Source organism: Thiomonas sp. DCM-2, from assembly GCF_056820905.1.
In genome coordinates this window covers 897,811-1,009,592 of the sequence record NZ_CM165962.1, presented here as the reverse complement: position 1 = coordinate 1,009,592, position 111,782 = coordinate 897,811, and the positions used below count along the sequence as shown (strand labels likewise).

The 111,782-nt window shown below is 64.3% G+C and carries 111 protein-coding genes and 1 tRNA gene (2 of these 112 only partly in view); 51 read left to right on the top strand and 61 right to left on the bottom strand.

The window, feature by feature from the left end; genetic code table 11:
* Window positions 1-1,657 carry the 5' portion of a polyribonucleotide nucleotidyltransferase gene (pnp, locus tag AC1ZQA_RS04900; RefSeq protein WP_482678701.1) on the bottom strand. The gene continues 497 nt to the left of window position 1, outside the view, so only the first 1,657 of its 2,154 coding nucleotides appear in the window; it begins with the start codon at window positions 1,655-1,657; its stop codon lies beyond the left edge, outside the window.
* Between the two features lie 243 nt (window positions 1,658-1,900).
* Window positions 1,901-2,170, bottom strand: a complete 270-nt coding sequence (gene rpsO / locus AC1ZQA_RS04895; RefSeq protein ID WP_482678700.1) for a 30S ribosomal protein S15 — start codon at window positions 2,168-2,170, stop codon at window positions 1,901-1,903.
* Window positions 2,171-2,336: 166 nt separating this feature from the next.
* On the opposite strand from rpsO, the gene AC1ZQA_RS04890 reads away from it, so the two are divergent.
* The gene (locus AC1ZQA_RS04890) at window positions 2,337-2,867 is read left to right on the top strand and encodes an Hsp20/alpha crystallin family protein (protein WP_482678699.1); all 531 of its coding nucleotides are present in this window, start codon (window positions 2,337-2,339) and stop codon (window positions 2,865-2,867) included.
* Window positions 2,868-3,064: 197 nt separating this feature from the next.
* Window positions 3,065-3,832 (top strand): metallophosphoesterase, encoded by a 768-nt coding sequence (locus AC1ZQA_RS04885; protein WP_482678698.1) that lies wholly within the window; start codon window positions 3,065-3,067, stop codon window positions 3,830-3,832.
* Here AC1ZQA_RS04885 and tsaD read toward each other — a convergent pair.
* Window positions 3,829-4,857, bottom strand: coding sequence for a tRNA (adenosine(37)-N6)-threonylcarbamoyltransferase complex transferase subunit TsaD (gene tsaD / locus AC1ZQA_RS04880; RefSeq protein ID WP_482678697.1), 1,029 nt, complete (start codon window positions 4,855-4,857; stop codon window positions 3,829-3,831). The two genes, AC1ZQA_RS04885 and tsaD, sit on opposite strands and share 4 nt — an antisense overlap.
* On the opposite strand from tsaD, the gene AC1ZQA_RS04875 reads away from it, so the two are divergent.
* The 9 genes from AC1ZQA_RS04875 (at window position 4,856) to ftsB (ending at window position 12,390) form a co-directional block, all read left to right on the top strand.
* A complete protein-coding gene (locus AC1ZQA_RS04875; RefSeq protein WP_482678696.1) occupies window positions 4,856-6,073 on the top strand; it encodes a BaiN/RdsA family NAD(P)/FAD-dependent oxidoreductase in 1,218 nt (405 codons plus the stop codon). The genes tsaD and AC1ZQA_RS04875 overlap by 2 nt on opposite strands.
* A gap of 145 nt (window positions 6,074-6,218) precedes the next feature.
* Window positions 6,219-6,431 carry a small ribosomal subunit protein bS21 gene (gene rpsU / locus AC1ZQA_RS04870; RefSeq protein WP_482678695.1) on the top strand — a complete coding sequence of 71 codons (213 nt, stop codon included), beginning with the start codon at window positions 6,219-6,221 and terminating at the stop codon, window positions 6,429-6,431.
* Between the two features lie 105 nt (window positions 6,432-6,536).
* On the top strand, window positions 6,537-6,986 hold the full coding sequence (locus tag AC1ZQA_RS04865; RefSeq protein WP_482678694.1) for a GatB/YqeY domain-containing protein: 450 nt from the start codon (window positions 6,537-6,539) through the stop codon (window positions 6,984-6,986).
* A gap of 6 nt (window positions 6,987-6,992) precedes the next feature.
* Complete coding sequence (locus AC1ZQA_RS04860) at window positions 6,993-7,844, top strand: alpha/beta fold hydrolase (protein WP_482678693.1); 852 nt, start codon at window positions 6,993-6,995, stop codon at window positions 7,842-7,844.
* A 28-nt stretch (window positions 7,845-7,872) separates the two neighbouring features.
* A complete protein-coding gene (locus AC1ZQA_RS04855) occupies window positions 7,873-9,522 on the top strand; it encodes a CTP synthase (RefSeq protein ID WP_482678692.1) in 1,650 nt (549 codons plus the stop codon).
* A gap of 14 nt (window positions 9,523-9,536) precedes the next feature.
* On the top strand, window positions 9,537-10,403 hold the full coding sequence (gene kdsA / locus AC1ZQA_RS04850; protein ID WP_482678691.1) for a 3-deoxy-8-phosphooctulonate synthase: 867 nt from the start codon (window positions 9,537-9,539) through the stop codon (window positions 10,401-10,403).
* A gap of 7 nt (window positions 10,404-10,410) precedes the next feature.
* Window positions 10,411-10,698 (top strand): DUF1330 domain-containing protein, encoded by a 288-nt coding sequence (locus tag AC1ZQA_RS04845; protein ID WP_482678690.1) that lies wholly within the window; start codon window positions 10,411-10,413, stop codon window positions 10,696-10,698.
* A 53-nt stretch (window positions 10,699-10,751) separates the two neighbouring features.
* Window positions 10,752-12,035 carry a phosphopyruvate hydratase gene (gene eno, locus AC1ZQA_RS04840; protein WP_482678689.1) on the top strand — a complete coding sequence of 428 codons (1,284 nt, stop codon included), beginning with the start codon at window positions 10,752-10,754 and terminating at the stop codon, window positions 12,033-12,035.
* A gap of 25 nt (window positions 12,036-12,060) precedes the next feature.
* Complete coding sequence (ftsB, locus tag AC1ZQA_RS04835) at window positions 12,061-12,390, top strand: cell division protein FtsB (protein ID WP_482678688.1); 330 nt, start codon at window positions 12,061-12,063, stop codon at window positions 12,388-12,390.
* Here ftsB and hslO read toward each other — a convergent pair.
* Complete coding sequence (gene hslO / locus AC1ZQA_RS04830) at window positions 12,384-13,325, bottom strand: Hsp33 family molecular chaperone HslO (protein ID WP_482678687.1); 942 nt, start codon at window positions 13,323-13,325, stop codon at window positions 12,384-12,386. The genes ftsB and hslO overlap by 7 nt on opposite strands.
* A complete protein-coding gene (locus AC1ZQA_RS04825; RefSeq protein ID WP_482678686.1) occupies window positions 13,322-13,849 on the bottom strand; it encodes a gamma carbonic anhydrase family protein in 528 nt (175 codons plus the stop codon). Before AC1ZQA_RS04825 ends, hslO begins: the two co-directional genes overlap by 4 nt.
* Before the next feature lie 24 nt (window positions 13,850-13,873).
* On the opposite strand from AC1ZQA_RS04825, the gene aat reads away from it, so the two are divergent.
* Window positions 13,874-14,617, top strand: a complete 744-nt coding sequence (gene aat / locus AC1ZQA_RS04820) for a leucyl/phenylalanyl-tRNA--protein transferase (RefSeq protein ID WP_482678685.1) — start codon at window positions 13,874-13,876, stop codon at window positions 14,615-14,617.
* On the top strand, window positions 14,614-15,369 hold the full coding sequence (locus AC1ZQA_RS04815) for an arginyltransferase (protein WP_482678684.1): 756 nt from the start codon (window positions 14,614-14,616) through the stop codon (window positions 15,367-15,369). Before aat ends, AC1ZQA_RS04815 begins: the two co-directional genes overlap by 4 nt.
* A 12-nt stretch (window positions 15,370-15,381) precedes the next feature.
* On the opposite strand, the gene AC1ZQA_RS04810 is transcribed toward AC1ZQA_RS04815, so the two are convergent.
* Together AC1ZQA_RS04810 and AC1ZQA_RS04805 are read right to left on the bottom strand one after the other, a co-directional pair.
* Complete coding sequence (locus tag AC1ZQA_RS04810) at window positions 15,382-16,803, bottom strand: LutB/LldF family L-lactate oxidation iron-sulfur protein (protein ID WP_482678683.1); 1,422 nt, start codon at window positions 16,801-16,803, stop codon at window positions 15,382-15,384.
* Window positions 16,804-16,805: 2 nt separating this feature from the next.
* On the bottom strand, window positions 16,806-17,537 hold the full coding sequence (locus AC1ZQA_RS04805) for a (Fe-S)-binding protein (RefSeq protein ID WP_482678682.1): 732 nt from the start codon (window positions 17,535-17,537) through the stop codon (window positions 16,806-16,808).
* Between the two features lie 120 nt (window positions 17,538-17,657).
* Here AC1ZQA_RS04805 and AC1ZQA_RS04800 point away from each other — a divergent pair, with 120 nt between their 5' ends.
* On the top strand, window positions 17,658-18,464 hold the full coding sequence (locus AC1ZQA_RS04800) for an IclR family transcriptional regulator (protein ID WP_482678681.1): 807 nt from the start codon (window positions 17,658-17,660) through the stop codon (window positions 18,462-18,464).
* 39 nt (window positions 18,465-18,503) lie between these two features.
* Here the strand turns inward: AC1ZQA_RS04800 and pbpG are convergent, their stop codons facing one another.
* From pbpG to AC1ZQA_RS04780, 4 genes are all read right to left on the bottom strand, one after another.
* A complete protein-coding gene (pbpG, locus tag AC1ZQA_RS04795; RefSeq protein WP_482678680.1) occupies window positions 18,504-19,868 on the bottom strand; it encodes a D-alanyl-D-alanine endopeptidase in 1,365 nt (454 codons plus the stop codon).
* Window positions 19,869-20,061: 193 nt separating this feature from the next.
* On the bottom strand, window positions 20,062-20,466 hold the full coding sequence (locus AC1ZQA_RS04790; protein ID WP_482678679.1) for a group II intron maturase-specific domain-containing protein: 405 nt from the start codon (window positions 20,464-20,466) through the stop codon (window positions 20,062-20,064).
* A complete protein-coding gene (locus AC1ZQA_RS04785; RefSeq protein WP_482677102.1) occupies window positions 20,451-21,908 on the bottom strand; it encodes an IS5 family transposase in 1,458 nt (485 codons plus the stop codon). Before AC1ZQA_RS04785 ends, AC1ZQA_RS04790 begins: the two co-directional genes overlap by 16 nt.
* 82 nt (window positions 21,909-21,990) lie before the next feature.
* Window positions 21,991-22,623 (bottom strand): reverse transcriptase domain-containing protein, encoded by a 633-nt coding sequence (locus AC1ZQA_RS04780; protein WP_482678678.1) that lies wholly within the window; start codon window positions 22,621-22,623, stop codon window positions 21,991-21,993.
* On the opposite strand from AC1ZQA_RS04780, the gene AC1ZQA_RS04775 reads away from it, so the two are divergent.
* A protein-coding gene (locus tag AC1ZQA_RS04775; RefSeq protein WP_482676881.1) for an IS3 family transposase occupies window positions 22,592-23,781 on the top strand; the annotation gives its coding sequence in 2 pieces (ribosomal slippage) (window positions 22,592-22,850 and window positions 22,850-23,781; 1,191 coding nt in all). The genes AC1ZQA_RS04780 and AC1ZQA_RS04775 overlap by 32 nt on opposite strands.
* Window positions 23,782-23,786: 5 nt before the next feature.
* Here the strand turns inward: AC1ZQA_RS04775 and AC1ZQA_RS04770 are convergent.
* The 11 genes from AC1ZQA_RS04770 to acuI form a co-directional block, all read right to left on the bottom strand.
* On the bottom strand, window positions 23,787-24,425 hold the full coding sequence (locus AC1ZQA_RS04770) for a reverse transcriptase domain-containing protein (protein ID WP_482678677.1): 639 nt from the start codon (window positions 24,423-24,425) through the stop codon (window positions 23,787-23,789).
* Between the two features lie 555 nt (window positions 24,426-24,980).
* Complete coding sequence (gene soxB / locus AC1ZQA_RS04765; RefSeq protein ID WP_482678676.1) at window positions 24,981-26,720, bottom strand: thiosulfohydrolase SoxB; 1,740 nt, start codon at window positions 26,718-26,720, stop codon at window positions 24,981-24,983.
* A 79-nt stretch (window positions 26,721-26,799) separates the two neighbouring features.
* The gene (gene soxX, locus AC1ZQA_RS04760) at window positions 26,800-27,450 is read right to left on the bottom strand and encodes a sulfur oxidation c-type cytochrome SoxX (RefSeq protein WP_482678675.1); all 651 of its coding nucleotides are present in this window, start codon (window positions 27,448-27,450) and stop codon (window positions 26,800-26,802) included.
* Window positions 27,451-27,461: 11 nt separating this feature from the next.
* The gene (soxA, locus tag AC1ZQA_RS04755; protein WP_482678674.1) at window positions 27,462-28,304 is read right to left on the bottom strand and encodes a sulfur oxidation c-type cytochrome SoxA; all 843 of its coding nucleotides are present in this window, start codon (window positions 28,302-28,304) and stop codon (window positions 27,462-27,464) included.
* Window positions 28,305-28,389: 85 nt separating this feature from the next.
* Window positions 28,390-28,701 (bottom strand): thiosulfate oxidation carrier complex protein SoxZ, encoded by a 312-nt coding sequence (gene soxZ, locus AC1ZQA_RS04750; protein ID WP_482678673.1) that lies wholly within the window; start codon window positions 28,699-28,701, stop codon window positions 28,390-28,392.
* A gap of 78 nt (window positions 28,702-28,779) precedes the next feature.
* Window positions 28,780-29,253, bottom strand: coding sequence for a thiosulfate oxidation carrier protein SoxY (soxY, locus tag AC1ZQA_RS04745; RefSeq protein ID WP_482678672.1), 474 nt, complete (start codon window positions 29,251-29,253; stop codon window positions 28,780-28,782).
* Window positions 29,254-29,302: 49 nt separating this feature from the next.
* Window positions 29,303-30,409 carry a c-type cytochrome gene (locus tag AC1ZQA_RS04740; protein ID WP_482678671.1) on the bottom strand — a complete coding sequence of 369 codons (1,107 nt, stop codon included), beginning with the start codon at window positions 30,407-30,409 and terminating at the stop codon, window positions 29,303-29,305.
* The gene (gene soxC / locus AC1ZQA_RS04735) at window positions 30,387-31,766 is read right to left on the bottom strand and encodes a sulfite dehydrogenase (RefSeq protein WP_482678670.1); all 1,380 of its coding nucleotides are present in this window, start codon (window positions 31,764-31,766) and stop codon (window positions 30,387-30,389) included. Before soxC ends, AC1ZQA_RS04740 begins: the two co-directional genes overlap by 23 nt.
* A 14-nt stretch (window positions 31,767-31,780) precedes the next feature.
* Entirely contained in the window at window positions 31,781-32,179 is a 399-nt protein-coding gene (locus AC1ZQA_RS04730) for an ArsR/SmtB family transcription factor (RefSeq protein WP_482678669.1), read from the bottom strand.
* 83 nt (window positions 32,180-32,262) lie between these two features.
* On the bottom strand, window positions 32,263-34,152 hold the full coding sequence (locus tag AC1ZQA_RS04725; protein WP_482678668.1) for a propionate--CoA ligase: 1,890 nt from the start codon (window positions 34,150-34,152) through the stop codon (window positions 32,263-32,265).
* Between the two features lie 98 nt (window positions 34,153-34,250).
* On the bottom strand, window positions 34,251-35,228 hold the full coding sequence (gene acuI, locus AC1ZQA_RS04720; protein ID WP_482678667.1) for an acrylyl-CoA reductase (NADPH): 978 nt from the start codon (window positions 35,226-35,228) through the stop codon (window positions 34,251-34,253).
* A gap of 103 nt (window positions 35,229-35,331) precedes the next feature.
* On the opposite strand from acuI, the gene AC1ZQA_RS04715 reads away from it, so the two are divergent.
* Complete coding sequence (locus AC1ZQA_RS04715) at window positions 35,332-35,964, top strand: C40 family peptidase (RefSeq protein WP_482678666.1); 633 nt, start codon at window positions 35,332-35,334, stop codon at window positions 35,962-35,964.
* 28 nt (window positions 35,965-35,992) lie between these two features.
* Here the strand turns inward: AC1ZQA_RS04715 and lpdA are convergent, their stop codons facing one another.
* Genes lpdA through aceE form a run of 3 tightly spaced genes read right to left on the bottom strand, consistent with a single transcriptional unit; the run spans window position 35,993 to window position 41,950 of the window.
* Window positions 35,993-37,804, bottom strand: coding sequence for a dihydrolipoyl dehydrogenase (lpdA, locus tag AC1ZQA_RS04710; RefSeq protein ID WP_482678665.1), 1,812 nt, complete (start codon window positions 37,802-37,804; stop codon window positions 35,993-35,995).
* Window positions 37,805-37,817: 13 nt separating this feature from the next.
* Window positions 37,818-39,191, bottom strand: coding sequence for a dihydrolipoyllysine-residue acetyltransferase (gene aceF, locus AC1ZQA_RS04705; RefSeq protein ID WP_482678664.1), 1,374 nt, complete (start codon window positions 39,189-39,191; stop codon window positions 37,818-37,820).
* A 38-nt stretch (window positions 39,192-39,229) separates the two neighbouring features.
* The gene (aceE, locus tag AC1ZQA_RS04700) at window positions 39,230-41,950 is read right to left on the bottom strand and encodes a pyruvate dehydrogenase (acetyl-transferring), homodimeric type (protein WP_482678663.1); all 2,721 of its coding nucleotides are present in this window, start codon (window positions 41,948-41,950) and stop codon (window positions 39,230-39,232) included.
* A gap of 542 nt (window positions 41,951-42,492) precedes the next feature.
* Between aceE and AC1ZQA_RS04695 the strand changes: the two genes are divergently transcribed.
* From AC1ZQA_RS04695 to AC1ZQA_RS04675, 5 genes are all read left to right on the top strand, one after another.
* The gene (locus tag AC1ZQA_RS04695; RefSeq protein ID WP_482678662.1) at window positions 42,493-45,009 is read left to right on the top strand and encodes a PAS domain-containing sensor histidine kinase; all 2,517 of its coding nucleotides are present in this window, start codon (window positions 42,493-42,495) and stop codon (window positions 45,007-45,009) included.
* A 15-nt stretch (window positions 45,010-45,024) separates the two neighbouring features.
* Window positions 45,025-45,639 (top strand): response regulator transcription factor, encoded by a 615-nt coding sequence (locus AC1ZQA_RS04690; RefSeq protein ID WP_482678661.1) that lies wholly within the window; start codon window positions 45,025-45,027, stop codon window positions 45,637-45,639.
* Between the two features lie 93 nt (window positions 45,640-45,732).
* Window positions 45,733-46,593: a bifunctional methylenetetrahydrofolate dehydrogenase/methenyltetrahydrofolate cyclohydrolase FolD gene (folD, locus tag AC1ZQA_RS04685; RefSeq protein ID WP_482678660.1), complete on the top strand. Its 861-nt coding sequence runs from the start codon at window positions 45,733-45,735 to the stop codon at window positions 46,591-46,593.
* 32 nt (window positions 46,594-46,625) lie between these two features.
* The gene (locus AC1ZQA_RS04680) at window positions 46,626-48,689 is read left to right on the top strand and encodes a M3 family metallopeptidase (RefSeq protein ID WP_482678659.1); all 2,064 of its coding nucleotides are present in this window, start codon (window positions 46,626-46,628) and stop codon (window positions 48,687-48,689) included.
* 106 nt (window positions 48,690-48,795) lie between these two features.
* Entirely contained in the window at window positions 48,796-49,443 is a 648-nt protein-coding gene (locus AC1ZQA_RS04675; RefSeq protein WP_482678658.1) for a glutaredoxin family protein, read from the top strand.
* Window positions 49,444-49,476: 33 nt separating this feature from the next.
* On the opposite strand, the gene rpiA is transcribed toward AC1ZQA_RS04675, so the two are convergent.
* The gene (rpiA, locus tag AC1ZQA_RS04670; RefSeq protein ID WP_482678657.1) at window positions 49,477-50,139 is read right to left on the bottom strand and encodes a ribose-5-phosphate isomerase RpiA; all 663 of its coding nucleotides are present in this window, start codon (window positions 50,137-50,139) and stop codon (window positions 49,477-49,479) included.
* Window positions 50,140-50,213: 74 nt separating this feature from the next.
* On the opposite strand from rpiA, the gene AC1ZQA_RS04665 reads away from it, so the two are divergent.
* On the top strand, window positions 50,214-51,272 hold the full coding sequence (locus AC1ZQA_RS04665) for a quinone-dependent dihydroorotate dehydrogenase (RefSeq protein WP_482678656.1): 1,059 nt from the start codon (window positions 50,214-50,216) through the stop codon (window positions 51,270-51,272).
* 70 nt (window positions 51,273-51,342) lie between these two features.
* Here AC1ZQA_RS04665 and AC1ZQA_RS04660 read toward each other — a convergent pair whose 3' ends face one another.
* The 19 genes from AC1ZQA_RS04660 to AC1ZQA_RS04570 form a co-directional block, all read right to left on the bottom strand.
* Window positions 51,343-51,600 carry a hypothetical protein gene (locus tag AC1ZQA_RS04660; protein WP_482678655.1) on the bottom strand — a complete coding sequence of 86 codons (258 nt, stop codon included), beginning with the start codon at window positions 51,598-51,600 and terminating at the stop codon, window positions 51,343-51,345.
* 134 nt (window positions 51,601-51,734) lie between these two features.
* Complete coding sequence (gene gltX, locus AC1ZQA_RS04655; RefSeq protein WP_482678654.1) at window positions 51,735-53,144, bottom strand: glutamate--tRNA ligase; 1,410 nt, start codon at window positions 53,142-53,144, stop codon at window positions 51,735-51,737.
* Between the two features lie 50 nt (window positions 53,145-53,194).
* Window positions 53,195-54,406 carry an O-succinylhomoserine sulfhydrylase gene (locus tag AC1ZQA_RS04650; protein ID WP_482678653.1) on the bottom strand — a complete coding sequence of 404 codons (1,212 nt, stop codon included), beginning with the start codon at window positions 54,404-54,406 and terminating at the stop codon, window positions 53,195-53,197.
* The gene (purF, locus tag AC1ZQA_RS04645) at window positions 54,403-55,908 is read right to left on the bottom strand and encodes an amidophosphoribosyltransferase (protein WP_482678652.1); all 1,506 of its coding nucleotides are present in this window, start codon (window positions 55,906-55,908) and stop codon (window positions 54,403-54,405) included. Before purF ends, AC1ZQA_RS04650 begins: the two co-directional genes overlap by 4 nt.
* Window positions 55,909-55,945: 37 nt before the next feature.
* A complete protein-coding gene (locus AC1ZQA_RS04640) occupies window positions 55,946-56,437 on the bottom strand; it encodes a CvpA family protein (protein ID WP_482678651.1) in 492 nt (163 codons plus the stop codon).
* Entirely contained in the window at window positions 56,434-57,324 is an 891-nt protein-coding gene (locus AC1ZQA_RS04635; protein ID WP_482678650.1) for an SPOR domain-containing protein, read from the bottom strand. The genes AC1ZQA_RS04640 and AC1ZQA_RS04635 overlap by 4 nt, the downstream gene beginning before the upstream one ends.
* Entirely contained in the window at window positions 57,321-58,643 is a 1,323-nt protein-coding gene (gene folC, locus AC1ZQA_RS04630; RefSeq protein ID WP_482678649.1) for a bifunctional tetrahydrofolate synthase/dihydrofolate synthase, read from the bottom strand. The genes AC1ZQA_RS04635 and folC overlap by 4 nt, the downstream gene beginning before the upstream one ends.
* A gap of 49 nt (window positions 58,644-58,692) precedes the next feature.
* Complete coding sequence (gene accD, locus AC1ZQA_RS04625; RefSeq protein ID WP_482678648.1) at window positions 58,693-59,568, bottom strand: acetyl-CoA carboxylase, carboxyltransferase subunit beta; 876 nt, start codon at window positions 59,566-59,568, stop codon at window positions 58,693-58,695.
* Window positions 59,569-59,580: 12 nt separating this feature from the next.
* Window positions 59,581-60,378 (bottom strand): tryptophan synthase subunit alpha, encoded by a 798-nt coding sequence (gene trpA / locus AC1ZQA_RS04620; protein WP_482678647.1) that lies wholly within the window; start codon window positions 60,376-60,378, stop codon window positions 59,581-59,583.
* Window positions 60,375-61,610 carry a tryptophan synthase subunit beta gene (trpB, locus tag AC1ZQA_RS04615; protein WP_482678646.1) on the bottom strand — a complete coding sequence of 412 codons (1,236 nt, stop codon included), beginning with the start codon at window positions 61,608-61,610 and terminating at the stop codon, window positions 60,375-60,377. The genes trpA and trpB overlap by 4 nt, the downstream gene beginning before the upstream one ends.
* Before the next feature lie 47 nt (window positions 61,611-61,657).
* Entirely contained in the window at window positions 61,658-62,311 is a 654-nt protein-coding gene (locus tag AC1ZQA_RS04610) for a phosphoribosylanthranilate isomerase (protein ID WP_482678645.1), read from the bottom strand.
* Window positions 62,312-62,317: 6 nt separating this feature from the next.
* Entirely contained in the window at window positions 62,318-63,145 is an 828-nt protein-coding gene (gene truA / locus AC1ZQA_RS04605; RefSeq protein ID WP_482678644.1) for a tRNA pseudouridine(38-40) synthase TruA, read from the bottom strand.
* Window positions 63,146-63,149: 4 nt separating this feature from the next.
* On the bottom strand, window positions 63,150-65,768 hold the full coding sequence (locus AC1ZQA_RS04600; protein WP_482678643.1) for a motility hub landmark protein FimV: 2,619 nt from the start codon (window positions 65,766-65,768) through the stop codon (window positions 63,150-63,152).
* Window positions 65,769-65,977: 209 nt separating this feature from the next.
* The gene (asd, locus tag AC1ZQA_RS04595) at window positions 65,978-67,114 is read right to left on the bottom strand and encodes an aspartate-semialdehyde dehydrogenase (protein WP_482678642.1); all 1,137 of its coding nucleotides are present in this window, start codon (window positions 67,112-67,114) and stop codon (window positions 65,978-65,980) included.
* Between the two features lie 38 nt (window positions 67,115-67,152).
* Entirely contained in the window at window positions 67,153-68,232 is a 1,080-nt protein-coding gene (leuB, locus tag AC1ZQA_RS04590) for a 3-isopropylmalate dehydrogenase (RefSeq protein WP_482678641.1), read from the bottom strand.
* A gap of 20 nt (window positions 68,233-68,252) precedes the next feature.
* Window positions 68,253-68,900, bottom strand: a complete 648-nt coding sequence (leuD, locus tag AC1ZQA_RS04585) for a 3-isopropylmalate dehydratase small subunit (RefSeq protein ID WP_482678640.1) — start codon at window positions 68,898-68,900, stop codon at window positions 68,253-68,255.
* 33 nt (window positions 68,901-68,933) lie between these two features.
* Window positions 68,934-69,071: an entericidin A/B family lipoprotein gene (locus tag AC1ZQA_RS04580; RefSeq protein ID WP_482678639.1), complete on the bottom strand. Its 138-nt coding sequence runs from the start codon at window positions 69,069-69,071 to the stop codon at window positions 68,934-68,936.
* A 31-nt stretch (window positions 69,072-69,102) separates the two neighbouring features.
* Entirely contained in the window at window positions 69,103-70,503 is a 1,401-nt protein-coding gene (gene leuC / locus AC1ZQA_RS04575; protein WP_482678638.1) for a 3-isopropylmalate dehydratase large subunit, read from the bottom strand.
* Between the two features lie 71 nt (window positions 70,504-70,574).
* The gene (locus tag AC1ZQA_RS04570) at window positions 70,575-71,339 is read right to left on the bottom strand and encodes a class I SAM-dependent methyltransferase (protein ID WP_482678637.1); all 765 of its coding nucleotides are present in this window, start codon (window positions 71,337-71,339) and stop codon (window positions 70,575-70,577) included.
* Between the two features lie 136 nt (window positions 71,340-71,475).
* Here AC1ZQA_RS04570 and AC1ZQA_RS04565 point away from each other — a divergent pair, with 136 nt between their 5' ends.
* Window positions 71,476-72,312, top strand: coding sequence for a helix-turn-helix transcriptional regulator (locus tag AC1ZQA_RS04565; protein ID WP_482678636.1), 837 nt, complete (start codon window positions 71,476-71,478; stop codon window positions 72,310-72,312).
* A gap of 81 nt (window positions 72,313-72,393) precedes the next feature.
* On the opposite strand, the gene gltA is transcribed toward AC1ZQA_RS04565, so the two are convergent.
* The 7 genes from gltA to AC1ZQA_RS04530 form a co-directional block, all read right to left on the bottom strand.
* Entirely contained in the window at window positions 72,394-73,707 is a 1,314-nt protein-coding gene (gltA, locus tag AC1ZQA_RS04560; protein WP_482678635.1) for a citrate synthase, read from the bottom strand.
* Window positions 73,708-73,791: 84 nt separating this feature from the next.
* Window positions 73,792-74,064, bottom strand: coding sequence for an FAD assembly factor SdhE (locus AC1ZQA_RS04555; protein WP_482678634.1), 273 nt, complete (start codon window positions 74,062-74,064; stop codon window positions 73,792-73,794).
* Window positions 74,065-74,071: 7 nt separating this feature from the next.
* Window positions 74,072-74,788, bottom strand: a complete 717-nt coding sequence (locus tag AC1ZQA_RS04550; RefSeq protein WP_482678633.1) for a succinate dehydrogenase iron-sulfur subunit — start codon at window positions 74,786-74,788, stop codon at window positions 74,072-74,074.
* Between the two features lie 41 nt (window positions 74,789-74,829).
* Complete coding sequence (sdhA, locus tag AC1ZQA_RS04545; RefSeq protein ID WP_482678632.1) at window positions 74,830-76,593, bottom strand: succinate dehydrogenase flavoprotein subunit; 1,764 nt, start codon at window positions 76,591-76,593, stop codon at window positions 74,830-74,832.
* On the bottom strand, window positions 76,594-76,959 hold the full coding sequence (gene sdhD / locus AC1ZQA_RS04540; RefSeq protein ID WP_482678631.1) for a succinate dehydrogenase, hydrophobic membrane anchor protein: 366 nt from the start codon (window positions 76,957-76,959) through the stop codon (window positions 76,594-76,596).
* Window position 76,960: 1 nt separating this feature from the next.
* Window positions 76,961-77,374 carry a succinate dehydrogenase, cytochrome b556 subunit gene (gene sdhC / locus AC1ZQA_RS04535; RefSeq protein ID WP_482678630.1) on the bottom strand — a complete coding sequence of 138 codons (414 nt, stop codon included), beginning with the start codon at window positions 77,372-77,374 and terminating at the stop codon, window positions 76,961-76,963.
* A gap of 161 nt (window positions 77,375-77,535) precedes the next feature.
* On the bottom strand, window positions 77,536-78,342 hold the full coding sequence (locus tag AC1ZQA_RS04530) for a GntR family transcriptional regulator (RefSeq protein ID WP_482678629.1): 807 nt from the start codon (window positions 78,340-78,342) through the stop codon (window positions 77,536-77,538).
* Window positions 78,343-78,508: 166 nt separating this feature from the next.
* Here AC1ZQA_RS04530 and AC1ZQA_RS04525 point away from each other — a divergent pair, with 166 nt between their 5' ends.
* The 7 genes from AC1ZQA_RS04525 to AC1ZQA_RS04495 all read left to right on the top strand — a co-directional run bounded on the left by AC1ZQA_RS04525 (window position 78,509) and on the right by AC1ZQA_RS04495 (window position 87,820).
* The gene (locus tag AC1ZQA_RS04525; RefSeq protein WP_482678628.1) at window positions 78,509-79,495 is read left to right on the top strand and encodes a malate dehydrogenase; all 987 of its coding nucleotides are present in this window, start codon (window positions 78,509-78,511) and stop codon (window positions 79,493-79,495) included.
* Window positions 79,496-79,510: 15 nt separating this feature from the next.
* On the top strand, window positions 79,511-80,404 hold the full coding sequence (prpB, locus tag AC1ZQA_RS04520) for a methylisocitrate lyase (RefSeq protein WP_482678627.1): 894 nt from the start codon (window positions 79,511-79,513) through the stop codon (window positions 80,402-80,404).
* Between the two features lie 21 nt (window positions 80,405-80,425).
* Window positions 80,426-81,589: a bifunctional 2-methylcitrate synthase/citrate synthase gene (prpC, locus tag AC1ZQA_RS04515; protein WP_482678626.1), complete on the top strand. Its 1,164-nt coding sequence runs from the start codon at window positions 80,426-80,428 to the stop codon at window positions 81,587-81,589.
* A gap of 102 nt (window positions 81,590-81,691) precedes the next feature.
* A complete protein-coding gene (locus AC1ZQA_RS04510; RefSeq protein WP_482678625.1) occupies window positions 81,692-82,210 on the top strand; it encodes a hypothetical protein in 519 nt (172 codons plus the stop codon).
* A gap of 13 nt (window positions 82,211-82,223) precedes the next feature.
* Entirely contained in the window at window positions 82,224-83,675 is a 1,452-nt protein-coding gene (locus AC1ZQA_RS04505) for a bifunctional 2-methylcitrate dehydratase/aconitate hydratase (protein WP_482678624.1), read from the top strand.
* Between the two features lie 14 nt (window positions 83,676-83,689).
* Window positions 83,690-86,539, top strand: coding sequence for an aconitate hydratase AcnA (gene acnA, locus AC1ZQA_RS04500; protein WP_482678623.1), 2,850 nt, complete (start codon window positions 83,690-83,692; stop codon window positions 86,537-86,539).
* 24 nt (window positions 86,540-86,563) lie between these two features.
* Complete coding sequence (locus tag AC1ZQA_RS04495; RefSeq protein WP_482678622.1) at window positions 86,564-87,820, top strand: GMC family oxidoreductase N-terminal domain-containing protein; 1,257 nt, start codon at window positions 86,564-86,566, stop codon at window positions 87,818-87,820.
* Here AC1ZQA_RS04495 and AC1ZQA_RS04490 read toward each other — a convergent pair.
* The 4 genes from AC1ZQA_RS04490 to ahpC all read right to left on the bottom strand — a co-directional run bounded on the left by AC1ZQA_RS04490 (window position 87,812) and on the right by ahpC (window position 91,443).
* Complete coding sequence (locus AC1ZQA_RS04490) at window positions 87,812-88,159, bottom strand: arsenate reductase (protein ID WP_482679273.1); 348 nt, start codon at window positions 88,157-88,159, stop codon at window positions 87,812-87,814. The genes AC1ZQA_RS04495 and AC1ZQA_RS04490 overlap by 9 nt on opposite strands.
* An 88-nt stretch (window positions 88,160-88,247) precedes the next feature.
* A complete protein-coding gene (gene yaaA / locus AC1ZQA_RS04485) occupies window positions 88,248-89,033 on the bottom strand; it encodes a peroxide stress protein YaaA (RefSeq protein WP_482678621.1) in 786 nt (261 codons plus the stop codon).
* A 55-nt stretch (window positions 89,034-89,088) separates the two neighbouring features.
* Window positions 89,089-90,678 (bottom strand): alkyl hydroperoxide reductase subunit F, encoded by a 1,590-nt coding sequence (gene ahpF / locus AC1ZQA_RS04480; protein ID WP_482678620.1) that lies wholly within the window; start codon window positions 90,676-90,678, stop codon window positions 89,089-89,091.
* A gap of 201 nt (window positions 90,679-90,879) precedes the next feature.
* A complete protein-coding gene (ahpC, locus tag AC1ZQA_RS04475; RefSeq protein ID WP_482678619.1) occupies window positions 90,880-91,443 on the bottom strand; it encodes an alkyl hydroperoxide reductase subunit C in 564 nt (187 codons plus the stop codon).
* Window positions 91,444-91,657: 214 nt separating this feature from the next.
* Between ahpC and AC1ZQA_RS04470 the strand changes: the two genes are divergently transcribed.
* The gene (locus tag AC1ZQA_RS04470) at window positions 91,658-92,533 is read left to right on the top strand and encodes an NAD(P)-dependent oxidoreductase (protein WP_482678618.1); all 876 of its coding nucleotides are present in this window, start codon (window positions 91,658-91,660) and stop codon (window positions 92,531-92,533) included.
* Between the two features lies 1 nt (window position 92,534).
* Here AC1ZQA_RS04470 and AC1ZQA_RS04465 read toward each other — a convergent pair whose 3' ends face one another.
* The gene (locus tag AC1ZQA_RS04465; RefSeq protein WP_482678617.1) at window positions 92,535-93,437 is read right to left on the bottom strand and encodes an alpha/beta hydrolase; all 903 of its coding nucleotides are present in this window, start codon (window positions 93,435-93,437) and stop codon (window positions 92,535-92,537) included.
* A 153-nt stretch (window positions 93,438-93,590) separates the two neighbouring features.
* Here AC1ZQA_RS04465 and AC1ZQA_RS04460 point away from each other — a divergent pair.
* The 8 genes from AC1ZQA_RS04460 (at window position 93,591) to thiD (ending at window position 99,066) form a co-directional block, all read left to right on the top strand.
* Window positions 93,591-93,666, top strand: a tRNA-Ala gene (locus tag AC1ZQA_RS04460).
* Between the two features lie 121 nt (window positions 93,667-93,787).
* Complete coding sequence (hemF, locus tag AC1ZQA_RS04455) at window positions 93,788-94,705, top strand: oxygen-dependent coproporphyrinogen oxidase (RefSeq protein WP_482678616.1); 918 nt, start codon at window positions 93,788-93,790, stop codon at window positions 94,703-94,705.
* Window positions 94,705-95,325 (top strand): nicotinate-nucleotide adenylyltransferase, encoded by a 621-nt coding sequence (nadD, locus tag AC1ZQA_RS04450; protein ID WP_482678615.1) that lies wholly within the window; start codon window positions 94,705-94,707, stop codon window positions 95,323-95,325. Before hemF ends, nadD begins: the two co-directional genes overlap by 1 nt.
* A gap of 6 nt (window positions 95,326-95,331) precedes the next feature.
* On the top strand, window positions 95,332-96,159 hold the full coding sequence (rsfS, locus tag AC1ZQA_RS04445; protein ID WP_482678614.1) for a ribosome silencing factor: 828 nt from the start codon (window positions 95,332-95,334) through the stop codon (window positions 96,157-96,159).
* Window positions 96,160-96,198: 39 nt separating this feature from the next.
* Window positions 96,199-96,669, top strand: a complete 471-nt coding sequence (gene rlmH, locus AC1ZQA_RS04440) for a 23S rRNA (pseudouridine(1915)-N(3))-methyltransferase RlmH (protein WP_482678613.1) — start codon at window positions 96,199-96,201, stop codon at window positions 96,667-96,669.
* Between the two features lie 60 nt (window positions 96,670-96,729).
* Entirely contained in the window at window positions 96,730-97,554 is an 825-nt protein-coding gene (thiM, locus tag AC1ZQA_RS04435; protein WP_482678612.1) for a hydroxyethylthiazole kinase, read from the top strand.
* The gene (gene thiE / locus AC1ZQA_RS04430) at window positions 97,547-98,203 is read left to right on the top strand and encodes a thiamine phosphate synthase (RefSeq protein WP_482678611.1); all 657 of its coding nucleotides are present in this window, start codon (window positions 97,547-97,549) and stop codon (window positions 98,201-98,203) included. Before thiM ends, thiE begins: the two co-directional genes overlap by 8 nt.
* Window positions 98,200-99,066: a bifunctional hydroxymethylpyrimidine kinase/phosphomethylpyrimidine kinase gene (gene thiD, locus AC1ZQA_RS04425; RefSeq protein WP_482678610.1), complete on the top strand. Its 867-nt coding sequence runs from the start codon at window positions 98,200-98,202 to the stop codon at window positions 99,064-99,066. Before thiE ends, thiD begins: the two co-directional genes overlap by 4 nt.
* Here the strand turns inward: thiD and AC1ZQA_RS04420 are convergent.
* On the bottom strand, window positions 99,063-99,680 hold the full coding sequence (locus tag AC1ZQA_RS04420) for an SLC5/6 family protein (protein WP_482678609.1): 618 nt from the start codon (window positions 99,678-99,680) through the stop codon (window positions 99,063-99,065). The genes thiD and AC1ZQA_RS04420 overlap by 4 nt on opposite strands.
* A 101-nt stretch (window positions 99,681-99,781) precedes the next feature.
* On the opposite strand from AC1ZQA_RS04420, the gene tnpA reads away from it, so the two are divergent.
* The 4 genes from tnpA (at window position 99,782) to AC1ZQA_RS04400 (ending at window position 102,670) form a co-directional block, all read left to right on the top strand.
* The gene (gene tnpA / locus AC1ZQA_RS04415; protein ID WP_482676863.1) at window positions 99,782-100,120 is read left to right on the top strand and encodes an IS66 family insertion sequence element accessory protein TnpA; all 339 of its coding nucleotides are present in this window, start codon (window positions 99,782-99,784) and stop codon (window positions 100,118-100,120) included.
* Complete coding sequence (tnpB, locus tag AC1ZQA_RS04410; RefSeq protein ID WP_482676862.1) at window positions 100,120-100,467, top strand: IS66 family insertion sequence element accessory protein TnpB; 348 nt, start codon at window positions 100,120-100,122, stop codon at window positions 100,465-100,467. The genes tnpA and tnpB overlap by 1 nt, the downstream gene beginning before the upstream one ends.
* Window positions 100,468-100,529: 62 nt before the next feature.
* Window positions 100,530-102,125, top strand: a complete 1,596-nt coding sequence (gene tnpC, locus AC1ZQA_RS04405) for an IS66 family transposase (protein WP_482676861.1) — start codon at window positions 100,530-100,532, stop codon at window positions 102,123-102,125.
* Window positions 102,122-102,670: a hypothetical protein gene (locus tag AC1ZQA_RS04400; RefSeq protein WP_482677032.1), complete on the top strand. Its 549-nt coding sequence runs from the start codon at window positions 102,122-102,124 to the stop codon at window positions 102,668-102,670. Before tnpC ends, AC1ZQA_RS04400 begins: the two co-directional genes overlap by 4 nt.
* Before the next feature lie 57 nt (window positions 102,671-102,727).
* Here the strand turns inward: AC1ZQA_RS04400 and AC1ZQA_RS04395 are convergent, their stop codons facing one another.
* Window positions 102,728-103,387 (bottom strand): cytosine permease, encoded by a 660-nt coding sequence (locus AC1ZQA_RS04395; RefSeq protein ID WP_482678608.1) that lies wholly within the window; start codon window positions 103,385-103,387, stop codon window positions 102,728-102,730.
* A gap of 362 nt (window positions 103,388-103,749) precedes the next feature.
* Between AC1ZQA_RS04395 and AC1ZQA_RS04390 the strand changes: the two genes are divergently transcribed.
* Both AC1ZQA_RS04390 and AC1ZQA_RS04385 read left to right on the top strand, forming a co-directional pair.
* A complete protein-coding gene (locus AC1ZQA_RS04390; RefSeq protein WP_482678607.1) occupies window positions 103,750-104,190 on the top strand; it encodes a signal peptide prediction in 441 nt (146 codons plus the stop codon).
* A 143-nt stretch (window positions 104,191-104,333) separates the two neighbouring features.
* Entirely contained in the window at window positions 104,334-104,750 is a 417-nt protein-coding gene (locus AC1ZQA_RS04385) for a hypothetical protein (protein ID WP_482678606.1), read from the top strand.
* A gap of 95 nt (window positions 104,751-104,845) precedes the next feature.
* Here AC1ZQA_RS04385 and AC1ZQA_RS04380 read toward each other — a convergent pair whose 3' ends face one another.
* Both AC1ZQA_RS04380 and AC1ZQA_RS04375 read right to left on the bottom strand, forming a co-directional pair.
* Window positions 104,846-105,325, bottom strand: coding sequence for a PGDYG domain-containing protein (locus tag AC1ZQA_RS04380; protein ID WP_482678605.1), 480 nt, complete (start codon window positions 105,323-105,325; stop codon window positions 104,846-104,848).
* A gap of 11 nt (window positions 105,326-105,336) precedes the next feature.
* On the bottom strand, window positions 105,337-107,253 hold the full coding sequence (locus AC1ZQA_RS04375; RefSeq protein WP_482678604.1) for an ATP-binding cassette domain-containing protein: 1,917 nt from the start codon (window positions 107,251-107,253) through the stop codon (window positions 105,337-105,339).
* Window positions 107,254-107,345: 92 nt separating this feature from the next.
* Here AC1ZQA_RS04375 and AC1ZQA_RS04370 point away from each other — a divergent pair, with 92 nt between their 5' ends.
* The 6 genes from AC1ZQA_RS04370 to prmA form a co-directional block, all read left to right on the top strand.
* A complete protein-coding gene (locus AC1ZQA_RS04370) occupies window positions 107,346-107,966 on the top strand; it encodes a hypothetical protein (protein ID WP_482678603.1) in 621 nt (206 codons plus the stop codon).
* A 55-nt stretch (window positions 107,967-108,021) separates the two neighbouring features.
* Window positions 108,022-108,555 (top strand): TlpA disulfide reductase family protein, encoded by a 534-nt coding sequence (locus AC1ZQA_RS04365; RefSeq protein WP_482678602.1) that lies wholly within the window; start codon window positions 108,022-108,024, stop codon window positions 108,553-108,555.
* 26 nt (window positions 108,556-108,581) lie between these two features.
* Entirely contained in the window at window positions 108,582-109,037 is a 456-nt protein-coding gene (gene aroQ, locus AC1ZQA_RS04360) for a type II 3-dehydroquinate dehydratase (RefSeq protein WP_482678601.1), read from the top strand.
* A 40-nt stretch (window positions 109,038-109,077) separates the two neighbouring features.
* Window positions 109,078-109,563, top strand: a complete 486-nt coding sequence (accB, locus tag AC1ZQA_RS04355) for an acetyl-CoA carboxylase biotin carboxyl carrier protein (RefSeq protein ID WP_482678600.1) — start codon at window positions 109,078-109,080, stop codon at window positions 109,561-109,563.
* Window positions 109,564-109,670: 107 nt separating this feature from the next.
* A complete protein-coding gene (accC, locus tag AC1ZQA_RS04350; RefSeq protein ID WP_482678599.1) occupies window positions 109,671-111,023 on the top strand; it encodes an acetyl-CoA carboxylase biotin carboxylase subunit in 1,353 nt (450 codons plus the stop codon).
* A 6-nt stretch (window positions 111,024-111,029) separates the two neighbouring features.
* A protein-coding gene (gene prmA, locus AC1ZQA_RS04345) for a 50S ribosomal protein L11 methyltransferase (protein ID WP_482678598.1) crosses the window boundary here: on the top strand, window positions 111,030-111,782 show its 5' portion. Its footprint extends 144 nt past the window's final position; only the first 753 of its 897 coding nucleotides appear in the window; it begins with the start codon at window positions 111,030-111,032; its stop codon lies off the right edge, out of view.

Sequence of the window (111,782 nt, the reverse complement as noted above, 5' to 3'; positions counted from 1 at the left end):
GCGCGAACTGCGACACCTCGTCACGCGCACCGCCAACTGCCTGCTGCATGATGCCCAGGATGTGCATGCGGGCTTCGCGCGCCTGCGCCAGCGCCACCTGCATGATCTCGCGGGTGATGCCCTGAATCTTGATGTCCATCTGCAGCGCAGTCACGCCGGTGGCCGAACCCGCCACCTTGAAATCCATGTCGCCGAGGTGATCCTCGTCACCCAGGATGTCTGTCAGTACGGCAAAACGGTTGCCTTCCTTGATCAGACCCATGGCGATACCAGCCACATGCGCCTTCAACGGCACACCGGCATCGAGCAACGCCAGGCAGCCACCGCAGACCGAAGCCATGGACGACGAGCCGTTGGATTCGGTGACTTCGGACACCACGCGCATGGTGTAGGCGAAATCTTCTTTCTTCGGCAGCACCGCGAGCAGCGCGCGCTTGGCCAGGCGACCATGCCCGATTTCGCGGCGCTTGGGCGAGCCCACACGGCCCGTCTCACCAGTGGCGAACGGCGGCATGTTGTAGTGCAGCAGGAAGCGGTCACGATATTCGCCGCCGAGGGCGTCGATGATCTGAGCGTCCTGGTCGGTGCCCAGTGTGGCCACGGCCAGCGCCTGGGTTTCGCCACGGGTGAACAGGGCGCTGCCGTGGGTACGCGGCAGCACCGAGGTGCGAATGCTGATGGGACGCACGGTCCGGGTATCGCGGCCGTCGATGCGCGGCTCGCCCGCGAGAATCTGGTCGCGCACGATGCGCGCTTCCATGTCGAACAGGATGCCGTCGACCTTGGCGCCGTCTGCGTCCACGCCAGCTGCGGCCAGCCCAGCGTGCACGGCGGCAGCCATTTCGCGCAGCGCCTGTGTACGGGCCTGCTTTTGCGTGATCTTGTACGCCGCACGCATTTGCTCACCCGCCAGCGCCTGGATCCGGTCGATCAGCGCTTGATCCTTTTCGGGCGCGGTCCAGTCCCATGCGGGCTTGCCACCTTCACGCACCAGCTCATGGATGACATTGATCGCGGTCTGGAACTGGGCATGACCGAACATCACGGCCTCGAGCATCACCTCTTCGGACAGCTGATCGGCCTCGCTCTCGACCATCAGCACCGCCGATTCGGTTCCGGCGACCACCAATTCCAGGCGGCTGTTGGCCAGCTCGGCGCGGCTGGGGTTGAGCACATACTCGCCGTTGACATAACCCACGCGGGCAGCGCCTACCGGGCCATTGAACGGCAGGCCGGAGACGGCCAGCGCCGCGCTGGACGCGAGCAACGCGGGAATGTCGGCATCGACTTCCGGGTTGATCGACAGCACATGCACGACCACCTGGACTTCGTTGAAAAAACCTTCCGGAAACAGCGGACGGATGGGGCGATCGATCAGACGCGAGGTCAGCGTCTCGTTTTCGCTGGGACGCCCTTCCCGCTTGAAAAAGCCGCCAGGAATGCGACCTGCTGCATAGGTCTTCTCGATGTAATCCACGGTCAGCGGGAAAAAATCCTGCCCCGCCTTGGCGCTGCGCGCGCCCACCACAGTGGCGAGCACCACCGTGTCGTTCATGTTGAGCAGCACGGCACCACTGGCCTGGCGCGCGATCTCGCCGGTTTCCATCGTGACTTGATGGCGGCCCCACTGGAAGGTTTTGACGACTTTGTTGAACATGGCAAACTCCTTGTCAGCATGCAGCCGCGGCCTTCATCCACAGCGCCGAACACTCGACGCCGCATCCGGCACAGCCACATCCGTTGAAACACCCGGCGGAGTGATGCCATTCCAGCGACGCCCGGATCGGCCGGAACGTCGGTGGAATGACACGGGTCACACCGCCACCAAAAAACACTTGAAACAAATACAAAAAACGCCTGTGCCGAAAAACTCTCACAGGCGTTGTTGCAACACGACGGCTTACTTGCGCAGACTGAGCTTGGCGATCAGGGCGCGATAACGGTCGGCGTCCTTGTCTTTCAGGTAGTCCAGCAACTTGCGACGACGACTCACCATCTTGAGCAGGCCGCGGCGGCCGTGATGGTCCTTGGCATGCGTTTTGAAGTGGCCGGTCAAGTCGTTGATGCGCGCAGTCAGCAACGCAACCTGCACTTCCGGGGACCCGGTATCACCCGCCCCGCGGGCATTTTCGGCGACGATTTGCGCCTTGTTGAGATCAGCTACAGACATATCAGTTTCCTGTGAGAGAACACGCGAACGCAGGAGAAACCATCCCGCGCCGTGAAAGTGAAACAGTGCATTGTATCCACAAGCCAGAGCAGCCTGGCAGTTTTGCCGATTCCAGCAGCGATCCACCAGCCCAGCAGGCCGCTTGAGCCGAACGTCCAAGAGTATCTTGAAAACCGTCACACTGACAGCATATCTTGCGCAACGGGGCGCGAACCCCTACCAACCAAGGAGAATTGTCATGGCTTATACCGTTACAACCCCATCCAACCGCGTTTCTCTCTACAGCAGCGGCCTTGATCCAGTTTTTGGCCGCTTGTTTGATCAGGCCTTCCGGGATTTTTTCGCCACGGGCGATAGCGAAGCCCAATCCTTGAAAAAACTCAGCATGGATGTGACCGAAACCGACACCGGATATCTGGTGCATGCCGACCTGCCCGGCGTTGAGAAAGACGCCGTCAAAATCCAGGTCGAAGGCTCGCGGGTCACCATCTCGGCCGAGTCGAAGCGCCAGGACGAGAAAACCGAGGGCGGCAAGGTGATCTACCGCGAACGCAGCACCAGCCAGTTCTATCGGTCCTTCGACCTGCCTGCCGAGCTTGATCCCTCTGCAGCCGAAGCCAAGCTGGAAAATGGTGTGCTGTCTCTGACCCTGCCACGCAAGGTTCAGACGGCCGCGTTGCAGATCGCCGTGAAGTGAGGCTCTGCTGGATGCGGCCGTTGCGGCCGCATCCAAGCATCCAAGCGTCTGGTGCAAGCGAGATCCGCCATTTGCCCTTCGTCTGGGGTGAGGAGTAGTTCACGATCAGGCACATTTATGCGCCCGAGGCAGCGAGTCTGCGCCTGATCCGGTTTACAGTGCGTTTACACAACACCACACGCACTGCTGGCCGCGCCATGCGCATACAACTTCTGTCCGATCTGCATCTGGAAACCGAGAATTTCACACCTCAGGTGGCGGAGGATGCAGACCTGCTTGTTCTGGCAGGCGACATCGACGCCAATCATCATCAGATCGACCTGTTCAAAAACTGGCCAGTTCCGGTGATCTACGTGGCCGGCAACCACGAACATGATCACAAGGATTTCGACCAGACACTCGAGGCCCTGCGCGAGCGCTGCGATCGCCTGGGCTTCACCATGCTCGAATGCGAGCAAACACGCATCACCCATCGAGGCCGCACCATCCGCGTGCTGGGCACAACCCTCTGGAACGACTTTGAACTATTCGGCTCCGAGGGCATCGAGCGCAGCATGCGCGCCGCGCGCTACTTTGCCGAACAGGTGCAATGTGCCACCCGGCACGGCAAGCCCATGGGCGTTGCCGAACTGCGGGACGAAGGCCAGCATTGCCGAGACTGGCTGCGGGAACAGCTCACCAATCCGGCGCACCGCGCGCCGCAGGACGATGCCACTCTGGTCATCACCCATTTCGCGCCCAGCCTGCGCAGCAACGATCCGCGCTATCCCCTGAACGCCTCGACGGCGAGCTTCTGCAACGCGTATGACGACATGATCGCGCACAGCACCTTGTGGCTGCACGGGCATCTCCACTGCAGACATGATTACCGCGTCGGCGCGGCGCGCGTGGCGTGCAACGCACGGGGTCTGGCGAGCAAGGGCGAGGACAGCGACTTTCAGCCGCAAGGGATCTGGGAAATCTAGGCCACGTCGATCTGCTTCAGATCCCATCGCGGCAGCACATCGAATGGCCCCGCTTTTCGGGCTGCATCAGGCTGCGCCTGCAAGCGCAGCGCTCCCGCCAGGGCAATCATTGCGCCATTGTCGGTACACCATTCCAGTTCGGGAAAGAACAGTTGCACCCCTCTGGCAGCAAGCGCGGAAGACAGCTTTTCGCGCAGCTGCCGGTTGGCGCCCACCCCCCCTGCAACGACCACAGAGGCACGCCTTGTGACCTGCTGGGCGCGCAGGGTCTTGTGGACCAGCACATCCGTGATGGCCGCCTGCGCAGCGGCGGCCAGATCGGCCCGGCTCTGTTCACAGAGATTGGTGCCCAGTCCACGCACCTTGGTCAGCACGGCGGTTTTCAGCCCGGCAAAGGAAAAATCCAGATCGGGACTATGCATTTTGGGCCGCGGCAGATCGAATGCCAGCGCATTGCCAAACGCCGCAAGCCGCGCCAGCGCCGGTCCGCCGGGATAGCCCAGGCCAAGCAGTTTGGCGGATTTGTCGAAGGCCTCTCCGGCCGCATCGTCCACCGTTTCGCCCAGCAGCGCGTACTGCCCGAAGGCCTGCACGTCAAGCAACATGGTGTGGCCGCCAGAGACCAGCAGAGCCAGGAAAGGAAAGGATGGTGGTTGCTTCGACAGCAGCGGAGACAGCAGATGCCCCTCCAGATGATGCACGCCGATCAGCGGCTTGTCCAAGGCCATGCCCAGAGCCGAGGCCACACCGGCGCCGACAAGCAACGCCCCGGCGAGACCCGGGCCGCGGGTGTATGCAATGGCATCGATCTGCGGCAGGTGCACGCCGGCCTGCCTGAGCGCGAGGTCGGTCAGCGGCAGAAGGCGGCGGATGTGATCGCGCGAGGCCAGCTCGGGCACGACGCCGCCATAGGCCTGGTGCATGTCGACCTGAGAATGCAGAGCATGGCCGAGCAGTCCCGCTTCGGTGTCGTACAGTGCGGCGGCGGTTTCATCGCACGACGTTTCAATTCCAAGAACCAGCATGCCCGGCAGTCTAGCTTCCAGCCCTTCCCACCGCTGCGCGCCGCAGCGCTTTGACGCCATCATCCTGGGCGCCGGGGCGGCTGGCCTGCTGTGCGCCGCACTTGCAGGCCAGCGCGGGCGACGTGTGCTGCTGCTCGATCATTGGCCGAAGATCGCGGAGAAAATCCGCATCTCTGGCGGTGGGCGATGCAACTTCACCAACCTGCACACTCGCCCGGACAATTTTCTGTCCGGCAATCCACATTTCTGCAAATCGGCCCTGTCGCGCTACACCCCACAGGACATCATCGGTCTGCTGCATCAACATCGCATCGGCTTTCACGAAAAGCACAAGGGCCAATTGTTCTGCGACGACTCTGCTGAATTGCTCATCCGCGCCTTGCTGGACGAGTGCGCAGCGGGCGGCGTGACGCATTGGCAGCCTTGCCCCGTGGAGACAGTGGAAGCAGCCGCACCCGGCTTTCGTTTGCGCACGGCAAAAGGCTGGGTCAGCGCCAACGCCCTGGTCGTGGCGACCGGAGGGCTGTCGATCCCGCAAATTGGCGCCACCCCGCTGGGCTACCAGCTCGCCGCGCAGTTTGGCCTGCCCATCGTGCCGCCAAGACCGGCGCTGGTGCCGCTCGCATTCGATCCGGCACAGTGGGCGTCTTTCGCCGATCTCAGTGGCGTCTCCCTCGAGGTCGACATCCGCGCCGATGGCGCCCGCTTCCGCGAAGACCTGCTATTCACCCACCGCGGACTCAGCGGCCCCGCCATTCTGCAGGCCTCCAGCTACTGGCAGCCGGGATCTGCGCTGCACATCAACTTGATGGGCGACTTAAGCGAAGCAGCCTGGCGCAAGGCCAAGCAGGGCAACCGTCGCACACTGGCCGGTGAGCTCGCCCAGCACCTGCCGCAGCGGCTGGCGCAAGCCCTGGCGGCGCAAACCCCTGACGCGGACCGCCGCATGGCTGACCTCAGCGACAGATCACTGGGTGCGCTGTGGCAGCAATGGCACGACTGGCAGTTGCGCCCCAGCGGTACCCTGGGCTGGCGCAAGGCCGAAGTGACCGCAGGCGGCGTTGACACAACGGCGCTGTCCTCGTCCACCATGATGGCCCACGATGTTCCCGGGCTCTACTTCATCGGCGAGGTGGTTGACGTCACAGGCTGGCTGGGCGGCTATAACTTTCAGTGGGCCTGGAGTTCGGCCGCAGCCTGCGCAAGGGCACTCTGACACCGCAAGCGTTTGTTGCACACTGATTTTGTGCATATAATTCTGTGGCTAAACTTTTTGCAGCGGCAAGCCTCAAGAATGCGTCTGGAACTCACAGGCGTTTGAACGCCAGCCGAGGCTGCCCACCTAAGACTGAAGTTCATCAATGACCACCATCCGCATCAAAGAAAACGAGCCTTTCGACGTCGCCCTGCGCCGCTTCAAGCGCACCATTGAAAAACTCGGCCTGCTGACCGAGCTGCGCGCCCGCGAGTTCTATGAGAAGCCCACCGCCGAGCGCAAGCGCAAGAAAGCTGCGGCGGTCAAGCGCCACTACAAGCGCATCCGCAGCCAGACCCTGCCCGAGCGCAAGTACTGAAATCTGAGCCATCCTGTGCGTGCCCGTTGTTTCGGTGCCCGCAACGGACTTCTGCCTGATTGAAACAGCCCGCCCCTGCAGCGGGCTTTTTGCATTGGACAAGCCATGACCCTCAAAGACCGCATTCAGGACGACATGAAGGCCGCCATGCGTGCCAAGGACGCTCCTCTTCTGGGCACCATCCGCCTGCTGATGGCGGCGATGAAACAAAAGGAAGTGGACGAGCGCATCACGCTCGACGATGCCGCCGTGGTGGCCATCATCGACAAAATGATCAAGCAGCGTCGCGACGCCATCGCCCAGTTCGCGCCCGCAGGGCGGCAAGACCTGGTGGACAAGGAAGCAGCGGAAATCGCCGTGCTCGAACGCTACCTGCCCGCACGGCTGAGCGCCGAAGAGATTGACGCCGAGATCCGCGCCCTGATGGCGCAGATCGGTGCAAGCGGTCCGCAGGATCTGGGCAAGCTCATGGGGCCACTCAAGACGCAACTCGCCGGTCGCGCCGACATGGGTGTGGCCGCAGCGCGCGCCAAGGCCTTGCTGGCCGGGGCCTGATCTGGCGTGAGCACGCCTGCCAACGCCGCGCAGCGACCGCTGCTGGTGTTTTCGCACGCCAACGGCTTTCCTGCTGCGGTATACCGCAAGCTGTTCCTGGCGCTGGAGCCGGCGTTTCGGGTGCGCGCCGTGCCCTTGTTCGGCCATGACGCGCGCTACCCGGTGCGCGACGGCTGGAAGCCACTGGCGCAGCAATTGATCGACTATCTGCAGCACGATTGCCATGGCGAGCCTGCAGTGCTGGTAGGGCACTCGCTCGGCGGCTATCTCAGCCTGATGGCGGCCCATGCCCACCCGGAACTGGCACTGCAGGTCATCCTGCTCGACTCACCGGTTGTCGCCGGCTGGCGGGCGCGCCTGCTCTGGCTGTCCAAGCGCACCGGACTGGGCGAGCGATTTTCTCCCGCGGCAGCAGCCAAGCGGCGCCGGATCCAGTGGCCGGATGTCGCCACGGTGCAAAGCCATTTCGCGGCCAAGGCGGCATTCCGGCAATGGGATCCGGACATGCTGCACGATTACGCACGGTTCGGCACCACCGCGACACAGCACGGACGCGCCCTGGCCTTCGAGCGCGAGGTGGAATACCGCATCTACAAGACGCTGCCCCATCAGCTCGGCAAACTGGCGCGCAAGCCGTTTGCGGTGCCGGTGAGCTTCATCGGCGGCCGGTCGTCCCGCGAAATCCGCATGGCAGGTCTGCAGACCACGCAGCGCCTCGTGCAGGGGCGCATGCAGTGGCTGGATGGCTCGCACCTGTTTCCATTCGAGTCACCGCAAGAGACCGCACGCCTGATCGAACGCGCGTTTGCCCTGGCAGACAGCGCCTGTCACCCGGGTCTCGAAACCTGCTCCCTATAATGCACTTTTACCGGCATTCGTCGCGGCTATGACCAAATATGTGTTTGTCACCGGGGGAGTGGTGTCCAGCTTGGGCAAGGGCATCTCATCCGCATCTCTTGCTGCGATTCTCGAGTCGCGCGGCCTCAAAGTCACCCTCATCAAGCTCGATCCCTACATCAACGTCGATCCGGGAACGATGAGCCCGTTCCAGCACGGCGAAGTGTTCGTCACCGAAGACGGCGCCGAAACCGATCTCGATCTGGGACACTACGAGCGCTTCATCACCACCCGCATGCGCCGGGTGAACAACTTCACCACCGGCCAGATCTACGACAGCGTACTGCGCAAGGAACGGCGCGGCGAATACCTCGGCAAGACGGTGCAGGTGATTCCACACATCACCAACGAAATCCAGGACTTCATTCGGCGAGGCGCCGGGGAAGGCACGGCCGATGCGGTCGATGTGGCCATGGTGGAAATCGGCGGCACCGTGGGCGACATCGAGTCCCTGCCCTTCCTCGAAGCCGCGCGGCAGATGAGTCTGCGCATGAAGCGGGGCGATTGCGCCTTCATCCACCTCACCCTGGTGCCCTTCATTCCGGCCGCGGGCGAGCTCAAGACCAAGCCCACGCAGCACAGCGTGCAGAAGCTGCGCGAAATCGGCATCTCGCCCGACGCCCTGCTCTGCCGTGCCGACCGGCCCATCCCGGATGAGGAGCGCGCCAAAATCTCCATGTTCTCGAATGTGCGGGAAGACGCGGTGATCTCGGTGTGGGACGCCGACACCATCTACAAAATTCCGCAGATGCTGCATGCGCAGCACCTCGACGACATCCTCTGCGAGAAGCTCGGCCTGAATGCACCCCCTGCCAACCTCAAGGTCTGGGAGGATCTGGTGTGGGCGCTGGAGCATCCTCAGCACGCTGTGCGCATTGCGATGGTCGGCAAGTATGTCGATCTGTCCGACTCGTACAAATCGCTCAACGAGGCCCTGCGTCACGCTGGCATCAAGACCGGTTCGCGCGTCGAAATCACCTACCTCGACTCCGAATCACTCAACCCCGACAACATTTCCCAGCTCGACGCCTTCGACGCCGTGCTGGTTCCCGGCGGGTTTGGCAAGCGCGGGATCGAAGGCAAGATCCTGGCGGCGCAGTACGCCCGCGAACACCAGATTCCCTACCTCGGCATCTGCCTGGGCATGCAGGTCGCAACCATCGAATTCGCCCGCCATGTGGCTGGTCTGCCGCAGGCCAACAGCACCGAATTCGATCCCGACACCCCGCACCCCGTCATTGCGCTGATCGACGAATGGCAGGACCGCGATGGCACCATCCAGAAGCGTCACGCCGGCTCCGATCTGGGCGGCACCATGCGCCTGGGCGCGCAAAGCTCCGATGTGAAGCCCGGCACCCTGGCGCACAGCATCTACGGCAATGTGGTCACCGAGCGCCACCGCCACCGCTACGAAGCCAACGAACATTACCTGGCGACGCTGCAGAAGGCAGGGCTGGTGATCTCGGCCATCACCCAGCGCGAGCACCTGACCGAAATCGTCGAGCTGCCGCAGTCAGTGCATCCGTGGTTCGTCGGCGTGCAGTTCCACCCCGAGTTCAAGTCCACGCCCTGGGGCGGCCATCCGCTGTTCACCGCCTTCATCCAGGCCGCGCTGCAGCGCCACGCGCACCGCGCCTGATCCATCGACACACCATGCCCATACCTCAGACCCTCTGCGGCTTTCCTGTCGGCCTCGACCAGCCCTTCTTCCTGATCAGCGGCCCCTGCGTGGTCGAGTCCGAGCAACTGCAGATGGACGTGGCCGGGCAGTTGCGCGACATCTGCAAGTCACTCGACATTCCGTTCCTCTTCAAGTCGAGCTACGACAAGGCCAACCGCTCCAGCGGCACCTCGTTTCGTGGCCCCGGCATGGAACAGGGTCTGGACATTCTGGCCAAGGTGCGCCGCGAGCTGGGTGTGCCCGTGCTCACCGATGTGCATACCGCCGAGGAGGCGCCCCGCGTGGCTGAGGTGGTGGACGTGCTGCAGACACCCGCCTTCCTGTGCCGCCAGACCGACTTCATCCAAGCGGTCAGCAGCCTGGGCAAGCCGGTCAACATCAAGAAGGGCCAGTTTCTCGCCCCAGGCGACATGAAAAATGTCATCACCAAGGCGCGCGCGGCGGCCGAGCAGGCAGGACATCCCAACACCTTGTTCCTGGCCTGTGAGCGCGGCGTGAGCTTTGGCTACAACAATCTGGTGTCGGACATGCGCGCGCTGGCCATCATGCGCGAGACACAATGTCCGGTGGTGTTCGACGCCACGCACTCTGTGCAGTTGCCGGGCGGCCAGGGCACGCGCTCAGGCGGACAGCGCGAGTTCGTGCCGGTGCTGGCCCGCGCCGCAGTGGCTGCGGGCGTGGCCGGGGTGTTCATGGAAACCCACCCCGACCCGGCCAACGCGCTGAGCGACGGGCCGAATGCGGTGCCGCTGCACCACATGCGCGCGCTGCTCGAAAGCCTCAAGGACATCGACACCGCGGTCAAGCGCCGCGGCTTTCTCGAAACCCACTTCATCTAAACAGAACATGAGCGCCTACATCATCGCCCAGGTCGACGTGACCGATCCACAGCAATACGAGCAATACAAGGTGCTGTCCTCGCAGGCCATCGCCGCGCATGGCGCCGAGGTCTGCGTGCGCGGCGGCGCGGTCGAGGTGCTTGAAGGCGACTGGGCGCCGACCCGCGTGGTCGTTCTCAAGTTTCCCGACATGACCGCAGCACGCGCCTTTTACGACAGCGCCGAATACCGGCTTGCGCGCCAGGCGCGCGCCGGCGCCGCGACCATGCGCATGATCGCCGTGCAGGGCGTGTGACGCCCAATCTCCCCTTTTTTGTCCATCACCCCATTCCCCGAACAGGAGTTTTCATGAGTGCCATCGTTGACCTGACCGCCCGCGAAATCCTCGACAGCCGCGGCAATCCCACTGTCGAGTGCGACGTGGTGCTGGAAACCGGCTTCATCGGCCGCGCTGCGGTGCCGTCGGGCGCCTCGACCGGTACGCGCGAGGCCATGGAACTGCGCGACGGCGACAAGTCGCGCTACGGCGGCAAGGGCGTGCTGCGTGCGGTCGAGCACATCAACACCGAAATCACCGAAGCCGTGATGGGCCTGGACGCAACCGAGCAGACCTTCCTCGACCAGACCCTGATCGATCTCGACGGCACGCACAACAAATCGCGTCTGGGCGCCAACGCCATCCTGGCCGTGAGCATGGCCGTGGCCAAGGCTGCGGCAGAAGAAGCCGGCATGCCGATCTACCAATACCTCGGCGGCTTTGCGGCACGCGAACTGCCGGTGCCGATGATGAACGTGATCAACGGCGGCGCGCACGCCAACAACAGCCTGGACATGCAGGAATTCATGATCATGCCAGTGGGCGCGCCGAGCTTTCACGAGGCGCTGCGCTACGGCGCCGAGGTGTTCCATGCACTCAAGGGCATCTTGAACGATCGCGGCATGCCCACCACCGTGGGCGACGAAGGCGGCTTTGCGCCCAACGTGGTCAACCACGAGGCCGCGCTGCAACTCATCGTCGAGGCCATCGAGAAGGCGGGCTACCGTCCGGACGAGCAGATCGCCATCGCCCTCGACCCGGCGTCGAGCGAGTTCTACAAGGATGGCAAGTACCACCTCGAAGGCGAGGGCAAGGTGCTGGAGTCGGCCGAACTGGTCGCGCTTTACGAAAGCTGGCTGGGCAAATACCCCATCGTGTCGATCGAGGACGGGCTGGCCGAGCAAGACTGGGACGGCTGGAAGCATCTCAACGCCACCCTGGGCAAGAAAGTGCAACTCGTCGGCGACGATATCTTCGTCACCAACACGGGCATTCTCAAACGCGGCATCGAAGACCGGTTGGCCAACTCCATTCTCATCAAGGTCAACCAGATCGGCACGCTCACCGAGACCTTCGCCGCCATCGAGATGGCCAAGCGCGCGGGCTGGACCGCCGTGGTGTCGCACCGCTCGGGAGAAACCGAGGACAGCATCATCGCCGACATCGCCGTGGCCACCAACGCCGGGCAGATCAAGACCGGTTCGCTGTCGCGCAGCGACCGCATCGCCAAGTACAACCAGCTGCTGCGCATCGAGGAAAACCTGGGCGAGACGGCACGCTTCCTCGGCCGCGACGTGTTCTACAACCTGCGTTGACTTCGCCGCGCGAGGCGACCGCACCATGCGCTGGGTCACCGTCTTGCTGTTGAGTCTGCTGCTGCTGCTGCAGTGGCCGCTGTGGTTTGGCGAGCGCGGCTGGTTTGCGGTGCAGCGCCTGCAAAACCAGCTGGCCCAGCAAGATCAGGCGAATCGAAAGGCCCAGCAGGACAACGACCGGCTCAGTGCGGAAGTGCATGATTTGAAATCGGGCCTGAGCGGTGTGCAGGACCAGGCCCGCCGTGAAATGGGCATGGTCAAGCCCGATGAAATCTTCGTGCAGATCGTGCCGCCCGCACGCGCCAGCAGCCCGCCGGCCAGTGCAGCGGTCACGTCGCCCGCAAATCCTCAATGACGGCTTGACGCCACCGGGGGTTGCGCCAAGGTGTTGAGAAACACCTGCGCAGCGTCGATGGCATCGAAGGCGTAGCCCTGACCGCAGAATTCGCAGCGCACATCCACCTCGCCCTGCTCGGCGAGGATCGACTCCACCTCGTCGCGCCCCAGCATGCGCAGCATGCCGGCCACGCGCTCGCGCGAACAGGTGCAATGAAATCGCGGCGACTGCGGCTCGAACACCCGCACCTCTTCCTCCCAGAACAGACGCCGCAGAACGTCTTCGGGGGCCAGTAGCAGCAACTCCTCCGGTGTCAGCGTGGCAGCGAGATGGCGCGCCCGGGCGTAGGCCTCCTCGGGCTGCTCGGCACCTTCTGCAACGTTCTGCGCCGCGGGCATGCGCTGCAGCAGCAGGCCGCAGACGGACTGCGCGTTGCTCGCCAGCATGAGCATGGAGTCGATCTGTTCCGACTGCGCCAGATATTGCTCCAGCATGGCTGCAAGCGTCGGCAGGGTCTCGCCCTGCGGATCGGTCAGCGCCACGATGCCCTGGTAGGGCTGCAGGCCCGAATCTGGATTGCGCGGGTCGAGGGTGATCGCGCAGCGTCCCTTGCCGTGCAGATTGACCAGCGCGGACAGCTCGGTGGGCAGCGCGACGTCATCCGGCAGATCGTCGGCCATCTTCGCCGTGGCGCGCACCCCGAAGTCGGGCTGACATTCGGCCACGGCGAGTTTCAGCGGACCATCGCCCTGGATCTGCAGCACCAGCGCGCCGTCGAATTTGAGGCTGCCCGCCATCAGGGTGCTTGCGGCGGCCATCTGTCCGACCAGTGCGGAAATCGCCTGCGGATAGCTGCGACGCTTCTGCAGTTCGGCCCAGGTGGCGTCCAGACGCACGAGCACGCCGCGCACATGGCCCGTGCCGAGCATGAATTTGACAAGTTGATCGTTCATGGTTGGATCAGTTGAAGTTCCCGGGCGAACCGTCCGGCCCGCTCGACATAGTGTTGGGTGTTGGCCTGCATGGCGGCAATGGCCTGCGGCGTCAGCTCGCGCGCGACGCGCGCAGGCGAGCCAAGAATGAGCACACCGTCTGGAAACACCTTGCCCTCGGTGACCAGCGCACCGGCGCCGACCAGGCAGTTGCGGCCGATTTCGGCACCGTTGAGGATCACCGCCTGGATGCCGATCAGACTGCCTTCTCCGATGGTGCAGCCGTGCAGCATGGCCTGATGGCCGATGGTCACCCGCGGCCCCACAGTCAGCGGGTAGCCCGGATCGGTGTGCAGCACTGCACCGTCCTGTACGTTCGACTCCTCGCCGATGTCGATCGGCTCGTTGTCCCCGCGCAGCACCGCACCGAACCACACACTGGCGCACGCCTGCAGCCGCACCCGCCCCATGACATGCGCCCCCGGTGCGACGTAGGCATTGGCCGCGATCTCGGGCCGCCATGCGGCGAATTGGTAAATTGACATGATGCTTCACTCCCCATGCACGCCATGAATTGGCAACTCCCTCGTCTCGCTCCGGGAGATGATTTTCCGCCCGTCTCGCAGGCCCTGCCCGCATTGTCGCCTTTCCCTGGCCTGCTTGCCGCCGGCGGCCGCTTGGATGCGGACACGCTCGAGCGTGCCTATCGGCGCGGCATCTTCCCGTGGTTCAGCCCCGGCGAGCCGGTGCTGTGGTGGAGCACCGACCCACGCATGGTGCTGCGCCCCGCCCAGCTGCGAGTAACGCGCTCGCTCAGGCAATCTGTCCGGCGCTTCATGCGCAATCCCGATGTGCAGTTGCGCATCGACTCGGCATTTTCGCAAGTGATGCAGCAATGCGGCGCGCAGCGCGCCGCAACCGGCACCTGGATCACCGAGGAGATGCTGCGCGCCTACACCGATCTGCATCGGCGCGGCCTGGCGCACAGCTTCGAACTGTGGGAGGGCAGCCGCCTGCGCGCGGGGCTCTACGGCGTCTGCATCGGTCGCATGTTCTACGGCGAGTCGATGTTCACCACCGTGGCCGACGGTTCCAAGACCCTGCTGATGGCGCTGTGCGGGCTGTGCCAGCGCGAAGGCATCGAGATGATCGACTGCCAGCAGCAGACCGACTATCTGGCGCAGATGGGCGCCACTCCCATTGCCCGCGCGGACTTTCTGCAGCATGTGGAGCAAACCACATCGCTGCCAGCGGTGCAGAGCTGGCAGTATGATCGGGACACCTTCCTCACCGACTGCGCGCGCTGGCTGTGACCCATCCCAAGGAACTACCGCTCACCACTCTGCAGTTCTATGCCACGGCGAGCTATCCGTGCAGCTATCTGCCGGGACGGCAAGCGCGCTCGCAGGTGGCCACGCCCAGTCATCTCATCAACGCCGACGTGTACTCCGATCTGGTGCGCGTCGGGTTTCGCCGCAGTGGCCTGTTCACCTATCGCCCGCAATGCGAGGACTGCCAGGCCTGTCTGCCCATTCGCGTGCTGGCCGCGCAGTTCTGCCCGAACCGGGCTCAGAAGCGTGTCTGGAGGCGGCATGCCGATCTGAAGGTGCGCGTGCTCAAGCTCGGCTTCATTCCCGAGCATTACCAGCTCTACCTGCGCTATCAGGCCGCGCGCCACACCGGCGGCGGCATGGACCATGACAGCATCGACCAGTACGCCCAGTTCCTGCTGCAAAGCCGGGTGAACACGCGGCTGGTCGAATTTCGTGCACCGGCACAGCAGGGCGAGGAACTCGGCGCGCTCAAGATGGTGTCAGTGGTCGACGTGCTGTCCGACGGACTGTCTGCGGTCTACACCTTTTTCGAGACTGCAGACCTTCACAGCAGCTACGGCACCTACAACGTGCTGTGGCAGATCGAACAGGCGCGCAGCATGCAGCTGCCGCATGTCTATCTCGGCTACTGGATCGCGCACAGCCGCAAGATGGCCTACAAGTCGAATTTCACGCCATTCGAGATTTATCAGGGCGGTCGATGGTTCGACCCGCTGCAACCGGGCATCTGACCACGCGGGCATTCACGACGGGTTTTTCTCCCGGGCACGCTGCGCAAACTGCTGCTTGAACGTGGTCTGCGACGGCACCGGCAGATCGCGATACGCCGTCCAGCCGCTTGCCCCCGGCAGATGCTGCACCCGCCTGCGCTCGCCTCCGAGCAGACGCAGCACACGCGACGCCAGCCTTGCCCCCGGCCGATACAGCCAGGGATGCCGCACCGCATAGCCCCAGATGCGCAGCGCCCAGCGTTCCATGCCCGGGCGCAGGCCGCGTTCGAACTGCTGCTCTCGCAGCTTGCGCAGCAGATCGGGCAGAGGAATTTTCATCGGACACACCACCTGACACTGCCCGCACAGCGTGGCGGCCTGCGGCAAATCCTGGGTGCTTTCCAGCCCTTGATAGCTCGGGGTCAGCACCGAGCCCATGGGCCCCGGGTAGACCCAACCATAGGTGTGCCCGCCGATTTTTTGATAGACCGGGCAGTGGTTCATGCACGCCCCGCAGCGAATGCAGCGCAGCATCTCGGCGAACGCCCCACCCACCAGACTGCTGCGCCCGCCGTCGAGCAGCACCACGTACATGTGCTCGGGGCCGTCGAGATCGCCCGACCGCTTCGGCCCGGTCAGCACCGAAAAATAATTGCTGATGCTCTGCCCGGTCGCCGAGCGCGGCAGCAGGCGCATCACTGCGGCCAGGTCTTCCAGCGTGGGCAACACCTTCTCGATGCCGGTCACCGCCACATGCACCCGCGGCAAAATGGTGCACATGCCCTCATTGCCCTCATTGGTCACCAGGGCAACAGAACCGGTTTCGGCCACGATGAAGTTGCCGCCAGTGATGCCCATGTCCGCAGCGAGAAACTTCTCCCGCAGCACCTCGCGTGCCTCGCGGGTCATTTCGGGGATGTCGGTCTTGCGTGCGGTGTGGTGCACCTTGGCGAACAGGTCGGCGATCTCCTCCTTGTCCTTGTGCACCACCGGGGCGATGATGTGCGAGGGCGGCTCGTTGCCGTTGATCTGCAGGATGTATTCGCCCAGATCGGTCTCCGTCACCTGAACCGCAGCCGCCTCGAGCGCGGCGTTCAGCCCCATTTCCTCCGACACCATGGACTTGGACTTGATCGCCCGGGTGCAGCCGTGCTTGCGCGCAATTCTCACCACCAGATCGGCCGCCTCCTGCGGAGTTTGTGCCCAGAGCACGGTCGTACCGCGGCGCTGCGCCTCGGCCTCGAACCGTTCCAGCCAGAGGTCCAGCGTGTTCAGTGCCAGATTGCGACGGCGCACCGCTGCGTCCCGAATGTCTTCGAATCCGTCGAGCGCAGCAATGGCAGCAGCCCGCCCGGTCACGAACTTGGTGGACAGTTTTTTCAAGTTCTGCTGCAGGCGCTGGTCTGCGAGCTTCTGCCCGGCGCGCGCCTTGAACTGCATGGTCTGCGATTGCATGGTCAGCGCCTCCCTGTCAGGACTTCGGCGATGTGCAGCACCTGGGTCGTGTTGTCGCCCTGCCGCCGCAGCCGCCCCTCGATCTGCAGCATGCAGCCCAGATCGCCAAGCACGACGGCACGCGCCTGGGTCGCCTGGATATTGGCGCATTTGTCGTCTGCAATCGCGGCCGAGACGTTGCCGTATTTCACCGCGAACGTCCCCCCAAAGCCGCAGCATTGCTCGCATTGCTCCATTTCGCGCAGCCGCAACCCGGGCACGAGAGACAGCAACTGGCGAGGCTGGTGTTTGATGCCCAGTTCGCGCAGCCCCGAACAGGAGTCGTGGTAGGTCACCTCGCCCTCGAACTGACCGGTCACCTGGCGCAGACCTGCAACATTCACCAGAAAGTCCGTCAATTCGTACAGCCGCGGTTGGATGGCCGCAAAGCGGCGCAGCAGATCGGGCTGATCCTTGAGCACATCCGGGTAGTGCGTCCTGATGGTGCCCATGCAGGAACCGGATGGCGCGACCACATAGTCGAAACCCTCGAATTCGTCCAGAAACTTTTCCGCCAGCGCCAGTGTCGTGCGGCGGTCTCCAGAGTTGTAGCCCGGCTGACCACAGCACGTTTGCGCCATGGGCACATGCACGTCAAAGTGCCCCGCTTCCAGCAACTCCACCGCAGCCATTGGGATGCTGGGCCGCATCACATCGGCCAGACAGGTGATGAAGAGTCCCACGCGTTTTTTCATCTGGCCATTATCAACCGGGTGGCTTGTGGCTTGCTGACGAGAGACGACAGCCTGACGCAATTTTTCGCCTCGCACTTTTCCGGTAGGCAAAAATGCATTCCAGACTATAAAATTTCCGCAATGCAACAATCCGCCACTCTCAAATCGGCTGAGGCCATAGCCCAGACTGCAGAACCGACCATCCAGGTGCTCGGGCGTGCGTTTGCTGTGCTCGACGTCCTGGCGCGCAATCCTGATCCGATGCAGCTCAAGGATATCGGCGCCGCCACCGGACTGCATCCCTCCACGGCGCACCGCATTCTCAACGATCTGGTGGTGGGGCATCTGGTGGAACGGGTCGATGCAGGCACCTATCGTCTGGGCATGCGTCTGCTCGAGTACGGCAATCTGGTGAAAGCGCGCCTGAACGTGCGGGATGCGGCGCTCGGCCCGATGCGAGACCTGCATCGACTCACCCACCAGCCGGTCAATCTCAGTGTGCGTCAGGGCGACGAAATCGTCTACATCGAACGCACCTATAGCGAGCATTCCGGCATGCAAGTCGTTCGCTCCGTTGGCGGGCGGGCGCCACTGCATCTGACCTCTGTCGGCAAACTGTTTCTCGCTGCCGACGACGCCTCCCGTGTCAAGGCCTACAGCCTGCGCACTGGCCTTGCAGGACAAACACGCAACAGCATCACCAATCCGCAGCAGCTCGAGCGGGAGCTTGGCAAGGTTCGTGTGGATGGTTTTGCACGCGACAACGAAGAACTCGAACTTGGGGTGCGCTGCATGGCTGCGGGCATTTACAACGATGATGGCGAACTCATCGCCGGGCTGTCACTCTCGGCACCTGCAGATCGGCTGATGGAAGACTGGCTGGACAAAGTGCAGTCGACTGCGCAACGCATTTCTGCCGCGCTGGGCTACAGGGGGCCACGTCGTTAGCGCGTGTGCAGATCAAGTCTCAACCGCCTGCCCCTGCATTCACTCGCCAAGCGCTGCCGGCGCCTTTTCGACGAGGGCGGTGCGCACAAAACCGGGCTCGGCTGCGGGATGCGTCGTCGCCTCTCCAAGCTTGGGAGCTGGGTCATGCAGAGAATTGAACCCCCTGGCTTCCAGCCAGGTTCGAATGCGCTGGGCATCGCCAAAGTGCGAATATTTTCCCCAGGCATCGAGAAGAACCACAATCACTCTGCGTCCTTCGAACTTGGTCTGCAACACAAGGCAGTGCCCCGCCTCGTTGATGTAGCCGGTTTTTTGCAGCAGGATGTCCCAGCCACGATTGAAGACCAGATGATCCGTATTGCGGAATTGCAGCGTGCGCGGGCCGACATCCACTTCGCTTTCGGGGTGAGTTGAAAACTCGCGGATCATGGGGTAGTGATAAGCCGCCTTGACCAGCAGGGCAAGATCATGCGCGGTCGACTCGTTCTGCGGCGACAAGCCGGTCGGCTCGACATAGCGCGTGGAATTCATCCCCAACGCCCGCGCCTTCGCATTCATCGCTGCAATGAAGGCGACCAGACCGCCGGGGTAATTTCTCGCCAAAGCATGCGCAGCCCTGTTCTCCGATGACATCAGGGCCAGTTTGAGCATTTCTTCCCGAGTGAGCCTTGTCCCTGGACGCAGACGCGACGCGCTCCATTTCAGCGTGTCGATATCGGCATCGGTGATTTCGAGCACCTGATCCATCGGCTGGTGCGCATCAAGAATGACGGCCGCCGTCATCAACTTGGTGAGTGAGGCAATCGGGCGAGCCGTATCCGCGTTTTTGCTCAGGAGGATGCGGCCCGTGCCCTCATCGACCACCAAGGCAGAACCAGAGCGCAGGGCCAGGGGATCATCGTTTGCCGCCGTGGATACTGCCGAAACCTGCAATTTGTCTGTCGCACGCACCACCGAGGACGCCGCGCCAGCAACGAGTGCAGTTTTCAAAATCTGCGGATCAGGACGATGCGATCCGAGCGCATTGGATCTGTTCGCCTGTACCGCAGACGTCATCGTGGCACGCTCGTTTTGTCGCGCGTTCACATGCGATTTCGCAATCACGCGCCTTCGCACGAGGCGCTCATGCGCCGCGACATGGACCGGCTTTCGCTTCGCAACAGGCTTAGGTATGGCTTTCTGAGTCTGCCGTGAAGTCGCAATCGATTTTTTCGACGTATGCAGCCGTCCTTCCTTCAACTGCTTCGCTGAATGCTTTCTTGCGGTCAGCTGCTTGGTCGCGTCCCGATGAATTTCTTGGTTGGCCGCGGCAAAAGCCGGGGTGCTGCCCAGAATCACGAAAAGAACCGAGACAAGCAGCAGCCCCTGCAGGCGAAACAACGTGTGAAAAAAGGGCGGGCGCATATCGGCAACAACTCAAAATGACAAAGTGATGTTCAGCGTATCAAATGCTTGAATAAGTCGCAAGATCAAAAACTTGAACAAGCTTTTTCAAGTCGCTGCTGAATTGATGCTTTGAATCGGCAATCGAGTAGGGGACGGGGTCACCCCCGTCGCCCTCTCACACCACCGGACGTGCGGTTCCGCATCCGGCGGTTCATTGAACACACTGGAGTCGTCGCGTCGTATCGAGCAGCGACACCAGACCTGATCGATCAAAGAAGGACTTCGGGAACGCCTGATTCATGTGGCTTGCGCCACTGTTCCACCACGGCCCGCGTTGGTTGAACGCCGAGCGGAATGCCCGCTCCTGCCTCAGTCCCGCCTTCATCAAGTTCCTGGCGCGCGTATAGGGGCGTTTCCACTGTCGCCACAGGATGCAGCGCAGCTTGCGCCTGATCCAGCCATCCCGCTCTTGCAGCGCCCGCTTGGTCTCGGTCAGCTTGAAGTAGTCGCCCCTGCAAAATTCGTTTTCCGTTCCCCAACCGGACGGAACGCCACCCCATGAGACAGCCGCGTCGGGATTGGGGCGGCGAGCCCACAGTCTCAGGCCAGTGCCCAAGCGGGGCCGCGGGCGGGCGGTGAGGCGCCCATCGCCCGCGCACCCCCCAGCGCCTGGCGCAGCAGGCGCAAAAAAACCGGGCCCAGGCCCAGACGGACGATGGCGCGCAGCAGCCATTTGATGTTGTAGCCCGCCGCGCAGCTCAGGGCGTGCAGCGCATCGCCCAGCGCCCCCTTGAGCCAGCAGCGATCCAGGCGGTGATCGGCCTTCAAGTGTCCGATGGCCGGCTCTACCGCCGAGCGGCGGCGCAGCCAGGTGCGCTGCTGTGCAGTCAGGCGCTTGAACTTGCCGCGGTGCAGGATGTGCCGGCCCGGGTTGTCGGCATCCACCCCGCGAAAGCCCAGATCGACGACGACATGTTGGATGGTCACGGCCCAGTCCTGCATCAGAATGGTGGCCTGTTCCAGTGCCGCATGCAGGATGTGGCCGTCATAGGGATTGCCGGGGAAGGTGCGCGCCCCCAGCATCAGCCCCTGCTGGTGCGAGACCACCACGGCCGTCTTCACCCCAAACTCGTAGGGCTTGCGCGCCTTGCCCTTGCCGATGCACTCCACCTCCGGGGCATGCAGGGCGTAGAGTTTGTTCTTGTCTTTGGGTTGCTGCGTGCGCACGGCTTCAGCCCGGGCCATCCACTCCTGGAGCGCAGCCAGCGCTTTGGGGGAAGACGGGACAAAGTCCGCCGCCTGAAGCGTGCGCTGCACCGCGCGCAGCACAATCCCCAGGATCGTGCGCTGGCGTTTGATCACGCGCTGCAGACGCCGCAATTGCTTGGCGTGGGCATAGCCTGCCGCCTTGAAGCGCAAGGCCTTGCCTTCCTTGGCGTAGGTCTGCTTGAGGGGGATGCCTGCTTGTTTGGCGCTGCGCACCACCTTGTGGCGGGCGATCTCCAGCAGGCGGCTGTCGGTGGGGTGGGCGATGGCCTTCTCCTGCACGGTGGTGTCGACGATCACCCGCTGCAGCTCCTGGGGCTGCACGGCGCGGGTGGCCACAGCCGTGTCGATGGTGGCCTTGAGGAGTTCTTCCAGGCCGTCTTCCCCCAAGGCGCGGCGAAACCTCCCGACCTGGGTCGCGTCGCACGGCAGGCGGTGTTCAAAGTACGCCTGGCCCGAGAAGAACTGCCACAGCACGTTCTCGCTCCAGCGCACGACCAGTTCCTCATCGCTGACGTTGAAGGTGTGCTTCAGATACAGCAGGCTGATCATCAGCCGCAGGGGCAGCCGTGGACGACCCGCAGCACTGGCGCCTGCACCCACAAGTGCCTGATTGGGGCCGAACAGGTCCATGCCTTCGACCACGGTGCCTGCGCGCACTTGGCGCGCAAACTTCTCGGCAATGGCCGCCTCCAGTTGCGCCCAGGGCAGTCGTGTGGCCAGCACCGCCAGCGGGTCGCCCAGGTTGATCATCGCGTCGATGCGGCTGCGGAAAAAGTCGGGCGTTGCCATCCAGAAATCCCTCAGAAAATCGCCTCCACCATAACGTTTCTCAAGGGATTCGGTGCACCGAAAAACACAACAAAGTGTGCATTCATGCGGGGTGCAGGGGTTTTGCAGGGGGGACGAAGTACGCTGCCCAGCCGCGCAGGATCGGGTTGAGTTCGTGGATGACCGTCGTCAGACTGCGCCCCCGCGCGCCTTTGAGCACTGCGCGGAGTTTGCCGTCCAGCCGGCTCAGGCTGGCCGGCGCGATCCGCAGCTTCGGGGCTTTGTGCCACGTCAGGCTGTAGCCCAGAAACGTCCTCTTCCACGGTTCGGCCACCGCGCTCTTGGCCACATGGACCTTGAGCTTGAGCTTTTCCGTCAGAAACCGGGTGATGCTCGCCATGACCCGCTCCCCCGCCGCCTTGCTTTTGACGTAGATGTTGCAGTCGTCTGCATAGCGGCAGAAGGCATGGCCCCGGCGTTGCAGTTCCTTGTCCAGTTCCGTCAGCAGGATGTTCGATCGCAGTGGACTCAAGGGCCCGCCTTGCGGCGTGCCTTCCGTCCGCGGGGAGACGATCCCCTGTGCCATCATGCCCGCTTCGAGATACCGGCGGATGAGGCGCAGTACCCGACCATCACTGATCTGACCTTGCCCGTGAAAAACGTATCCCTTGCTGAGTGATTCAATCCAAGCAAGGAGAACGGAAATGACGAAGACGACAAGGCGGGCGCGGTACACGCTCGAGTTCAAGCAAGAGGCTGTGCGGCTGGTCGAGGGCGGCCAGAGCATCGCTGCGGCAGCCCGCACACTGGGCGTGGTGGATCAGACGCTGTTCAACTGGGTCAAAGCCCAGCGGCACGGCAAGCTCAAGGGGGCTGACAGCAAGGTCGTCAGCGCCGAGCAGATGGAGATCAGTCGGCTGCGGGCCGAATTGGCGCGTGTGAAGATGGAGCGCGACATCCTGGGAAAAGCGACGGCGTACTTCGCAAAGGCAGCGACGTGAAGTACGCCTTCATCCAGCGCCACCGGCGCGTGTGGCCGATCTCGGTGCAGTGCCGGGTGCTGGAGGTCAGCGTGGCTGGCTACCACGCGCACGTCGTGCGGGCCGCCAGCACGGCCCAGCAACGCCATCTCAGCGACGATGCGCTGCTGGTGCATATCAAGGCCATCCACGCCGAGACCCGTGGGAGCTACGGCTGGCCGCGCACCTGGAAGGAACTGCTGGCCAGGGGCATCCGCGTGGGCAAGGAGCGTGTCCAGAAGCTCATGCAACGGCATGGCATCCGCGCCCGTGGCAAGCGGCGCTTCAAGGTCACCACCGACAGCAATCATGACTTCCCGATTGCCCCCAACCTGCTTGACCGGCAGTTCACCGTGGCCGAGCCCGACAAGGTCTGGGCAGGTGACATCACCTACATCGCCACCGACGAAGGGTGGCTGTTTCTGGCCGTGGTCATTGATTTGTTCAGCCGCCAGGTGATCGGCTGGAGCCTGCGCGCCGACATGACGCGCGACATCGTCATCGACGCCCTGCGCATGGCTTGGTTCAAGCGCCATCCGAGCAAGAAAGCCGGGCTCATCTTCCACAGCGACCGCGGTAGCCAGTACGCTGCCAAGGACTTCCGCGACGTGCTGGCCGAGTATGGGATCACGAGTTCAATGAGCCGCAAAGGCAACTGCTGGGACAACGCTTGCAGCGAGACGTTATTCGGTTCGCTCAAGGTGGAGCGGTTGCATGGGCAGCGCTTCAAGACACGTCGCCAAGCGATGGACGAAGCCGTCGCCTGGATGCTCTGGTACAACCGCACCCGGCTGCACTCAACCCTGGCCTATGTCAGCCCGATGCGGTTCGAAGAAAACTGGCTCGCCAACAAACCAAGGCAAGCCAGTGCATGAGTCAGCTATGGGATACGAATTCCAGGGGCAAGGTCAATCTTCGTCGAGAGTTTCTGCATCAGCAGGTCGTGATGGACCCGGTCGAAGAATTTCTCCAGGTCGATGTCGACCACGACCCGGCGGCCTGCGGCCACGTATTGCTGCGCTGCCTTGACCGCCTGATGGGCGTTCTTCCCCGCTCGGAAGCCGTCGCTGTGCGCCGGGAAGTCCGCCTCGAAGATCGGCGAGAGGACTTGATGCAACGCTTGCTGGATCAGCCGATCCGTCAGCGTCGGTATGCCGAGCGTCCTGACCCCACCTTGCGGCTTGGGGATGTCCACCCGGCGCACTGGCAAGGGCATGTATTCCCCAGCCAGCAGTTTGGCCTTGATCGTCGGCCAGTGTTGCTTGAGGTGCGCCTTGAACTCGGTCACGCCGATGCCATCGACACCGGCCGCTCCTTTGTTCTTGAGCACCCGATCATAGGCGAGCATCAGGTTGCCGCGTTCGACCACGGCTTCCATCAGCCCGCTTGCCCGCGCCCACTCCGCTTTCGTCCGCCTGCGGGTCGTCACGTCAGCCTCGGCACCGTGCAAGGCCCCCTCGGAGTTCCGCCCCGGTTGTGCTTCGCCGGCATTCACTTGCTGTGAGTCTTCTGCCTTCATTGACTGCCCATGTGTTCCCGCCGCCTACTCGCGGTCTTCCATGTTCGGCCCTTCGGCTTGCGCCTCCTATGGCCTCTGCTGACTTCTGCACAGGCATCCCGCCACCTCACGATGGCACTAGCACAAAGGTCGCCCTCGGCACCCGTGCAGATCTCCCCGGGTATGACGCACCCACCTTGTGCCGCCTCGCTTCGCTCGTGACGGCATCCCGCTGCGCGGGACCGCCCTTCGGGCGTCCTTCGCCTTCGGCTTGTCACGCTTATGCCTGTCGGATCTACGTCACGGCGTTCCGTGCAAGTATCGGGCTTTACAGATATTGGCCTGCTCACCCCGCCGTGCCGCCTCGTATCCGCGCCCCTGTAGTCAGGCCAGCGCTTTGCCTTCGGCTTCCTCCAGATTTCCAGTCGCCCAGAACACCCTTGCCGTTCGGCTAACTCTTCCCCTTGCCGGGCGAGTAGAGGACTTTCACCTCCAAGTGAGTGCGCCCTGCCGGGCGCACCAAAACAAACAGCCCGCAAGGAGCGGGCCGTTTGCAGTGAGCACAAGACTCGGCAATCAGAACATTTTGTTGTAGCTGGCCAAACCAGGATTGCCCTTGACACCGATGAGCTTGGGCTCGTTGACCTTCAAGGGCTTGATGACCTTCTGGTTCTTCAGGTATTCCTCGACGATGTCCCAGATCGGCGGATTGTCCGGCGTCGCACTGGCCTGTTGCACCGGCGCCCAGCCAGCCACCTTGTAGGTTTTCTTGGGATCGATGGGTTTGCCCCCCAGTCGCATGTCCTGAATGCGGTTCCCGATTTTCTCCTTCGGTGCGCAGGTGTACTCCAGGGCGCCGAGTCGGACCATGTCGCCACCTTGCTGGTAGTAGGGATCCGGGTTGAACAGGTTGTCGCAAACGTCTTCCATCACGTTCTTCACCGTCTCCCCGGTCATGTCGGACAGGGTGCAATACGGATACGTGATGGCGAGCTGCGTCATCATGTCTTCGCGGGTGATGGGCGACCCAGGCAGCAGACTGCCGCCCCAGCGGAAACCAGGGGAGAATGCCAGATCGCCACCGCGCACAGCCAGCATCGCATCGACAACCAATTGGTCCCAGGTGCCATTGAAATTACCGCGGCGGTACAGCACACCTTCCGTGTGCGCAAGCACTTCAGTGAGCTTGCTCTCATACGGGGCGCGCAGCTTGGTAATGAGCGCGTCCATCTCCGGATCGGCAGGCAGCAAATCCGAGAACACCGGCAGCAACTTGTACTTGTAGCCCACCATCTTGCCGCCACGGACGTCAAAATCCATCACGCCCATGAACTTGCCGTGAGAACCAGCATTCGTCACCAGGGTCATGCCGCCTGACGGACGGCGAATCTCCACGGCAACCGCCTCGCCATCATGCGTGTGGCCGCCGAAGATGCAGTCGATTCCTTCCACCAGACTGGCCATCTTGCGGTCGACGTCCATTCCGTTGTGGGAGATGACGACCACGAGCTGCGCCCCCTTCTGCTTGACTTCCTTGACCACTTTTTGCATGTGGTCTGTGTCAATGCCGAAAGTCCAGTCAGGAATCAGATAACCCGGATTCGCAATCGGTGTGTAGGGGAAGGCCTGCCCGATGATGGCAACCTGCACGCCATTCATCTGCTTCATCACGTAATTCGGGAATACCGGGTCGCCAAAATCCGCGGTCTTGACGTTCTGCGCGACGAAATCGATCTTGCCCTTGAAATCCTTGTTGACGATTTCCTTGACGCGGTCCTGGCCGTAAGTGAATTCCCAATGTGCGGTCATCACGTCAACACCCAGCTTCAACTGGGCCTCAACCATGTCCTGTCCCTTGGTCCAGAGCGACAGCGCCGTGCCCTGCCAGGTATCTCCACCATCCAGCAACAACGCCCCCGGACGGGACGCTTTCAGTTGCTTGACCAGAGTCGCAATGTGCGCGTAGCCCCCCATCTTGCCGTACTGCTTGGCTGCGCGTTCGAAATCCAGGTAGGTGAATCCATACGACTCACGCGTATTGGGCTTGAAACCGACACGCTTGAGGTAATTCGTCCCAACGAGGTGAGGCAGATGCCCCTCCATACTCGCAATACCGATGTTCACGTTCGGTTCGCGAAAATAAACAGGCCGCAAATGAGCATGACTATCCGTCATGTGCAAGAAATGCACATTACCCGTCTTCGGCGGGTTATACAGACTCTTGACTTCAGCAGCAGTTGCTTCACGGGTCATGGGAAAACCGGTGGCTGCTGCAGCAGCAAGTACACCCATAAATTCACGACGGGTCAGACTCATTCGATCATCCTTGAATAATAAAAAAATCTCGCCGAATCAAAGAATTCGGCGAGCATGAACGACAAATAGATCACTCAAATCACTTGTTGACCGGAGATTGTGGGTCAAACAACAGTGCCATGACATCCTTCATTTGCTGTTGCGTCAGTGCATGCGCCCCAAGCGGAGGCATTTGCGAGCAGGCATTGAAGGACGTGGAATCATAAATCCGTGCCCAAGTGTATTTCACGACTTCCATCGAATTGCCACGGGTTTTTCCATACCCGATGAGAGAGGGGCCGAGGTTGCCCTGGGACGGATTGTTCGGCAGCATGGCGTGGCAGTTGATGCAGTTGCCGCCATTCACTGAGCCGGGTTTGTCATTCCAGGTCATTCCCTTGCCATCTTCAGCAATCTTCAGCCCGGCCTTCCAGTCACCGAAATATTGTCCGTCGGCAGGATAGACCACCTTGCTGTAATGCTCCTTCTCGATGCGAGAAGCGATATCCTTGGGAATTGGTTTGCCGAGATAATCGTACTTCGAGCACTCGTGCTGCGCCTCGGTTTGCACCATCCGATCCAAACCAGCGGAGCCCTTGGCCTGAAAATCGTTCGCGATGATGTCCTTGAACGACTTGGTCATATAGGTGGAGGCGTCCTCGTTAGCCGAAGCCATGCCTCCGCCGTTGCTCGCACAACCCATCAGGCCCACGGAGAGAGCCATGGCCGAAAAAACTGCGATTCGTTTCATTGTGTCTCCTCTTAGCGCTTGAACGACGGAGTCAGGATCTTGTGACCTTTGGCCATCACTCCCATATAGGTTTCCAGATCGATCACGACCTGCGACAGATATTTCGGCTCGGCAATACGCTGTTGGCGCATGCAGTCGTTCATACGCCATTCGAGAGTACGTGCGACACCTTGCGAATCCGGATAGGCGGGCCAAGTCGCTGCCACCCAGGCCTTTTCACCGTCAGGTGTGGCGAGGTTCGGGAGTTTGGAAATCTTGATCTGCTTGTCGTTTTCAGCGTGGCAAGTCGCACAGGAGAAGTTATAGGGGCCTGCACGGTACCAGAAAAACTTCTTGCCGTTGATGAAGGATTGCTTCTCTTCTGGCGTGTTCTGTGCAACATTCATCGGCATTCCATCGGACTGGTGCGCCACATAGAGTGCCAAATTGACAATGTCCGTCGCATTGCCGCCGTTTTTCTCGAATGGGTCTTTCAGAACATCCTTCTGGATTTGCTCCTTGCTGAAACCTTGAATGGTTTCCATGCAGGTCACGAGCCGTGATTCGACGTCCTGCACCTTGCCAGTATCTGCAAAGTAGCGTGGCATTTGCGCGTAAGCGCCTTTCAGCACTCCGGGACCAAGACCGAAATCACAGGTCTCCAGGCTCTTTTTGTTGGGGCCGCGTTTTTCCTTGAACAGCTTCTCACCCGCCGCCACGTTAAATTCTGCGGGGTTGCCACCCATTTGGTTGAGCATGTCGATGTAGGAATCGGCATGTGCGGTCACCGGCATCAAGCCAGCAGCGACCGGCAACGCCAAGGCAAAGGATGCCGTTGCCGCCGACATCGCGAGATTCAACAGTCTTTTTTTCATAGTCTCCTCACAGCACAGAGTGGATTTTGAACTTGCGGGGCCGACGCGAATGCGCCAGCCCCGGCCCTGCTAGATCAGAACGCGATCAGGACACCGTGGTGTCTGCAGTAGACGTCTCGCCCTTGTTGTCGATCCAGGAGACAGTCACTTTGTCGCCGGATTTGCCGCCCTTGAAGCGGAACTCCAGGAAAGGATTCTTGGAAATCGCAGTACCCCAATCGCAGGTCAGTACTGTCTTGTCGTTGCTCTTGCAGGTGACGGACTGGATGAAGTGCGCCGGAATGATCTGACCAGCCTTGTCTTTCAGAAGACCAGTTTCTTCGGGGTGAGTCATCAGAACGCGCACCACAACTGCGTCGCCTTCAATGTTTGCCCGCATACGCATCGGGAAAGCCATAGTTTTTACTCCTTGAATTTGAGTGATTGCTGTCAGTCAGCAGAATCTGAAGATTTCAATGCGTGTTGAGCGTTGCGATCAGCCGCCGCAACCACCCAGAGTCACCTTGATTTCTTTCTTGCTGTACAGCAGTTTGTCGCCGACTTTCGCCACAGCGTAGACATTGCAGGTTTGCGCCATCTTGACGCGGGTTGCCACGTTGGGCACCGTGACATCCGTCATGTTGAACTGACCGGCCAGCACGGTCGGGTTCTTTTCAACGATGATGCCCAGAGCGGTCGTACCGGCAGCATTGCTTTTCACACCGACAGGCACAACAGCGCCGTTTTCAGCGATGTCCGGACCGATGATGGTCACATCGGTGCTTTCAGTGGGCGTGCCACCCCAGATCTTGGCCGCGTCGGCGAACGTCTTGGCTTCGAACAAAGGGGCGTTCCAGCCCGGAGCGTCAGCGGCAAGCGCGACAGTGGGCATGAGACCTGCCGATGCAGCAACGCCCAGGGCGGCTGCGCCTGCACCGATCTGCATGACCTGGCGACGAGTTTGATTCATCAGTCTTCTCCTTAAAGTGAACAGGACGTACCTGTATCTGAATAACGTTTTACTGCTTGGCGCCGTCGACAACCCACTCGGCAATCATCTTGGCATCCGCTTCGCTGATGGTTTGCGGCGGCATGGGAATTGAACCCCAAACCCCAGAGCCGCCCTTGATGATGCGGGTCGTGAGTTCGGCAACCATGTCCTTCTTGCCACCATATTTCCCAGCAATTTCCTTGTAGCCGGGACCAACCAGCTTGTTGTCGCCAAAGCTATGGCAGGCGATACAGCCACTGCCCTTGATCAAGGCAACCACCTTGGCGTTCGGGTCATTGGCTGCTGAAGCCTTTTTCTCCTCGGCCTTTTTCAACTCGGCCTGAGAGACCGTCACCAGACCACGGATCGGGCCCCAGGGACGGGTTTCATCAGCCAGGTTACCCCAGGTGTTCATGGCGTATTCCGGGATGAAGGTCTCGACCTTGGGATTTGGAGCGCAGTTTTTCATGCATTCAACATTGTGGGTATCCGGGATACCCCCATTACCGATTTCCTTGCCCGGCCACATGCCATGGTTCCAGGTCATGCCATTGCGGTTGGGAAGCATATCCTGGACTTGCTGCACGTTATCGCGGGTGAGCACGAAATTGCTCGGCACGACGTTGGCAAGGTTCATCAGATAGGCGACCAGTGCATACGTGTCATCCCAACTCAGGGACAGCGGCGCATTCCACGGCATGGCACGATGGATGTAGTCGAACAGGGTCGACACCGTGGACAGGCGCTGGATCGAGGTACCACCATTCACCAGCGAGGCAACACGGCCGGTCTTGATGTCTTGCTTGGACGCCTGGTAGGCACCAACCAGCGGAGGAAAGACCGCATTGGAATCGGCGAAGTCGCCGTGGCAGGAGGCGCACTTGGCTTCCCACAGCTTGGTTCCGGTGGCGACACTGCCCTGCCCAGGAGGCAAGCCGGCAAAATCAGGGCGGACATCAATGTCCCAAGCCCGGATTTCGTCAGGAGTCGCTGAGCGCCCCAGGGTGCCATCCGTCTTGATGGCCTGCGCCGGGACGCGCGTGTTCACGGGCACACCTGCCGCCATTGCGGAGCCGACAAAGGCCCCACCCAAAATAACCGCCAGCGCGGCCTTACGAATTCGCGAGTTGGACATTGCGAATATCTCCAGTTTCTTCAACTTGCCAGGTTTGAATTGCGTTGTTGTGGTAGACCGAGCGGGTGCCGCGAATTTTGCGCAGCTCTTGATAGGTGGGTTGCACCATGCCGGTTTCGTCCACAGCGCGACTTTGCAGGAAGGCGGCCTTGCCATCCCACACCCAGGGGATGTTGAAGCGCGTCAGCGCCTTGTTCTGAATCGGGCCTTCCAAGCGGGCGGGCTTCCAGTTGATCCCACCATCGAAAGACACATCGACGCGCTTGATCTTGCCACGACCCGACCAGGCAAGACCCGTCACGTTGTAGACGCCCTTGTCCATCAACACCTGCCCACCCGAGGGCGAGGTGATGACCGACTTGCACTCCATCACGGAGGTGTACTGACGCTGAATGCCGTCAGGCATCATGTCGACGTAGCCCAACACTTCGTCTTTGGTGGCGAATGGGGCACGACCCAGCTTGATGCGGCGCAGGTACTTGATCTGGGACACGCCCTCGACACCGGGCACCACCAAACGCAGCGGGTAGCCATTTTCAGCACGCAGCATTTCGCCGTTTTGGCCGTAAGCCACCAGAACCTCGCCGGACAGCACGAGCGACATGGGGATGGTGCGGTTTTCGTGAGAACCGTCCGCACCTTCCCCCATGATGAAGCGCACACCCTTGAGGTCGGCACCGCAGTCCTCGAGGATGTCGATCAGGGGCACACCCGTAAATTCGGAACAGGACACCATGCCGTGGGTGTACTGCACCGTGGGAACGGCGACATTGCCCCACTCCATCGCCGAGTTGGCGCCGCACTCGATGAAATGAATGCGGGAGACGGGCTGCATGCGCATGATGTCGCCCACGGAATACACCTTGGGGTTTTTGATCAGGCCCTTCTCGCCCATCACCATGAAGCGGAATTCCTCGGGGTTGATTTCATACCAACCCTGGTGCGAACGATTGAAGTGCAGGCCAGAGGGCGTGATGATGCCGAACATGCCCTGCAGCGGGGCGAAGGCCACGTTGGCCTGGGTCACGGCAGCCAGACCGGGGCTGATGCGACGCACGAGGTTCTTTTCGTACTTGATCGGCATGCCATAGGGCGGCTCGTCCACTCCGCGCCCCAGGGTGGTGCCCCACTCCGGGTTGTCGAGGATGAGCTTGCTGCCCTTGTTCCCGTCCCAGTCTTTGCGATCATCTGCATAGGCATTTGCTGCGCCACCGGCGGCCATGGTGGCCGTGGCGGCGAGAAATGTCTTACGCAAAAAATCGCGGCGGCCTGCCTGAACCTGCGCAATCTGCTCAGCGCTCAGGAAGTCTTCCGGCGCTTTGCGCAGCCGGCCTAGCTTCTTTGTGTAGTCACTCATCCTCTTTCTCGCTCTTAGTAAGCACGTCGGGCCAGGCGATCCGTCTGCGAAACCGATTCAGGATCGTCGAGCTCGATGGCAATTTGAGTACACACGGTCCGGCACAACTGCACTGCCTTCTCGCTCTGCACACGGTAATAAACCAGATTGCCGACGCGACGCTTGGCGACGACGCCGGCTTGATACAACACCTTGAGATGCTGGGACACATTGGGCTGGGTCGAATCGACCAGGCTCATGATGTCACTGACGCTTTTTTCGCCCGTACAGATGGAATTGAGGATGCGCAAACGCAGCGGCGTCGCAAGGACGCCGAAGAGTTCTGCTGCGGAATCGAAAACCCGATCCACATCGACCGAGAGATCGTCTGCGGGCGCTGTAACCAGTTCCGGGGGCGTGTCGTTTTGGAGCATGTGAATTTGCTTATAAGCAAGCACTGATATTTTTCAAACCAAGCGGTCTGTTGTCCACACTTGGCGGCTAGGAGTTTCCCTAGTCAACTGCGCGCAATTGCATCAGGAATTTGCTGCAAGGCAAGCGGATCTTCGAGTGTAGTCAGATCGCCGGGATCACGGCCTTCGCAGATCGCCTGAATTGCACGACGCAGCATTTTGCCGGAGCGCGTCTTGGGCAGGGCCGTGACCAGGCAGATGCGCTGTGGCCTGGCGACGGCGCCGAGTTGCGCATCCACATGCGCGGCGATGGAGGCCTGCTGCGTGCTGGCTGCATCAAGCTGCCCGGGCCGCAACACCACGAAGGCCCAGGCGGCCTGCCCCTTGAGCGCATCCTGCACCCCGACCACGGCTACCTCGGCGACCGCCGGGTGCGCGCTGATGCTTTCCTCGATTTCACGGGTGCCCAGCCGGTGGCCTGCAACATTGATCACGTCATCGGTACGGCCGAGGATATAGAGATAGCCCTCGGCATCCTGCCGCCCCCAATCGAACGTGGAATACACCTGCCTGTTGGGGTATGTACTCCAGTAGGTATGCACGAAGCGGGCATCGTCGCCCCAGATGGTCTGCAGGCAGCCCGGGGGCAGCGGCCAGTCGATCGCCACCACTCCTTTTTCGCCGGGAGCAACCGGCTCGCCATCGGTTTCGTTGCGCAGACAGACTTTGTAGCCCGGCATGGCCACACCGGGCGATCCCGGGCGGGAGGGTACCTCCGGGAAGCCCTGCGGCGTTGCCAGAATGGGCCAGCCGGTTTCGGTCTGCCAGTAGTTGTCGATCACCGGCTTGCCGAGCGACTCGGCCACCCAGCGTCCGGTCGGTTCGTCCAGCGGTTCACCCGCGAGAAAGATGGCGCGCAGCGCCGACAGATCGTGCCGCTTGAGCAGGGCCGGATCGTGGCGCTTGAGCACGCGCATTGCCGTAGGCGCGGAAAACATCAGGTTGGCGCGGTACTGTTCGGCGATCCGCCAGAACACCGCGGCGTCCGGGCGGATCGGCGTGCCCTCGTACAGGATGGTGGTCATGCCGGTCAGCAGCGGGGCGTAGACGATATAGCTGTGCCCGACCACCCAGCCGATGTCGCTGGTACAAAAAAACGTCTCGCCCGGCTTGCTGCCGAAAATCGCGCGCATCGACAGATGGAGCGCGACCGCATACCCCCCGGTATCACGCTGCACTCCCTTGGGTTTGCCGGTGGTGCCCGAGGTGTAGAGGATGTAGCTCGGGTGCGTGGACTCAACCCAGACACAAGGGACTTGCGCCTGCGCGTAGGTTGCATGCAACTCGGCATATGCGACATCCCTGCCATCCTGCCGCGCCCAGTCTGCCAGACCGCGATCGACCACGATCACCCGCTGCGCCGGATGCTGCGACAGCCGCAGCGCCTCGTCGAGCAGCGGCTTGTACGGCATGACCTTGCCGCCGCGCGAGCCTGCGTCCGCGCTGACGATCACTTTCGGCTGGGCATCGTCGATGCGCGCGGCCAGGCTGACCGAAGCAAAGCCGCCAAACACCACCGAGTGAATCGCTCCCAGCCGCACGCAGGCGAGCATGGCAAACACTGCTTCGGGAATCATCGGCATATAGATCAAGACCCGGTCGCCCTTGCCCACGCCCAGGCTCTGCAGGCTCGCGGCCATGATCTGCACCTCGCGGTGCAGCTCGGCATAGGTCAGACTGCGTTCCTGCCCGGTCTCGGTGGAGACATAGACCAGCGCCGGCTGCTGCGCGCGATCGGCCAGATGCCGGTCGACCGCGTTGTGGCACAGATTGGTCTGCGCGCCGACGAACCACGCGGCAAACGGCGGATGGCTGCGGTCGAGCACCTGATCCCACGGTCGCTGCCAGTCGATCGCCTGCGCCTGCTCGGCCCAGAACGCCTCGGGGGTTTCCACGCTGCGGCGGTAGAACGCCGCGTAGCTCGCTTCTGCCATCTCGCTGTCTCCTCTGTGTTGCGCAGTTGCGCCTCCACGAGCCTAGGAAGGGGTGCTGACTGCCGACTGACGCCCGAGCCGCGCGATCGCGCAATGCGTCAAATCTTGACCACCAGCCGACCGCGCACCTTGCCGTCGATCAGATCCTGCGCAGCGGCGGCGGCCTGCTCGAGCGGAATCTCGTGCGCGATGCGGTCGAGCATCTGCACATCGATCAGATCGACCAGCATCTGCCAAGCCTTGCAGCGCGCCGCCTTGGGCTGCATCACGCTGTCGATGCCCGCCAGCGTCACCCCGCGCAGGATGAAAGGCGCCACGGTGGTCGGAAAATCCATGCCGCCCGCCAGTCCGCAGGCGGCGACCAAGCCGCCCCAGCGGGTTTGCGCGCAGGCATTGGCCAGAGTATGACTGCCCACGGTATCGACTACTGCAGCCCAGCGTTCCTTCTGCAAGGGTTTGCCTGGCGCGGACAGGGTGTTGCGGTCGATGACCTCCGCGGCGCCGAGTTCGCGCAGGTACGCCTGCTCGTGCAGCTTGCCCGTGGAGGCCACCACCTTCCACCCCAGCCGCGCCAGCAGCGCCACCGCGACACTGCCCACGCCGCCGCTCGCACCAGTCACCAGCACCTCGCCCTGCGCAGGGGCGACATCATGCCGTTGCAGCGCCAGCACGCACAATGCCGCGGTGTAGCCGGCGGTGCCCAGCGCCATGGCCTGACGCGCGTTCAAGCCCTTGGGCAGAGGGATCAACCAATCGCCGTTCATCCGCGCACGCTGGCCCAGACACCCCCAGTGCGTCTCGCCCACACCCCAGCCGTTGAGCAGCCAGCGGTCGCCCGGCCGCCAGTCGGGGTGCGAACTCTCCAGCACCGTGCCGGCGCCGTCGATGCCCGGCACCATCGGCCAGCGCCGCACCACCGGAGCGCGATTGGTCAGCGCCAGCGCGTCCTTGTAGTTGAGGGTGGAATACTCCACCGCGACGGTCACATCCCCCGCGGGCAGATCGCCCGCGTCGAGCTGCGCGAGTTCCGCGCGAAAGCCTTGTTCGTTTTGATCCAGGCGCCAGGCTGTGAACATGGTGTTGTCTCCAGAATGGGTTTTGATTTTGCGCCGCACAATCGTTGACACGTTGGGGCAATTTACCTAAATTGGTGCGCTTATGCGAGTCAACCCCTTGTTCGTGTCTCTTGCCGTTGTGTGCTGCACGCTGTGCACCACGCCTGCATGGGCCGATCCGGTCGCACTGCCGCAAGTCGATCCGGCGCAGCCATCCGCCAAAGCGGTGCAGGATGTGAAAAACGCCCAGCGCGACGATGCCTCGCTCAAGCAATGGTTGACCAACAACGGCTTTGTGCATCAGGTGTCCACGCGCGCGTCTGATCTGGTGGTCAATGCGCTGAGCTTTCTTGGCGTGCAGTATCACTATGGCGGCGACACGGCGCGCAGCGGTTTCGATTGCTCGGGGTTCGTGCGCTACGTTTACCAGGAAACGCTGGGCACGGTGTTGCCGCACAACGCTGCGCAGCAGGCGCGTGAGGGCGAAAAGATCTCCGAGAGCCAGCTCAAGCCGGGCGATCTGGTGTTCTTCAACACCCTGCGCCGGGCCTTCTCGCATGTCGGGATCTATATCGGCAACGGCCAGTTCATCCATTCGCCGCGCCCCGGGCAGACCATCCGCATCGAAGATCTCGACGCGCCCTACTGGGCCAAGCGCTTCGACGGCGCCCGCCGCATCCTCACGGGCACGCACACCGAAGTGGCGCAGGACGATCCGCAGCCGCAGACCGCCAGCGATCAGACTGGCGGCCAGTAACGCGTCCCGATCACCGCCTTACCACGCCTTACCGTCTTGGCGGCGGCAGGTCGGTGCAGCTGCCCTCGGCCGCCTCGGCCGCCAGACCGATGCTCTCGCCCAGGGTCGGATGCGGGTGAATGGTGCGGCCGATGTCCACCGCGTCCGCGCCCATCTCGATGGCCAGCGCGATTTCACCGATCAGGTCGCCCGCATGCGTGCCGACGATGCCGCCGCCGACGATGCGGTGTGTTTGCGCGTCGAACAGCAGCTTGGTGAAACCTTCGTCGCGGCCGTTGGCGATCGCGCGGCCTGAGGCGGTCCACGGAAACAGCCCTTTGGTCACGGCAACGCCCTGCGCCCTGGCCTGATCCTCGGTCAGCCCGACCCAGGCGATTTCCGGGTCGGTGTAGGCGACGCTCGGGATCACCCGCGCGTCGAACGCGGCGCGGGCGAGTGTTTCATCGCCCTTGATTTCGCCGGCGCAGACCTCGGCCGCCACATGCCCCTCGTGTACCGCCTTGTGCGCGAGCATCGGTTGGCCGACGATGTCGCCGATGGCGAAAATATGCGGCACATTGGTGCGCTGCTGCGCGTCCACCGCGATGAAGCCGCGCTCGCTCACCGCCACCCCGGCCTTGTCTGCGGCGATCTTGCGGCCATTGGGCGCGCGGCCCACGGCCTGCAGCACCAGGTCGTAGCGCTGCGGCGCGGCGGGCGCGCCTTCGCCTTCGAAGGTCACCCAGATGCCGTCCGGCCTGGCTTCGGCGGCAACGGTCTTGGTCCGCAGCATCACCCGGTCGAAGCGCTTGGCGTTGACCTTGTGCCAGACCTTGACCAGATCGCGATCGGCGCCGGGCATCAGGCCGTCGAGCATTTCCACCACGTCCAGCCGGGCGCCCAGCGTCGAATACACCGTGCCCATTTCCAGGCCGATGATGCCGCCGCCGATGATGAGTATCTTTTCGGGCGCATGCTGCAGCGCCAGCGCGCCGGTGGAATCGACGATGCGCGGATCGTCCGGCAAAAACGGCAGCCGCACCGCCTGCGAACCCGCAGCGATGATGGCGCGGGCAAAGCGCACGGTCTGCGTCTGCCCGGTCTTGTCTTGGCCGTCTCCCAAAGTCAGTTCCACCGCGACGTGGTGCGCATCGACAAAACTGCCGTAGCCGCGCAGCACCGTGACCTTGCGCATCTTGGCCATAGCCGCCAGCCCGCCGGTGAGCTTGCCGACGACCTTGGCCTTGTGCGCGGCGAGCTTGGCGCGATCGACCTTGGGCGCGGCGAATTCCACGCCAAAGTCGGCAAAATGCGCCGCCTCGTCGATCACCGCGGCGACGTGCAGCAGCGCCTTGCTCGGAATGCAGCCGACGTTCAGGCATACCCCGCCGAGTTGCGCGTAACGCTCGATCAGCACGACCTTGAGCCCCAGATCGGCGGCGCGAAACGCCGCCGAGTACCCGCCCGGCCCGGCGCCGAGCACCAGCAGGTCGCATTCCACATCGGCCTGACCGCCGAACGCGGCTGCCGGCTGCGGCGCGGATGCGGCGACCGGCGGCTTTGCCGCCGGCGTGGCAGCCTCTGCGGCCGGCGCTGCGGATGTGGCGGGCCGTGCGGCATCGCCTGCGGCCTCGAGCTCGAGCAGCACCGAGCCTTCGCTGACCTTGTCGCCGAGCTTGACCCGCAGCGCCTTGACCACCCCGGCGGCGCTGCTCGGAATCTCCATGCTGGCCTTGTCGCTCTCCACCGTGACCAGCGACTGATCGACCGCGATCGTGTCGCCAGCTTTCACCAGCACCTCGATCACTTCCACATCCTTGAAATCCCCGATGTCGGGAACCTTGACCTCGATGGTTGCCATGTCGTGCTCCCGCTCAGATCAGCACACGCCGCAGATCGGCGAGCAGCTCGGCCAACAGGGTGGTGAAACGCGCTGCCATTGCGCCGTCGATCACCCGGTGGTCGTAAGACAACGACAGCGGCAGCATCAGCCGCGGCTGGAACGCGGTGCCGTCCCACACCGGCTTGATCTGCGACTTCGACAACCCGAGGATGGCCACTTCCGGCGCGTTGATGATCGGCGTGAACGCCGTGCCGCCCACGCCGCCCAGGCTGGAGATGGTGAACGAGGCGCCCTGCATGTCCGAGGGCTTGAGCTTGCCTTCACGCGCGATGGCGGCGAGCTCGCCCATTTCCTTGGCGATCTGCGCCAGGCCTTTTTGATCCACGTCCTTGAGCACAGGCACCACCAGGCCCTGCGGGGTGTCGGCGGCAAAGCCGAGGTGGATGTAGTCCTTGAGGATCAGGTTCTCGCCGCTCTCGTCGAGCGAGCTGTTGAACGCGGGCATGGCCTTGAGCGCGGTCACGCAGGCCTTCATCACAAAGGCCAGCATGGTGAGCTTGACACCCTGCTTGGCCATGCGCTCGTTGCTTTCCTTGCGGAAGGCTTCGAGTGCGGTGATGTCGGCCTCGTCGAACTGGGTGACATGCGGAATCATTGCCCAGTTGCGCGCCAGATTCGGGCCGGAGAGTTTTTTGATGCGCGACAGCGGCTCGGTGCGCACCGGGCCGAACTTGGCGAAGTCCACCTTGGGCCAGGGCAGCAGATTGAGCCCGCCCAGGCTCGCGCCACCCTGGCCGGCGCCGACGCCCGCGGCTGAAGCGGCCTGGGTGACGGTCTGCCCTGCCATCACCGCCTTGACGAAGGCTTGCACGTCCTCGGCGGTGATGCGGCCCTTGGCCCCGCTGCCCTTGACCTCGGCCAGCGGCACGCCAAGTTCGCGCGCCAGCTTGCGCACACTGGGGGAGGCATGCGGCAACGGCGCAGTCGATGCAGCGGGCACTGGAGCCGCCAGCGCCGCAGTGGGCGGCGTGTGGTGACGCGGCTCGGAGGCGAAACCCACACCGACCGCGGCTGGGGCGATTGCAATCGGCGGCGGCGCAGACGGCGCATCAGCCACCGCAGGCGCGGGCTGTTCAGGCTGTTGCGGCGCGGCTGCGGCAGCCGCCGCGTCCGCGTCGAGCTCCAGCAGCACCGAGCCTTCGCTGACCTTGTCGCCGAGCTTGACCCGCAGCGCCTTGACCACCCCGGCGGCGCTGCTCGGAATCTCCATGCTGGCCTTGTCGCTCTCCACCGTGACCAGCGACTGATCGACCGCGATCGTGTCGCCAGCTTTCACCAGCACCTCGATCACTTCCACATCCTTGAAATCCCCGATGTCGGGAACCTTGACCTCGACGACGGCCATGTTGTGCGTCTCCTGTTGTGTTGTGCGTGGGCTGTCGTTCAGGCGTAGAGCGAGAACGCCTTTTCGGTGTCGATGCCATACTTGGCGATGGCCTCGGACAGCTTGGCCGCGGGCAGCGCGCCTTCGTCCACCAGGCCGCGCAGCGCGGCCAGCACGATGTAATGCCGATCGACCTCGAAGTGGCGGCGCAGCTCGGTACGGGTGTCGGAGCGACCAAAGCCGTCGGTGCCGAGCACGCGGTAGTTGCGGCCCTTGGGCAGGAAGGGACGGATCTGCTCGGCGAACAGCCGCACATAGTCGGTGCTGGCCACCACGGGCCCGCCGTGCGCAGCGAGTTGCTGGGTGACGAAAGGCACGCGCGCAGGCTCGCCGGGGTGCAGCAGGTTCCAGCGCTCGGCGGCCTTGCCGTCGCGCGCCAGTTCGTTGAAGCTCGGGCAGCTCCACACGTCAGCCGCCACGCCCCAGTCCGCTTCCAGCAACTCCTGCGCGGCGATGCTCTCGCGCAGGATGGAGCCGGAGCCCAGCAGCTGCACCCGGGTCTTGACCTTGGCCTTGCCGGGCTTGCACAAATACATGCCCTTGAGGATCTGCTCCTCGGTGCCCTTGAGCAACCCGGGTTGGGTGTAGTTTTCGTTGAGCAGGGTGAGGTAATAGAAGACGTCTTCCTGGTGCTCGACCATGCGCTTCAAGCCTGCGTGCAGGATGACCGCCACCTCGTGGGCGAAGGTGGGGTCGTAGCTGATGCAGTTGGGCACATTGGCCGCCATGATCTGGCTGTGGCCGTCCTCGTGCTGCAGGCCCTCGCCATTCAGCGTGGTGCGCCCGGACGTGCCACCGAGCAGGAAGCCGCGCGCCAGCATGTCCCCAGCGGCCCAGATCAGGTCGCCGATGCGCTGAAAGCCGAACATCGAGTAGAAGATGTAGAACGGAATGGTGATGCGGTTGCTGTGCGAATAGCTGGTGGCTGCAGCGATCCACGAGCACATGCCGCCGGCCTCGTTGATGCCTTCCTGCAGGATCTGGCCTTGCTTGTCCTCGCGGTAGTACATCACCTCGCCGCGGTCCACCGGGGTGTACTTCTGCCCTTCGGGTGCGTAGATGCCGATCTGGCGGTACAGCCCTTCCATGCCGAAGGTGCGGGTCTCGTCCACCAGAATGGGCACGACCCGGGGGCCGAGCGTCTTGTCGCGCAGCAACTGGTTCAGGCAGCGCACATACGCCTGGGTGGTGGAGATTTCGCGTCCCTCGGCGGTGGCTTCCAGCATGGGCTGGAAAATCTCCTTCAGATCGGGTACCGGCAGGTGTTCGTCGGCTTTCTCGCGGCGCTGCGGCAGAAAACCCCCCAGCGCCTTGCGGCGCTCGATGAGGTATTTCATCTCCGGGGTATCGTCGGCCGGCTTGAAGAACGGCAGCTTGGGCAACTCGCTGTCGGGAATGGGAATGTTGAAGCGGTCACGGAATTCGCGGATGTCGTCGTCGGTGAGCTTTTTCACCTGGTGCGCCACGTTGCGCGCCTCGGCCGCGCGGCCCATGCCATAGCCCTTGATGGTCTTGACCAGCAGCACGGTGGGGCCGCCCTGGTGGTTGGCCGCGGCGTGGAATGCGGCGTAGACCTTCTGCGGATCGTGGCCGCCGCGGTTCAGGCGCCAGATGTCCTCGTCGCTCATGTGCTCGACCATCTTCAGCAGACGCGGGTCTCGGCCGAAGAAATGCTTGCGCACGAAGGCGCCGTCGTTGGCCTTCATCGCCTGATAGTCACCGTCGAGCACGTCCATCATCACCTGGCGCAGGATGCCATCCTTGTCGCGCGCCAGCAGCGGGTCCCAGTACGAGCCCCAGATCAGCTTGATCACGTTCCAGCCCGAACCGCGGAACTCGGCCTCGAGTTCCTGAATGATCTTGCCGTTGCCGCGCACCGGGCCGTCCAGGCGCTGCAGGTTGCAATTGACCACGAACACCAGGTTGTCGAGCTTCTCCCGCGCCGCCAGGCCGATCGCGCCGAGCGATTCCGGCTCGTCCATTTCGCCGTCGCCGCAGAACACCCAGACCTTGCGCTTGCTGGTATCGGCAATGCCGCGGGCGTGCAGGTACTTGAGATAGCGCGCCTGATAGATGGACATGATCGGCCCCAGACCCATGCTCACCGTGGAGAACTGCCAGAAGTCCGGCATCAGCTTGGGGTGCGGATAGCTCGACAGCCCCTTGCCGCCGACCTCCTGGCGGAAATGCGCCAGCTGATCCTCGGTCAGTCGCCCTTCCATGTAGGCGCGGGCGTAGATGCCGGGCGAACTGTGGCCCTGGAAATAGATGAGGTCGCCACCATGATCGGCGGTGGGGGCGTGCCAGAAGTGATTGAAGCCGGTGCCATACATGGTGGCCAGCGACGCGAACGAGGCCATGTGCCCGCCGAGGTCGCCGCCGTCGGCCGGATGCAGGCGGTTGGCCCGCACCACCATGGCCATCGCGTTCCAGCGCATGTAGGCGCGCAGGCGTTCCTCCACCTCGACATTGCCGGGGCTGCGCACTTCCTCGTCGGTGGGAATGGTGTTGACATAGGCGGTATTGGCCGAGAAAGGCATGTCCACCCCGTTCTGCCGCGCCTGCGCGATCAGCGACTCCAGCACGAAGTGTGCACGCTCCGGGCCTTCAGAGGCGATCAGCGCTTCCAGCGCGTCGAGCCACTCGCGGGTTTCCTGCGGGTCGGCGTCTCCAGCCGCGGCGGCAAGAGAAGTCTGTTGCATCTCGGGTAATGCGGCCATGTTGTTTCTCCTCATGAATTTGCGCGCAGTATCGCAAACAAATTTTCAAATCACAAGATTTGATTTCGTATCGTGAAATAAGATGCCCTGTTTGTTGAGGGCACTGGGCGAGATTGCATGCCGGACTGCGTCAGCGCAAGGTTTGGGCATCATGCAATCGTCACGCCCCACTCTTGAGCGCCCCCAGGGTCGGCTCGCCGACCCGCCCCCCGTGGGGGTCAAGCCAACTTGGGGCGGCCCTGCGCTTGCTTGAGACACTCTAGGGCCTGTCCACGCTATTGGTGCACCCGCGTTGCCCCCAGGCGGGGATGGATGCAAGGCGGAGGCCAGGGGCAAGGCTGGGCGCCTTGCCCCTGGCTGACAACGCCGCAGACGCCCCGCCTGGGGGCAACCCTGCGGGCCGGGGGTCTGGGCGGCGCACTGCCACGTTGCAGTCCGCTTGTGGTGCAACACACCACGGCACGGCCTGCGCCTCGCATTGCATCCGCCCAGACCCCCGGCGCGGGTGCACCAATAGCGTGAACAGGCCCTAGACTCTCGCTGTGAAACCTTCAAAACCCATCGCCACCCTGAGGCGTCGCGGCTGGACGCAGCATCTGGGCTTGCTGCGCGCCCGCGCCTTGCTGCGGCGCATGCAGTCCGACCGGGTGCTGCTGGTTCTGCCGCTGGTGGTGTTCATCCTGTTTCTGGCGGCCATGGCCGCACTGGTGCGCTATTCGCAGCAGGCCGATCTGCAGCGCGACAGGGACAATCTGCAGCGCGACAGCGAATGGGCGCAGCAGCGCATCAGCCTCGACCTGACGCTGGCGCAGGATCAGGTGCAGGCCATTGCCAACAATCTGTCGCTGCACGAAGACCGCGCCGGCCCCTTCGACGTGCAGGCGCTGCGTCTGCTGCGCCGCTATCCGCAAATCTTGCTGGTGTACTACGCCCATCCCGACGGCGCGGTGGTGTTCAAAAAGGGCAACCCCAATCTGGCGACCGAGCAACTCACTGCCCTGGTCGGCAAGACCCTGCAACGCGCAAACAGCCTGCAATTGGTCCAGCAGGCCTTGATCAGCCAGCGCACTGCATACTCCACGCCGTTCAAGAGCGTGGACAACGGCTGGCTGCTGGAGACCGCCACGCCGGTCATGCGCAACGACCAGCTCGCCGGCGTGGTGGGTCTGGTGTACTCGGTCGATGGCATCTTGCGCAATTCCGTGCCCGAGGATCTGAGTGCCAGCTACGCGGTGTCTCTGCTGGGCGGCAACAACCAGTTGCTGGTCAGCGCATCGAGCCAACCCATTCGCGACAAGGCGCTGCAATACCGCGCCCCGCTGCCACCGTTCGAACCGGGGCTGGTGCTGCAGGTCAGCAGCTACCGCAGCAGCCCGAGCTGGACGACCAAAGGCCTGTACTGGAGCGTGTTCCTGCTCTCCGCACTCACGCTGTGGACCCTGCTGACGAGCTGGAACCAGTTGCGTCAGCGCCTGAGTGCGCAGGAGGCGCTGACGCGCGAAACCGCGTTCCGCCGCGCCATCGAAAATTCCCTCTCCACCGGCATGCAGGCAGTGGACATGCAGGGACGCATTCAATATGTGAATCTGTCGTTCTGCCGCATGACCGGGTTTGAGGACAGCGACCTGATCGGCAGTCAGCCACCCTACCCCTACTGGCCGACGCAACAAGGCGCGGAAATGGCGCTGGCCATCCAGCAGAGCCTGGATGGCCTGGCGCCGCCCTCCGGGTTCGCGCTGAAGATCCGGCGCAAGAACGGCAGTGAGTTCGATGCCCGGGTGTATGTCTCGCCGCTGATCGACGTGCGCGAGAAGCAGACCGGCTGGATCATGTCGGTTACCGACATCACCGAGCCGACGCGCATCCGCCAGGAACTGGCCGCCTCGCACGAGCGCTTCGTCGCCGTGCTCGAAGGGCTGGACGCGGCGGTGTCTGTGATCTCGCTGGGCACCGAGGAGCCGCTGTTTGCCAACAAGCTCTACCGCCAATGGTTCGGCGCGTCGGTGCACGGCCACCTGATGCTCAACGGCGGGCAGCTCACCTCGGTGGCAGACGACGATCACACCGACACCGTGGACTCCTTCGCCGGCCTGCCGGCTGATGAAATTCTCGACGGTCATTCCAATGCGCACGAAACCTATGTCGAGGCCCTCGACCGCTGGTTCGACGTGCGCCAGCGCTACATGCAGTGGGTGGACGGCCGCGTGGCGCAACTGCTCATCGCCACCGACATCACCCCGCGCAAGCGCGCCGAGGAGACCGCACGCAAGCAGGAGGAAAAGGCACAGATCACCAGCCGCCTGATCACCATGGGCGAGATGGCGTCTTCGCTGGCGCACGAGCTCAACCAGCCGCTGACCGCGATCAGCAACTACACCTCGGGCATGATCGCCCGCGTCAAGACCCATGGCATGGCGCAGCATGAACTGGTGGACGCGCTGGAAAAAACCGGGCGTCAGGCGCAGCGCGCTGCCGGGGTCATCAAGCGGGTGCGCGATTTTGTGAAAAAGAGCGAACCGGCCCGCGTGTCCTGTCGCGTGCAGGATATCGTGCGCAACACCCTGGAGCTGGCCGACATCGAACTCACCCGGCGCAACGTGCGCCTGCTCAACTTCGTCGCCCCAGGCATTCCGGCGCTGTATGCCGATCCCATCCTGATCGAGCAGGTGCTGCTCAACCTGCTGCGCAACGCCGCCGAATCGGTGGACAAGGCCGGCCGCCAGGGCAATCTGCGCAGCATCGAACTCAAGGTGCAGGCCGACGCCGAGCGCGTGACCTTCTCCGTCAAGGATCATGGCACCGGCATCGACGACACCGTGATGGAGCGTCTGTTCGAGGCCTTCTACACCACCAAGGCCGAAGGTCTGGGCATCGGCCTGAACATCTGCCGCTCCATCATCGAGTATCACCAGGGCCGTCTTTGGGCAGAGAATTACTACAATCAATCACAGATCGCAGGCTGCATTTTCAGCTTCACGCTGCCGCTTGGCGCACCCAAGGCGCACCCGCCACCGCCGGGCGACAGCGCTCAGCCAGACTTCCTTCCCTCCCGTTTCTGAACCAACCCCGAGCGCATGAAAACAGCAAACAAAGGTACCGTGTACGTGGTGGACGACGATGAGGCCGTGCGCGATTCCCTGCAATGGCTGCTCGAAGGCAACGACTACCGTGTGCGCTGCTTCGAGTCCGCTGAGGGTTTTCTCACGCGCTTCGATCCGCGCGAAATCGCCTGCCTGATCGTCGACGTGCGCATGCCCGGCATGAACGGCCTGGAACTGCAGGACGAACTGCTGCGTCGTGGCTGCACCATGCCGCTGGTGTTCATCACCGGACACGGCGACGTGCCGATGGCGGTGGACACCATGAAAAAAGGGGCGATCGACTTCATCGAAAAGCCGTTCAACGAGGTCGTGCTGCGCGATCTGGTCGACCGCATGCTGCAAAAGGCCCGGCTCGACGCCGAGCAGCAGCAGGCGCAGGCCAGCCGAGGTGCGCTGCTCGGCCGCCTCACTGCGCGCGAGTCGCAGGTGCTCGAGCGCATCGTCGCTGGACGGCTGAACAAGCAGATTGCCGACGACCTCAACATCAGCATCAAGACAGTCGAAGCCCACCGCGCCAACATCATGGAAAAGCTCAGCGTCAGCACCGTGGCCGATCTGCTCAAGATCGCCCTGGGCTCTCCCAAATAAATCCAATCGCCGCAACCGCCCGCCCGACACGCCCGCCCATGCGGGCGTGTACGTTTCCGCCTCCGTTTCCGCCTCTCTTCCCGCCTGCAAACCATGACAGCCCAACGCATCGACGGCCTTGCCCTTTCCGCCCAAATCCGCACGGAGGTTGCGCAACGCGCGCAGGCCTGCACCGCCGCCGGCCATCAGCCCGGCCTGGCCGTCATTCTGGTGGGCGACAACCCGGCCAGCCAGGTCTATGTGCGCAACAAGATCAAGGCGTGCGAGCAGACCGGCATCCACTCGGTACTCGAACAGTATCCGGCTGATCTGAGCGAGGCGGCATTGCTGGCACGCATCGCCGCGCTCAATGCCGACCCGGCGATTCACGGCATTCTGGTGCAGCTGCCGCTGCCCCGGCATATCGATGCGCACAAAGTAATCGAAGCCATTTCGCCCGCAAAAGACGTGGACGGCTTTCATGTGGCCAGCGCGGGGGCGCTGATGGTGGGCCAGCCCGGCTTCAAGCCCTGCACGCCGTACGGATGCATGAAGATGCTCGAGTCCATCGGCCTGCGCGATCTGCGCGGCAAGACCGCCGTGGTCGTGGGCCGCTCCAACATCGTCGGCAAGCCGATGGCGCTGATGCTGCTGGCAGCCAATGCCACGGTCACCATTGCACACAGCGGCACGGCCGACCTGGGTGCGGTCTGCCGTCAGGCCGACATTCTGGTCGCCGCGGTGGGACGCGAAAACCTGATCACCGCCGACATGGTCAAGCCCGGCGCGGTGGTGATCGACGTGGGCATGAACCGCAACGCCGAAGGCAAGCTCTGCGGAGACGTGGACTTCGCCGGAGTCAGCGAGGTGGCTGGCTGGATCACCCCGGTGCCCGGCGGCGTCGGCCCCATGACCATTGCCATGCTGCTGGTCAATACGCTGGAGTCGTGCGAACGCGCACACGGCAACTCATAATGCCCCGAATCGCTGCCAGCTTGACGCACACCATGACCACCTCCCTGCCTGCCGACAATCCCCTGTGCGATTTTCACGACCTGCCTGACTACGCCGCCGTCAGGCCCGAGCACGTCCAGCCGGCGCTCGACGCGCTGATCGCCGCAGCCGAGCAGACCCTGGAGCGCATCACCGATCCGAACACCCCGCCCACCTGGGACACCGTGATCGAGCCGCTGGAGCGCGCCACCGAACAACTGGGCCGCGCCTGGGGCGTGGTCGGCCACCTCAACGCCGTGGCCGACACGCCCGAACTGCGCGCCGCCTACAACGCGATGCTGCCGCGCGTCACCGAATTCTGGACCCGGCTGGGGCAGAACGAAGGGCTGCTGCGCCAGTACCAGGCCCTGCAAACGAGCGCCGGCTTTGCGGCCCTGAGCCCCACGCGGCAGCGCATCATTGCCCATGCCTTGCGCGATTTCCGCCTGAGTGGCGCGCTGCTGGAAGGTCAGGCGCGCACCCGCTATGCCGAAATCCAGGAGCGTCTGGCCGCACTCAGCCAGACCTTCTCCGAGCATGTGCTCGATGCCACCGCCGCGCATGCCGAATATGTCGGCGACGACGAGGTGGCCGGCATTCCGCCGGACGCCCTGCAGGCCGCACGCGAGGCGGCACAGCGCGATGGCCGCGAGGGCTACAAGTTCACTCTGCACTACCCGTCCTACATGCCGGTGCTGCAACACGGCGAGCACCGCCCGCTGCGCGAGCGCCTCTACCGCGCCTATGTCACCCGGGCGAGCGAGCTGGGCGACGCGCAGTTCGACAACTCCGCGGTCATGGCCGAGATCCTGGCCCTGCGCGATGAAGAAGCGCGCCTGCTCGGCTACGCCAATTACGCCGAAGTCTCGCTGGTGCCGAAAATGGCCGACACTCCGCAGCAGGTCATGGACTTCCTGCGCGACCTCGCCGCACGCGCGCGCCCCTTCGCACTGCGCGACCTCGACACCCTGCGGACCTTTGCCCGCGAGCAGCTTGGCATGGCCCAGCTCGAAGCCTGGGATCTCTCCTGGGCCTCGGAAAAGCTGCGGCAGTCGCACTACGCCCTATCCGAGCAGGAGGTGCGGCAATACTTCACCCTGCCCACGGTCCTCTCCGGTCTGTTCCGCGTGGTCGAAACCCTGTTCGGCGTGCGCCTGCACAAGGCGGACGGCAACATCCATGCCTGGCACCCGGACGCCGAGCTCTACCGCATCGAAAACACCAGCGGGCAGACCGTCGGCCAGTTCTATCTCGATCTGTACGCCCGCGACGGCAAGCGCTCCGGTGCCTGGATGGATCATGTGCGCTCGCGCTGGCTGCGTGCCGACGGCACCCTGCAGACCCCGGTGGCCACGCTCACCTGCAACTTCCCGTCCCCGGTGGGCGGCAAGCCCGCGCTGCTCAGCCACGACGACGTGCAGACCCTGTTCCACGAGTTCGGCCACGGCCTGCACCACATGCTCACGCAGGTCGACGACATTGCCGTGTCGGGCATCTCGGGTGTGGAGTGGGACGCGGTCGAACTGCCCAGCCAGCTGATGGAGAACTTCTGCTGGGAATGGGACGTGCTGCGCTTTCTCACCCGGCATGTCGACTCGGGCGAGCCCATGCCCCGCGCCCTGTTCGACAAGATGCTTGCCGCAAAAAATTTCCAGTCCGGCATGCAGACCCTGCGGCAGGTCGAGTTTTCGCTCCTCGACATGCGCCTGCATCACGATCTCAAGACCTTCACCCCGGCCGCCATCGCATCCCTGGTGGATGAAAATCGCCGTGAAATCGCCGTCCTGCAACCGCCGCCGTTCAACCGGTTTGTCTGCAGCTTTTCGCACATCTTCGCCGGCGGCTATGCCGCAGGCTACTACAGCTATAAATGGGCGGAAGTGCTGTCGGCCGACGCGTATGAACGCTTCGAGGAAGAAGGCCCGCTCAGTCCGTCCGTTGGCCAGAGCTATCAGCAGACCATCCTCGCCGCAGGCGGCAGCCGCGACGCCATGGAGTCCTTCAAGGCCTTCCGTGGCCGCGAACCACGCATCGACGCCCTGCTCCGCCACGGCGGCATGACGGCACAGGCCGCATGAACACGTGCTGCCCGGTGCGGTGTGGCAAAAACACCGCGCGCAGGCGCCAGGGCACCCTCAGTCATGGCACACTTGCAGCCTGTTGCCTCACCCGCTGCACACTCAGATGAAACGACCCAACCGCCACGCCATTGTGTTGTCCGCCGCGCTCGGGCTCGGCCTGCTGACTGCGAGCCCCGCCTGGGCGATCTACAAGATCGTCGCACCGGATGGCTCGGTCACCTTCAGCGATGTTCCCCCGAGCACACCGCAAGGCAAGAGCGTGCAGTCCCTCTCGGCAGGCGGAGCGCTCCCTGAGAACAATTTTGCGGGCTTTCCGACCGCGCTGCGCGAGGCTGCCCACAAGTATCCGGTCACCCTCTACACCACGCCGCAATGCGACGCCTGCGACGCCGCACGCGAATTCCTGCAACAGCGCGGCATTCCCTTCGTTGAAAAAACCATCACGAGCAATGCGGACATCAAGGCGTACAAGGCCTTGTCAGGTGGCAGCGACCGCCTGCCCTTCATCGCCATCGGCGACACCAGACTGCCTGCGGGGTTCAGTTCCAGCAACTGGGGCACCGCGCTCGACGCCGCCGGTTACCCGAAGACCAGCGCCTTGCCGCGCTCCTATGTGCGGCCCCAGCCCACCGAACTGGTTCCACCACCCGCTGCCAAAAAAGACGCTGCAGCCAATGGGACCAGCAGCCCGGCCGGGCCCTCGGTGCTGCCGCCGCCCAATCCCAACGCGCCCAAGGGCTTTCAGTTCTGACGGGGCGGGCGCCTTGATTGCCTGAGGCGGCGCTCAGAGAAAGTCGCGCCGCTCCACGCCGGTCGGCGTTCCCACCAGCGCCACATCGGCACCGCGCAGGGCAAACAGCCCGACCGTGACCACGCCCGGGATCTGATTGACCCGGCTCTCGAAATCGCGCGGCTGGGTGATGTGCAGACCATGCACGTCGAGAATCAGATTGCCGTTGTCGGTGATGTAACCCGTGCGCTCGCGCGGATCTCCGCCCAGGGCGCGCAGGCGGCGCGCCACCAGCTCACGCGCCATCGGCACCACCTCGACCGGCAGCGGAAACTTGCCCAGCACCGGCACCAGCTTGCTCTGGTCGACGATGCAGATGAATCGCTCGGCCGCTTCCGCAATGATTTTTTCCCGGGTCAGCGCGCCACCGCCGCCCTTGATCATGGCGCCAGAGGCGTCAATTTCGTCGGCGCCGTCCACATAGACAGAAAGCTGCCCGACCTCGTTGAGGTCGAACACGCTGATGCCATGCGAGCGCATGCGCTCGGTGGAGCGCTCCGAACTCGAGACCGCGCCCTTGATCTGCTCCTTGATCCCTGCCAGCGCATCGATGAAAAAATTCACCGTGGAGCCGGTGCCCACACCGATGATTTCGCCGCGCGGCACCTGGGTCAACGCCGCTGCAGCAACCTGCTGTTTGAGTTCGTCTTGCGTCATTTCGGGTCTTCACGAAAAATGTGATGTTCCATTATCGCCGCGCGCACTCGATCGCCGCGGCCTGAACCGCTCTCATGCCCCTGTCCTACTCGCTGATTCGCCCGATTTTGTTCCGCCTCAATCCAGAATGGGCGCATCACCTCACGCTGAGTGGCATTCGTCTGGCCCATTCCGCCGGGCTGTCGATCCTCTATGCCCACGCGCCGATCAGCGACCCTGTGGAACTCTTCGGTCTGCGCTTTGCCAACCGTGTCGGGCTCGCCGCGGGGCTGGACAAGAACGGTGAGGCCATCGATGCCCTCGCTGCGATGGGCTTTGGCTTCATCGAAGTGGGGACGGTCACACCCAGGGCGCAGCCGGGCAACCCTGCGCCACGCATGTTCCGACTGCCGCAGGCGCAGGCGCTGATCAACCGCATGGGATTCAACAACGAGGGGCTCGATGTGTTCCTGCGCAATGTGCGCCGCAGCCATCGCACGGTGCCCATCGGCCTGAACATCGGCAAGAACGCCAGCACGCCGGTCGAGCAGGCGCTCGACGATTACCGTCTTGGCCTGCAGGGGGTCTACACCCACGCCGACTATGTCAGCATCAACATATCCTCTCCCAATACCCGCAACCTGCGGCAATTGCAGAGCGATGCCGCCCTGCAGGCCTTGTTGAAAGGTCTGTCGGAAGCCCGCGAACAACTGCGCCAGCAGCACGGACGCAATGTGCCGATGCTGCTGAAAATCGCCCCCGATCTGGAAGACAGCGACATCGACATGATTGCCGATCAACTGCAAGCGCACGGACTCGATGGCGTCATCGCGACCAACACCACGGTGTCGCGCGATGCCGTGATCGGACTCGACCATGCGGACGAAGCCGGTGGCCTGAGCGGTGCGCCCGTGCGCGCAGCATCCACCCGGGTGATCTCTCGCCTGCGTCTGCGCCTGGGGCGCAGTTTTCCGATCATCGGCGTCGGTGGCATTCTGAGCGGGGAGGATGCGGTAGAGAAGTTGCGCGCCGGCGCCGATCTGGTCCAGCTCTACACCGGCCTGATCTATCGCGGCCCTGGACTGGTGCGCGAGTGCGCAATGGCTCTTGCGCGAGAAGCCAGTCAGGGCCGAGCCTCCCGACCTGCTGACTGAGGCCAGAATCTGGCCGCAAAAAACAAAAAGCGCCTGCAAGGAGGGCTTGCAGGCGCTTTGGAATGCGTGATTACTTCTGCTTCAAACGGGTCTTGTTTGCGGTGATGTGCTCGTAGATCTCGCGAGAACGCTGGGACAGCGGCCTGCCGAATCCCTCGCGCCAAGGTGAGGACACCTTCACTTGAGGACGCTTGCGGAAAGTGGACGCCACTTCCTCGGCATTTTGCATCATCAAATCCCAGGGATCTGCAGATTTTGTCGTGGTGGAGGAGTTTGACTCGTCGAGTTCAACACCGTTGGTTTTGCTTGTGGTCGTCGCTTTTGCCACGTTTACCCCTCTGATGGAACTGTGGGACAACACTGTCTGCCGCATACCACATGCAACAGATAAATTGCCCCGTTAAACACCCATAAATTATAACCGGAAGTATGCTCCATCGCCCATTGCGCGGGAACGAAAGTTCACTGCAGGCCGGCGTCAATGCGCTGAAGCACGACATCTCGGCCCAGCAGCGCCAGCACGGCATCGACCGCCGGGGTCTGCTCGCGCCCCGTCACCATCAAGCGCACAGGCATGGCAACCTGGGGCATTTTGAGGCCATGTTGTTTGAGCACCGCCTTGAATGTCGCACTGATGGATTCGCGCGTCCACTCTGGCAAGGCCGCCAGTTGCGCCCGCAGTTCCATGACCGCTTCTCTTGGCTGCGCGCCAATGTGCTGCGCCAGTGCAGCAGCGTCAGGGGCGGTGGGGCAATAGAACAGCAGGGCTTGCTGCGCGAGTTCGGGAATGGTCTGGGCACGGTCGCGCAGCAGGGCGCAGACAGCGGCCAGATCGGGGGACTCAGCGGTGATGCCATCCTTGTTCAGCAAGGGACGCACCAACGCGGCCAGTTCTTCAGGCGGTGTGTGCTTGATGTAATGCGCGTTGACCCAGCGCAGCTTGGCTTCGTCAAACTGCGCGGGAGAACTGCCAAGGTGGTCGAGGTCGAACCACTCGAGAAACTGTTCCCGCGAAAAGATTTCTGCATCGCCATGCGACCAGCCCAGCCGGGCCAGGTAATTGACCACGGCGTCCGGCAAATAGCCTTCCTCGCGGTACTGCAGCACGCTCTTGGCGCCATTGCGCTTGGACAGCTTTTCGCCCTGATCGTTGAGCACCGTGGGCAGGTGAGCATAGCGCGGCGGCTTGGCGCCCAGTGCCTGGAATATGTGGAGCTGGCGCGGGGTGTTGTTGACATGGTCGTCGCCGCGAATCACGTCGGTGATGGCCATGTCGATGTCGTCCACCACCACGCAGAAGTTGTAGGTGGGCGTGCCGTCGGGGCGCGCCACGATCAGATCGTCAAGTTCGTCGTTGCGGATTTCGACGCGACCTTTGACAAAATCGTGCCAGGCGACCACGCCCGAGGTCGGGGTCTTGAATCGCCAGACCGGCTGCACGCCTTCGGGAACCGGCGGCAGGGTCTTGCCAGGTTCGGGCCGCCAGGTCCCGTCGTAGCGCGGCTTCTGCTTGGCGGCGAGCTGCCGCTCGCGCAGTGCATCGAGTTCTGCCGTCGACATGTAGCAGGGATAGACCATGCCGGATTGTCGCAACTGCTCGAGCACTTCGCGATAACGCGGCATGCGCTGCATCTGGTAGTACGGGCCTTCGTCATAGTCGAGGCCAAGCCAGTCCATGGCCTGCAGGATGACCTGCACCGCTTCTTCCGAGGAGCGCTCGGTATCGGTGTCTTCGATGCGCAGGATGAAGTCTCCACCGTGATGTCGCGCGAATGCCCACGGGTACAACGCGGAGCGGATATTGCCGAGGTGAATGAAGCCGGTCGGGCTGGGTGCGAAGCGCGTGCGGACGCGGGGGGATGACGTGGACATGGGAGAACGGTTCAAGCGCCTTTGCGGCAATCGATCGAGAAAAACGGGGATCAGATCATGGTATCCAGACCACGGGCCAGATCCCGCTTGAGGTCGGCCAGATCTTCCAGCCCGACCGCCAGACGGATCAATCCCTGGCCAATGCCGGCAGCCTGTCGCTGATCTTCCCGCAAGCGGCCGTGCGTGGTGGTGGACGGATGGGTGATGGTGGTCTTGGTATCGCCGAGGTTGGCGGTGATGGAGCAGATACGGGTCTGATCGATCACATGAAACGCCCGCGCCCGCGCCTGCTGGGCATCTGCGGCCTTCAACTCGAACGACAGCACCGCACCGCCGGTCTTTTGCTGACGCATCGCCAGCGCATGCTGTGGATGCGAGGCCAGCCCCGGATAGAACACCCGCGCAACCGCCGGGTGCGCCTCCAGCCACTGCGCCATCGCCAGCGCCGCCGCGCTGTGTGCTGCCATGCGCACGCCCAGGGTCTCCATGCCCTTGAGCACCACCCAGGCGTTGAAGGGTGACAGCGACATGCCCACGGTTCGCTGCACCGGCAGCAGCTTGTCGTGGATGGGCGCGGCGCGGCCGCACACCGCACCGGCGATCACGCGGCCCTGGCCGTCGAGATATTTGGTGCCGGAGTGAATCACCCAGTCGGCGCCGAGCGTGAGTGGACGCTGCAGCGCGGGCGAACAGAAACAGTTGTCCACCACCAGATGCGCACCCGCACCATGCGCCAGATCGGCCAACGCGGCAATGTCGCACACCTCGGTCAGCGGGTTGGACGGCGTTTCGGCAAACAGCATCCGGGTGTTGGGGCGCAATGCCGCGGCCCACTGCGCCACATCGGTCTGCGACACGAAGGTAGTGTCGATGCCGAAGCGCGCCAGCTCGCGTCCGAACAGGTTGATGGTGGAACCAAACACGCCTTGCGAGCAGACCACATGATCGCCCGCTTTGAGCGTGGCCATGGCCAGAAGCAGAATGGCCGCCATGCCGCTGCCGGTGGCCATGCAGGCTTGGGCACCCTCGAGCGCGGCCAGCCGCTGCTCGTAGCTGGACACGGTGGGATTGGAAAACCGCGAATAGACGAATCCGTCCTGCTCGCCGGCAAAGCGCGCTGCGGCCGTGGCAGCGTCGGGATGAACGAAGCTGCTGGTGAGAAACAGCGCCTCGCTGTTCTCGCCGTACTGCGAGGGCGGCAGCGCTTCGCGTACTGCCAGAGTGTCCAGGCCCAGCGGAGGGACGTCGTCCTGAAGGTTCATGTCGCCTGTCCCTGATCCTGGGCGCCTTGCAGACTGAGGCGGCCGGAATTGGGTGCGATGTCGTCTGCGCAGCGCTGGCGGCCTTCGTCCTGTGGCAGGGTTCCGGCGATGTAGCAGCCGTCAAAGCAAGAAGCCTCGAATTCCGCGATGGCCGGATTGATCTCACGGATCACCCGCTTCATGGCATCGAGGTCCTGGTAGATCAGCACGTCGGCGCCGATGATCTGGCGGATGTCCTCCACGCTGCGGTTGTGCGCAACCAGCTCGGACGCGGTGGGCATGTCGATGCCGTAGATGTTCGGATAACGCACCGGCGGCGCGGCCGAGGCCAGATAGACCTTGCGCGCGCCGGCCTCGCGCGCCATCTGCACGATTTCGCGCGAGGTGGTGCCGCGCACGATGGAGTCATCCACCAGCAGCACATTGCGGCCGGCAAACTCCTGACCGATGGCGTTGAGCTTTTGCCGCACCGACTTCTTGCGCACAGCCTGCCCGGGCATGATGAAGGTGCGGCCGACATAGCGGTTTTTCACGAACCCCTCGCGGTACGGTCGGCCGATTTTGTGCGCCAGTTGCATTGCCGACGGACGGCTGGATTCCGGGATGGGAATGACCACGTCGATTTCGCTGGGCGGCAGCACCGAGATCACGCGCTGTGCCAGCGTTTCCCCCATGCGCAGGCGTGCGCGGTACACCGATACGCCGTCGAGCACCGAGTCTGGTCGGGCCAGATAGACGAACTCGAAGATGCAGGGGTTGAGTTGCTGCGCATCGGCGCATTGCTCGGACTGCAGACGACCTTGCAGATCGATGAAGATCGCTTCGCCGGGGGCGATGTCGCGCTCGAACCTGTAGCCAGCGCCTTCGAGCGCCACCGACTCGCTCGCCACCATGATTTCCTCACCGTCGGCTGATGTGCCGAAGCACAGCGGGCGGATGCCGTACGGGTCGCGGAACGCCAGCAGTCCATGCCCTGCAATCAGCGCCACCACCGCGTAAGAGCCGCGCAGCCGCAGGTGTACCGCGCGCACTGCGGCAAAAATGTCGGCAACCGACAGGGGCAGTCCATGCGTGCGGCGCTCCAGTTCGTGCGCCAGTACATTGATCAGCACCTCGGTATCCGACTCGGTGTTGATGTGGCGGTGATCCACCGTGAACAGCTCCTTTTTCAGCGCCACCGCATTGATCAGATTGCCGTTGTGTGCCAGCACCACACCGAACGGCGCATTGACGTAGAACGGCTGCGCCTCTTCCTCGCTGTCTGCATTGCCCGCGGTGGGGTAGCGCACCTGACCGATGCCGTAATTGCCCGGCAGCGAGCGCATGTTGCGGGTGCGGAACACATCACGCACCATGCCGCGCGCCTTGTGCATGTACAGCTTGGAACCCGACCCGGTGACAATGCCCGCCGCGTCCTGGCCGCGATGCTGCAGCAGCAGCAGCGCGTCGTACAGGAGCTGGTTCACGGGTTGCTGGGAGATGACGCCGACGATACCGCACATGGGAGTGGTCTTTCAGGGAACAGGAACAGGGCGAATTTCAACGCTGCGGCAGGTGGCTGACAAAAGCCGCGGGCAACCAGGGACGAATGGCCAGCAACAGGGATTGCGCCGGGGGAATCAGCACGGCGCCTTTCCACATGGCGCTTTGCGCCAGCGCGGTCTGCGCCGCCAGCGCCACCAGCAGCAGCGACAACGCCACGCCCTTGACCAGACCGATCAGCGCGCCCATGCTGCGGTCGAAAACACCCAGTCCCGAGGCTCGGAGCAACAACCTCAGCAAGGACGCGAGAATTCCCGCGCTCAGCACCACCACGACGAAACACATCGCATACGCGGCCAGCAGTCGCATCTCGGCATTGTCGATGGCCTGCAGATACCTTGCACCGACGGCAGGCGCAAAATGCGCCGAGAACCACACGCCGCCGATCCAGCCCAGCAGCGTGACAATTTCATACACCGCCCCGCGCAACAGGCTGATCAGCACACTCAAGCCCACCACCACGAGCAGAAACCAATCCAGCGGGCTCACAACGTCAACACCGCACCGCCAAGGCCAAGCGCCTGGAGCCTGTGCAAGGCGCGTTCGGCATCCTCGCGCGAGGCAAAGGGGCCAACCCGCACCCGCACCCGCTTGCCCTGCGGCGTATCGACCACCTGCGTGTAGGTTTTGAATCCTGCCTTCTCGATTTTGTTGCGCACGGTCTGCGCGGCATGGGCGTCGGCAAACGCCCCGGCCTGCACCACAAACCGCGCATTCGACGGCGCCGCGTCCTGCTGTGACGACTGCTTGTTGTGTGCCAGGGCCGCCTCGGCCTGCGCAACCGAAATCTGATCGGGCGACTTGCCCTCCAGCGCAGCCAGCGCCTGGCGCGCACTGGCCAGTTCCCTGGTTTGCTGTGGCGCGGGCTGCGGCTTCGGTGCCGGAGCAGGCTTCGCCACGGGCGGGGGCGTTTCAGGCTTCACGGTCGGCTTTGGAGGGGCTTCCGCGACGGGTGCAGCCGGTGCCACCGAAGCAACTGGTGCCACCGGCACGGGTTTGGGCGCCACCACGCCACCTGCCGTAGATGACGCGGGCTTGGGCGCCACGGCTGGAGTGCTGGCTGGCTGGGTCACTGCGGCGCGTTCGCCAGAGGGCACCGCGACAGCCGACGCTGCAGCGAGCATGGGCGCGGACGCCGGGACGGACAGACCCGGCGCCTTGCTCTGCGAAGGAATGTCGAGCGCGATGGTCGACGGCACTGGCCTGGGTTTGGAGTCGAACACCAGCGGGAACACGATCACCCCCAGCAGCACCAGCGCCACCGCGCCGATCAGCCGCCGGCGGGCGCGGGCGCGCAGGCTGTCCTGGCTTTGGGTGTCCGAAGCGTCGCCCCGGTTGGAGCGACGGGCAGAGTTGCGTGGTGCGCCGAAAGTCATTGCGGGGAAGGGCCCAGATGCTTGCCATGAAGGCGGGGCAGCCCCTCCTGCATCACACCACCCACGGTGTAGAAGGAGCCGAACACCACGATTCTATCGGCCAGATCCACTGCTGCCGCCGCTGCGCGCAGCGCCTCCAGCGGGCTGGCATGGGTGTGAATGCGGGCGGCCGGCTGCAGCGCGCGCAGGTGCGCGGCAATCTGCTGCGCCTGCGCGGCGCGCGGTGTCGGCAGGTCGCACAGATGCCAGACGTCGACCAGAGACAGCATGCGCCGCAGCATGCCCGCGATGTCCTTGTCTGCCATGGCGCCGAATACCGCATGGGTGACCGGAAAGTAGCCCATGCTGTCGAGGTTTTCGGCCAGTACGGCAATGGCATGCGGATTGTGACCGACATCGAGCACCAGGGTCGGTTGGCCCGCCAGCACCTGAAAGCGTCCGGGAAGCTCCGCCCGCGCAAACCCCTCGCGCACCGCCTGCGCCGCCACGGGCAGCACCGCCTGCAGCGCTTCCAGCGCGGCGAGCACGCCGCTGGCGTTGAGCAGTTGATTGGCGCCGCGCAGCGCCGGAAACGCCAGGCTGTGTCGTCGTTGCGCGCGGCCCTGCCAGCCCCACTGCTGCGGCAGATGGGTGTAGTGAAAGTCGCGCCCGGCCAGCCGCAGATCGGCACCGATGGCCTGCGCATGGTCGCGCACCGACTGCGGTGCTTGCGGATCGCTGACGATGGCTGGTTTGCCGGGACGCATGATGCCCGCTTTCTCACGCCCGATGGACTCGCGGTCCGGCCCCAGAAACTCCATGTGGTCGAGGTCGATGCTGGTGAGGATGGCGCAGTCGGTGTCGATCACATTCACCGCATCCAGCCGTCCGCCCAGACCGACTTCGAGGAGCACTGCGTCGAGCTGCTGCGCCGCCAGCAGCGACAGGATCGCCAGGGTGGTGAACTCGAAATAGCTCAGGCTCACCGCCACTCCCTGCCCTGCGGCATGGCGCGCCTGCTCGACCGCGGCAAAATGCGGCAGCAAGGCCTGCGCATCGACCGGACGGCCGCCGATGCGACAGCGTTCCTCGAAATGCACCAGATGCGGCGAGGTGTATGCCCCCACCCGGTAGCCGGCGGCGAGCAGAATGGATTCGAGCATGGCCACGGTCGAACCCTTGCCATTGGTTCCCGCCACGGTGATCACCGGACAGGCAAAGCGCAGCCCCATGGCGGCGCTCACCGCGCGCACCCGCTCCAATCCCAGATCGATGGCGCGGGCATGCAAGGTTTCGGCATGGGCCAGCCAGCCGTCCAGAGTATGAGGTGTGGAGGACATGCAGCAGAGCCGCCGCCAGCTGGCTGGCGCACGGCGTACTGAAAAAGGATCAGGAAGCGATGGCCTCGGCAGGCTGTCGCAGCAGGATGGCCAGCATCTGCGCCAGCTCGGCGCGCAGCTCGCGGCGATCGACGATGCGGTCGACCGCACCTTTCTGCAGCAGGAACTCGGCGCGCTGGAAGCCCTCGGGCAGCTTTTCGCGTACGGTGTTTTCGATCACGCGTGGCCCCGCGAAGCCGATCAGCGCCTTGGGTTCGGCGAGCACCACGTCGCCGATGAAGGCAAAGCTGGCGGACACCCCGCCCATGGTCGGATCGGTGAGCACACTGATGAAGGGCAATCCGGCAGCCGACAGCCGGGTGAGCGCGGCGTTGGTCTTGGCCATCTGCATCAGGCTGAGCAGCCCCTCCTGCATGCGCGCCCCGCCCGTGGCGGTGAAGCAGATGAACGGCACCTTCTGCTCGATGGCCGCCTGCACGCCGCGCACGAAACGCTCGCCCACCACCGAGCCCATCGACCCGCCCATGAACTCGAATTCGAAGCAGGCCACGACCACCGGCAGAGTCTGAATGGCGCCACCCATGACCACCAGCGCATCGGTCTCCTGGGTGTTTTCCAGTGCTTCCTTGAGACGGTCTGGATACTTGCGGCTGTCCTTGAACTTCAGGGGATCGACGGGCAGCACTTCCTGGCCGATCTCAAACCGGCCTTCCGGGTCGAGCAGCGCGTCGAGCCGCGCCCGGGCGCCGATGCGCATGTGGTGGCTGCACTTCGGGCAGACGTTCTGGTTGAGTTCCAGATCCGATTTGTACAGCACGGTTTCGCACGATGGGCACTTGACCCACAGTCCCTCGGGCACCTGGCGCCGGTCCTGGGGGCTGGTCTGTTGAATCTTGGGGGGAAGGAGCTTTTCGAGCCAACTCATGCCTGTTTCTCCTCAGGCGTCCAGCGCCTGGCGAATGTCTTGGATGAAACCGCGCGCAACAGTCGCAGCGTGCTCTGCGGGTTGCGCCTCCATCAGTTCGATCAGTCGCGAGCCGATGACCACGGCGTCGGCCAGTTCGCCGATCGCACGCGCGGTCTGCGCATCGCGGATGCCAAATCCTACTCCCACGGGCACCTGCACATGGGCACGGATGCGCGGCAGCATGGCGGCAACGGCCGACGTGTCGAGGTGGCCGGCGCCCGTCACGCCCTTGAGCGAGACGTAGTACACATAGCCGCTGGCGATACGGCCCACATCCGCCATGCGTGCCTCCGTGCTGGTGGGGGCGAGCAGGAAAATGGGGGCGATGTCCACCGCCCTGAGCGCGGCGGCGAACGCCTCGCTCTCCGCAGGCGGGTAGTCGACGATGAGCACGCCGTCGACCCCCACAGTCTTGGCCGCAGCGACGAAGGCATCCACGCCGTAGCGCTCCACCGGGTTGGCGTAGCCCATCAGCACGACCGGGGTCACCGCATCCGTCCGGCGAAACTCCCGCACGAAATCGAGCACCTGCGGCAGACCGATGCCCCGCGCAATGGCCCGCTCGGTGGCGCGCTGGATCACCGGGCCATCGGCCATCGGATCGGAAAACGGCACCCCGAGTTCGATCACATCGGCACCGCCCTGCACCAGGGCGTGCATCAGGTCGACCGTGACAGCAGCGGAGGGATCGCCTGCGGCGATATACGGAATGAGCGCCTTGCGGCCCTGCGCGCGGAGCTGGGCGAAGCGTTGGTCGATGCGGTTCATGCCTGGACTCCTGGCTGGCGGGCAAACAGGGTGTCGAAACTCACCCCCTCGCGCTCGGCCACGGTGTTGATGTCCTTGTCTCCGCGTCCGGACAGATTGACCAGGAGGGTCTGGTCGGGGCGCATCTGCGGCGCCAGCTTGATGGCATGTGCCAGGGCATGGCTCGATTCCAGCGCCGGAATGATGCCCTCGGTCCGACAGAGTTCGTGAAACGCCGCAAGCGCCTCGTCGTCGGTGATACCCACATATTCGGCGCGGCCGAGGTCTTTGAGCCAGGCATGCTCGGGGCCGACGCCGGGGTAGTCGAGTCCGGCGGATACCGAATGGGTTTCGATGATCTGGCCGTTGGCGTCCTGCAGCAGGTAGGTGCGGTTGCCGTGCAGCACACCGGGCGTGCCCGCCGAAAGCGAGGCCGCGTGCTTGCCCGTCTCCAGCCCCAGGCCTGCGGCCTCGACCCCGATGAGCCGTACCTTTTCATGCGCAATATAGGGATAGAAAATTCCCATGGCATTGCTGCCGCCGCCGACCGAGGCAATGACAGCATCGGGCTGGCGGCCCGTCATTTCGGGCATCTGCTCCAGACACTCGTCACCGATCACCCGCTGGAAATCGCGCACCATCTGCGGATAGGGGTGCGGCCCGGCCACAGTGCCGATGATGTAGAAGGTGTTCTCGACATGGGTTACCCAGTCGCGCAGCGCCTCGTTGAGCGCGTCCTTGAGCGTCTTGCTCCCCGACTCGACCGGCACCACACGCGCGCCCAGCAGATTCATGCGGTAGACATTGGGCGACTGGCGCTTGACGTCCTCGCTGCCCATGTACACCACGCACTCCATGCCGTAGCGCGCAGCGATGGTGGCCGTGGCCACGCCGTGCTGCCCCGCGCCGGTTTCGGCAATCACCCGTGGCTTGCCCATGCGCCGTGCCAGCATGGCCTGGCCGATGGTGTTGTTGATCTTGTGCGCGCCGGTGTGGTTGAGGTCTTCGCGCTTGAGGTAGATGCGCGCGCCGCCCAGTTTGTCGCTCAGCCGGGCAGCGTAATAGATGGGGCTGGGACGTCCGACAAAATGCTTGAGTTCGTAACGGTATTCGGCGATGAATGCCGGGTCATTCTTGTAGTGGTCGTAAGCCACCTGCAGTTCTTCCAGCGCGTGGCTCAGGGTTTCGGCGATGAAGCTGCCGCCATAGGGGCCGAAGTGGCCGCTGGCGTCGGGATAGGCATAGGTGAACATGGTGGGATCTCGTCTGGCGCCGGGAAGATGATCCGCCGGCGCGCAATCTACAGGTCAGCAGCGCGAACTGCCGCAATAAATTCGGCGATGCGCTGCGCGCTCTTGATGCCCTTGGACGCTTCGACGCCAGAACTGACGTCAACTGCCCAGGGACGCACCCGCCTGATGGCAGGCGTCACATTTGCAGCATGCAACCCACCAGACAAAACGAGGGGAAGCGCGACGTTTGCGGGAATGCGTGACCAATCGAAGACCTCGCCGCCGCCGCCGTATCCGGGCTGATCCGTGTCCAGAACGAGGGCTTGTGATGTGGAAAAACGAGCAGCGAAGTCTAACAAATCCAGCCCTTCGCGCATGCGCGCCGCGCGGATGTAGGGGTATGCATAGCGGGTGCAGTCCTGCGGGGTTTCGTCGCCGTGGAACTGCAGCAGCGCCGGGCGCACCTGGGCGATCACGTCCTCGACGAACTGCGGCGCCGCATTCACGAACAGGGTGACGACAGAGACGAAAGGCGGGAGGCTGGCCACAATCTCGCGGGCCTGCGTCAGCGTGACATGGCGCGGACTTGGCGGGTAGAACACCAGGCCGATGGCATCTGCTCCTGCATGCGCGGCAGCCAGCGCGTCTTCCACGCGGGTGATGCCGCAAATCTTGACGCGGGTACGGTGCGACATGCGGGTTGGAAGGAGGGTGTCAGACATCGGAGATCACACAAGCAGGCCGATCTGTCGCGGGGGGTCGGGAAGGTTGAATTCTGCCGGGTAATCCGGGCCGAGAAAATAAAGGCCGTCGGGCATGAAGGTCGGCGCCGCCAGACCACGGTCGCGGCTTTGAAGCACCTCCGCAAGCCAGGATACAGGCTTGGAACCATTGCCGACGGCCAGCAGACTGCCCACCAGATTGCGCACCATGTGATGCAGAAAGGCGTTGGCCCGCACATCGAACACCACATGGTCGCCCAGCTTGGCGATCTCGATCGCATGCAGGGTTTTCACTGGGCTCAGTGCCTGGCATTCGCTGGAACGAAAGGCGCTGAAATCATGCTCGCCGATCAGGCATTGCGCGGCCTCGCGCAGGCGATCCAAGTCGAGTGGCCGGTGCGTCCATCCAACCCGCCCCTGATCGAGCGCGGGACGCACGGCATGGTTGCGCAGAACGTAGCGGTAACGGCGCTGCCAGGCGCTGCGTCGCGCATCGAAAGCCGCACTGACCTGGGTGCGCGCCCATTGCACCGCGATGTTCCGCGGCAGAAAGGCGTTGACACCACGCACCCAGGAGGAGGCCTCGCGCGTCAGGGGCGTGTCGAAATGCACCACCTGACCGACCGCATGCACACCCGCATCGGTGCGCCCCGCACAGTGGACGCGCGTTGCGCAGCCGAGAAATTGTGCGAGCGCATGCTCCAGATGATCCTGCACGCCGCAGGAGCCCGGCTGACTTTGCCAGCCGCAATAGGACGAACCGTTGTAACTCAGGCCGAGCACCACGCGGTGCCCGGCCTGCAGGGTCTGCGCATCAAAAGAATGCTGCGGCAACGACTCAGCGGCCAAGCTTGTCGAGCATGTCCTGTGCACGCCTTTTCAGTTGCGGATCGCCCTCGGCGATCACTTCACCCAGCAGGTTGCGCGCCGATTCGGTGTCGCCAATCGCCATGCTCTCGGCAGCCAGTTCCAGACGCAGGTCGAGCGAAGGTTTGGATTCGCTGAACTGTGGCTCCAGCTTGGGCAGGGTGTCGTGCGACTCGGCAGATGCCTTGGGCTCGGCGTCCTGCAGGGAAATGCTGCTGAGATCGAACTCCATGCCGTTGTCATGCGAGGCCGGTTCGGCGACCTTGCCAGTGTCTGCAGCGGCCAGCGTGGAGGCCGGAGCGCCAAAGTCCGAGGGCATGTTGAAATCAAGCCCGCCGGACATCAGGAAATCTTCATTCTCCGATCGCGCTGTGGCTTGTTTCGAGCTGGGCGCAGCAGTGGGCGCAGCAGCCGGTGTGTCGAGTTCCGGCAGCGTGGGAACCGACAGCGGGGCTGCCGCCTTCGGCGCCGCGGCGGGGACAGGCTCGGCAACGGGCAAACTCAAATCGAGATCCAGATGCTCAGGCAGGGACTGCTTGGCCGCAGCCGTTTCCACCCCGGACAGCATCTCGGTACTGGGCAAGGTCTGCGGCGTCAGCGCGGCCAGCGCCGTGGGGGTGGCTACCGGGAACTCGGTCTGCGGCATGGTGGACGGGTTGCCCAGCGTGCTGGGCATCACCGTGTTGTGATAGAGCGGATTGACCGGATCGAGACTGCGCCCGAGATCCTGCGCGCGCTTCCAGTCTTCGCCGACTCCCTGGGTGAGCGCGAACAACTCGGCCGCGCCCACTTCAAACGAGCGCGAATCCTTGCGCTTGGCATAGATTTCGAGCAGCTTGAGGCGCGCGGCCAGACGGTCCGGATTGGCCTTGACCGCCTCCTTCAGAATTTCCTCGGCCTGCAGATCGCGCCCGTAAGCCAGGTAAACGTCCGCCTCGGCAACCGGATCGACATCGTTGGTGTCGAGCTGGCTGGAGGAGAAGGTGGAGCTCATGTTGCCGTTGCGTGTATCCACGCGCTCGCCACCCGTACCGCCAAAGAAACTGTCGGCCACGCTCATGCGACTGTCGAACACCGACACATCGCGCTGCGACTTGGATGCCTTCTTGCGCTGCGCCAGCCAGGCCAGCAAGAGCAGCAGGACCACCAGTCCTCCCCCGGCGGGCAGCAGCAAGGGATTGGACAGCAGACTGCTGAAGAAGCTTTCCTGCTCGACGGGGGCCGGCTTGCTGACCTTGGGCGCTGCGGGCTTGACTGCGGGCGCCGGGGCAGGCGCCGAGGCTGGCGCGGGAGCAGAGGCCGCATGCGGCGCAGATGCCCCCTTGACCGCCGATGCTGCAGCAGCCGCGCTCGGCGCCGCAGCAGGCTTGGCCGCAGACGCCGGAACAGGACTCGCCACAGGCACCGTGACCGCCGCAGCCGCCTTGCTCGCCACCGCAGCAACGGTTGGTGCAGCAGTCTGCGGCTTGGCCGCGGCAACGGTCTGCGCCTGTTTGGACAGGGCGGTCAGTTCATCGACATTTTTTTGCAGCTGCTTGATTTTTTGTTCATCCAGTGCCGCCTGCTTCTGCTCGGCGATCTGCTGCGCCTTGCTGGGCGCGCCCTGGGTTGCCACCTCCGCCTTGCTGAGCTTGAGCTTGCTTTCCGCCTGTGCGCCGGTAGAGGCAGGTTCCTGTACCTGCGCCTGCACCTTGCCAGTGGCCTCGCGCAGCGATTGCTGCGCCTGCGGCTTGGCCTGCCCGCCCATCTCGGCAAGACGACGACGGTAGGCGTTGAAATTCTCGCTCTGGGTGACCACGAAACGCCGCGCTTCCTGCTGGGGAATGCCTTGCGCCTGTTCGGCACTTGGCATCTGCAACACCGCACCGGCCTTCAACAGGTTGATGTTTCCGTCGATGAAAGCCGATTGGTTGGCGCGGTAGATCGCGGTCAGCATCTGGTCGAGCGAAACGGCTTCGACCCCCGACGCGGCGGCGATCTTGCCCAGGGTGTCGCCGCGCTGGACCACGTACTGACCTTGAACGGCGGCGGGCCTGCCGCCTGGTTTGGATTTGGCCACGGGCGCTGTCGGCATCTGCAGCGCAGGGGCAGGCGGCATGGCCGGAGCAGCGGCGACCGATGGCGCGGGGGCTGGCGCTTGCGCCGATGGCGTCTGTACCGGCACTTGCGCGGTGCTGGGCGCCGCCTGGAAATTGGGCGGATCGAGCAACAGGGTGTAATCCCGGCTGATCTGTCCGCTCGACCACTGCGCGCGGATCAGCAGATCCAGAAAAGGCTCGTTGATCGGACTGCTCGATGTGACGCTCAGATAGGGGCGGCCATCGGGACTGCGCTCGAGCTTGATGCGGATACCGGACAAGGCGCTGCTGTACTGCAGCTTTGCAGCCTGGAACGCATCCGGCGGCGCAACGCCGACTTTCAGCGACGAGGCCTCATCGGCGCTCAACTGGGTGATGTCGATCTCCGCCCTCAGCGGCTGGCCCAAGGCAGATTGCACCTTGAGTCCCCCCAGGCCGAACGCGTAGGCTTGCCCAGCAGTTGCGCCCAGGGCGATTGCCAGGGCCAGGCGTCGAGTGTTCAATCGCAGCATGTCGGCTGCCCCCCAATTTTGGTGAATTCGAATGTGCGCATTTCCCTGCGGTTGCAGCGATAAATTGCGTCAAATTTCACCATATCATCAACAAATTAGGCTGACAAGTTGATGCGCGAAGACAGCCGGGCGCAAGCCCTGCAACTGTGGCATTCCGGCGATTTCAGAACCGCTGCAATGCCAGAGTCCTCAAGGAACCGCAGGGGTGTTCAATGGCGCTCGAGCAGAATGCGCAACATGCGGCGCAGCGGTTCGGCAGCGCCCCACAGCAACTGGTCGCCCACGGTGAACGCGCCCAGATACTCCGGGCCCATCGCCAGTTTGCGCAGACGGCCCACCGGGATCTGCATCGTGCCGGTCACGGCAACCGGAGTGAGTTGCTGCATGGTGGCCTCGCGCTCGTTGGGCACCACCCGCACCCAGGCGTTGTCGGCTGCGATCATGCCTTCGATCTCGTCGAGCGGTACATCCTTCTTGAGCTTGAAGGTCAGCGCCTGGCTGTGGCAGCGCATCGCGCCGATGCGCACGCAAAACCCATCGACCGGCACCGCGTGCGAGCCAAAGCCTGCGCCCTGGCCGAGGATCTTGTTGGTCTCGGCGCCGCCCTTCCATTCCTCGCGCGACACACCGTTGCCCAGATCCTTGTCGATCCAAGGAATCAGGCTGCCGGCCAGCGGCACGCCGAAGTGCTGGGTCTGTACGGCGTCGAGCGCTTTTTGCGCCGCGAGCACGTCGCGGTCGATCTCGAGGATGGCAGACGCCGGGTCGTCGAGCAGGGGCTTGACTGCGGCGTTGAGGATGCCGAACTGGGTGAGCAATTCGCGCATGTGCTGCGCGCCGCCGCCCGACGCCGCCTGGTAGGTCATGCTCGTCATCCACTCGACCAGACCGGCCTTGTACAACGCGCCCACGGCCATGAGCATGCAGCTCACGGTGCAGTTGCCGCCGATCCAGTTGCGCCCGCCCTTGGAGAGCGCGGCGTCGATCACCGGGCGGTTGACCGGATCGAGGATGATCACGCAGTCCTCGCGCATGCGCAGCGTCGAGGCGGCGTCGATCCAGTGCCCGCTCCAACCCGAGGCGCGTAGCTTGTCGAACACCGCGGTGGTGTAGTCGCCGCCCTGCGCGGTGACGATGATGTCGCAGCGCCGCAGTTGCTCCAGGTCGTGCGCGTCGCGCAGGACGGTTTCGTTTTTCGCTTCCGCCGGGGCCTTGCCGCCGGCGTTGCTGGTGCTGAAAAACAGCGGCTCGATCAGGTCGAAATCGCCCTCCTCGCGCATGCGCTGCATCAGCACCGAGCCCACCATGCCGCGCCATCCCACCAAACCCACCAGAGTCGTTGCCATCATTCCATCCGTCGTTCGTTGTGTTTTCAATGCGGCGCTCAGCCCAGCGCCGCCACCACCGCATCACCCATCTGCGCGGTGCCGACCTTCTGCATGCCAGGGGCATGGATGTCGGGCGTGCGCAACCCCTGCGCCAGCGCCTTGCGCACTGCAGCCTCGATGCGCTCTGCCTGTTCGGCCAGCCCCAGGGAATGCCGCAGCATCATGGCTGCGCTCAGAATGGTGGCCAGCGGATTGGCAATGCCCTGACCGGCGATGTCGGGCGCGCTGCCATGGCTGGGCTCGTACAGGCCCTGCCCTTTTTCGTTGAGCGAGGCCGAGGGCAGCATGCCGATCGAGCCGGTGAGCATCGACGCTTCATCGGAGAGGATGTCGCCGAACAGATTGCCGGTGACGATGACATCGAACTTTTTCGGCGCCTTGACCAGTTGCATCGCCGCGTTGTCGACATACATGTGATCGAGCTGCACGTCGGGATATTGTTTGCCGACCTCGCTGACGATCTCCTTCCAGAACTGGAAGGTCTCCAGCACATTGGCCTTGTCCACGCTGGTCAGGTGTTTGCTGCGGCCTTGCGCCGCCTTGAACGCCACATGCGCGATGCGCTCGATTTCCGGGCGGCTGTAGCGCATGGTGTCGAACGCCTCGGGCTCTCCGGCAAAGGCGCCATCGGGCGCGGAGCGGCGGCCGCGCGGCTGGCCGAAGTAGATGTCGCCGGTGAGTTCGCGCACGATCAGGATGTCCAGCCCCGACACCACCTCAGGCTTGAGACTGGAGGCATCGGCCAGTTCGGGGTACAGGATGGCCGGGCGCAGATTGGCGAACAGCCCCAGGTTCTTGCGCAGGCCGAGGATGGCCTGCTCGGGGCGCAGGTGGCGCTCCAGGGTGTCGTATTTCCAGTCGCCCACCGCGCCGAACAGCACGGCATCGGCGGCCTTGGCCAGGTCAAGCGTCGACTGGGGCAGCGGATGGCCGCTGGCCGCATAGGCCGCGCCGCCGACCGGGGCGAACTCGAAGGTGAAGTCGAATCCGTCCTGCGCAATGCGCTGGAGCACCTTGACGGCCTCGGCAATGATCTCGGGCCCGATTCCGTCCCCGGGCAATACGGCAATGTTCATGAGCAAAGTTCGCGTTGGCGTTAAAGAATGCGGTTGTCGAGCCAGGGCATGCGTGCCAGGCGTTCGGCCTCATAGGCGCGGATTTCCTGCGCATGGGCGAGCGTGAGGCCGATGTCGTCCAGCCCGTTGATCAGGCAGTGCTTGCGGAAGTCACCCACCTCGAAGGGGAGTTCGGTGCCATCGGGCTTGACCACGACCTGCCGCGGCAGGTCGATGGTGAGGGTGTAGCCGACGAAACCATAGAGTTCGTCAAACAGCCGCGCCACTTGCATCTTGGACAGCACGATGGGCAGCACGCCATTCTTGAAGCAGTTGTTGTAGAAGATGTCGGCAAAGCTGCTGGCAATGATGGCGCGAAAGCCATATTGCTGCAGCGCCCAGGGCGCGTGCTCGCGCGAGGAACCACAACCGAAGTTGTCGCGCGCCAGCAGGATGCTCGCGCCGTGATAGCGCGGCTGATTGAGCGCGAAATCGGGGTTGGGCTTGCGCGAGGCCGGGTCTTGCCCGGGTTCGCCGTGGTCGAGATAGCGCCATTCGTCGAACAGATTGGGGCCGAATCCGGTGCGATGAATCGACTTCAGGAACTGCTTGGGGATGATGGCGTCGGTGTCGACGTTGTCGCGATCCATTGGCGCAACAAGTCCCTTGTGGACGACGAATTTTTCCATGGTGTATGTCCGCGCTGCCGCGGTGTTGGCGAGTTATTTCGACTTGTCAGCCGCATTGGTGATGGCCTGGCCACCCGCCTTGAGATCCTGGCCCACGCCCGCCACGGTATTGCAGGCGGACAGGGAAAGCAGCGTGGCGGCAAGCAGAAGAATGGACAGCAGAGGTTTCATTTCGATCTCCTGAAAAACACGGGTGGATGGGTCAGAGTTTGCGCACATCGACAAAATGTCCGGCGATGGCCGCTGCCGCAGCCATTGCCGGGCTGACCAGATGGGTCCGGCCGCCCGCGCCCTGCCGCCCCTCGAAGTTCCGGTTGGAGGTGGACGCGCAGCGCTCGCCCGGCTCCAGGCGGTCGGCGTTCATCGCCAGGCACATGGAACAGCCGGGCTCGCGCCACTCGAAACCGGCGGCCTTGAAAATCTTGTCCAGCCCCTCGGCCTCGGCCTGCGCTTTCACCAGGCCAGAACCCGGCACCACCAGGGCCTGACGCACGTTGGTGGCGATATGCCGACCGGACACCACTTGCGCGGCGTCGCGCAGGTCTTCGATGCGCGAGTTGGTGCACGAACCGATGAACACCTTGTCGATGCGGATGTCGGTGATGGCCTTGTTCGGCTCCAGACCCATGTAGGTGAGCGCACGCTCCATGGCCGAGCGCTTGTTGGCGTCTTTCTCCTTGTCGGGATCCGGCACGCGGGCATCAATGGGCAACACCATTTCGGGCGAGGTGCCCCAAGTGACCTGCGGCACCAGTTCGCGGGCGTCGAGCGTGACCACGCGGTCGAATGTTGCGTCCGCATCGGTATGCAGGCCGCGCCAGTACTGCACCGCCATGTCCCAGGCCACGCCGGTGGGCGCGAAGGGACGGCCGCGCACGTAGTTGATGGTGGTGTCATCCACCGCAACCAGCCCGGCGCGGGCGCCGGCTTCGATCGCCATATTGCACAGGGTCATGCGACCTTCCATCGACAGCGCCGAAATGGTGCTGCCGGCAAACTCGATGGTGTAGCCCGTGCCCCCGGCGGTGCCGATCTTGCCGATGATGGCCAGCGCGATGTCCTTGGCGCGGCAGCCCACAGGCAGCGGGCCGTCCACCCGCACCAGCATGTTCTTCATCTTGGGCGCCAGCAGCGTCTGCGTGGCCAGCACATGCTCGACCTCGCTGGTGCCGATGCCGAACGCCAGCGCACCGAACGCACCGTGGGTGCTGGTGTGCGAGTCGCCGCAGACCACGGTCATGCCCGGCAGGGTGGCGCCCTGCTCGGGGCCGATGACATGCACGATGCCCTGGCGCCGGTCGTTCATGCGGAACTCGGTGATACCGTTGGCCGCACAATTGGCGTCGAGAGTCTCGACCTGCAGACGCGAGATCGGGTCGGCAATGCCTTCCGAGCGGTCCGTGGTCGGCACATTGTGGTCGGCCACCGCCAGATTGGCGCTCAGACGCCAGACTTTGCGTCCGGCGAGCTGCAACCCTTCAAACGCCTGCGGGCTGGTGACTTCGTGCACCAGATGGCGGTCGATATAGAGCAGCGCGGTGCCGTCTTCTTCCGAGCGCACCACATGCTCGTCCCACAGTTTGTCGTACAGCGTTCGGCCCATTGGTTTCTCCTCAGTCTGGCGCTTGACGCGCACAAGACTTGTCATCAAAGGTTGATTTTAGTTGGAGCGGTTCATCCTGCGTTCGGCTGGGTCTGCATCCACGCGACCGGCAGATCGAACGAGCCGTCCGACTGCAGGCGAAACGCTGCGCGCGCTTCCTGCGGCGCTTGTGCGAACACATCGCGAATGGCCTGCACCCGCAGTTCCGGCGTGCGCATGCGGGCCACCCATGATGCAAATTCCATGGTCAGCGTCCAGTCGTCCGTCCTGGGCACGGCGAACCCGGCCTGTCGGAGCAGTTCGCGCCATTCGGACAGGCGGTAATCGCGCACATGCGAGGCGTCGCGCAGGATTTCCACGGTCTGCAGCAGGGTGTCGCACAGGGGCGACTCCGGCGCCACGACATCGATGACGACCAGCGTTCCGCTCGGCTTGATCACCCGGCGCGCCTCGCGCAGCGCCGCCGTGACATCGAGCCAGTGATGCGCGGAAAACCGGGTGACCACCAGGTCGAAACGGCCCGCGTCAAACGGCAGGGCATCGACCGATGCCTGTTGCGTGCGCAGCCCGGTCAACTGCCGTGCCGCTGCCTCGCACGCAACGATCTCCAGCATTTCGGAAGCAAGGTCGACGGCGGTGACCTGCGCTCCAGCAGCAGCCAGGGCGAAACTGGCATGCCCCGCCCCGCAACCGAGGTCCAGCGCGCTGCCCACTTGCAACTGGCGCACCAGCGTACCGAGACGGCGCAAGTCGTCCCCCTGCGCATGCACGGCGCTGGACAGATAGGCCTGGGCCGTGGTGCCAAACTGTTGTGCGGTCAATGCGTGCTGTTTCATGCGATGCCCTCCGGACCCTGCCGCTGTCATGCGGTTCGAGACAAAAGATAAAGGCATCCATTTCCTGGTACAAGATGAAAAAATATCCTGGTATAAAAATGCACCAGCCTGTGCAAGCCACTTCTGCGCATCTGCCATGTCCATCCCTGCACCGACGACTCCGACCGATCCACATCCGGGCAATCGCTTGCTTGGCGAGTTCATCCGACTGCACCGCAACCGTCTGTCGCCTGCGGCAGCAGGCCTGCCCGCAACGGGCCGTCGCCGCGCGCCCGGCCTGCGCCGGGAGGAACTCGCCGCGCTGTGCGGCATCAGCGCCACCTGGATCACCTGGCTGGAGCAGGGCCGGGAGGTTGCCGCGTCGACCAAGACCCTGGAGCGACTGGCGCAGGCGCTGCAACTCACCGCTGCGGAGCGCGCCTATCTATTCGAGCTGGCGCGGCGGCGCGATCCGGCCGAGCCGCTGGCCGCGACCAACGCCGTGAGTGCGGTGCTGCGCAGCGTGCAGGCGATCGACAGTCCGGCCTATGTGCTCAATCAGCGTTGGGACGTGGTGGCCGGCAATGCACGTGCCGCCGATCTGTTTTTGCAGTGGCTCGCCCCCTCACCTGGCCAGAGCACCGGGAACGCGCCGCCCAATTTGCTGCGCTTTCTGTTTCTCAACCCGCAGGCGCGCATGCTGATTGAGGACTGGCCGCTGCGCTCGCAACGGCTGGTGGCGGAGTTCCGCGCAGATTGCGGTCACCGCCTGCAGACGGAGCCCGTGCGCGAGTTGATCGAGGTCTTGCGCGCCCAAAGCCCGGAATTCGCCGCCCTCTGGAAACTCAATGACGTGCAGCAACGCGAAGGTGGGGAACGTCGATTCCATCATCCGCAGCACGGGCGGCTGGTCTATGAGCAATTGACCCTGCGTGCCGCGCTGCAACCGGAATACAAGCTGGTGATGCTGCTGCCGCTCGCCCTGAGCCCATGAGCGCTGAATGCGCGGCGAATTGAAAAACCAAAAACCGCGCAGTGCGCGGCTTTTGGGGACATCGGGTGCAACACCTGCGGCTCAGCCGCGTTCGGCCAGCGGCTTGATATCGCGCCGCACCGACCCTGTGAACAACTGGCGTGGACGGCCGATCTTGTACTCGGGGTCGGTGAGCATTTCGTTGAGCTGTGCAATCCAGCCCACGGTGCGCGCCAGCGCAAAGTTGGCGGTGAACAGCGACACCGGCACGCCGATGGCCTTCTGCACGATGCCGGAGTAGAAGTCGACATTCGGATAGAGCTTGCGCTGGATGAAGTAGTCGTCTTCCAGTGCGATTTTCTCCAGGGTCATGGCCAGCTTGAACAGCGGGTCGTTGTGCAGGCCGAGGGCGTCGAGCACTTCATGGCAGGTTTCGCGCATGAGCTTGGCGCGCGGGTCGTAGTTCTTGTAGACGCGGTGACCAAACCCCATCAGCCGCACCGAGGAGTTCTTGTCCTTGACCTTTTCGATGAACTCGCCGATCTTGGCCACCCCGCCCTGCGCCTGGATCTCGTCGAGCATGTTCAGGCAGGCTTCGTTGGCGCCGCCATGCGCCGGGCCCCACAGGCAGGCCACACCAGCCGCGATGGCCGCGAAGGGGTTGGTGCCACTGGAAGCGCACAGCCGCACCGTGGAGGTGGAGGCGTTCTGCTCGTGATCGGCGTGCAGGATGAAGATGCGGTCGAGCGCGCGCTCGATCACCGGGTTGGGCTCGTAGTCCTCGCAGGGGGTGGCCCACATCATGCGCATGAAGTTGCCGGCATAGCTCAGCTCATTGCGCGGATACATATAGGGCTGGCCCATGTTGTACTTGTAGGCCATCGCCACCAGCGTAGGCATCTTGGCGATCAGGCGGATGGCGGAGATGTCGCGCTGCTCGGGGTCGTTGACGTTGATCGAGTCGGGGTAGAACGCCGACATCGCGCCGACCAGCCCGGTGAGCACGGCCATCGGGTGCGCGTCGCGGCGGAAGCCGCGCAGGAAGAACTGCATCTGCTCGTGCACCATGGTGTGCTGGGTCACGCGGTCGGCAAACGCCTTCTTCTGTTGGGCGTTGGGCAGCTCGCCGTAGAGGATGAGGTAGCAGGTCTCCAGGTAATCGCACTGCACGGCGATCTGCTCGATGGGGTAGCCGCGGTAGAGCAGTTCGCCCTTGTCGCCGTCGATGTAGGTAATGGCCGAGCTGCACGACGCTGTGGACAGAAAGCCCGGGTCGTAGGTGAACTTGCCGGTCTGCCCATAGAGCTTGCGGATGTCGATCACGTCCGGGCCGATGGTGCCCTTGTAGATCGGCAGATCGATACTGGGCGCGCCGTCCGTGAAAGTCAGTGTGGCTTTATCGCTTGAAGGGGTCATTTTCTGATCTCCGGGGATTGTGTATTGAAGCTCCCGGAGCCTGACTCCGAGGACGGAATGATGCAAAACACGAGGGTGCTGGATTCACAAACGCTGCAGCACATCGAGCAACTCTCGGACCTGTGGCTGATCCAGCTCTTTGGGGAGTTGCTCCTTGCGCAGGAACAGGTCGAACAGGGTGTTGTCGTCGAGCGCCAGCAAGGCATTCAGCGCGGAAACCGTTTCGGTGCTCAACGGAACTTCGCACTGCGAGAAATAGCGCTGCAGGATCAGGTCGTTTTCCAGCATGCCGCGACGGGCACGCCAGCGCAACCGGGACAGATCTGCGGCGTCGGCGGGAGCGGCGGCTGGCAACATGGCGTGTTCAGACGGCGCGACGCACCATCATTTCCTTGATCTTGCTGATGGCGAGCGTGGGATTGAGTTCTTTCGGGCAGACGTCCACGCAGTTCATGATGGTGTGGCAGCGGAACAGGCGGTAGGGGTCTTCCAGGTTGTCCAGCCGCTCGCCGGTGGCTTCGTCGCGGCTGTCGGCAATGAAGCGGTAGGCCTGCAGCAAACCGGCCGGACCGACGAACTTGTCGGGGTTCCACCAGAAGCTCGGGCAGGAGGTGGAGCAGCTTGCGCACAGAATGCACTCGTACAGACCGTTGAGTTCCTCGCGCTCCGCAGGGCTTTGCAGCCGTTCCTTTTCCGGCGGCGGGGTGTTGTTGACCAGATAGGGCTTGATCGAGTGGTACTGGTTGAAGAACTGGGTCATGTCCACGATCAGGTCGCGGATCACCGGCAGTCCCGGCAGCGGCTTGAGCACCACGGGCTCCCTGAGGGTGAGCAGATTGGTGATGCAGGCCAGGCCGTTCTTCCCGTTGATGTTCATCGCGTCCGAGCCACACACACCTTCGCGGCAGGAACGGCGGATGGACAGCGAGTCATCCAGTTCCCACTTGATGCGCTGGATGGCGTCGAGCAGCATCTTGTCGGTGTGCCGGAGTGTCACCTCGTAGTCCTGCATCCGGGGCCGGGCGTCCTTGTCCGGATCGTAACGGTAGATCGAAAACTTCATCTTGCGCGTCTCGCTCATGTGCGCTCCTCGTGCCCGCCATCATGCGGGCGGTTGATCCATCAGAATGTGCGGGCCTTGGGCTTGAAGGGCTCGACGGTCAAGGGCTTGAGCTGCACGGGCTTGTAGCTCAGGCGGTTGCCCTCGCGCCACCACAGGGTGTGCTTGAGCCAGTCGTGGTCGTCGCGCTCGGTGTGGTCGTTGTGGTAGTGCGCGCCACGGCTTTCCTTGCGGGCCTCGGCCGAGACGATGGTGGCCTTGGCGACCTCGATCAGGTTGTCGACCTCCAGCGCTTCGATGCGGGCGGTGTTGAACACCCTGGACTTGTCCTTGAGATGGATGCGGTCGACCTGCGCCGCAATGTCGGCAATGGCCTGCACACCCTCTGCCATGAGTTTTTCGGTGCGGAACACACCACAGTGGGTCTGCATCGCCGCGCGGATGGCATCGGCCACGACATGGCTGCCTTCGCCGCTCGTGGACGCATCGAGCTGGGCAAGACGCGCCAGCGAGCGATCGGCGGCACCGGCTGGCAGGGGCTTGTGCGGACGCTTGTGCGCTTCGCTGGCGATGATGTGGTTGCCCGCCGAGCGGCCGAACACCATCAGATCGAGCAGGGAATTGGTGCCCAGCCGATTGGCGCCGTGCACGCTCACGCACGAGCACTCGCCAATGGCATAGAGGCCGCCAATCACCGCTGAGGCGTTGTCGCCTTGCGGCACGACCACCTGGCTGTGAATGTTCGCCGGGACGCCACCCATCTGGTAGTGGATGGTGGGCACGACCGGAATGGGCTCCTTGATCGGATCGACATTGGCAAAGCGAATGGCAATGTCGCGAATCGACGGCAGCCGCTTCATGATGGTCTCTGCACCCAGGTGGTCGAGCTTGAGCAGCACATGATCCTTGCGCGGCCCCGCTCCGCGACCTTCCTTGATCTCCTGATCCATCGAGCGCGAGACGTAGTCGCGCGGCGCCAGATCTTTGTAGGTGGGGGCGTAGCGTTCCATGAAGCGCTCGCCATTGGCGTTGAGCAGAATGCCGCCCTCGCCGCGCACGCCTTCGGTGATCAGCACCCCGGCGCCAGCCACACCGGTGGGGTGGAACTGCCAGAACTCCATGTCCTGCAGCGGAATGCCGGCGCGCGCCGCCATGCCCAGTCCGTCTCCTGTATTGATGAAGGCGTTGGTGCTGGCGGCAAAGATACGCCCTGCTCCGCCGGTCGCCAGCACCGTGGTCTTGCCCTCGAAAATGGTGACGTCACCGGTTTCCATTTCGAGTGCAACCACGCCGAGCACGTCGCCTTCGGCATCGCGAATCAGATCCAGTGCCATCCACTCCACAAAGAAATGGGTGCGCGCAGCCACGTTCTGCTGATAGAGCGTATGCAGCATGGCGTGGCCGGTGCGATCCGCCGCAGCGCAGGCCCGCTGCACCGCTTTTTCACCGAAATTGGCGGTGTGACCGCCGAAGGGCCGCTGGTAGATGGTGCCGTCCGGGTTGCGGTCAAAGGGCATGCCCATGTGTTCCAGCTCGTAGGCCACGCTCGGCGCCTCGCGGCACATGAACTCGATGGCGTCCTGGTCACCCAGGTAATCCGAGCCCTTGACCGTGTCGAACATGTGCCAGTACCAGTTGTCCTCGCTCATGTTGCCCAGAGAAGCGCCGATGCCGCCCTGCGCCGCCACGGTATGCGAACGGGTGGGAAACACCTTGGACAGCACCGCCACATCCAGCCCGGCACGCGCGAGTTGCAGCGCACAGCGCAGCCCCGAGCCGCCCGCGCCCACCACCACCACATCGAATTTGCGATTGCTGACCTGCATTTACGCTCTCCACAACACTTGCAGGGCCCAGCCCGCGCAAGCCAATAGCCACACAATGGTGCCGATCTGCAGCAGCAGCCGCACCCACACGGGTTTGACGTAATCCATCCAGATGTCGCGCATCCCCACCCAGACGTGATAGATCAGCGCCAGCACCGTGACGAAGGTCAGCAATTTCATCCACTGCTGCGCAAACAGGCCGTGCCAGCGGTCGTAGTCGAGCGGGCCGGGAGCGAGGAAATACGTCAGCAGGACCAGGGTGAACACCGCAATGACCGCGGCAGTGACGCGCTGCGCCATCCAGTCGCGCAGGCCGTAATGCGCGCCGACGACAAGGCGCTTGTTTCCAATGTTGTCGTGCGCCATTTCAGTACGCTCCCAGCAGCTTGAGGCCAAACAACGCGGTCAGACCGAGCGACACCCCAAAGGTGATGAGTGCCAGTTGCCGACCCTGCGCCTTGCTCACGGCATGAAAGGCGTCCATCCACAAGTGCCGCACACCGGCCACGAGGTGATGCATCAGCGCCCAGAACAGGCCCAGAAGAATGAGCTTGACGAACCAGTTCGACAAAAACTGCGCGATCGCAGCGTGGCTGTCAGGGCTGCGCAGGCTGTCGTCGAACACCCACAGCACCAGCGGCAGCGCCAGAAACATCACCGCACCGCTGACCCGGTGCAGGATGGAGACGATGCCCGCCAGCGGCAATCGGTACCTGACGATCTGGGTGATGTGGATATTGCGGTAAACCGGCCGTGCCGGTGGCGAAGCAGGCTTTGTCATGACGCTGACCTCGTTGTGAACGAAAGATGCAGGGCGAAATGCCGGTGTTCGGTGTCTTCGACGTCACGGCAAGACGCGTCGAAATTATGTTTGTGCTTCCAGTCTATTGCATTGCAGCATGCAGACAACCCATTCAAGATCTGTGTCTCTACATGCGCTCCTCAGCTCAGCTCGTTGCGGTAGTGGTGATGGCGGGTGTTGTACAGGCCACGACGGTATTCAGCAGGCAGCTCACCATAGCTGAACGACAGGCGCTCCACGAGCAGCAGGGCCTCTGCCTCCCTGACCTGCAGAAGCCTGGCTTCCTGCTCGTTGGCGTTGACCGCGCGCAGCTTTTCCTCCGCACGCACCATGCGGGTGGAAAACTCCGACTCGAACAACGCATACAGCGGCCCACGATAACTTTCCAGCCGCTCCGCCGTCAGCGCGCGAAAGGCGGGGCCAGGAAGGTAAATGTCTTCGTACACCACGGGGCTGCCCGCCAGCAGCAGCAAACGCCGGATCTGCGTGACACTTTCACCGGGCTTGATGCCGAGCGCACGCGCCACTTCCTGCGAGGTGCGGGTGCGCTTGCACTCCAGAAACTGGCGATCCATCGGCTGCGGTACGGGACGCCCCCCCTCACCCGCACCGTCCGGCACCAGGCGCAGGAAGCGAAATTTCACCCGCTCCTCGTGATGCGTGGACACGAATGTGCCCCGCCCCTGGCGGCGCAGCAGAAGCCCCTCGGCGGCAAGTTCGTCCACCGCCTTGCGCACCGTCCCCTGACTGACGCCAAAGCGCCGCGCCAGATCGGCCTCGCTGGGAATGAGTTCACCCGGCTTCCAGTCACCGTGCTGCAGCCCGCGCGTGATCAAGCCCTTGATCTGCCGGTACAGCGGGCTGAAACTCGGATTGGGCGCGGCGGTGGGCGCTTGCGCCTCGGGCGCTGGATCGGGAGCAGTGCGTGACACCATCATGCCGTGCATTGCAGCACAGGTGCGATCACCCTGTCCAGAGTTTGATAAAAAACATCTTATATAAGACAGATGAGTGATTGACGCAGCGAAATGCGAGGCCTACACTCGCCCGGATACTGCAGTGCACAACGGCGCGCCGATCCGCGCTCGATTCTCACCGAACCAGGAGTTTCCCATGTCCAAAGCCCCCGTACGCGTCACTGTCAGCGGTGCAGCCGGCCAGATCGGCTACGCACTGTTGTTTCGCATTGCTTCCGGCCAGATGCTCGGCGCCGATCAGCCGGTCATCCTGCAACTGCTCGAAATCCCTGACGAGAAGGCGCAAAAGGCGCTCAAGGGCGTGATGATGGAACTGGAAGACTGCGCCTTTCCGCTGCTGGCCGACATGAGCGCGCATGGCGACCCGAACACCGCGTTCAAGGACGTGGACTACGCCCTGCTGGTGGGCGCCCGCCCGCGCGGCCCGGGCATGGAGCGGCGCGATCTGCTGTCGGCCAATGCGCAGATCTTCACCGCGCAGGGCAAGGCGCTCAACGCCGTGGCCAAGCGCACGGTCAAGACCCTGGTGGTCGGCAACCCGGCCAACACCAATGCCTATATCGCAATGAAGTCCGCGCCCGACCTGCCATCGAAGAACTTCACCGCCATGCTGCGCCTGGATCACAACCGCGCACTCGGCCAACTGGCCGCCAAGACCGGCAAGCCCGTGGCCGACCTGGAAAAGGTCTGCGTCTGGGGCAACCACTCGCCCACCATGTATGCCGATTACCGCTTCGCCACCGTGGGCGGACAGTCGGTCAAGGATCTGATCAACGACGAAACCTGGAACCGCGAGGTGTTCCTGCCCACCGTGGGCAAGCGCGGCGCGGCCATCATCGAGGCGCGCGGGTTGAGCTCGGCGGCGTCTGCCGCCAATGCCGCGATCGACCACATGCACGACTGGGTGCTGGGCACCCATGGCAAGTGGGTCAGCATGGGCATTCCGTCGGACGGCTCCTACGGCATCCCCAAAGACACCATGTTCGGTTTTCCGGTCACCTGTGCGAACGGTGAGTACCAGCTGGTGCGCGATCTGCCCATTGACGCCTTCTCGCAGGAACGCATCAACAAGACCCTGGCCGAGCTGGAAGAGGAAAAGGCCGGTGTGCAGCATCTGCTGTAAGGCCCCGCACGCAACATGACAACCATGCCAAGTGCCGGCGAGCGCTTCCGCCTCGCCCTCTCGCAGGAAAGCCCGCTGCAGATCGTGGGAGCGATCAACGCCAACCATGCGCTGCTGGCGCAGCATGCGGGCTTCCGCGCCATTTATCTTTCGGGCGGTGGTGTTGCGGCCGGTTCGCTGGGCCTGCCCGATCTGGGCATCAACACCCTGGACGATGTGCTCACCGATGTGCGCCGCATCACCGATGTGTGCGACCTGCCGCTGCTGGTGGACGTGGACACGGGCTTTGGCCCGAGCGCATTCAACATCGCGCGCACGGTCAAGAGCCTGATCAAGTTCGGCGCGGCCGCGATGCACATCGAGGATCAGGTGGGCGCCAAGCGCTGCGGCCACCGGCCCGGCAAGGAAATCGTCAGCAGCGCGGAAATGGTCGACCGCATCAAGGCCGCGGTCGATGCCCGCACCGATCCGGCGTTTTTCATCATCGCCCGCACTGACGCGATCGCAGTGGAAGGGCTGGACGCAGCGATCGACCGCGCCCGTGCCTGCGCCGCAGCCGGCGCGGACGCCATCTTTGCCGAGGCCGCGGTCGATCTGGACACCTACCGGCGCTTCGGCGCCGCGGTCGGCGTGCCGCTGCTGGCCAACATCACCGAATTCGGCGCCACGCCGCTGTTCACCGTGGACGAATTGCGCAGCGCCGGGGTGGCGATGGCGCTGTATCCGCTGTCGGCCTTCCGCGCGATGAACAAGGCCGCGCAGACCGTCTACCAGACCATCCGGCGCGACGGCACCCAGCAAGCCGTGCTGCCGCTGATGCAGACCCGCGCCGAACTCTACGACAGCATCGGTTATCACGCCTATGAACAGCGCCTGGACGCGCTGTTTTCCGGAAAAACCAACCCATGACGAGGGACGAGGAGACAACCCATGAGTGACGATACCGCCCCCAGCGGCGCGGGCTTCAAGCCCAAGAAATCGGTCGCGCTCTCTGGCGTGCCTGCGGGCAACACCGCGCTGTGCACCGTCGGACGCACCGGCAACGATCTGCACTACCGCGGCTACGACATTCTCGATCTGGCCGAGGCCTGCGAGTTCGAGGAAGTGGCGCATCTGCTGGTGCATGGCAAGCTGCCCAATGTGTCCGAGCTCGCTGCCTACAAGACCAAGCTCAAGCGGCTGCGCGGCCTGCCCGCCGCGGTCAAGACCGCGCTGGAGCAGTTGCCACCATCGGCGCACCCGATGGATGTGCTGCGTACCGGAGTGTCGGTGCTGGGCTGCGTGATGCCAGAGAAGGACGATCACAACATCGCCGGGGCACGCGACATCGCCGACAAGCTCATGGCCTGCCAGGGTTCGATGCTGCTGTACTGGTGGCACTGGGCGGTCAATGGACGGCGCATCGAGGTCGAGACCGATGACGACTCCATCGGCGGCCACTTCCTGCATCTGCTGCATGGCCACAAGCCCAGCGCGCTGTGGGAGCGGGCGATGCACACCTCGCTGATCCTCTATGCCGAACACGAGTTCAACGCCTCGACCTTCACCGCGCGGGTGATCGCCGGCACCGGCAGTGACATGTTCAGCGCCATCACCGGCGCGATCGGCGCGCTGCGCGGCCCCAAGCACGGCGGCGCCAACGAGGCGGCGTTCGACATCCAGAGCCGCTATGCCAACCCGGACGAGGCCGAGACCGACATCCGCGCCCGCGTGGCCAACAAGGAGGTGGTCATCGGCTTCGGCCATCCGGTCTACACCATCGCCGATCCGCGCAACAAGGTCATCAAGGAAGTCGCACGCCGTCTGTCGGCCGACCAGAACGACATGCGGCTGTTCGCCATTGCCGACCGGCTGGAAGCGGTGATGTGGGACGTGAAAAAAATGTTCCCCAATCTCGACTGGTTCAGCGCCGTGAGCTATCAGAAAATGGGCGTGCCCACTGCGATGTTCACCCCGCTGTTCGTGATTTCGCGCACCAGCGGCTGGAGCGCGCATGTTGTGGAGCAGCGACAGGACAACAAGATCATTCGTCCCAGCGCGAATTACACTGGCCCGGAAAATCTGCAGTTCGTGCCGCTCGCACAGCGTTCCTGAGTCCGGTCGTGCGCATTCTTCATCATGCAGTCGCGCCTGATTGGCCACTCACAACGACCTGGAGCGGTCTTTTCCCGTGGTCCAGTCGTGGAGTCGTCTGATATGAAGCGCAAGTTATCCCTGCTTTGCGGCCTGCTCGGCCTGTCCTTCACCCTCGCCCTGCCAGCCCACGCCGCTGGCGAATCCGGCACGGCAAGCAAGCCCACCCCAACCCGCAAGGCAAAGACCAAGGTCAAGCCTGCAGCGCAGGCCACCACGGTGGCCGCTGCTGCGGCCACGCCCGCCCTGCTCTCGCCTCAAACGGCACAAGCCCAGCCCGTGGGCACCGATAACGGCTATCCCGATGTGAACCCGGTCTTTGCGTTCAAGGATGGCCGCATGCTGTGCGGTTCGCGGCAGGAACCCATGGACATCAAGGTCGAGGCCGCCAACGACCAGGAGGTCCTGGTGACCTGGAACCGCAAGCACTACCTGCTCAAGCGCAAGCCCACGTCCACTGGCGCCTATCACTTCGACGATGCCAAGGCTGGCTTCGTCCTCATCCAGATCCCGACCAAGAGCATGTTGTTCGACAAGAAGAACATGACGCGACTGGCCGACGATTGCGTCCCCATCCACTAGCCCTTTTTTCTCCATGTCCTCAGCGATTTCCAACGTCCGCCCCGCCCCTGACCAGGTTCTGGTCGACATTGCCGACTACGTTCTCCACACCGAGATCGACAGCCCGCTGGCCTACCTGACCGCGCGCAACTGCCTGATCGACACCCTCGGCTGCGGACTGGAAGCGCTGGAATACCCTGCCTGCACCAAGCTGCTCGGCCCGGTCGTGCCGGGCACCATCGTTCCGCACGGCGCCAAGGTGCCGGGCACGCAGTTCCAGCTCGACCCGGTGCAGGCCGCGTTCAACATCGGCGCGATGATCCGCTGGCTGGATTTCAACGACACCTGGCTGGCGGCAGAATGGGGTCATCCGTCGGACAACCTGGGCGGCATCCTCGCCGTGGCCGACTGGATGAGCCGCAACGCCGTGGCCGTGGGCAAGAAGCCGCTGGTCATGCGCGACGTGCTCACCGCGATGATCCAGGCGCATGAAATCCAGGGCGTGATCGCTCTGGAAAACAGCTTCAACAAGGTCGGGCTCGACCATGTGGTGCTGGTCAAGGTGGCGACCACCGCGGTGGTGGCGCGCATGCTGGGCCTGTCGCGCGAGGAGATCATCAACGCCGTCTCGCTGGCCTGGGTCGATGGTCAGTCGCTGCGCACCTATCGTCACGCGCCCAATACCGGCAGCCGCAAGAGCTGGGCCGCGGGCGACGCCACCAGCCGCGGCGTGCGCCTGGCACTCATCGCCAAGACCGGCGAGATGGGCTACCCCAGCGTGCTCACCGCCAGGACCTGGGGCTTTTACGACGTGAGCTTCCGCGGTCAGCCGTTCAAGTTCCAGCGGTCCTATGGCAGCTATGTAATGGAGAACGTGCTGTTCAAGATCAGCTTTCCGGCAGAGTTCCACAGCCAGACCGCGGTGGAAGCAGCGATGACCCTGCACCAGCAACTTCGCGCAGCGGGCAAGAGCGCGGACGACATCGCGCGCATCGTCATCCGCACCCACGAGGCCTGCATCCGCATCATCGACAAGAAAGGCCCGTTGAACAACCCGGCCGACCGCGATCATTGCATCCAGTACATGGTCGCCGTGCCGCTGCTGTTTGGCCGGCTCACTGCGGCTGACTATGAAGACGCGGTTGCCGCCGACCCGCGCATCGACGCGCTGCGCGACAAGATCACCTGCGTCGAAGACCCGCAGTTCACCCGCGACTATCACGACCCGGACAAGCGCTCCATCGCCAATGCGCTGACCGTCACGCTCAACGACGGCACGGTGCTGCCCGAAGTGGTGGTCGAGTATCCCATCGGCCACAAGCGCCGCCGCGCCGACGGCATTCCGCTGCTCGAAGCCAAGTTCCGCACCAATCTGGCGCGGCGCTTTCCGGGCAAGCAGCAAAAGGCCATTGCCGACGTGTCGCTGGATCAGAATTTGCTTGAGTCCATGCCCGTCCACGACTATGTCGATCTGTACGTCATCTGAACCCGGAGTCCTCCATGCCAGCCCAACCCGCCAGCGCCCCGCACGCGTTTGCCAAGACACGCAAGACCTTCAAGACCGCCTCGGGCAAGAGCGCGTCGTTCTACTCCCTGCCCCAGCTCGCCAAGGAACTCGGCACAGACCTGTCGCGCCTGCCGGTATCCATCCGCATCGTGCTCGAGTCGGTGCTGCGCAACTGCGATGGCAAGAAAGTCAGCGCAGACCATGTCAGGCAGCTCGCCGCATGGAAACCCAATGCCACGCGCACCGATGAAATTCCCTTCGTCGTGGCCCGCGTGGTGCTGCAGGACTTCACCGGCGTGCCGCTGCTGGCCGACCTGGCCGCGATGCGCAGCGTCGCCGCGCGCATGCACAAAAACCCCAAGGCGATCGAACCGCTGGTGCCGGTCGATCTGGTGGTCGATCACTCGGTGATGATCGACTCCTACGGCAGCAAGAAATCGCTCGACCTGAACATGCAGCTCGAGTTTCAGCGCAACCGCGAGCGTTACCAGTTCATGAAGTGGGGCATGCAGGCGTTCGACACCTTCGGCGTCGTGCCACCCGGGTTCGGCATCGTGCACCAGGTCAACCTCGAGTACCTGGCGCGTGGCGTGCACAAGACCCGTGACGGCGTGGCCTATCCCGACACCCTGGTGGGCACGGACAGCCACACCACCATGATCAACGGCATCGGCGTGGTGGCCTGGGGCGTGGGCGGCATCGAGGCCGAGGCCGCGATGCTCGGCCAGCCGGTGTACTTCCTCACCCCCGATGTGGTGGGCGTGGAACTCAAGGGCAAGCTGCGCGGCGGCGTGACCGCCACCGACCTGGTGCTGACCGTCACCGAAATGCTGCGCAAGGCCAAGGTGGTGGGCAAGTTCGTCGAGTTCTTTGGCGAAGGCACGGCCAGCCTGTCGGTCACCGACCGCGCCACCATCGGCAATATGGCGCCCGAATATGGCGCGACCATGGGGTTCTTCCCGGTGGACGACAAGACCATCGACTACTTCAAGGGCACCGGCCGCACCAAGGCCGAAATCGAGCTGTTCGAGGCCTATTTCAAGGCACAGAAGCTGTTCGGCGTGCCCAAGGCCGGGCAGATCGATTACTCGCAGGTGCTCACGCTCGACTTGGGCACGGTTGCGCCGTCGCTGGCTGGGCCCAAGCGCCCGCAAGACCGCATCGAGCTGGGCCAGGTCAAGCAACAGTTCGAGACCCTGTTCTCGGCACCGGTGGCTGACAACGGGTTCAACCAGCCGGGCGAGCGCCTGCAACAGCGCTTTTCCGTTGCAGGAACCAACGGCAACGGTGAGGCCCCGCTGACCGAACCCGGTGCCGAACGCGACGTGGTGGAGATGGTGGACAACCGCTCCACCGATGAAGCGGCCCACGCCCGCGCTGCGCATGCCCCCACAGGCATCGACATCGCCGATGGCGACGTGCTCATTGCCGCCATCACGTCCTGCACCAACACCTCCAACCCCAGCGTGCTGCTGGCGGCCGGCCTGCTGGCGAAGAAGGCCGTGGAAGCCGGGCTCAAGGTCAAGAAGCACATCAAGACCTCACTGGCCCCCGGCTCGCGCGTGGTCACCGAGTACCTGGACAAGGCTGGCCTGCTGCCCTACCTGGAAAAACTGGGTTTCGACGTTGCCGCCTACGGCTGCACCACCTGCATCGGCAACGCCGGGCCGCTGGCACCCGAGATCGAGAAGACCGTGGTGGACAACAACCTGGTGTGCACCGCGGTGCTGTCGGGCAACCGCAATTTCGAGGCACGCATTCACCCCAACATCAAGGGCAACTTCCTCGCCAGCCCGCCGCTGGTCGTTGCCTATGCCATTGCCGGCACGGTGCGCCGCGACCTGATGACCGAGCCGGTGGGCTACGGCAAGGGCGGCAAGCCGGTGTATCTGGGCGACATCTGGCCGAGCAGCGACGAAGTCGCCAAGCTGATGAAGTTCGCGATGAACCCCAAGGTGTTCAAGGAGAACTACGCCCAGGTTGCCGCCAATCCCGGCAAGCTCTGGAAAAAGATCGAAGGTGTCAAGGGTGAGGTGTATGACTGGCCCAGGAGCACCTACATCGCCGAACCGCCGTTCTTCGCCGGGTTCGGCATGCAACCCGCCAGCACGTCCCTGCATGTGCGCGGGGCGAAGGCGCTGGCGCTGTTTGGCGACTCGATCACCACCGATCACATTTCACCGGCCGGCTCGATCAAGGACAGTTCGCCCGCCGGCCAGTGGCTGCAGGCCAACGGTGTGCTCAAGGCCGACTTCAATTCCTACGGCTCGCGCCGCGGCAATCATGAGGTGATGATGCGCGGCACCTTCGCCAACGTGCGCATCAAGAACCTGATGATTCCGGCTGGCGCAGACGGCTCGCGCGAGGAAGGCGGCGTCACGCTGTTCCAGCCCTCGGGCAAGAAGATGTTCATCTATGACGCCGCGATGCAATACATCGCAGACGGCACGCCGACCATCATCTTCGCCGGAGAGGAATACGGCACCGGCTCCAGTCGCGACTGGGCTGCCAAGGGCACGCAACTGCTGGGCGTGAAGGCCGTGGTGGCGCGCAGCTTCGAGCGCATCCACCGCTCCAACCTGGTGGGCATGGGCGTGCTGCCGCTGCAGTTCCTGGGCAACGATTCCTGGCAGTCGCTGGGCATCCAGGGCAACGAGACCTTCGCCATCGAACTGGGCGACACCCTGCGTCCGCAACAGGATGCGCTGCTGGTGATCACCCGCGCCGACGGCAGCAAGAAGGAAGTCAAGCTGCGGCTGCGCATCGACACCCCGATCGAGGTCGATTACTACCAGCACGGCGGCATCCTGCCCTTCGTGCTGCGCCAACTGCTGGCCGCCTGATCGTTTTCACCACACCGCGCCCGCATGGCTGACGCCGCGCCGATACCCGACGTGCTCGTCGTGGGCTCCGGCCCGGCGGGAGCCCAGGTGGCGCGCGATCTGGCACGCATCGGCGCGCGGGTCCGCATACTGGAGCAGGGCTCTGGCCCTCCGCCGGGCACCAATCTGCTCAAGCTGCTGCGCCGGAAGGAGGCGATGCAGATCGCGCCCGGCGTGGTACTCCTGCGCAGCCTGCGGTTGGGCGGCGGCTCGGTCACCTTCTATCACACCGCAACGCCCCCGCCGCTGGCCCTGTTTGCGCGGCATGGTGTCGATCTGTCCGCGCCGCTGGAACAGGAGGTTCTGAGCGAATTGCCGCACGCCCCGCTGCGGCCGGACCTGATGGCCCCGGTGGCCTCGCGGCTGATGCAGGCGGGACAGTCGCTCGGTTTGCCGTGGCAGCCCCTGCCCAAGATGATCGACCAGTCGCACTGCCACGATGGAAGCTGCCCACCCGAGGCATTCTGGTCCAGCCACCGCCTGCTGCAACAGGCGGTGAAAGCAGGCGCACATCTGCACACCGGAGTGCAGGTGCTGCGCGTGCTGTTCTCGCAAGGACGCGCAGTCGGGGTGGAAGCACACAGCAACGGCGCCATTCAGACATTCCCTGCCGGCCGGGTGATTCTCAGCGCCGGCGGCATTGCTAGCCCGGCCATCCTGCAGCACAGCGGCGTGGAGCAGGCGGGAAATGGCTTTTTCTGCGATCCACTGCGCATCGTCATGGGTCACCTGCCGATTGCCCGCGCGCCGCAGGAAATCTCGATGTCCGCCGGTTACTTCGACGCAGACGCCGGCTACATGCTGTCGGACATCACCATTCCGGGCAATTTTTTTCGCGCATTCACCTGGGCGGCGGGTCGGCCCGATCAATTGCTCAGCTATGGCCATACCGCGATGATCATGGTGAAAATCCGCGACGACATCGACGGCCGGATCGATACGCATGGCCGCCCCTGGCGCCGTTTCGGCGCGGCGGACAGGCATCGCATGCAGGCCGGGGTGACGCAGGCGCGTGCCGTGCTGCGCGCCGCTGGCAGCGGCAAACCCTATGTCTCGCCCTGGGTCGCTGCGCATCCGGGCGGCAGCGTGCGTTTGGGCGAACTGGTGGACGAGAACCTGAACTGCCACAGCCCCAACCTGCATGTGTGCGATGCCTCGGTCATCCCAGCCGCCTGGGGGCTGCCCCCCACCCTCACCCTGCTGGCACTGGGCGCCTATCTGGCGCGGCGCATTTCACAGTAAGGCTTCGCGCCACTGTGCAGGGTCGAACCCCACCAGCAGCGCCTTGCCGCCCTCCACCACCGGGCGCTTGATGGCGCTGGGGTGTTGCGCCAGCAGCGCCACGGCACTTGCGGCGTCCACCACACCGGACTGCACGGCTGGATCGAGCTTGCGCCAGGTCGTGCCGCGCTTGTTCAGCAGAATGTCCCAGCCGACCCCATCCGCCCAGGCCGCGATCTGTGTCGCGCTGGGCGGCGTCTTTTTGAAATCGACGAAGCGGTATTCCAAACCTTGCGCATCGAGCCACTGCCGAGCGCGTCGCACCGTGTCGCACTGGCTCAGGCCATAGACCGTGAGCATGGGTGCCACGCTCACTGGACGACCCTCCGCGCGACGCGCGACTCCCCGAGGGAGTTGAGCGCTCCTTCGGAGCGGCCGTGCGGAGCGCTCATGCTGCCTTGTCGCGGCGGAACACCCACTGGTCGGCCTTGGACGCCCCCGGAACGAAGCGGTAACCGTCGCTGGCAAAGCCCTTGATCTGCTCGACCTCGGTCAGCCGGTTCTGGATCACGTAACGTGCCATCAGGCCGCGCGCACGCTTGGCGTAAAAGCTCACGACCTTGTACCCGGTCTGCGGCGTGCCGTCCTGGAACACGGGCTGCACCACCCGCGCCTTGAGCACCTTGCGGTCGACGCTGCGGAAGTATTCGTCGGATGCCAGATTCACCAGCACCGGCTCGCCCAGGCCTGCGGCGAGGTCGGCATCAAGCGCCTTGGCGATCTGGCTGCCCCAGTAGGCATACAGATCCTTGCCCTTGGGGTTGGGCCAGGCAGTTCCCATTTCCAGGCGATAGGGACGCATCAGGTCGAGCGGACGCAGCACGCCGTACAGACCGCTGAGCACACGCAGATGCTGCTGCGCCCATTGCAGATCAGCCTCGCTCAGGCTGGGCGCGTCCAGCCCCTCATACACGTCGCCATTGAACGCCAGCACCGCCTGCTTGCTGTCCTGCGGCGTGAAGCTGGGTTTCCACTCGGCAAAGCGCGCAGCATTGAGCGCGGCGAGCTTGTCGGAAATGCCCATCAGTGCTCCGAGCTGCTGCGGGCTCTGCTTGCGCAGGCCGTCAACCAGCGCCTTGGCCTGCTGGACGAACTGCGGCTGGGTGGCAGCGGTCGTCGTGGGCGGCGTGGTGTAGTCGAGCGATTTGGCAGGGGATAAAACCATCAGCAACATGGCGGCTCTCGCGAGGAAAAACGGGTGACGGTGAGTGTATCGGCCACCCCGCCCTTCAGACCGTTTCCACGTGGGCAGCCTGCGGTTGCGGCGTGCGGATCAGGTAGTCGAACGCACCCAGCGCGGCCTTGGCGCCATCACCCGCAGCGATCACGATCTGCTTGTACGGCACGGTAGTCGCGTCGCCCGCTGCGAACACGCCGGGCACCGAGGTCTCGCCTCTGGCGTCGACCACGATCTCGCCGAACTTGCTCAGCTCCACCGTGCCCTTGAGCCATTCGGTATTGGGCACCAGACCGATCTGCACGAACACGCCTTCCAGCTCCAGATGGTGGCGCGCGCCCGTGCTGCGGTCGGTGTAGTTCAGGCCGTTCACCTTGCTGCCGTCGCCGGTGATGTCGGTGGTCTGCGCATGGGTGTGAATGGTGACATTGGGCAGACTGCGCAGCTTGCTCACCAGCACCGCGTCGGCGCGCAGTTCGGGCGCGAACTCGAGCAGGGTGACATGCGCCACCACCCCGGCGAGGTCGATGGCCGCTTCCACGCCGGAATTGCCGCCGCCAATCACGCTCACGCGCTTGCCCTTGAACAGCGGGCCGTCGCAATGCGGGCAGTAGGCCACGCCCTTGTTGCGATAGTCGGCCTCACCCGGCACATTGACATTGCGCCACCGCGCGCCGGTCGAGAGGATCACGCTGCGCGCCTGCAGCAGACCGCCGTTGGCCATCTGAACGCCGATCATGCCTCCGTGCTGCGCGGCAGGAATGAGCTTGTCCGCGCGCTGCAGATTGAGAATCTCCACGCCGTACTGCAGCACATGGGCCTCGAGCGCCTGGGCGAACTTCGGGCCGTCGGTCTCCAGCACGGAGATGTAGTTCTCGATCGCCAGGGTGTCGTTGACCTGACCGCCAAATCGCTCCGCAGCGATGCCCACGCGAATGCCCTTGCGCGCCGCATACACCGCAGCAGCCGCACCTGCCGGGCCGCCGCCGACGATGAGCACGTCATACGGCTCCTTGGCGTTCAGCCGGGCAGCGTCGCGCTGCGCGGAGCCTGCGTCGAGCCTGGCGACGATTTCCTCCACATCCATGCGCCCGCTGCCGAACAGTTCGCCATTCAGGTACACGGTGGGCACGGCCATGATCTGCCGGGCCTCGACCTCGCCCTGATACAGCGCGCCATCGATCACCACGGTCTGCACCCGCGGGTTGAGCACCGCCATCAGCGACAGCGCCTGCACCACGTCCGGGCAGTTGTGACAGCTCAGCGACATGTACACCTCGAAGCGATAGTCGCCGTCCAGCGCACGGATCGCCTCGATGGTCTCGGCCTCGACCTTGGGCGGGTGGCCGCCAGTCCACAGCAGCGCCAGCACCAGCGAGGTGAACTCGTGCCCCAGCGGAATCGCGGCAAAGCGCAGATGCTGTGCCGGGCCAGACAGTCGCTGCAACGCAAACGATGGGCGGCGCGCATCGGTGCCATCGAACCGCACCGAAATCTGCTCGGACAGGCTGGCGATCTGCTCCAGCAGGCTGCGCATCTGCGCGGCGTTCTCGCTGTCGTCGAGCGAGGCGACCAGCTCGAAGGGCTGTTTCACGCGCTCCAGGTAGGCCTTGAGTTGAGATTGCAGGGTGTCGTCGAGCATGGGATGCTCCTTCGGAGATGGACAGACCACGGACGCAGCTGCGGCCTGTTCGCATGGAAATGTCCCAGTCCGCTGCGCACGGCACAGCGGACTGGGCTGTCAGGGAAGCGCAGGGCCGCCCCAAGTTTTGTCGACCCCCACGGGGGGCAGGTCAGGTCAGCAAGCCGACCCTGGGGGCGCTCAAAGCAAGCGCGAGATCGGTCAGATCTTGCCGACGAGGTCAAGCGAGGGCTTGAGCGTGGCGTCGCCCTGCTTCCATTTGGCCGGGCAAACCTCGCCCGGGTGCGCGGCCACATACTGCGCCGCCTGCACCTTGCGCAGCAGTTCCTTGGCGTCGCGGCCAATGCCGTTGTCATGGATTTCGCACAGCTTGATCACGCCCTCGGGGTTGATCAGGAAGGTGCCGCGCAGCGCCAGGCCCTCTTCCTCGATCATCACGTCGAAGTTGCGGGTCAGCGCGCCAGTCGGGTCGCCGATCAGCGGGTACTTGACCTTCTTGATGGCCTCGGAGGTGTCGTGCCAGGCCTTGTGGGCGAAGTGCGTGTCGGTGGACGCGCCATACACTTCCACCCCGAGCGACTTGAAGGTGTCGTAGTTGTCGGCTAGGTCTTCCAGTTCGGTCGGGCAGACGAAGGTGAAGTCGGCGGGGTAGAACACCAGCACCGACCATTTGCCCTTCAGGCTGGCCTCGGTCACGTCAAAAAACTTGCCATTCTGGAATGCGGTGGCTTTGAAAGGCTTGACTGCAGTGTTGATCAAAGACATGTGAGACTCCTTGAGGTTGGGATGGACGATCGACCGATGGCCGACCTTGCACGAAGGTTGAACCTTCTTTTTTGCTGCAATGCACACTGTAGAGAACGCGTCCCCTTGCGTCCAATGGACAGTTTCAATTCGCCTCATAGGTGGCAGCTATTTGTTTTGGCGAAATGCAAATTTCCTAGTGACCTTTTGTTGAAATTCTGTTCGCACTGATGAGATGAGCACCCCCATTACATTCATCGGCCTGGGCGCGATGGGCACCCCCATGCTGGCGCATTTGCTGCAGCACGGCTGCAGCGCCTCGGTTTATGCGCGCAGCGCAGCATCCCGCGCCGCAGCGGCGGAACTGGGCGCGCGCCTGTGCGCGACGCCGGCCGAGGCAGCACGGGAGGCGGCGTTCGTCTTCACCAACGTGACCTCGACCGACGATGTGCGCGAAGTGCTTTGCGGCCCAGATGGCGTGATGCACGGCGCCCGCCCGGGGACGATCTGCATCGACCACAGCACCATCGCCCCCGAGGGCGCGCGTCAGATCGCGCAGATCCTCGAATCCGTCGGGCTGCACTTCCTCGACGCCCCGGTGTCCGGCGGGGTGGGCGGCGCAAAGCAGGCCAGCCTGAGCATCATGGCAGGAGGGGACGCCGCGGTGTTCGACCGCGCCCTGCCGCTGCTGCGCGTGCTCGGGCAGAACGTGCGTCATGTGGGCCCGAGCGGCAGCGGGCAGGTGGCCAAGGCGTGCAACCAGCTCATCCAGGTGGTCACCATCGAGGCCATCGCCGAAGCGATGCTGTATGCCACGCGGCAGGGCGTGGACGCGCAGGCCGTGCTCGGTGCCATTTCCACCGGCTTTGCCGGCAGCCGCATGCTCGATCTGATGGGGCCAAAAATGGCAGAGCGCGATTTCAGCGCAGGCATCGAGGCCCGGCTGCACGCCAAGGATTTCGGCCTGATCGCCGCATCTGCACAGGCCGCCGGGCTGCATCTGCCCGCCCTGGAGCAGGTGCAGCGCCAGCTCGACGCGCTGATGCAGGCCGGATGGGGCAAGGACGACACCTCCAGCCTGCTGCGGGTGCTGGAGTCGCAGCAGCACTGACTTAGCCGTCCTGCGTGGCCAGAAGACGCACGATGTCCGGCTGATCGGCCTGGGATTTGTGCACATCCAGCAGATCGCACACCCGCTTGTGCAACAGCGACCCGGTCTGCGCCAAAGCATCGAGCGCGGAAAAATGATGCGCCCCCGGCACGATGAGCGTCTTGCCCACCTGCGGCCAGTGGCGATGCATCAGCCGCGCCTGCACATGGAAGGCGTCCGACTCCATCTCCCCCACCGCGAGCGCCAGGGGCGCAGGCCCCGCAGGCGGCAGCCAGGCTGGCGACATGGCGCGTGCCGCGTGTTGACTGAGCTTCAGGTCGCGCTGCAGGAACGCCGTCCTGCGCACCGACTCCAGGTCGTACACGCCCGACAGCGCCAGCGCACCAGCCGGGATCTGCTGCGGCAGATCGTCGCCGAACCAGTCGAACCGGCAGGCCAGCATCATGGCCGCCAGATGCCCACCGGCCGAGTGCCCCGCCAGCACGATGCGCGAGCGGTCCACACCGAAGTCTTCCGCCCGCCGCCAGACCCACGCCAGCGCCTGCACCACATCGAGAACGATCTGCTGCAGGGATGCGCCCGGCGCAAGGGAGTAGTTCAGCACCACCACATGCACCCCGCGCGCCACATAGGTCGGCGCGATAAAACTGTGATCGGCCTTGTCCAGCGAACGCCACCAGCCACCGTGAATGAACACCAGGCAGGGCGCCAACCCCGTGGCCGCTGGCGCGAACCAGTCCAGGGTCTGCGTGATCGCGTCGCCATACGGCAAATCCAGCAGACAAGGCCAGTTCAGCCGCGCCTCCTGCGATTCGCGCTTCCAGCGCCCCAGGTACTCGGCCCAGTCTGGAACCAGCTCCCGATTGTTGTATTCACGGTCGAGCACAGCGGTGTCGTAACGCATCTTCCCACCCCACCGGGTCTAAATCTGGATTTGTGACGACGTCATGGTAGGTCGGGAAGACGCATCTCACTATCGAAGATACCGTTCGTTACGCCTGCGCCGAACCCGCTCGAGCAAGACCCGCCGCCAAGCTCGGTTATGATTTGATCTTTCGGGCCGATAGCTCAGCTGGGAGAGCGCTGCGTTCGCAATGCAGAGGTCGGGAGTTCGATCCTCCTTCGGTCCACCATCACATCGCCTTCTCAGCCCAGTTCAGCTGGGCTTTTTTGTGCCCTGAGCCGCTCCCTTGCTTGCCGGGGCAGAGATGAAAAAATCGGGCTTCTTTCAACAGAGTTGCTCGTCCCGCCGCCATGCAAACCGAACAGGTCCGCACCTACCTCCTTGATCTCCAGACCCGCATCCTCGACGCGCTGCAGGCCGCAGACGGTCAGCCATTCCGGCGGGATGCCTGGACGCGCCCGGCCGACTCGCCACTGCAGGGCGAAGGCATCAGCAGCCTGATCGAGTTTGGCGGACTGCTCGAGCGCGGTGGCTGCAACTTCTCGCATGTGCGCGGCCCGAAGTTGCCGCCTTCGGCCACGCAGCACCGGCCCGATCTCGCAGGGGCGCCTTTCGAGGCGCTGGGCATTTCGCTGGTGTTCCATCCGACCAACCCGTATGTGCCGACCGTGCACATGAATGTGCGCATGCTCATGGCGCAGCCCGCAGGCCAGGCGCCGGTGGCGTGGTTCGGCGGCGGCATGGACCTGACGCCCTATTACGGCTTCGAGGAGGACGCGGTGCATTTTCACCGCACCTGCAAGGCGGCGCTCGCGCCGTTCGGCGACGACCACTATCCGCGATTCAAGGCCTGGTGCGACGCGTATTTTTTTCTCAAGCACCGCAACGAGCCGCGTGGCATCGGCGGGGTGTTTTTCGACGACTACGCCGATGGCGGCTTCGAGCGCGGGTTTGCGCTGATCCGCGCCGTGGGCGACGCCTTTCTGCCCGCCTATCTGCCCATCGCCCTGCGCCGACGCGCCCTGCCCTATGGCGAGCGCGAGCGCGACTTCCAGGCCTACCGCCGTGGGCGCTATGTCGAGTTCAACCTGGTGTGGGATCGCGGCACGCACTTCGGCCTGCAGTCGGGCGGGCGCACCGAATCCATCCTGATGTCGATGCCGCCGATCGTGAAGTGGCGCTACGACTGGCACCCCGAGCCGGGTTCGCCCGAGGCGCGGCTGTACGAGGTCTTCCTGCAGCCACGCGACTGGACCGCCGAGCCGTGATGGCAGGCACTTCCGCCACGCCGCAGCGCATCGGCCTGCTGGGCGGCAGTTTCGACCCCATCCACAACGCGCACCTGGAACTCGCCCGCAGCGCCTGCATCGAGCTGGCGCTGGACGCGGTGTGGTTCATCCCTGCGGGCCAGCCCTGGCAGCGCGACCCGCTGGCCGCGAGTGCGCAGCAGCGCTGGGACATGGTGAACCTGGCCATCGACGGCCTGCCCGGACTGTGCGCCTGCGACGTCGAACTGCGGCGCGCGGGCCCCAGCTACACCATCGACACCGTGCGCGCACTGCGCGCCGCCCACCCCGACACCGCATTCACCTTCATTCTCGGCGCAGACCAGTTGCGCAATCTGCCCACCTGGAACGGTTGGCACGAGATCGTTGCGCAGGTCGATCTGGCCGCTGCGCGCCGCCCCGGCTATGCCGACACCGCCCCGCCCGAACTGCTTGCCGCACTGGCCGCGCACGGCCACCGCCTGCACCGGCTGGCCATGCCCGAGATCGACCTGTCCGCCACCCGCGTGCGCGAGCGCATCGCCCTCGGCCAGCCGCTCGACGCCCTGGTGCCTGCGGCTGTGGCACACTACATCGATCAACATCGCCTCTATCAGCACTGAAACCGCATGGATATCCGCAAACTGCAACGCACCATCGTCGATGCTCTTGAAGCCGTCAAGGCGCAGGACATCGAGGTGTTCAACACCGAAGAACTGACCAGCCTGTTCGACCGGGTGATCGTCGCCAGCGGCACATCCAATCGCCAGACCCGCGCGCTGGCCAGCAGCGTGCGTGACAGCGTGAAGGCAGCCGGGTTCGAGGTGCGCAACCCCGAGGGCGAGGAAACCGGCGAATGGGTGCTGGTGGACTGCGGCGCCGCGGTGGTGCACATCATGCAGCCCCCGATCCGCGCGTATTACCGCCTGGAAGAACTCTGGGGCGCCAAGCCGGTGCATCTCAAGCTCGGCGGCGCGAAGAAGACCGGAACCAAACCGGCGGTGAAAGTGGTCGCCCAGGGCCCGGACAGCCGCCCCGACAAGCCCGAAGAACCCGCTGTCGCTCCCGCGCGCAAAACCGCCTACAAAACAGCGGCCAGCAAGCGCCCCGCAGCCAAAAAGGCGGCCACGAAAAGGGCAGCAGCGAAACGACCCGCAACGAAAACCATCCCGGTGCGCACCTCGCCCTACGGTGAAACCAGCGCCGAGAAAAAGCGTGTCACCCGCGTTGTCGGCACGGCGGCCGGAGCGCGCTCGGCGCCAGCGGCAGCGTCTGCACCTGCTCGCAAGCGGACCGACGCCGGCAGCGCAGCGCCCGCAGCCAAGCGTCCTGCAGCGCGCAAGGCGGCCCCCGCAAAGTCCGCCGCGCGCAGCGCGGCTGCAAAACCTCCGGCAACCCAATCCGCTGCACGCAAGGCACCGGCCAAGCGTGCGTCGGCCAAGAAACTGGCGACCTGACCGTTTGCCGGTGCAGGCTGTCGCCGGGCTCGGCCACGCATGAAACTCTGGCTGCTCGCCGTGGGCCAGCGCATGCCGCGCTGGGTCATCGAGGCCTACGCCGACTATGCCAAGCGCCTGCCGCCCGAAACCCCGCTGCTGCTCAAGGAAATCCGCGCCGAAACCCGCAGTTCCAGCCTCAGCGCCGAGGCGGCGATGGAGCGCGAGGCACAGCGCATCGAAGCCGCGCTGCCTGCCGGTGCGCGCCTGGTTGCGCTCGATGAGCATGGTCAGCGCCTCACCACAGCGGCGCTGGCGCAGCAGCTGCAGCAGTGGCGGCAGGGCGGCCGCGATGTGGCGCTCATCGTCGGCGGCGCGGACGGGCTGTCACCTCGCATCAAGCAGCGCGCCGACAGCCTGCTGCGCCTGTCCGACCTCACCCTGCCGCATGGCCTGGTGCGCGTGCTGCTGGCCGAGCAGCTCTACCGCGCGCACAGCCTGCTCAGCGGCCATCCGTATCACCGCGCCTGAGCGCCGCAGCGCCCGCGGCCCGCGGCGATAATGCCCGTGTTTTCACGCCTTGCCGCCATCATGCGCTTTCCTACCGCAGATTCCCTCTGGGCCGATGTGCTCGCCGTGCGCCAGCAACAGCCGCTGGTCCACAACATCACCAATCTGGTCGTGATGAACTACACCGCCAACGCGCTGCTCGCGCTGGGTGCATCGCCCGTGATGGCGCACGCCCGCGAGGAAGTGCGCGACATGGCAGCAATCGCGCAGGCGCTGGTGCTCAACATCGGCACGCTCTCGCCTGACTGGGTGGACGCGATGGGCATGGCGCTCGCCACCGCGCGCAGCCGCGGCACTCCCGTGGTGCTCGACCCGGTCGGCGCCGGCGCCACACCCTACCGCAACCAGGCGATTGCCGCGCTGCTGGCGATCGGCAGCCCGAGCGTGCTGCGCGGCAACGGCTCGGAGGTGTTGAGCGTGGCCGGGGTGGATGCCGCCACCCGCGGCGTGGACAGCGCGGCCACGTCCGACGATGCGGTCGCCGCCGCCTGCGATCTGGCCGCGCGGCTGGGTGCGGTGGTGTGCATCAGCGGCGCGACCGACCACATCCTCGCACCGGATGGCCGCCATCTGCAGCTGCGCAACGGCCATCCGTGGATGACCCGGGTCACCGGCGTGGGCTGCACGGCCAGCGCGCTGATCGGCGCGTTCTGCGCGGTGCAGCCGGACGCGTTCGCCGCCACCGCTGCGGCGATGGCCTATCTCGGCGTCGCGGGCGAAGTGGCAGCGCAACGCGTGCAGGCCGCAGGCGGTGGCGTCGGGCAGTTGCAGATCGCGCTCCTCGACCAGCTGCAACTGCTCGACGCCGCGACCTTCCACGCCCGTCTGCATCTGGCGCATGACTGAGCGCGCCCGCCGCTGGCCGCTGGCCGCGCTGCGGCTGCATCTGGTCACCGACGCCGCACTGTGCGGCCCGCGCGGTGTCGATGCGGTGGTTGCCGCCGCGGTGCGCGGCGGCGCGACCTGCGTGCAGCTGCGCGAAAAGCAACTCGACACCCGGCCTTTTGTCGAACGCGCCCGCGCGCTCAAGGCGCTGCTTGCGCCGCTCCAGGTGCCGCTGATCATCAACGACCGGGTCGATATTGCGCTGGCGGCCGGCGCCGACGGCGTGCATGTCGGCCAGCGCGACATGCACCCTGCCGACGTGCGCCGTCTGATGCCGCACGCGCTGATCGGCCTGTCGGTGGAAAACCCCGCGCAGTTGCGCGCCGCAGCACACTGCCCGGTGGACTATCTCGGCGCCAGCCCCGTGTTCGCCACCCCGAGCAAGACCGACACCGCCCCCGCGCTCGGCCTGGACGGGCTGCGCGCCCTGCGCCTGCTCACCCGGCTGCCGTTGATCGCGATCGGCGGCATCGACCAGCACAACGCCGCACAGGTGATCACCGCCGGCGCCGACGGCCTGGCCGTGGTGCGCGCACTGTGCGCCGCACCCGACCCAGCTGCTGCGGCGCAGACGCTGCGCCGCGCCATCGAAGTGCAACCCACGCCATGACCTCCGCCGCCGACTCCGCCTACACCCAACCCACCGCGCGTTATGCCCGCGTGCTCGCCATCGCCGGCTCCGACAGCGGCGGCGGCGCCGGCATCCAGGCCGATCTCAAGACCATCGCCGCGCTCGGCTGCTACGGCATGACCGCGATCACCGCGATCACCGCGCAAAACACGCAGGGCGTGCGCGCGATCCACCCGCTGCCGTCCGCGCTGCTGGCGCAGCAGATCGACGCCGTGGTCGAGGACATCGGCGTGGACGCGGTCAAGATCGGCATGCTGCACGACGCCGACGTGGTGCATGTGGTGGCCGACGCGATCCGCCGTCACCGCTTTGCGCACGTGGTGCTCGATCCGGTGATGGTCGCGGCCAGCGGCGACAAGCTCATCACCGACTCCACCGTGGACCTGCTGGTGCGCGAGCTGTTCCCGCTCTCGACCCTGATCACCCCCAACCTCGACGAAGTACGCTGGCTGCTGCGGCTGGACGCGATCTCCAGCGACATGCTCGAGCCGTGCGCCGAGCGGCTACAGCAACTCGGCGCACCCGCGGTGCTGCTCAAGGGCGGCAACCTGCCGGATGCAACCGTCACCGATGTGCTGCGCCTGCCGGGCGGGCGCGTCATCCGCCGCGACACCCCGCGCATCCCCACGCGCAACACCCACGGCACCGGCTGCAGTCTGTCGTCGGCCATCGCCGCGCATCTGGCGCTGGGTGAGCCGCTGGACAGCGCGGTGCGCCTCGGCCTCGACTATGCACAGGCAGCGCTGCGCGCCGGGGCGGACCTGCAGCTCGGCCACGGCCACGGCCACGGCCCGCTGAACCACGGCTTTGCGCCACAGGCAACCAAGCGCCTGCCGCTTTAGCCGCTACGGGCCGCCTCGCGCCAGCGCAGTGCGCCCGCGGCAATCAGCGTAAACGCCAGGCTGGGCAGCGCCGAACCCCAGCTCGGCCACCACACGGTGCCGGCCTGAAACACCGCGATGCCCAGCAGCCACACCTGCATCGGCCCCCAGCGCCAGTTGCTGTGCGGCGGCAAGCCCGGTGCGAGCTGCGCGATCACCACGCCGAACAACGGCACGAACACCGAGCTCAGGGTGAGCAAAAACGGCTCCAGCGCGTGCATCGGCAGCGCCAGCGCCGCGGCGGTGGCCAGCACCACCAGGGTCATGCCGGCGCGGCGAATGCTCCAACGGTTGTGCAAAAAATTGCTCGATACCGCGCCCGAGTGCACATCGCCATAGGCGTTGTCCACCTCATCCACCAGAATGAACCCCAGCGCGATCAGCCCGCCCTGCGCCAGCAGCAGGGTGCTGAGCATGTCGATGTCGGCTGGCGACACGCTGATGACCAGAACGCCCAGCCCGTAGCACCAGATATTGGCTGCGGCGTAGCCAATCCACGTGCCGCGTGCCGTGGCCCCGGCATGGCGCCCATAGCGCGCGTAATCCGCCACCAGCGGCAGCCACGACACCGGCATGGCCACCACCAGATCGTAACCGGTAAGCCAGCGGCGTTCTTTCGTTCGTTTCGGATCCCACGAAGAATGTTTCCCATCGCAGGGATGAGGAGACATTCGAGATGGAGAACGACGCGGCAGAGGTGGCCGAGGTCAAGCGGCGGCGGCACCTGGACGAGGCGTGCTGGCGCGACGTGATTGAGCGTTTCCCGGCCTCGGGGCTGACGCTCAAGAGCTTTTGTCGGCAGGAGCGAGTGTGTGTGAGCAGCTATCGGCGCTGGCGTGAGCGGCTGTCGGGCAAGGTGAAGGCTGCGCCCGTGACGGCCAAGACTGGGCGTATGGAGCAGCGTGCCGCGGGGTTCATCGAGTTGGGCGAAGTCGGTACCGGCGGCATGCATGCGCCCATGGAGTTGCGGCTGGACCTGGGCGGCGGCATGAGCCTGCATCTGGTGCGCCGCTGATGTTCTTTCCTGAGGGGCGCATCCGGGTCTTCTTGTATGGGCAGCCTGCCGACATGCGCAAGTCCTACGACGGGCTGTACGCGCTGGCGCGCCAGGGCTTTGAGGTCGACCCGCTGGGCGGGCATCTGTTCGTGTTCGCGAACCGTCGGGCTGACCAGATCAAGGTGCTGTACTTCGATCGCAGCGGCTGGTGCGTGTGGAGCAAACGGCTGGAGGCCGGCCGCTTTGTGCGCGACTGGGGCGGGCAGCGCAGCGCCGAGATCGACTTCACCGCGCTCAAGCTCCTGCTCGAGGGGCTGCAGGTGACGCGGCAGTTCAAGCGGCATCGACACGTGGAGTGGCGATAACGGGTTTTGCAATGTGGCAAAGCCCGATTCCCTTCGGGCTTTGCCATGGGCACAATGCTTTCATGCGTGCAGACCCCGCTCAAGTGCAGACCTATACCGCCCAGATCGTGGCGGGCATGGCGGTTGAGGCTCTCGTGCGGTTGCTGCAATCGCAAGCGCAGACCATCGTTGAGCAGCAGCGGCAACTGGCGTGGTTCAGGCGACAGATCTTCGGCAGCAAGAGCGAACGGCTGCAGAGCGTGGCCGATGCGCAGCAACTTCATCTCGGCCAGATTCTGGGTGATCTGCCGATCCCGCCACAAGCCCCCGAGGCTGGACGCCAAGTGGCCGGGCACACGCGGCGCGCACGCACGACAGATTGTGCTGGCGACCAGGACGCGACGGCGTTCTTCGACGCCGAGCGGGTCGAGGTGCAGGTCATCCACCTGCCGTGCGCCCAGGCGCAGGGGTTGCGTGCCGAGGAGTACGAGGTCATCGGCGAGAAGGTCAGCTACCGCCTGGCGCAGCGCCCGGGCGCCTATGTGGCGCTCAAGTACGTGCGCCCGGTGATCAAGCGGCTCGACACCGCGACCCTGCACTGCGCGCCGGCGCCGGCCAGCGTGTTCGAGGGCAGCCGCGCCGACGTGAGTTTCGTCGCCGGCATGGCGGTGGACAAGTTCCGCTACCACCTGCCGCTGTACCGCCAGCATCAGCGGCTGGCCGATGCCGGCTTCAAGCTCAGCCGGGCCTGGTTGACCCAGCTCATGCAGCAGACTGCGGCGCTGCTCGAGCCCATCGTGGATGCGCAGCTGGCCTCGATCCTGGGCGGGCATGTGATCACGATGGACGAGACCCCGATCAAGGCCGGCCGCGCCGGGCCGGGGAAGATGAAGGGCACGTACTTCTGGCCGGTGTATGGCGAGCACGACGAGGTGTGCTTCCCCCACTTCGCCTCGCGCCGCCATGAGCATGTGAGCCAAGTTCTTGGACAGTTGCCCAGTGGCACGGTGCTGCTGAGCGATGGCTACGCGGCCTATGCCCGCTATGCGAGGCAGACCGGAGTCACCCACGCGCAGTGCTGGGCGCACGCGCGGCGCCTGTTCTTCGAGGCGCAAGACGCCGAGCCGCGGGCGGCCACGCAAGCCTTGCAGCACATCACCGCGCTGTACCGTATCGAGGCCGAGATCCGCGCCGCCGGGTGGGAGGGTGCGGCCAAGCTGGCGCATCGCGCCACCCACAGCCGGGCGCGGGTGCAGGCGTTCTTCGCCTGGGTCGAGCAGCAGTTCGCGCAGCAGGGCCTGCTGCCGAGCAATCCGTTGACCAAAGCGCTGGCCTACGTGCGAGAGCGACGGGCAGCGCTGTCAGTGTTCATCGATGACCCGGCGGTGCCCATCGACACGAACCACATCGAGCGCGCGCTGCGTCCGATCCCGATGGGGCGGCGCAACTGGCTGTTCTGCTGGAGCGAGGTCGGCGCACGCCATGTGGGCATCCTGCAAAGCCTCATCGCCACCTGCGTGCTGCAGGGTATCGACCCGTACACCTATCTGGTCGACGTGTTGCAGCGCGTGGGCCGACATCCCCAGTCCCGGGTGGTCGAACTCACCCCCAGGCTGTGGACGCAGCACTTCGGGCAGGACCCGCTGTGCTCGGACCTGGACAGGGCCGCGCCCCGATGACGCAGCGGATCTCCACGCGCATTGTTGCCCAGGCGATCCTCACCGTCGACCGCATGGATCTGCGCGCGCGCGAGGCGCTCGCCGACGAGATCCATGCGCACCAGCCCACGCTGCTTGCCAGTGTGCTGGTCCTGCCGCGCCTGGGCGCCAGGCTGGAGCAGGTCGAGATTATCCTCAACATCCTCTTCGTGGTGTACCAGGCGATGAAGATCAGCGGACATGCATGGCCGATGGTCTGCGAGGATCTGCAAGATCGCTGCCTCGACCGCCTCGTGGCGAAGATGCTCTTCCTCGACGGCTTGACCACGCTGCAGCAGGCGCAGGCGCTGCAGCAGCAGATCGACTCCCACGCCGAGCCCAACCTGCTGGCGTTCGTCTACAGCCGCCTGCAGGATCACGACCTGCTGGACGTGAAAACCGATGCGATCAAGTTCATGCTTCTGGCAGCGGTGAACCTCACCGAGTGCGTCGCAGCAGTATGCCCATCGCACACCACCAAGGCGGTGCAGCGGCGCACTGCCCGACGCGTGAAGACTGCTGCCTGATGCTGCTGCATCTACCCACCCAATAGCTCGAGCGCAATCACGCCGCTGGCTGAACGCTTACACCAGATCGACCGCAGCAAGCAGGCTCATCGAGCCATCACCCGGCCGCGCCCACAGCGCGGCGATGCCCTGCTGCCACGCCCTGAGGCCGAACTGATAGCTCAGCCACAGCAGCGAGGCCACGATCAGCGGCATCGCCGCGCGGCTGACCAGGCGCCGCACCAGGCCGATCATCCGTCCGCTGGCCAGCACCAGCAGCAGCGCGCCCCAGGCCAGCGTGGCCAGCACCGGAACCCAGGCCGCGCACACGCCGAAGACATGATCGACGATGGTACGCGTGCCGTCGCGCATCACCACCAGTTCGAACGCGGTCCAGCCCAGCAGTTGCAACACGTTCACCGCCACCGGCAGCACGGCGAAGCGCTGCCCCAGGGTGCGCCCGATCAGCGCCGAGCTCGACAGCCCGTGCCGGCTGCCAATCCCCGCCACCCAGGCCAGCAAACCCGCACCCAAGATCGACCCCAGGACAATTGCGCCTGCCGCCTGCGGCAGACTCAGTCCCGGCCGCAGATATGCGCCCACCTGCATGACCAGCAGACCCACTCCCAGGCTGAACCACAGCGCCAGCGCGTCCCCGAAGTTGAGGACACGCTCCGGTGTGGGAACGGAGGCATTGGACGCATGCGCCGCGTCGGTCGAGGAGGGTTGTGCTGCCATGGATGGTCTCTCGCGTGCTCGCGCCCGAAACCCGCCGCACGACGCTGCGAAAAATGCGCAACCGCCACCGACCGTGCTTCCCTGCGCGAGGATGATCTCAATCAGGTTCGAAGGGACTCTCTCAGCGAAACTGCCTGCTGCCGCAGCCCGCACCCCCAGCCTTGCGCCGCCGATTTGCGGCGCTGGGTGGATTGTAGGCAGCCGGGTCCGCCATGCGGCACGGCCGGGAACCTGCGTTCGCAGGCTGCCGCTATTCTTTGTGCCCTCCCAAGGACACGCAGGGCCGCCCCAAGCTTCCTTGACCCCCGCGGGGGGCGGGTCGGCGAGCCGACCCTGGGGGCGCTCAGCAACTCGGTCCCGCCATGCATTCCAGTCCGTCCCACAGATCCCGCCTGTCCCGTCTGAGCCTGCCCGTGCGCGTGCTCTGGGCCCTGCCGTATTCCCTGCTCGGCCTGCTCATTGCCCTGCCCGCCTGCGCGCTGGGCGCCAGGCTGCGGCGGCATGACCACACCCTGGAATGCACCGGTGGCCGACTGCCCCGCTGGATGCAGCGGCTGCCCAACCGCCATCGCATCGTCGCCATCACCCTGGGCCATGTCGTTCTGGCGGTGAACAGCAGCGCCATGCAGCAGTTGCGCGCCCACGAGCGCGTCCATGTGCAGCAGTACGAACGCTGGGGCCCCTTCTTCGGTCCGGCGTATGTGCTGGAAAGCCTGTGGCAGGCCCTGCACGGCCGCGACGCCTACCGCGCCAACCGCTTCGAGCAGGAGGCGTATGCGAAAGGCGGGCCGTTCACGCCATGACCAGCGCGCATGCCCGCGGCATCGTCCTGAGGTCTGCTCTTTCGATTTGTTGAGATGCATCAAGTGAGATGCATTCCGAGGGCATACCCTGCAGGGGAGTCCCCTGTGACTCTGGACCCAGACCATTCGACAAGGAGTTTGCCATGCGATCCACAAAACCGCTTTTGACTGCGCTGTCTCTGAGCCTCTTGCTCGCGGGTGGAGGGCTGACTGCAACTGCGGCCTACGCGCAGTCGCAGAAACAGGAAACCATCTACGGCAGCCAGCTGATGACCCAGAAGGAGCGCCGCGAATACAGGCTCAAGATGCGCGAGGCGAAAACTGCCGAGCAACGCGAACAAATCCGCGCGGAACATCACAAGCTGATGCAGGAACGCGCGAAGGAGCGCGGCGTCAAACTGCCTGACACACCGCCAGCGCAGGGCATGCACCAAGGCATGCGCCCTGGCGGCGGCGGAATGGGCCCTGGCGCAGGAATGGGCCCCGGTGGCGGGATGGGCCCCGGTGGCGGGATGGGCCCCGGTGGCGGGATGGGCCCGGGCGGCGCAGCAAAGCCCTGACCGTCCCGCTGCTCCTGCGGTTTCACCTCAGGTGATGTGCCGCGCCGCGCCAGGATCAGTTTGGCCTGTTTTCTGCTGCGCTGCACCTTCCGAACTCAGGCTGAACTTGCAGGCGCTTGAGGGGTTGCCTCGGCGATCCGGCGATAGACCTGCGCAAACCGCTGCTGCTCCACCACCCCATAGTCCCCGGGAGCGTATTGCAGCACCCAGTCCCCCGCGTTGCCGTGCAGCAGATCGCCCCCTGCACTGCGCGCCATGCGAAACGGGTGTTGCATCTGCCGCGCCAGGACCGGAATGGGCTGGTTGATGTACGCACCGTCCTGTCCGGCTTGCGTGGGCGCAAGGGGCAGGTAGCGGGCCTCGAAGCGGGCGCGGGAGACACTCCAGCGATCGCCGGTCGAGCCGGTGATGATGGCGTCGCCGCAGGCATAGCGGTTGGGGCCTTCACGGCTGACAAGTTCGCCGGCATCGGCAGCGAACTGCACCTGCACAGTTTCCTGCTTGATATAGGCGGCAGCGTCCGTATCGGTGCGCAAATCCAGGTACTGCAGCAGAGGCGGCGTTGGGCAGTTCATCGGGAGCTCGCTCACTTGCCATCCAGCACTTCCCAGCGCTCCAGGGCGTGGAGCAGTTCTTCGTCGATCTGGGCGAAACGTTCCTGCATCTCGCGGATGCGCGTGGTCGCCGAGGTGTAGCTGGCCGGGTCGGCGAGCTGATCGGCGAGCGATTTCTGTTCGGCTTCGAGCGCAGCAATACGCCCCGGCAATTCCTGCAGTTCGCGCTGCTCCTTGTAGCTCAGCTTCTTTCTGGCGGGGGCGGCTGGCGTGGGTGCAGTCGTCGCTGTCGAGGGCTTGACCTGCGTCATCCCTCGCTTGTCCGCGCCTCCCGCGGCAGATTTGTTCAGCTGCGCCTGCAGGGCACGGGCCCGCTGCGACTGGGTGAGCCAGTCGGTCACGCCGCCCTCGTATTCGCGCCAGCGCCCCGGATCGTCGGGTGTGGACTCGCTGACCAGGGTGCTGGTGACCACGTTGTCGAGAAAGCGCCGGTCGTGGCTGACGAGGAAGACCGTGCCGGGAAAATCCTGCAGCAGTTGTTCCAGCAGTTCGAGCGTGTCGATGTCGAGGTCGTTGGTCGGCTCGTCGAGCACCAACACATTGGCCGGGCGAGCGAACAGCCGGGCGAGCAGCAGGCGGTTGCGCTCGCCGCCCGAGAGCGACTTGACCGGCGAGTTGGCGCGCGCCGGCGAGAACAGGAAGTCCCCCAGATAGCTCATCACATGCTTGCGCTGACCGGCAATCTCCACCCACTCGCTGCCGGGGCTGATGGTGTCGGCCAGGGTCGCGTCCGGGTTGAGCACTGCGCGCATCTGATCGAAATAGGCCACCTGAAGGCGGGTGCCCTGGCGCACGGTGCCGCTGTCGGGCGCAATCTCGCCCAGGATGAGCTTGAGCAAGGTGGTTTTCCCGGCGCCGTTGGGGCCGATCAGCCCCACCTTGTCGCCCCGCAGGATCGTGGCGGAAAAGTCGCGCACCACCCTGCGCTCACCAAAGGCCTTGCTGACGTTTTTCAGCTCCGCGACGATCTTGCCGCTGGACTGGCCGCCGTCCACTTCGAGCCTGACACGCCCGAGCGACTCGCGTCGTGCCGCACGCTGGCTGCGCAGCGCCTCAAGGCGGTTGATGCGGCTGACACTGCGGGTGCGGCGGGCTTCCACGCCCTTGCGAATCCACACCTCTTCCTGTGCCAAGAGCTTATCGGCGCGCGCGTTCATCACCGCCTCATCGGCAAGCTCCTGCTCCTTGCGCGCCTCGAACGCGGCGAAATTGCCGGGGTAACTGCGCAAAATGCCGCGATCGAGTTCGATGATGCGGGTGGCCACATCATCGAGAAAGGCGCGGTCGTGGGTGATGAGAATCAAACTGCCACGAAAGCTGGTGAGCAGTTCTTCCAGCCAGGCGATGGCATCGAGATCGAGGTGATTGGTCGGCTCGTCGAGCAGCAGCACGTCGGGCGCGGCCACCAGCGCCTGCGCCAGCGCCACGCGTTTTTGCATCCCGCCCGAAAGGCTGCCGATGCGGGTGGCGCCATCGAGCTGCAGGCGTTGCAGGGTTTGGTCCACGCGGGTTTCCCAGTTCCAACCATCCAGCATTTCGATCCGGGTCTGCAGCGCGTCGAGGTCATCCTCTGGGGCGTGTTGCTCGAAGCGGTCGCGCAGGGCGCGGGCCTCGGCCACGCCCTCGCTGACCACATCGAACACGGTGGAATCCGCCGAAAAATCAGCCTCCTGCGGCACATACACCCGGCGCAGGCCCTGCTGCACCTGCACCAGCCCATCATCTGGCGGCTCCAGCCCGGCCAGAATGCGCAGCAGCGACGACTTGCCCGTGCCGTTGCGGCCGATGAGGCCGACACGCTCGCCGGTTTCGAGCGCCATGGCGGCATGATCGAGCAAAGCCACATGACCAAAAGCAAGCGACAGATCTGAAACGGAAAGAACAGCCATGCGCGGCGCGGATTGCGTGAATGAAGGAGCAGGATCTCCATTGTGCCTGTGTGCCTGCGCTTGGCCCCCACAGCGGGCGCTACCATTTTGCGATGGATTCCCTACGCGCAGAGCTCGCCGCGCTGGCCGCACGGCTGATCGTGGAAGATGGTCTGGACTATGGCAGCGCCAAACGCAAAGCCGCCAGGCGCCTGCTCGGTGAGCGCGTGCCGCACGACATGCTGCCCAGCAATGACGAGATCGAGCAGCAGGTCCGCGAAGAACTCGCGCTATTCCACGCCGACACCCAGCCGGCCGAGCTGCTGCATCTGCGCCGAGCCGCACTGGCCCTGATGGAAGAATTCGCCACATTCAACCCGCATCTCGCCGGCGCGGTGTGGAACGGCACCGCCACCGAACTCTCGGACCTGCATGTCCTGCTGTTCACCGACGACAGCAAGGGTGTGGAGATTCACTGCATCAATCGCGGGCTGATGTATCAGGTCGGAGAGGCGCCGCATTACGCCGGACGCGGCCGGGTGGAGCGTCTCACCCTGCAATGGCCTGTACAGGGGGCACAGACCATCCCGGCCCATTTGAGCCTGTATACCGAAAAAGACCAGCGAGGCGTGCTGCTGCCCGATGCCCAGGGCCGCACGCAGCGCGGCACCCTGCCCGCGCTGCGGCGTCTGCTGGCGGAGCAGCAACAATCCCGGGAAAACCCGACAGACTGAACCCGGTTTCCGGCCATGCACAATGCAAGCAGTCTGACTGATCCTCTTCAAACCCATGAACAAAATCAATGTCTGGATTTTTGCCGCCATCATTGCCCTGATTGCCGCGGTATTGGGCAATGCCTGGTTCCAACGCCAGCGCAGTGCGCCCATCTCGGTGGAGAACAATGCCGTTCAGACTTTTTTTGCAGACAAACTCGTCGATCTGCAGGGAAAGACCATTGATCTGTCGCAATACCGCGGCAAACCCCTGGTGGTGAACTTCTGGGCAAGCTGGTGCCCGCCCTGCATTGCTGAAATGCCCGATTTTTCCGAGTTTTATCGGAAGAACAAGGATAAAGGCATCGAAATGGTCGGAATTGCACTCGACAATCCGACGTCGGTGCGCGACTTTCTCAAGAACCATCCGGTGAGCTATCCCATCCTGCTCGGCGGCATGAATGGCATTGCCCTGAGCACCAGCCTGGGCAACAAGCAGGGTGGCCTGCCGTTCACTGTCGTCCTCGATGGCAAGGGCGACGTGGTGTTCCAGAAACTGGGAAGAACCTCGCTCGACGAATTGAAAGACGCTGTACCCTCGGGACACTGAGCTTCATACTTTACCGACAGCACCCCATGAGCCTGCCGCGCATCCTCGTTCTCCACGGCCCCAACCTCAACCTGCTCGGGCAGCGTGAGCCACACATCTACGGCGCCACCACGCTGGCAGAAATCGATCGCTCCCTGCTTGCGCTGGGGGCGGAACTGGGGCTGGAGGTGGCGCATTTCCAGAGCAACCATGAGGGCGCGCTGATCGACCGGCTGCACGCTGCCCGCCTCGACGGGACACGCTACATCGTGATCAATCCTGCGGCCTACACGCACACCAGCGTGGCCCTGCGCGACGCGATTGCGGCCACCGACCTGCCCTTCATCGAAGTGCATCTGAGCAATGTGTATCGCCGCGAGGCCTTTCGTCATCATTCCTATTTTTCCGATCTGGCCGTGGCAGTCATCAGCGGCTGTGGGGCACACGGCTATGCGCTGGCCTTGCGGCATGTCGCTGCAGAACTCTCGAATCGTAAAAATTGATGGTCTAATGCGACACTTATCAGCGACTTAACGACAGATCATGGATTTACGCAAACTCAAGACATTGATCGACCTGGTCTCCGACTCGAATGTTTCCGAGCTGGAAATCACCGAGGCCGAAGGTACGGTGCGTATCGTCAAGGCGCAGCCCCAGCCCATCGTGCAGTACGCGCAGATGCCGTCGCAGGCGACCATGCAGTACGCTCCTGCGCCATTTGCGCAATACGCCGCACCGCAACCCGCATCGCCCGCAGCCGCGCCCGAAGCCTCTTCTGCCCCCCCTGCGGCCGAAGGCCATGTTCTCAAATCACCGATGGTTGGCACGTTCTACCGCGCCTCCTCGCCAGGCGCCGCGCCTTTTGTCGAAGTGGGAGATACCGTCAAGGTCGGGCAGACACTGTGCATCATCGAGGCCATGAAAATCCTCAATGAGATCGAATGTGACAAGGATGGCGTGATCAAGGCCGTGCTGGCCGAAAACGGTCAGGCCGTGGAGTACGGCCAGGCGCTGTTCGTGATCGAGTAAATGCTTGCAGGCCGCGGGCAAGGCCAGACGGCTTGTCCCATCCTGCGCTGCGGCCCTGCGCAACGCGGGTGAAACCGCCTTTTTCAGCACCAGAACGGACAACGCGCATGTTCAAGAAGATCCTCATTGCCAACCGTGGCGAAATCGCCCTGCGGGTGCAGCGCGCCTGCCGCGAGCTGGGCATTCAGACCGTGGTGGTCTATTCCGAAGCCGATCGCGAAGCCAAGTACGTGCGTCTCGCCGACGAAGCCGTGTGCATCGGTCCCGCGCCGTCGGCGCAAAGTTATCTGCACATGCCGGCCATCATTTCCGCAGCAGAAGTGACCGATGCCGAGGCCATTCACCCTGGCTACGGCTTTCTGTCGGAAAACGCCGATTTCGCCGAGCGGGTGGAAAAGTCCGGCTTCGCCTTCATCGGCCCGCGCCCCGACTCCATCCGCCTGATGGGCGACAAGGTCAGCGCCAAGCAGGCCATGATCCGCTCGGGCGTGCCCTGCGTGCCGGGCTCCGAAGGCGCCCTGCCCGACGACCCGCGCGAGATCACCCGCATTGCCCGCTCTATCGGCTATCCCGTCATCATCAAGGCCGCAGGCGGTGGCGGCGGACGCGGCATGCGCGTGGTGCATACCGAGGCGGCATTGCTCAATGCCGTGACCATGACACGCAGCGAAGCCGGTGCGGCGTTCGGCAACCCGGCGGTCTACATGGAGAAATTTCTGCTGCAGCCGCGGCACATCGAAATCCAGGTCTTGGCCGATACGCACGGCGGCGCGTTGTGGCTGGGCGAACGCGATTGCTCGATGCAGCGGCGCCACCAGAAAATCCTCGAAGAAGCCCCGGCGCCCGGCATTCCACGCCGCCTGATCGAGCGCATCGGCACGCGCTGCGCCGACGCCTGCAAGAAAATCAATTACCGTGGTGCGGGCACCTTTGAGTTTCTTTACGAAAACGGCGAGTTCTATTTCATCGAAATGAACACCCGGGTGCAGGTCGAGCACCCGGTCACCGAACTCATCACCGGGGTGGACATCGTGGTCGAGCAGATCCGCATTGCTGCCGGTGAAAAGCTGGGCCTGCGCCAGCGCGGTGTGCAGTTCAACGGCCACGCCATCGAGTGCCGCATCAACGCCGAAGACCCCTACAAATTCACACCGTCGCCCGGCCGCATCAGCATGTGGCATACCCCAGGCGGGCCGGGCGTGCGGGTGGACTCACACGCCTACACCAATTACTTCGTGCCACCCAACTACGACTCGATGATCGGCAAGATCATCGTGCATGGGGCCACGCGCGAGCAGGCGATCGCGCGCATGCGCATCGCTCTGTCGGAAATGGTGGTGGACGGCATTCAGACCAATATTCCGCTGCACCGCGAGCTGATGGTGGACGCCCGCTTCACCGAGGGGGGCACCAGCATCCATTACCTCGAGGAATACCTGGCCGCGCGGCATCAGGACTGAACGGACATGAGTTATCGAGAAGTCACCCTACCCGTCAGTGAAGAGCAGGCCGATGCGCTGTCGGACGCCCTGCTCGAGCTCGGTGCACTCAGCGTCAGCGTGGAAGACCGCTTTGGCGACACAGAGCAGGAACAGCCGCTCTATGGCGAGCCCGGCATGCCTGCCCCGAAGGGCGCCTGGGCGCAGTCGCTGCTGCGCGTCCTGTTTGCCGATGAGGCCCAGGCCGACGCCGCGCTGGCCGCGCTGCTGGCCGCCGACGCCCTGCCCGATCTGCAGGACGTGCGGCAGGCCACGGTGGAGGATCAGGACTGGGTGCGGCTGACGCAATCACAGTTCCAGCCGGTATCGATTGCCGATGCCCTGTGGATCGTGCCGAGCTGGCACACGCCGCCGGACACATCCGCCCCCGTCATCCGGCTCGACCCCGGCCTGGCCTTCGGCACCGGCACCCACCCCACCACGCGGCTGTGCCTGGAGTGGCTGGCGCGCCAGCCGCTGCAGCACAAAAGCGTGCTCGACTATGGCTGCGGGTCGGGCATTCTCGCCATCGCTGCGGCCAAGTTTGGCGCGGCGCAGGTCGTCGGCGTGGACATCGACCCGGACGCCGTGCAGTCCACACGGGCCAACGCCGCAGAGAATCAGGTTGCGGTACAGGCGGGCTTGCCGGACTCGGTCGCCAACGATCGCTTCGACGTGGTGGTGGCCAACATTCTGTCTGCGCCGCTCAAGCTCCTGGCCCCGGCCATCGCCGCGCATGTG

Excerpts from the sequence above, each read along its gene's own strand:
- rpsO (WP_482678700.1), bottom strand. The coding sequence starts at position 2,170 with ATGTCTGTAGCTGATCTCAACAAGGCGCAAATCGTCGCCGAAAATGCC.
- AC1ZQA_RS04885 (WP_482678698.1), top strand. The coding sequence starts at position 3,065 with ATGCGCATACAACTTCTGTCCGATCTGCATCTGGAAACCGAGAATTTC.
- AC1ZQA_RS04875 (WP_482678696.1), top strand. The coding sequence starts at position 4,856 with ATGCCCGGCAGTCTAGCTTCCAGCCCTTCCCACCGCTGCGCGCCGCAG.
- tsaD (WP_482678697.1), bottom strand. The coding sequence starts at position 4,857 with ATGCTGGTTCTTGGAATTGAAACGTCGTGCGATGAAACCGCCGCCGCA.
- rpsU (WP_482678695.1), top strand. The coding sequence starts at position 6,219 with ATGACCACCATCCGCATCAAAGAAAACGAGCCTTTCGACGTCGCCCTG.
- AC1ZQA_RS04865 (WP_482678694.1), top strand. The coding sequence starts at position 6,537 with ATGACCCTCAAAGACCGCATTCAGGACGACATGAAGGCCGCCATGCGT.
- AC1ZQA_RS04855 (WP_482678692.1), top strand. The coding sequence starts at position 7,873 with ATGACCAAATATGTGTTTGTCACCGGGGGAGTGGTGTCCAGCTTGGGC.
- kdsA (WP_482678691.1), top strand. The coding sequence starts at position 9,537 with ATGCCCATACCTCAGACCCTCTGCGGCTTTCCTGTCGGCCTCGACCAG.
- AC1ZQA_RS04845 (WP_482678690.1), top strand. The coding sequence starts at position 10,411 with ATGAGCGCCTACATCATCGCCCAGGTCGACGTGACCGATCCACAGCAA.
- eno (WP_482678689.1), top strand. The coding sequence starts at position 10,752 with ATGAGTGCCATCGTTGACCTGACCGCCCGCGAAATCCTCGACAGCCGC.
- ftsB (WP_482678688.1), top strand. The coding sequence starts at position 12,061 with ATGCGCTGGGTCACCGTCTTGCTGTTGAGTCTGCTGCTGCTGCTGCAG.
- hslO (WP_482678687.1), bottom strand. The coding sequence starts at position 13,325 with ATGAACGATCAACTTGTCAAATTCATGCTCGGCACGGGCCATGTGCGC.
- AC1ZQA_RS04825 (WP_482678686.1), bottom strand. The coding sequence starts at position 13,849 with ATGTCAATTTACCAATTCGCCGCATGGCGGCCCGAGATCGCGGCCAAT.
- aat (WP_482678685.1), top strand. The coding sequence starts at position 13,874 with ATGAATTGGCAACTCCCTCGTCTCGCTCCGGGAGATGATTTTCCGCCC.
- AC1ZQA_RS04810 (WP_482678683.1), bottom strand. The coding sequence starts at position 16,803 with ATGCAATCGCAGACCATGCAGTTCAAGGCGCGCGCCGGGCAGAAGCTC.
- AC1ZQA_RS04805 (WP_482678682.1), bottom strand. The coding sequence starts at position 17,537 with ATGAAAAAACGCGTGGGACTCTTCATCACCTGTCTGGCCGATGTGATG.
- AC1ZQA_RS04800 (WP_482678681.1), top strand. The coding sequence starts at position 17,658 with ATGCAACAATCCGCCACTCTCAAATCGGCTGAGGCCATAGCCCAGACT.
- pbpG (WP_482678680.1), bottom strand. The coding sequence starts at position 19,868 with ATGCGCCCGCCCTTTTTTCACACGTTGTTTCGCCTGCAGGGGCTGCTG.
- AC1ZQA_RS04785 (WP_482677102.1), bottom strand. The coding sequence starts at position 21,908 with ATGGCAACGCCCGACTTTTTCCGCAGCCGCATCGACGCGATGATCAAC.
- AC1ZQA_RS04770 (WP_482678677.1), bottom strand. The coding sequence starts at position 24,425 with ATGAAGGCAGAAGACTCACAGCAAGTGAATGCCGGCGAAGCACAACCG.
- soxB (WP_482678676.1), bottom strand. The coding sequence starts at position 26,720 with ATGAGTCTGACCCGTCGTGAATTTATGGGTGTACTTGCTGCTGCAGCA.
- soxX (WP_482678675.1), bottom strand. The coding sequence starts at position 27,450 with ATGAAACGAATCGCAGTTTTTTCGGCCATGGCTCTCTCCGTGGGCCTG.
- soxA (WP_482678674.1), bottom strand. The coding sequence starts at position 28,304 with ATGAAAAAAAGACTGTTGAATCTCGCGATGTCGGCGGCAACGGCATCC.
- soxZ (WP_482678673.1), bottom strand. The coding sequence starts at position 28,701 with ATGGCTTTCCCGATGCGTATGCGGGCAAACATTGAAGGCGACGCAGTT.
- soxY (WP_482678672.1), bottom strand. The coding sequence starts at position 29,253 with ATGAATCAAACTCGTCGCCAGGTCATGCAGATCGGTGCAGGCGCAGCC.
- AC1ZQA_RS04740 (WP_482678671.1), bottom strand. The coding sequence starts at position 30,409 with ATGTCCAACTCGCGAATTCGTAAGGCCGCGCTGGCGGTTATTTTGGGT.
- soxC (WP_482678670.1), bottom strand. The coding sequence starts at position 31,766 with ATGAGTGACTACACAAAGAAGCTAGGCCGGCTGCGCAAAGCGCCGGAA.
- AC1ZQA_RS04730 (WP_482678669.1), bottom strand. The coding sequence starts at position 32,179 with ATGCTCCAAAACGACACGCCCCCGGAACTGGTTACAGCGCCCGCAGAC.
- AC1ZQA_RS04725 (WP_482678668.1), bottom strand. The coding sequence starts at position 34,152 with ATGGCAGAAGCGAGCTACGCGGCGTTCTACCGCCGCAGCGTGGAAACC.
- acuI (WP_482678667.1), bottom strand. The coding sequence starts at position 35,228 with ATGTTCACAGCCTGGCGCCTGGATCAAAACGAACAAGGCTTTCGCGCG.
- lpdA (WP_482678665.1), bottom strand. The coding sequence starts at position 37,804 with ATGGCAACCATCGAGGTCAAGGTTCCCGACATCGGGGATTTCAAGGAT.
- aceF (WP_482678664.1), bottom strand. The coding sequence starts at position 39,191 with ATGGCCGTCGTCGAGGTCAAGGTTCCCGACATCGGGGATTTCAAGGAT.
- aceE (WP_482678663.1), bottom strand. The coding sequence starts at position 41,950 with ATGGCCGCATTACCCGAGATGCAACAGACTTCTCTTGCCGCCGCGGCT.
- AC1ZQA_RS04690 (WP_482678661.1), top strand. The coding sequence starts at position 45,025 with ATGAAAACAGCAAACAAAGGTACCGTGTACGTGGTGGACGACGATGAG.
- folD (WP_482678660.1), top strand. The coding sequence starts at position 45,733 with ATGACAGCCCAACGCATCGACGGCCTTGCCCTTTCCGCCCAAATCCGC.
- AC1ZQA_RS04680 (WP_482678659.1), top strand. The coding sequence starts at position 46,626 with ATGACCACCTCCCTGCCTGCCGACAATCCCCTGTGCGATTTTCACGAC.
- AC1ZQA_RS04675 (WP_482678658.1), top strand. The coding sequence starts at position 48,796 with ATGAAACGACCCAACCGCCACGCCATTGTGTTGTCCGCCGCGCTCGGG.
- rpiA (WP_482678657.1), bottom strand. The coding sequence starts at position 50,139 with ATGACGCAAGACGAACTCAAACAGCAGGTTGCTGCAGCGGCGTTGACC.
- AC1ZQA_RS04665 (WP_482678656.1), top strand. The coding sequence starts at position 50,214 with ATGCCCCTGTCCTACTCGCTGATTCGCCCGATTTTGTTCCGCCTCAAT.
- gltX (WP_482678654.1), bottom strand. The coding sequence starts at position 53,144 with ATGTCCACGTCATCCCCCCGCGTCCGCACGCGCTTCGCACCCAGCCCG.
- AC1ZQA_RS04650 (WP_482678653.1), bottom strand. The coding sequence starts at position 54,406 with ATGAACCTTCAGGACGACGTCCCTCCGCTGGGCCTGGACACTCTGGCA.
- purF (WP_482678652.1), bottom strand. The coding sequence starts at position 55,908 with ATGTGCGGTATCGTCGGCGTCATCTCCCAGCAACCCGTGAACCAGCTC.
- AC1ZQA_RS04635 (WP_482678650.1), bottom strand. The coding sequence starts at position 57,324 with ATGACTTTCGGCGCACCACGCAACTCTGCCCGTCGCTCCAACCGGGGC.
- folC (WP_482678649.1), bottom strand. The coding sequence starts at position 58,643 with ATGTCCTCCACACCTCATACTCTGGACGGCTGGCTGGCCCATGCCGAA.
- accD (WP_482678648.1), bottom strand. The coding sequence starts at position 59,568 with ATGAGTTGGCTCGAAAAGCTCCTTCCCCCCAAGATTCAACAGACCAGC.
- trpA (WP_482678647.1), bottom strand. The coding sequence starts at position 60,378 with ATGAACCGCATCGACCAACGCTTCGCCCAGCTCCGCGCGCAGGGCCGC.
- trpB (WP_482678646.1), bottom strand. The coding sequence starts at position 61,610 with ATGTTCACCTATGCCTATCCCGACGCCAGCGGCCACTTCGGCCCCTAT.
- AC1ZQA_RS04610 (WP_482678645.1), bottom strand. The coding sequence starts at position 62,311 with ATGTCTGACACCCTCCTTCCAACCCGCATGTCGCACCGTACCCGCGTC.
- AC1ZQA_RS04600 (WP_482678643.1), bottom strand. The coding sequence starts at position 65,768 with ATGCTGCGATTGAACACTCGACGCCTGGCCCTGGCAATCGCCCTGGGC.
- asd (WP_482678642.1), bottom strand. The coding sequence starts at position 67,114 with ATGGCAACGACTCTGGTGGGTTTGGTGGGATGGCGCGGCATGGTGGGC.
- leuB (WP_482678641.1), bottom strand. The coding sequence starts at position 68,232 with ATGAACATTGCCGTATTGCCCGGGGACGGAATCGGGCCCGAGATCATT.
- leuD (WP_482678640.1), bottom strand. The coding sequence starts at position 68,900 with ATGGAAAAATTCGTCGTCCACAAGGGACTTGTTGCGCCAATGGATCGC.
- AC1ZQA_RS04580 (WP_482678639.1), bottom strand. The coding sequence starts at position 69,071 with ATGAAACCTCTGCTGTCCATTCTTCTGCTTGCCGCCACGCTGCTTTCC.
- leuC (WP_482678638.1), bottom strand. The coding sequence starts at position 70,503 with ATGGGCCGAACGCTGTACGACAAACTGTGGGACGAGCATGTGGTGCGC.
- AC1ZQA_RS04570 (WP_482678637.1), bottom strand. The coding sequence starts at position 71,339 with ATGAAACAGCACGCATTGACCGCACAACAGTTTGGCACCACGGCCCAG.
- AC1ZQA_RS04565 (WP_482678636.1), top strand. The coding sequence starts at position 71,476 with ATGTCCATCCCTGCACCGACGACTCCGACCGATCCACATCCGGGCAAT.
- gltA (WP_482678635.1), bottom strand. The coding sequence starts at position 73,707 with ATGACCCCTTCAAGCGATAAAGCCACACTGACTTTCACGGACGGCGCG.
- AC1ZQA_RS04555 (WP_482678634.1), bottom strand. The coding sequence starts at position 74,064 with ATGTTGCCAGCCGCCGCTCCCGCCGACGCCGCAGATCTGTCCCGGTTG.
- AC1ZQA_RS04550 (WP_482678633.1), bottom strand. The coding sequence starts at position 74,788 with ATGAGCGAGACGCGCAAGATGAAGTTTTCGATCTACCGTTACGATCCG.
- sdhA (WP_482678632.1), bottom strand. The coding sequence starts at position 76,593 with ATGCAGGTCAGCAATCGCAAATTCGATGTGGTGGTGGTGGGCGCGGGC.
- sdhD (WP_482678631.1), bottom strand. The coding sequence starts at position 76,959 with ATGGCGCACGACAACATTGGAAACAAGCGCCTTGTCGTCGGCGCGCAT.
- sdhC (WP_482678630.1), bottom strand. The coding sequence starts at position 77,374 with ATGACAAAGCCTGCTTCGCCACCGGCACGGCCGGTTTACCGCAATATC.
- AC1ZQA_RS04530 (WP_482678629.1), bottom strand. The coding sequence starts at position 78,342 with ATGCACGGCATGATGGTGTCACGCACTGCTCCCGATCCAGCGCCCGAG.
- AC1ZQA_RS04525 (WP_482678628.1), top strand. The coding sequence starts at position 78,509 with ATGTCCAAAGCCCCCGTACGCGTCACTGTCAGCGGTGCAGCCGGCCAG.
- prpB (WP_482678627.1), top strand. The coding sequence starts at position 79,511 with ATGACAACCATGCCAAGTGCCGGCGAGCGCTTCCGCCTCGCCCTCTCG.
- prpC (WP_482678626.1), top strand. The coding sequence starts at position 80,426 with ATGAGTGACGATACCGCCCCCAGCGGCGCGGGCTTCAAGCCCAAGAAA.
- AC1ZQA_RS04510 (WP_482678625.1), top strand. The coding sequence starts at position 81,692 with ATGAAGCGCAAGTTATCCCTGCTTTGCGGCCTGCTCGGCCTGTCCTTC.
- AC1ZQA_RS04505 (WP_482678624.1), top strand. The coding sequence starts at position 82,224 with ATGTCCTCAGCGATTTCCAACGTCCGCCCCGCCCCTGACCAGGTTCTG.
- acnA (WP_482678623.1), top strand. The coding sequence starts at position 83,690 with ATGCCAGCCCAACCCGCCAGCGCCCCGCACGCGTTTGCCAAGACACGC.
- AC1ZQA_RS04495 (WP_482678622.1), top strand. The coding sequence starts at position 86,564 with ATGGCTGACGCCGCGCCGATACCCGACGTGCTCGTCGTGGGCTCCGGC.
- AC1ZQA_RS04490 (WP_482679273.1), bottom strand. The coding sequence starts at position 88,159 with ATGCTCACGGTCTATGGCCTGAGCCAGTGCGACACGGTGCGACGCGCT.
- yaaA (WP_482678621.1), bottom strand. The coding sequence starts at position 89,033 with ATGTTGCTGATGGTTTTATCCCCTGCCAAATCGCTCGACTACACCACG.
- ahpF (WP_482678620.1), bottom strand. The coding sequence starts at position 90,678 with ATGCTCGACGACACCCTGCAATCTCAACTCAAGGCCTACCTGGAGCGC.
- ahpC (WP_482678619.1), bottom strand. The coding sequence starts at position 91,443 with ATGTCTTTGATCAACACTGCAGTCAAGCCTTTCAAAGCCACCGCATTC.
- AC1ZQA_RS04470 (WP_482678618.1), top strand. The coding sequence starts at position 91,658 with ATGAGCACCCCCATTACATTCATCGGCCTGGGCGCGATGGGCACCCCC.
- AC1ZQA_RS04465 (WP_482678617.1), bottom strand. The coding sequence starts at position 93,437 with ATGCGTTACGACACCGCTGTGCTCGACCGTGAATACAACAATCGGGAG.
- hemF (WP_482678616.1), top strand. The coding sequence starts at position 93,788 with ATGCAAACCGAACAGGTCCGCACCTACCTCCTTGATCTCCAGACCCGC.
- nadD (WP_482678615.1), top strand. The coding sequence starts at position 94,705 with ATGGCAGGCACTTCCGCCACGCCGCAGCGCATCGGCCTGCTGGGCGGC.
- rsfS (WP_482678614.1), top strand. The coding sequence starts at position 95,332 with ATGGATATCCGCAAACTGCAACGCACCATCGTCGATGCTCTTGAAGCC.
- rlmH (WP_482678613.1), top strand. The coding sequence starts at position 96,199 with ATGAAACTCTGGCTGCTCGCCGTGGGCCAGCGCATGCCGCGCTGGGTC.
- thiM (WP_482678612.1), top strand. The coding sequence starts at position 96,730 with ATGCGCTTTCCTACCGCAGATTCCCTCTGGGCCGATGTGCTCGCCGTG.
- thiE (WP_482678611.1), top strand. The coding sequence starts at position 97,547 with ATGACTGAGCGCGCCCGCCGCTGGCCGCTGGCCGCGCTGCGGCTGCAT.
- thiD (WP_482678610.1), top strand. The coding sequence starts at position 98,200 with ATGACCTCCGCCGCCGACTCCGCCTACACCCAACCCACCGCGCGTTAT.
- AC1ZQA_RS04420 (WP_482678609.1), bottom strand. The coding sequence starts at position 99,680 with ATGCCGGTGTCGTGGCTGCCGCTGGTGGCGGATTACGCGCGCTATGGG.
- tnpA (WP_482676863.1), top strand. The coding sequence starts at position 99,782 with ATGGAGAACGACGCGGCAGAGGTGGCCGAGGTCAAGCGGCGGCGGCAC.
- tnpB (WP_482676862.1), top strand. The coding sequence starts at position 100,120 with ATGTTCTTTCCTGAGGGGCGCATCCGGGTCTTCTTGTATGGGCAGCCT.
- tnpC (WP_482676861.1), top strand. The coding sequence starts at position 100,530 with ATGCGTGCAGACCCCGCTCAAGTGCAGACCTATACCGCCCAGATCGTG.
- AC1ZQA_RS04400 (WP_482677032.1), top strand. The coding sequence starts at position 102,122 with ATGACGCAGCGGATCTCCACGCGCATTGTTGCCCAGGCGATCCTCACC.
- AC1ZQA_RS04395 (WP_482678608.1), bottom strand. The coding sequence starts at position 103,387 with ATGGCAGCACAACCCTCCTCGACCGACGCGGCGCATGCGTCCAATGCC.
- AC1ZQA_RS04390 (WP_482678607.1), top strand. The coding sequence starts at position 103,750 with ATGCATTCCAGTCCGTCCCACAGATCCCGCCTGTCCCGTCTGAGCCTG.
- AC1ZQA_RS04385 (WP_482678606.1), top strand. The coding sequence starts at position 104,334 with ATGCGATCCACAAAACCGCTTTTGACTGCGCTGTCTCTGAGCCTCTTG.
- AC1ZQA_RS04380 (WP_482678605.1), bottom strand. The coding sequence starts at position 105,325 with ATGAACTGCCCAACGCCGCCTCTGCTGCAGTACCTGGATTTGCGCACC.
- AC1ZQA_RS04375 (WP_482678604.1), bottom strand. The coding sequence starts at position 107,253 with ATGGCTGTTCTTTCCGTTTCAGATCTGTCGCTTGCTTTTGGTCATGTG.
- AC1ZQA_RS04370 (WP_482678603.1), top strand. The coding sequence starts at position 107,346 with ATGGATTCCCTACGCGCAGAGCTCGCCGCGCTGGCCGCACGGCTGATC.
- AC1ZQA_RS04365 (WP_482678602.1), top strand. The coding sequence starts at position 108,022 with ATGAACAAAATCAATGTCTGGATTTTTGCCGCCATCATTGCCCTGATT.
- aroQ (WP_482678601.1), top strand. The coding sequence starts at position 108,582 with ATGAGCCTGCCGCGCATCCTCGTTCTCCACGGCCCCAACCTCAACCTG.
- accB (WP_482678600.1), top strand. The coding sequence starts at position 109,078 with ATGGATTTACGCAAACTCAAGACATTGATCGACCTGGTCTCCGACTCG.
- accC (WP_482678599.1), top strand. The coding sequence starts at position 109,671 with ATGTTCAAGAAGATCCTCATTGCCAACCGTGGCGAAATCGCCCTGCGG.